Source organism: Streptomyces sp. SPB162 (assembly GCF_029504575.1).
Classification (GTDB): Bacteria; Actinomycetota; Actinomycetes; order Streptomycetales; family Streptomycetaceae; genus Actinacidiphila.
Map to the genome: position 1 here is coordinate 5,973,860 of NZ_JAQFII010000001.1, position 115,343 is coordinate 6,089,202.

The following is a 115,343-nucleotide window of genomic DNA, read 5'->3' on the forward strand; positions in this document are numbered from 1 at the left end:
GTCGTCATCGTCGGGGCCGGAGTGGTCGGCGCGGCCTGCGCCTACTACGCCTCCCGGTCCGGACTGTCCGTCGCCGTGGTCGACCGCGGCTCTGTCGCGGGCGGCACCACGGGCGCCGGTGAAGGCAATCTGCTGGTCTCCGACAAGGAGCCCGGCCCTGAACTCGACCTCGCGCTGCTGTCCACCAGGCTCTGGCGCGAGCTCGCCGACGACCTCCCACCGGAGATCGAGTTCGAGTCCAAGGGCGGCCTCGTCGTAGCGTCCGACGAGGCCCGCCTGGACGCCCTGAGCGTCTTCGCCGCTCAGCAGGCGGCCGCCGGCGTCGCTGTGGCCCGGGTCCCGGGGGACCGGCTGCACGACGTGGAACCCCATCTGGCGCCCGGCCTCGCCGGGGCCTTCCACTACCCGCAGGACGCCCAGGTCCAGCCTGCCCTGGCCGCCGCCCATCTGCTGCGCGCCGCCCGGCGGGCCGGTGCGCTGCTGCGCCTCGGCGAGGAGGTCACGACGGTCCTGACCGGTTCTGATGGCGCGGTCCGCGGGGTGCGCACCGAGCAGGGCGAGCTGCGGGCACCCGCCGTGGTCAACGCGGCCGGGACCTGGGGCGGTGAACTCGCCGCGCTGGCCGGGGTGGAACTGCCGGTCATGCCCCGGCGCGGCTTCGTCCTCGTCACGGAACCGCTGCCCCGGCTCGTCCGGCACAAGGTCTACGCCGCCGACTACGTCGCGGACGTGGCCAGCGGCTCCGCGGCCCTGCAGACCTCGCCCGTGGTCGAGGGCACCCCGTCCGGGCCGGTGCTCATCGGCGCCAGCCGGGAGCGGGTGGGCTTCGACCGTGCGGTGCGGGTCGAGGTGCTGCGCCGGCTCGCGGCCGGGGCCGCGGCGCTCTTCCCGGTGCTGGCCGGGGTCCGGGTGCTGCGCGCCTACCACGGTTTCCGGCCGTACCTGCCGGACCATCTGCCCGCGATCGGGCCCGATCCCCGCGCGCCCGGCCTCTTCCACGCCTGCGGACACGAGGGCGCCGGCATCGGACTCGCCCCGGCGACCGGGCTGTTGCTGACCGCCGCGATCCGGGGCGAGCGGCCCGCGCTGGACCTGACCCCGTTCCGGCCCGACCGGTTCCCCGACACGACGTATCCGAGAGGGCCACACGATGGCGCGTAACCCCGTCGACCTGGCCGGGGCCACCCCGGGGCCATCCTTCGAGATCATGATGGACGGCCGTGCCGTGTCCGCCCTGCCGGGCCAGACCGTCGCCGCGGCCCTGTGGTCCGCGGGCATCCTCGCCTGGCGCACCACCCGGGTGAACGGCCGCCCGCGCGGTGCCTTCTGCGGCATCGGCTCCTGCTACGACTGCCTTGCCACCGTCAACGACGTCCCCAACCAGCGGGCCTGCCTGGTCCCGGCGCGCCCCGGCGATCTCGTCACCACCCAGGAGGGCCACGGCCGTGCCGACCTTGCCGTCTGACATCGCGGAGTACGACCTCGCGGTCATCGGCGCCGGGCCCGCCGGGCTCGCCGCCGCCGTGACCGCGGCCGACCTCGGGCTGACCGTCGCCCTCCTCGACGCGGCGGCCGCCCCCGGCGGCCAGTACTACCGCCATCCCGCGCCCGAACTCGGCGCCGCGCGCCCCGAGGCGCTGCACCACGGCTGGGCCGCCTTCGCCGCGCTGGTGCGACGGCTCGACCGGCACACCGGGACGGGCAGGGTCCGGTACCTCAGCCGCCACCACGTCTGGACCGTGGAACGCGACGGTCCGACGGCGTGGACGGCGCACGCGGTCACCGGTCCCGACGGGCCGGGACAGGGCCGGGCGGCGGTGACGTCACGGGCGCTGCTGCTGGCGACCGGCTCCTGCGAGCGCCAACTGCCGTTCCCCGGCTGGACGCTGCCCGGCGTGGTCGGCGCGGGCGGCGCCCAGGCGATGCTCAAGTCCGGCCTGGTGCTGCCCGGACGGCGCATCGTCGTCGCGGGCAGCGGCCCGCTGCTGCTGGCGGTCGCCGGCTCGCTGGCCGCCGCGGGCGCCCAGGTGGCCGCCGTCGTCGAGGCGGCCGGTTACACCGCCTACGCCAGGAGCCCCCGGTCGCTGGCCGCCAACCCCGGCAAGCTGCTCGAAGGCGCGGTCCACGGTACGGCCCTGCTCCGCCACGGTCTGCGCCCCCGCACCCGCAGCGCGGTGACGCAGGCGCACGGAACCGACCGGGTGGAGGCCGTGACCGTCTCCCGGCTGGACCGCGACTGGCGCCCGGTGCCGGGCACCGGCCGGCGGATCGCCTGCGACGCGCTCGCGGTGGGTCACGGCCTGCTGCCGCAACTGGAACTGGCCACCGGACTGGGCTGCGCCACCCGCCGCACCCCCGACGGCACGCTCGCTCTCGCCCTCGACGAGCGCCAGCGGACCTCGGTGCCCGGCGTCTGGGCGGCCGGCGAGACCGGGGGCGTGGGCGGCGCGCGACTCGCGCTCGCCGAGGGGGAACTGGCGGCCTACGCCATCGCGGCCGCGGCACCGTCTTCGCCACGTGCCGACGCCCGCCGCGCGGCGGCGCTGCGCCGCACCCGGAAGCGGCTGCGGTCCTTCGCGGCGGTGATGGCGGCCGCGCACCGGCCGGGTCCCGGCTGGCCCGCCTGGCTGAGCGACGACACCGACGTGTGCCGTTGCGAGGAGGTCTCCGCAGGCGAGGTCCGGGCGGCGGTCGACGACCTCGGCGCCCACGACGCCCGCACCGTCAAACTGTTCACCCGCGCGGGGATGGGCTGGTGCCAGGGCCGGATGTGCGGCCCCGCGGTCGACTGCCTGTCGGGCGCCGGAGCGGGCCCGGACCGGCGGCCGCTCTCCTGCCCCGTACCGCTGGCTGTGCTGCTGGAACCGACGGCCGCGCCCCCGGAAGAACGGTAGGACTCCCGCCGACGCCCCCCTTGTGGTGACCCTGCGCCCCACAGTAAAATGTCACATCTCACTAAGGGAGAACCACCGTGACCACGAACACCCCGCCCCGCGACCAGCCCTGGCACGGCATCATGGTCGCCACCGCCCTCCCCTTCCACGCCGACCTGCGGGTGGACCACGACGGTTACGCCGAACACGTCGCCTGGCTCATCGAGTCCGGCTGCGACGGTGTCGTGCCCAACGGCTCCCTGGGCGAGTACCAGACCCTCACCGAAGACGAGCGGGCCCGCGTCGTCCGTACCGCCGTCGAGGCGGCGGGCGACGGCGACCGCGTCATGCCCGGCGTCGCCGCCTACGGCAGCGCCGAGGCCCGGCGCTGGACCGAGCAGGCCGGAGAGGCCGGCGCCGGGTCCGTCCTGCTGCTGCCGCCCAACGCCTACCGCGCCGACGAGCGGGCGGTGCGCGCGCACTACGCCGAGGTGGCCAGGGCCGGGCTCCCGGTCGTCGCCTACAACAACCCGTACGACACCAAGGTCGATCTCACCCCGCGACTGCTCGCCGAGCTCTACAACGAGGGCAGCATCGTCGCGGTCAAGGAGTTCACCGGCGATGTCCGCCGGGCCTACGAGATCGCCGAGCTCGCACCCGGTCTCGACGTCCTGGTCGGCGCCGACGACGTCCTGCTCGAACTCGGCATCGCGGGCGCCGTCGGCTGGATCGCGGGCTACCCCAACGCGTTCCCCGAGGCCTGCGTGACCCTGTACCGGGCGGCGCTCACCGGCGACCTCGACACCGCCGTGCCGCTCTACCGCGCGCTGCACCCGCTGCTGCGCTGGGACTCCAAGCCCGAGTTCGTGCAGGCCATCAAGGTGTCGATGGACCTCGTGGGCCGGCCCGGCGGCCCGGTCCGCCCCCCGCGCTCCCCGCTCCCGGCCGATATCGAGTCCGCCGTGCGCGCCGCGACCGAGAAGGCGATGGCCGAAGGCCTCTGCTGACCCGCGAGACACCCACGAGAAGGAGGACCCCTTGCGCAGCCGGAACATCTACCACGCCGTCGACTCGCACACCGAGGGCATGCCGACCCGCGTCATCACCGGCGGCGTGGGCGTCATCCCCGGTGCCACGATGGCCGAACGCCGGCTGTACTTCATGGAGCACCACGACCGGGTGCGCACGCTCCTGATGTACGAGCCGCGCGGCCACGCGTCGATGAGCGGCGCGATCCTGCAGCCCCCGACGCGGCCCGACGCGGACTTCGGGGTCCTCTACATCGAGGTCTCCGGCTACCTGCCCATGTGCGGCCACGGCACCATCGGTGTCGCCACCGTCCTCGTCGAGACCGGGATGGTGCAGGTCACCGAGCCGGTCACCACCGTCCGGCTGGACACCCCCGCCGGGCTCGTCACCGTCGACGTCCAGGTCGAGGACGGGCAGGCCACGGCCGTCACCCTCCGGAACGTCCCGGCGTTCTCGGCCGGGCTGGACCTCGAGGTGGACGTGCCGGGGTACGGGAGGCTCAGTTACGACCTCGCGTACGGGGGCAACTTCTACGCGATGCTGCCGCTGGCCGACCTCGGGCTGCCCTTCGACCGCGAGCGCAGGAACGACATCCTCGCCGCCGGGCTGGCCGTCATGGAGGCCATCAACGCGGCGGACCGGCCGGTGCACCCCGAGGACCCGGACATCAGCGGCGTCAAGCACGTCCAGCTGATCGCCCCCGGCTCCGACGCGCGGCTGTCCCGGCACGCGATGGCCATCCACCCCGGCTGGTTCGACCGCTCGCCGTGCGGCACCGGCACGTCGGCGCGCATGGCGCAGCTGCACGCGCGCGGTGAACTCCCGCTGCACACCGACTTCGTCAACGAGTCCTTCATCGGAACGTCCTTCACCGGCCGGCTCGTCGAGGAGACGGCGGTCGGCGGTCTGCCCGCCGTAGTGCCCACCGTGACCGGCCGCGCCTGGATCACCGGCACCGCCCAGTACTTCCTCGACCCGGCCGATCCGTTCCCGGGCGGGTTCCTGCTGTGATCGTCCCCGGCGGCCGGGCCTCGAAAGCAACGTGACATTGTACGCTGGGGCTCCGCGGGACGACGGAGGAACAGCGATGGGTGACCTGAAACAGCGCAACCTGATCACGGCGCAGGAGCGGCTGCGCGATCAGGTGGGCCACGCCCTGCGGGCCGCGCTCATCGCCGGTGAACTGCGTCCCGGCGTCGTCTACTCGGCCCCCGCCCTCGCCGCGGACTTCGGCATCTCCGCGACTCCCGTGCGGGAGGCGATGCTCGACCTGGCGCGCGAGGGCCTGGTCGAACCGGTGCGCAACAAGGGCTTCCGGGTCACCGAGATGAACGAGCGCGACCTCGACCAGTACACCGAGATCCGCGCCCTCATCGAGGTGCCCACCGTCGGCCGGGTCACCCGCACCGCCACTCCCGAACAGCTCGAGGAACTGCGTCCGGTCGCCGAGGAGATCGTCGCCGCCGCCCGGGCGCACGATCTCATCGGCTACCTGGAGGCCGACCGCCGCTTCCACCTCACCCTCCTCGGCCTGGCCGGGAACGAGCGGCTGGTGGAGGCCGTCGGCGACCTCCGCAAGCGCTCACGGCTGTACGGGCTGACGCGGCTGGACGAGCGCGGCGAGCTGGTCTCGTCGGCCGAGGAGCACGTCGAGCTGCTGGATCTGATGGTCGCCGGCGACGCCGAGGCGGCTGAGGAGTGCATGGCCCGCCACCTCGGGCATGTGCGGTCGCTGTGGGCGGTGGGCAAGGAGGAACCGGCTGCGGCGAAGCCGGAACCGGTCCTCAAGCGGCGGCTCGGCTCCGCCTGAAGGGCGTTGCGAAAGTAGCGCCGTTCGCCCGTTAGGGCCAGCCGGGACTTTCGCAACACCCTTGAGGGCCGGGCCCCGGGGCGGGCCGGCGGGTCAGCTCAGCAGCTCGCCCATCCATGCCTCGATCCCCGCGACATCGCGCGGCAGCGCCCCCGACATCAGCCGAGCCCCGTCGGGCGTGATCACCAGATCGTCCTCGATGCGGATGCCGATGCCGCGCAGTTCCAACGGCAGCGTCTCGTCGTCGGGTTGGAGGTACAGGCCCGGCTCGACGGTGAGGACGTGGCCCTCCTCCAGTACGCCGTCGAGATAGGTCTCGGCGCGGGCCTGGGCGCAGTCGTGCACGTCCAGGCCGAGCATGTGGCCGCTGCCGCACAGCGTGTAACGGCGGTAGAGGCCGCTGTCCTCGGCGAGCACCTCGTCGGCGGGGACGCGCAGCACGCCCCAGTCGGCGAGTCCTTCGGCGATGACGCCCATCGCGGCCAGATGGAAGTCGCGGAAACAGGCGCCGGGTTTCAGCGCCGCGATGCCCGCGCTCTGCGCGGCCAGCACGAGCTCGTACAGCTGCCGTTGGACGGGGGAGAAGATGCCGGTCAGCGGCAGGGTGCGGGTGACGTCGGCGGTGTAGAGGGTGTCCGTCTCCACGCCCGCGTCGAGCAGCAGCAGTTCGGTGGGGTCGAGCGGGCCGTCGTTGCGTGTCCAGTGCAGGACGCAGGCGTGCGCGCCGGAGGCGGCGATGGTGTCGTACCCGGTGCCGTTGCCCTCGGCGCGGGCGCGCCGGTCGAACGTCCCCGCGATCCAGCGTTCGCCGCGCGCGTGCCGCAGGGCGCGCGGCAGGGACCGTACGGCGTCCTCGAAGCCGGCGACCGTGTGGTCCACGGCGCGTTGCAGTTGGCCGATCTCCCAGGCGTCCTTCACCAGTCGCAACTCCGACAGCACGCTCGCGAGTTCGGGGTCCGTGGCGGCGTCGCGGCCCGGTGGCAGCGCGCCGAGCCCGTCCGGGTGCGCGCACCGGATGCCGGTCATCCGCTCGGCCTCCGCGAGGTCGGGGCGGCGCCCGACCCAGAACTCCCCGTAGCGGCGGTCGCGGTAGAACCCGGGCTCGGTACGGGGTGAGCGCGGCCGCAGGTACAGCACGGCCTCGTGTCCCGAGGGGCCGTCCGGTTCGAGGACCAGGACGTTGCCCGGCTGGTCCTCGCCGGTCAGGCCGGTGAGCCAGGCGTAGGCGCTGTGCGGGCGGAAGCGGAAGTCGTCGTCGTTGGAGCGGACCTTGAGCTGCCCGGCGGGGACGACGAGCCGTTCGCCGGGGAAGCGCGCGGACAGCCGGTCGCGGCGGGCCGGGGTGAGGTGCGCGCCGGGGACGCGGGTGTCGGCGGGCAGCGGGGTGGCGGCCCAGGCGGTGCCCATGAAGGCGTCCAACGCCGGTGAGGTGGGCAGATCGTGACTTCCGGTATGCGGGCGGGCGGGGGTTCCGTTCATCGAGGAGCTCCTTCGGACACGGCTGGACACGGCTGGGCACGGCTCGGGACAGGACTTCGGACACGGGTGGGTAACGGCGACGCACACACCTTGTCAGTGCAATTTCACATTACTATGTTACGGGTCACATCTTAGAGTGCGGTCCCACGCAACGGAGTGGCTCATATGACCAAGCGCACCCAACTCGCCCTGTCCACCGCCCTTCTGGCGTCCCTCGCCCTCGGTATCGCGGGCTGTTCCGGCGACGCGAAGGCCGGACCGAGTGGGGGGAAGAACCCGGCGGCGGCCAACGACGGGCAGGTCGTCGGCGGCGTCCCGGTCAAGGGCGGCACCCTCACCGTCCTGTCCAACCAGGACTTCTCGCACCTGGATCCGGCCCGCAACTGGACGATGCCGAACATGGACATGGGGATCCGGCTGCTCTACCGGACCCTGACCACCTTCAGGAGCGAGCCCGGCAAGGCGGGCAGTGAGGTCGTCCCCGACCTGGCCACCGACCTCGGCACCCCGAGCGGGGGCGGCAAGGTGTGGACCTTCACCCTCAAGAAGGGCCTGACGTACGAGGACGGCACCCCGATCACCGCCAAGGACGTCAAGTACAACGTCGAGCGCTCGTTCTCACCCGACCTCACCGGCGGCCCCGACTACGCCGCCCAGTACCTGGCCGACACCAAGGGCTACCAGGGCCCCCTGACGGGCAAGCACCTCAGCTCCATCGAGACGCCCGACGACCTCACCATCGTCTTCAGGCTCAAGCGTCCGGTCGCCGAGTTCGCTTCCACGGTCACGCTGCCCACCTTCTCGCCCGTGCCGCAGGCCCGGGAGAAGGGCGCGCAGTACGACGCCCGGCCGTTCTCCTCCGGCCCGTACAAGATCGACAGCTATGACCGGGGCAAGAAGCTGGTCCTGGTCCGCAACACCCACTGGGACGCCGCCACCGACACCGTGCGCAAGGCGTACCCGGACCGCTTCGTCTTCGTCCAGGGGCTCAAGGGCGGCCAGGTCGACGACCGTGTCATCGCCTCCGCCGGCGGCGACGCCTCCACGATCGAGTGGGCCAACATGCGGCCCGAGAGCGCGCCCAAGGTGCTGCCCAAGGCCGACGTCAAGCGCCGGCTGATCGCCGAGTCCAACGGCTGCACCGTGATGCTGCAACTCAACACCGGCAAGGCCCCGTTCAACGACCCGAAAGTCCGCGAGGCCATGCAGTACGCGGTCGACAAGTCGTCATTGCTGACGGCGTCCGGCGGCCCCGCGCTCAACGACATCGCCACCGCCTACCTGCCCCCGGGCCTTACCGGTTCCCAGCAGGCCGACACCCTGAAGATCGCGCCGGCCGGCGATGTCGCCAGGGCGAAGGAACTGCTGAAGGCGGCCGGCAAGGACGGCGGCTTCCGCGCCACCTTCACCGTCTCCACCGGCGACAAAACCAGGGCCGAGGCGATCCAGCAGGGCCTGTCGCGGGTCGGGGTCGCGGTCACCGTCAACACCGTCGACCCGTCCGCCTACTACGAGTCGATCGGTGACATCAAGAGCGCGCCCGACATGGTGATGGCGGGCTGGTGCCCCGACTACCCGTCGGGCTCCACGTTCCTGCCCTTCGTCTTCGACGGCCGCACCATCAGGGACAAGGGCAACCAGGGCAACTACTCCCAGTTCCGCGACGACGCGGTCATGAAGCGCATGGACGAGATCGCCGCGATGTCCGACGCGGCCCAGGCCAACCAGGCCTGGATCGACCTCGACGCGCAGATCATGGCCAAGTCCCCGGCCGTCCCGCTGATGCTGGAGCGCAAGCCCCTGCTGGTCGGCACCAACATCGCGGGCGCCTTCGGCCACCCCGTGTGGTCGGGCCAGCTCGACTACGCGGCCATCGGCCTCAAGGACCCGTCCAAGAGCCAGGGCTGAGGGGCGCACGGCGATGGCCACCCTCACCGTGCCCGAACGGGTACCTCCTCCTGATGCCGCGCGGCGACCCGCACGGCGGGACACCACCGCGGCCGGGCCGTGGCGGCTCGCCTGGCGGCAGCTGCGCCGCCGGCCGGCCGGCCGCTTCGGCCTGGTGGTCGTGGCGCTGCTCGTCGTGATGGCCGCCGCGGCGCCGCTGCTCAGCGCGCTCGGCGGCTGGTCGCCCACCGAGTTCGACCAGACCGCCGTCGACCCCTACCTCGGCGGACTGCCGCTCGGAACGTTCGGCGGCATCGGCCCCGACCACTGGCTGGGCGTCGAACCCGTCACCGGCCGCGACCTGTTCGCCCGGGTCGTCAACGGCGCGCAGGTCTCCCTGCTGATCTCGCTGAGCGCCACGGCGGTGGTCGTCGTCGCGGGCACCGCCACCGGGATCGCCGCCGGCTACTTCGGCGGCCGCATCGACGCCGTGCTCAGCCGCCTGATGGACCTGACGATGTCCTTCCCGTCCCTGATCTTCATGATCGCGATGATGTCGGTGGCCCAGGACGTCAACCGGATCCTCCTGATGACCGCCGTCATCGGGGTCTTCGGCTGGCCCGGCATCGCCCGCGTCGTCCGCGGCGAGACGCTCTCGGTCAAGCACCGCGAGTACGTCGAGGCCGCCCGGGTCGGCGGTTCCGGCGCCTGGCGCATCCTGGGCCGGGAGATCCTGCCCAACGTCGCCGGGCCGATCATCGCGTACACCACCCTGCTCATCCCCGGGATGATCAGCACCGAGGCCGCCCTCAGTTACCTGGGCGTCGGCGTCCGCCCGCCCACGCCCTCCTGGGGCCAGATGATCGCCGACAGCGTCGCGTTCTACGAGACCGACCCGATGTACTTCGTCATCCCCAGCCTCTTCCTCTTCCTGGCCGTCCTCGCCTTCACCCTCCTCGGCGACGCGCTGCGCGACATCCTCGATCCCCGGGGAGGCCGCGGGTGATCGTCTACCTCGCCCGCCGGCTCGCCGGGGTCGCCGGCGTGCTCTTCGCCATCTCCGCCATCACCTTCACCATCTTCTACGTCCTGCCCTCCGACCCGGCGGCCGCCGCCTGCGGTAAGAGCTGCAGCCCCGAACGCCTCGAACTCGTCCGGCACTCCATGGGCCTGGACCAGCCGCTCTGGCGGCAGTTCGGCGACTTCCTCACCGGCATCTTCTCCGGACGCACCCTGGGGGAGGGGCCGCACGCGCTGCGCTGCGGTTTCCCGTGCTTCGGCTACAGCTACGAGAACTCCGTCCCGGTCTGGGACCTGCTGATGGACCGGCTGCCGGTCTCGGTCTCGCTCGCCGTCGGCGCGGCCGTGCTGTGGCTGCTGCTCGGCCTCGGCGCGGGCGTCACGGCCGCGCTGCGCAAGGACACCCTCGTCGACCGCACCCTGATGGTCGGTGCGGTCGCGGCGGCCTCCATGCCGGTCTACTTCACCTCGGTGATGCTGATCTACGGCGTGATCAGGATCGCCGGCCTGCTGCCGTACCCCACCTACACCGACCTCACCGCCGACCCGCTCGACTGGGCCTCCAACCTGATCCTGCCCTGGCTGGCGCTGGCCCTGCTCTACGCCGCCATGTACGCCCGGCAGAGCCGCAGTTCGATGATCGAGGCGATGGCGGAGCCGTACATCCGCACCGCTCGGGCGAAGGGCATGCCGGAGCGCACCGTCATCGTCAAGCACGGGCTGCGCTCCGGGATGACGCCCATCCTCACCCTGTTCGGGATGGACCTCGGCGGTCTGCTGGCCGGCGCCGTCATCACCGAGTCCATCTTCGGGCTGCCCGGGGTCGGACGGCTCTTCTACGACGGTCTCGTCCGCTCCGACCAGCCCGTCATCCTCGGCGTCACGCTGCTGGCGGCGTTCTTCATCGTCATCGCCAACCTGGCCGTGGACCTCCTCTACGCCTTCGTCGATCCGCGAGTGAGGTACTGATGGCCGCGCCAGGCCCGCTGCTCGAAGTCCGCGACCTCCAGGTCACCTTCCCCACCCCGGCGGGCCCGGTCCGCGCCGTCGACGGCATCGGCTTCACCGTTGAAGCGGGCCGCACGCTGGGCATCGTCGGCGAGTCGGGCTCCGGGAAGTCCGTCACGTCACTGGCCGTCATGGGCCTGCACCGAGGCGCGGCCGTGAGCGGGTCCATCGCGCTCGACGGCCGGGAGCTCACCGCGCTGCCCGACCGCGAGCTGAACCGGCTGCGCGGCCGCCGGATGGCGATGATCTTCCAGGATCCGCTGTCCAGCCTGCACCCCTACTACACGGTCGGCGAGCAGGTGGCCGAGCACTACCGGGTGCACTTCAAGGCGAGTCGCGCGGTCGGCCGGCGGCGGGCCGTCGAGATGCTCGGCGAGGTCGGCATCCCGGAGCCGGCCCGCCGGGCGGCGGACCACCCGCACCAGTTCTCCGGCGGCATGCGCCAGCGCGTCATGATCGCCATGGCGCTGGCCTGCGAACCGGACCTGCTGATCGCGGACGAGCCGACGACCGCGCTCGACGTCACCGTGCAGGCGCAGATCCTCGAACTCATCGCCCGCATCCAGGCCGACCGCGGCCTCGGCGTCGTGATGATCACCCATGACCTGGGCGTCGTCGCCCGCGTCGCCCACGAGGTGCTGGTCATGTACGGCGGCCGGGCCGCCGAACAGGCGCCGGTCGAACGCCTGTTCACCGCGCCCGCGCACCCGTACACCCGCGGCCTGCTCGACTCGCTGCCCCGGCTCGACGACACCGACGACGCGCCGCTGCGCGCCATCCCGGGCAGCCCGCCCTCGCTGCTCGCGCCACCGCCCGGCTGCCCGTACCTGCCGCGCTGCCCGCGGGCGGCGGCCGGGAGCGCCGCGGAACGGGACCGGTGCGCCGCGGAGCGTCCGGCCTTCGGCCCCGGGGATCCGGCGACCGACGGGCAGCGGGTGGCCTGCCACTTCCCCCTGGACGCGGTCGCCCCGTCCGGCCGGACGTCCGCCCCGCCCGTTCCCGCCGCGGAAGGATCACGATGAGCGCTCTGGAGACGGCCGCCACCGGTGCCCCGGCGGGCGGCGGTGCGCCGCCGCTGCTGTCCGTCCGCGACCTCGTCAAGACGTTCCCGGGCCGCCGCACCCGGAGCGGGCGCGCCGGCGCCCCCGTCCGGGCCGTGGACGGCGTCGGGTTCGACATCGCCGCGGGCGAGACGCTGGGCCTGGTGGGGGAGTCGGGGTGCGGGAAGTCCACCACCGGGCGGATGGTCGTCCGGCTGCTGGAGCCCACCTCGGGCTCCGTCACCTTCGACGGCCGGGACATCAGTCATCTGTCGGCGCGCGCCCTGCGCCCGGTAAGGCGCCATGTGCAGATGGTGTTCCAGGACCCGTTCTCGTCCCTCAACCCCCGGCAGACGGTCGCCCGCATCATCGCCGACCCGATCCTGGCGCAGGGCGGCGGAGCGGCGGACGCCCGCCGGCGCGCCGCCGAACTGATGGACCTGGTCGGCCTCATCCCCGAGCACCTGGACCGCTACCCGCACGAGTTCTCCGGGGGACAGGCGCAGCGCGTCGGGATCGCCCGGTCGCTCGCCACCCGGCCGCGGCTGATCGTCGCCGACGAGCCGGTGTCCGCCCTCGACGTCTCCATCCAGGCGCAGACCGTGAACCTGATGGAGACCCTGCAGCGTGAACTCGGCCTCGCCTACCTCTTCATCGCGCACGACCTGTCGGTCGTCAAGCGGGTCTGCGACCGCGTCGCGGTGATGTACCTCGGCCGGATCGTCGAGATCGGCCGCAAGGCCGAGGTGTACGGGGCTCCCGCCCACCCCTACACGCGGGCCCTGTTGTCCGCCGTGCCGCTGCCCGACCCGGCGGTGGAGCGGGCCCGTGAACGGATCGTGCTGCTCGGCGATCCTCCCAGCCCGGCGCATCCGCCGGCGGGCTGCACCTTCCACCCGCGCTGCCACAAGGCCCGGGATATCTGCCGCACCGAAGCACCCCTGCTGCGGATCGCGGGACCGGGGCAGCGTCAGGCCGCCTGCCACTTCCCGGAGCCCGCACCCGCCGGCTGACACGACGACCGAGGCCGCCCCGGACCCGCGAGCACGGGGCCGGGGCGGCCTCGGGTCCGGCACCCGCGGGGGAGCGGACGGTCGCGGCGGCGCCGCGCGCGTTCATCGCCGGGTTTCCGAGAAATCCCGAGCGGAAAGGACCGCCCTTTACCCAGGGCGTCGGGTGCGTGATGCTGACCGGCGTCGGAGAATGATCGACACGGCAGGGCCGGTCGGTGCAGAGGGGGAGGCCGCGGTGGTCCGCGTAGTGCTGCTGGGACCGGTTCAGGTGTACGGCGATGACGGGACACCGGTCGAGGTGGGCGGCGTTCGGCTGCGCATGCTCCTCGCCAGGCTCGCCCTTGAAGAGGGCCGGACGGTCTTCGCCGACTCGCTCGTCGACGGCCTGTGGGGTGAGGAGCCGCCCGCCGAGGCGGCCAACGCGCTGCAGGCGCTGGTGTCCCGGCTGCGCAGGGCGTTGCGCGGGTCCGCCGCGCTGGAGTCCGCATCCGGCGGCTACCGGCTCGCGGTGCAGCCCGAGGAGGTGGACGTCCACCACTTCGAGGAGCTGGCCGCCCGGGGCAGGCGGGCGCTGGCGGCCGGCCGGCCCGACGAGGCGGCCGCGCTGCTGCGAACGGCGCTCGGGCTGTGGCGGGGGGCGGCGCTCGCCGACGTCCTGGACGCCCCGTTCGCCGGGCCCGTCGCGACCCGGCTCGACGCTCTGCGGATCGCGGCGACCGAGGACCGCTGCGACGCCGAGCTGCGGCTCGGGCGGTTCGGAGAGGTGCTGGCCGACCTCGAAGCGGCCGGTGCCGAGCGGCCGTTGAGCGAGCGGGTCGCCGGGCTGCGGATGCGGGCGCTGTCCGCGGCCGGACGGCAGTCCGACGCGCTCGCGGTGTACGAGGCGATACGCGGGCGGCTCGGCGACGAACTCGGTGTCGATCCGACGGCCGAACTGCGCGAGATCCATCTGGAGCTGCTGCGGGGCGAGCTGGCGTCGCCCGCCGAGCGGGCCGAGGCCGCCCCGAGCCGCCTTCCGGCCCGGCTGACGAGCTTCGTCGGACGCGACGGCGAACTGGAAGGACTCGCGGGCCAGTTGGAACGCGGCCGGCTCGTCACCATCGTCGGCCCCGGTGGGGCGGGCAAGACCCGGCTCTCCCTCGAAGCGGCCACCCGGGACCGCGCGCACGCGCGCGGCCGGGTCTGGTTCGTGCCGCTCGCCGGTGTGAGCGCGCCGGACCAGCTGGCCGACGCGGTACTCGGCGCCCTCAGTTCCACCGACGGCGGCCTCTACGACGCCGGCCAGGGGCAGCGGGCCACCCCGGTCGAGCGTATGGCCGGACTCCTCGGCAGTGGCGACGCCCTGCTCCTGCTCGACAACTGCGAGCACCTCGTCGAGGCGGCCGCCGAACTCACCGCCGAATTGCTCGACCAGCTGCCGGAACTGCGGATCCTCGCCACCAGCCGGGAGGCCCTCGCCATCACCGGCGAGTCCCTGTGCCATCTCGGCCCCCTCGACATACCGATGGGAGCGCCGGAGCCCGCCGAGGCCGCGCAGTCGCCCGCCGTCCGCCTCTTCGTCGACCGGGCCGCCGGAGTGCGGCCGGACTTCACGCTCGACGACTCGACCCTCGACGCCGTGGTCGAGATCTGCCGGCGGCTCGACGGGATGCCGCTCGCCCTCGAGCTGGCCGCGGCGAAGCTCCGTTCGATGAACGTCGAGCAGATCGCGCGCCGCCTCGACGACCGCTTCCGCCTGCTCGCCTCGGGCAGCCGCACCGCCCTGCCCCGCCAGCGCACCCTGCTCGCGCTCGTCGAGTGGAGCTGGGACCTGCTCGACGAACCCGAGCGGATCCTCGCCCGCAGACTGTCGGTGTTCCCGGGCGGCGCGACCGTCCCCGCGCTGGAAGCGGTCTGCGCGGACCCGGCGCTCCCAGCCGCCGACGTCCCGTACGTCCTGGACGCACTGGTCGAGAAGTCGCTGGTCCACACCGGCGAAGGGGTGGGCGAGCCGCGCTACCGGATGCTGGAGACGGTCCGCGCGTACGCGGCGCGGCAGCTCGCCGACGCCGAACCCGGAGACGCCGTCACCCGGCGCTTCGCCGTGTACTTCCTGGCCCTCGCGGAAGAACACGAGCCCCGCCTGCGGACCCGCGAGCAGCTGCGCGCGATCGAGGTCTTCGACGCCGAGCACGACAACCTCGTCCTCGCGCTGCGCTCGCTCGCCGACGCCCGGGACAGGGACCAGGCCGCGCGTTTCGCCGGGGCGATGTTCTGGTACTGGGGGATCCGGGGGATGAGCACCCGGCTCGACACGTACCTGGCGGAGGCCGCCGATCCGGACCCCGTACGAGCGGTGGGCGGCGAACGTCCCCCCACGGACGGCGAATCGGCGACGGCGCGTGAGTTCCACCCGGCTCTCCTGCTCCTGCGGATGTCCCGGGTCTCCTTCCCGCGCGCGTCGGGACCGGACGGAACCGCGGACCAGGACCCCTTCCTGTCGCCCGACCCCTGGGTCCGGGCCGGCGCCCACCTGGCCCGGGACTTCGCCCTCACGGAACAGGGGGACCTGGTCACCGGCGCCGCCTCCCGGATCGAGGCCCTGCGCGGCTTCGAGGAGGTGGGCGACCGGTGGGGGCTGGTGATGAGCCTGTTCCCGATCGGCCGCGATCACTCCCTGCGAGGCGAGTACCCGCAGGCCATCGCCACATTCGAGCGGACGGTGGCCCTCAGCTCCGAACTCGGCACCGAGGACTACCTCTACCTCAGCAAGGCCAGACTCGCCCGCGAACGCCGGCGCAGCGGCGACCTGGAAGGCGCCTTCCGCGATCTGCACGCCGCACACCGGCAGGCCCGCGAGCGCGGACAGCTCCGACTGGAGGCCAACATCCTCGTGGGTCTGGCGAATGTGCACCGCCGGGCCGGTGATCTGGCGCGGTCCGACGCGACGCTCGACCGGCTCGAAGCGCTGAGCGCCCGGCGGCCGTCCCTGCGGGGGCTGGCCCGCGACCTGATCGTCAGCACCCGCGTCGAGAACCGTCTCGCCGAGGGTGACGCCGTACGGGCCAGGGCGCTGCTGCCGGAGGCGGCCGGCGCCCTGTTCGGCCAGGGCGCGGGCGCCGCGCTCGCCTGGGTGGCGGAACTGCTGGGCGGGCTGCGGACACTCGAAGGGGCTCCGGAAGAGGGTGCCAGGTCGCTCGGCATGAGCCAGGTGATGCGCGGCGCCTTCGACCGGGGCGAGCCGGAGTGGCGCGAGCTGATCGACCGCATCGTGGCGACGCTGGGCGAGGCCCGCTTCGAGAAGGCGTACGAGGAGGGGGCCGCGTACTCCCGCGAGGACGCGCTGCGCTGGCTGGAGTCGGAGACCCTGCGGGCGGTGCCGCGGAGCTGACGGCCCCGCCTGGTCATGCGGACGACCGGGCGGGGTCCGCGCACCCCCGTGGTGCGGACTCCGCCCGGCCGGGCTCGTCACCGGAGGATCATCCGGCGTTCTTGCGGTAGGCCCGCATGGCCAGCGGGAAGAAGACCACGATCACACCGGCCATCCAGGCGAGGCTGCCGAGCAGCGAGTGGGCGACCGGGCCGCCGTTGAGCAGGCCGCGGACCGCGTCGGCCACCAGCGAGACGGGGTTGACGTCGGACCAGGCCTGGAGCCAGCCCGCCATCTTGTTGTCGGAGACGAAGACGTTGCTGGCGAAGGTGAGCGGCAGGATGAGGATGGTCATCAGCCCCTGCACGGAGGTGGGGTTCTTGATCAGCATGCCGAGGAAGACCGAGATCCACGAGAAGCTCAGAGCGAAGCCGATGAGCAGGCCGAACGCGGCGAGCGAGGCGACCGGGTTGTTCTCGACGCGGTATCCCATGACCAGGGCGAGGACGACCAGGGTGCCCAGGCAGGCGACATAGCGGACGATGTCGGCGAGGACGGCGCCGATCAGAGGACTGGAGCGGGCGATCGGCATGCTGCGGAACCGGTCGAAGATCCCCGTGCCGGCGTCCGCGCTGAGCGAGGCGCCCACACCGATGCTGGCCTGGAAGACGGCCATGACCATGACGCCCGGGGTGACGTGCTGCAGATAGCCGTGGGTGTCGCCGCCGGACATGGCGTCCCCGAACAGGTAGATGAACATCAGCAGGCTGATGATCGGCGTGAGGATCACGTCGACCAGCTGCATCGGGGACTTCATGAACTTGGTGACGCCGCGGCCGGCGAGGGCGAGGCTGTGCTGGGCGGTCTGCGCGAGGCCGATACGGCCGGCGAGTTCGGCGGGGGCGCTGAGGGGCTGGGTGCTCATGACGGGGTCCTCTCGGGACGGTGCGCGCGGAACGGGGGAGTCGGGGCTCAGACGGCGACGGGCTGTTCTTCGGCGACGGCGGGCGTGTGTCCGGTCAGGGCGAGGAAGACCTCGTCGAGGCTGGGGAGCCGCAGGCCGAGCTCGTCGACGGTGATGCCGGCGCCGTCCAGACGGCGGGCGACCGCCGCGACGAGCAGCGGGTCGTCCGCCGGTACGGTCAGCACCCCGGAGTCCTGCGCGGGGGAGTGGCCGGACAACTCGGCGAGCAGTTGTGCCACCAGCGGCACATCGGCGGCCATGGCGGGCCGGACCTGGAGGATCTGGCCGCCGACGCGGCGCTTGAGCTCGCCCGGCCGGCCCTCGGCGACCTTGCGGCCCTTGTCGAAGACGGTGATGGAGTCGGCGAGCTGATCGGCCTCTTCGAGGTACTGCGTGGTCAGCAGCGCCGTGGACCCGTCCGCGACCAACCCCCTGATGACGTTCCAGACCTCCTGCCGGGCGTGCGGGTCCAGCCCGGTGGTGGGTTCGTCCAGGAAGAGCACCTGCGGCCGGCCGACCAGGGAGGCCGCCAGATCCAGGCGCCGCCGCATACCGCCGGAGAAGGTGGCGATCGGCTTGCGGGCGGCTTCGGAGAGGGAGAAGTTCTCCAGCAGCTCGGCGGCCCGCACCCTCGCGTCGCGCCGGGACAGTCCGAGCAGCCGCCCGATGAGCACCAGGTTCTCGGTGCCGGACAGGGTCTCGTCCACGGAGGCGAACTGGCCGGTGAGCCCGATCAACTGCCGGACCCTGACCGGGTCCTTCACGATGTCGTGGCCGCCGATGGTGGCGTGCCCGGCGTCGGGGCGCAGCAGCGTGGCCAGGATGCGCACGGTGGTGGTCTTGCCGGCGCCGTTGGGACCCAGGACGCCGACGACCCTGCCGGCCGGCACCTCCAGGTCGACGCCGTCCAGGGCGGTGAAGTCGCCGTACTTCTTGACCAGACCCTCGGCCCGGATCGCGTACCCCATGGTCAACCACTCCTCGTCAGGTCCTCGTTCTCGATGACCATGACGATGCCGAGCCGTGCTGACAGCCCGCGGACAGTCCGCTGACGACGGCCGCCGGCAGCTGTCAGGCGGTGTCAGGGGGTGTCAGGGGGTTTCGCGAACCAACGCGAACAGGCCCGGCACCCGCTCGGGCAGGAGCGTGTACCGGGCCTGAGGGCCTGCCGTTCGGTCAGATGTCGCGGAACGGACCAGGCGGCCTTGTGACCTGCTGGGATAGACGGCCGCAGGGTGTTGACCAGCGAATATGGTCTTTTGACTATTTCACGGTCATGCCTGTTGATGCGGCCGGAAGTCCCAGAAAAGTCCCAGGGAACTCCCTCCTCTGACAGGCGCCCCTTCGTCTCTGCCCAGGGTGAGGCGTCGCGTGCGGGCCGAATCCTGGGTAGCGACCGGCCACGGGGGGTGATGGCCGGTAGGCCGGCTGCGCCGATCCGTGCGCTGCGGCGACATGCGTGGCCATGGCGAGGAGGTCCGGGACTCCGAATGCCTCGGATGCGAAACAGCCGGGCTAGGCCAGTACACCAACTCGCAGCGGACTCATGTGGCCCCTCCGGCATTGTTGAGCGGGTGGCGATCTCACCCGGATTTGTAGCGATGCCGCCGCTTCCCCGGCGGGCTTTCGGGGCCCGGTGTCCGCGCGGCAGCCATGCGCGGCATCGGAAGCCAGGACGGGGCCTTCCGGTGGCGCCATACGCCTGCTGCGGGGACGAGGCTTTTGGTACACTTTGGCCGCGCTGTGCTGACTCCCGTGCTGTCCGTGCTGACTAAAGTCCCCTGTCAGCACCCCTGGTCACCTCTCCCATGCTGGTTTGGTGCTGACTACGGAGCGTTGAGACCGTGATTCCGGTCAGACTGCCGCCGGCGCATCTCCTGGACAGCGACCTTGCGGCAGGCGTCCCGTCGGCCGATTTGGCTGTGTGTGCCGGGACCGGCGGGGGAAGCCTGGGCCGAGCGAGTGAGGCTGCTGCGCGATTTGCCCGATCTGCATATTTTTCGGGTAGGGATGCTGCTCCGTGGCCTGGTCGGCCGCGGTGAAGCGCACCGCCTTCAGGAGGTACCCCAGTGATAGCCGCACACCGCGCCGTGTCCCGCCCCGCCCGCAGCAAGGGCTGTCATGCCGCCTGACGCGGCGGCGGCCGCCGGAGGCAGCGGGCGCAGGGCTGTGCTCCGTACCCTGCTCGGGGGTGGTGCCACCGCTGTTCTGGCCGCGCAACAAGTCTCCGCCCGTGCCGCGACGCGCGAGGCCAGCGCCCCTCGATCGCGTTCGGAATTGCCGGAGACGAGAACTGGGGGCGAGCCGGCCGGCCGTGTGCGGGAGTTCTGGATCCAGGCCGACTCCTTCGAACACAACGCGGTGCCCAACGGGTATGACGGCATGATGGGACGGGAGTTCAGCCCCGACCAGACGACGTTTTGGGCGGTCGGCTTCCGCGCCTACACCCCAGACTGGGAAAGCCCTCTGAAGGCCGACACGGGCGTCGAGGGAGTCGGGGCCAATTCCGGCATTCCCGGCCCAGTGCTGCGCGCGGCGGTGGGCGACACGATCACGGTGCACTTCCGGAACAACGACGCATATTACCAATGGCCGCACAGCATTCATCCGCACGGCGTGCAGTACGACCGGGACAACGACGGAGGGTGGCTCGCCGACGATCCCGACCGGCCCGGCACCGCGATCCCGTACGGGGAGTCGTATACGTACACCTGGATCTGCCGACCGAGCTCGGTCGGCACCTGGATCTATCATGACCATTCCGTGCCGCAGAAGATCCCGGCACCGGAGGGGGCCTCCGACGAGGCGGCCGGCGATGGAATGGACGCCGATATGGTGATGGAGATCGGGGCCGAACTGGGTCTACTGGGTCTGTTGGTGGTCACTGACGAGAACACCTCCGAAGTCGACCGGGAGTTCACCCTTCTCCTTCACGACGCCTACACCGACAACGTTCCATCGCTGGCACAGGACCTCGACATGTTCAATGGCGGAGCGTTCCTCGACAACACGCCCACCTTCACGGCGCGGGTCGGTGAGCGGGTTCGGTGGCGCATCGCCGCGTTGGGCAAGGAGTTCCACGTCTTCCACATCCACGGCCATCGGTGGGAGAGCCGGCAGGGCTATCAGGGATGGGTGGATTCCCAGATCATCGGCCCCTCTACGACATTGACCGTGGAGTACACCGAAGACAACCCCGGCGACTGGATCTATCACTGCCATGTCACCGACCACATGATGGGCGGCATGGTGGGCCGTTATCTCGTTCGACCCTGACCGCTCGTAGAAGGCCGTCGACGCGGCACCCCGGGTCACGTCCGCAGGAGTGGTGTATCGACGGCCACTCGGTGATCTCGTTTTGAGGCTATGCGGTGAGTTCGGTGGACAGGGCGGGGTCTGTTTCTGACTCGATCGGGTGGAGGCGGGCCTTGGCGAGGAGTTCGCGGCCCATGTAGTGGCGGACCTCGGCCCATTCGTCGTTCTGGTCGGACGGGACCGCGCCGACGAGTCGGATGACGGCGGTGCGGTCGGGGAAGATGCCAACGATGTCGGTGCGGCGGCGGATTTCTTTGTTCAGCCGTTGTTCGACCGGATTTGCCGCCAGAGCTCACGCGGGAACGCGGCGAAGGCGAGCAGGTCGTGCTGTGCGGAGTGCAAGTGGGCTGCCGCTTTGGGGAGCTTGGTCTCCAAGGGATCCAGGACATGGATCATCTGGGCTTTCACCGCGTCGGTGTCGGGCTGTTCGAAGGCGGTCCGCAGCAACGTGGCCACCCACGGTTGGGCTGACTTCGGGACCTGGCTCAGGAGATTTCTCGCGTCGTGGGTGCGGCAGCCCTGCCAGGAGGCACCGGGCAGGAACGCGCCGATGGCGTTGACCAGGCCGGTGTGGGCGTCGGAGACGACGAGCTGGACGCCGGGCAGGCCGCGGGCGGTCAGCGAGCGAAGGAAGGCGAGCCAGCTGGCGCCGTCCTCGGCCGTGGTGATGTCGACACCGAGGATCTCGTGGTGGCCGTCGGCGTTGACGCCGACCGCGACCAGGGCGTGGACGTTGATGATGCGGCCACCCTCACGGACCTTCTGGGCGAGGGCGTCGACCCAGAGGAACGCATAGGGGTCGGCGTCCAGGGGGCGGTTGCGGAAGGCGGCGACTTGCTCGTCCAGGTGCTTGGCCATCGTGCTGGCCTGGGACTTCGACAGCTGGGTGCCGCCGGGGGACTCGGCGAGTTTCTCGACCCGGGGGGAGACGCCGAGCAGGTAGGCGGTGGCGACCACGGAGATGAGCGCCTGTTCGGCGCGGCGCCGCCGTTCGATGAGCCAGTGAGGGAAATAGCTGCCCTGGCGCAGCTTGGGGGCAGCGAATTCGACGGTGCCGGCGCGGGTGCCCCGTTCGCGTGGGCGGTCCAGCCGTTGCGGTGGTTGATGCGTTCGTCGCTGACCTGCCCATATTCGGCGTCGCCGAGGGCGTCGGGCCTCTGCGGACATGAGTGCGTCGGCGAATGTCTTGACCATCGCGCGCAGCAGATCGGGACTCGCCGCGGCGAGGGCGTGCGGGGGCAGATTGTCTGGTGCGGTCATCGTGCTGATCTCCTTCGAGACATAGACATCTCTCGAAGATCAGCCGGTGGCCGTTCTCATATCCGGACCCTCACTCTGACGCCGGGACAAACACCCGGATCAGGTGAGAACCGGCACACCACTTCTCTGGACGCCACCGCACCCCGCCCAACTGGCCGGGAGCATTGATGGTCACGGTCGCCTTGACCGTGACTACGAAGCCCTCCCGCACCGGTCCGAAGCCTCGATTCACATCGCAGCCATCAACCTCATGGCACGCCGCCTCACCGCCGAAAACACGCCCACCTGGCGGGGCGCCTGACCCTAAATAGAACGGACACCAAAGAACCAAGGTCGGGGGTCTTGGCGTTCGGTGCAGCGACGGAGCTTGCCGCAGTTGTTCATCCACGAGCTCGTTCGCTCATTGACTTAGCGCGAGCCGGACCGGAGGGGTTTTCGTGCCGCGTTGGTTATCTGGCCGATATCCCTCCAATTGGAAGTTCTGGTGGATCACGCTGTAGTCGTATCCGGCAACCAGGTTCAGCCGTGGGTGCTCGGACAACGGTCCCAGCGAAGCTTGGAGCCGTAGGCGTACGCCAGGCTGGTCGGGGATGGTGAATCCCTGCGCGGCAGGCAATGGCCGGATCTCCCCGATTGCGTTGGTGACGGTGGACCCGCCCCGCCCAACCGGGGGCGGCGAGAGAACCCGCCGATGACAGCGGCTCGCAGTGTCGGCTGTTGGTGCTTGCGAGCCGGCGTCTTTCGGCCGTATATCCAGCAGGCCGGTGTCTCAGGGTGGCGGAAGGGTTCGTGGGGTACGTGGGGTACGGATACGGCTCTCCGGGATTCTCGACTGCGAGGGGTGGGGATCGGTGATGGATGCCGAGCGGGGGCTTCTTGTTCTGATGGGTTCGGGGGAGACCAGCCCCACGATGGTGACGTTGCACCGGCAGTTGGTGGCGCATCTGGAGTCGGACGCCGGGGCAGTGATCTTGGAGACCCCGTACGGGTTCCAGGTGAACCGTGGGGACATCTCGTCCCGGGCTCAGGAGTACTTCCGGCGCAGTGTGGGGCTCGTGGCCACGGTGCTCGCTGATACGGACGCTGATCTTGCGGTAGACGCTGATCCCGACGCTCCACACGATCAAATACGCCGAGCTGCCTGGGTGTTCTGCGGTCCCGGTAGTCCCTCGTACGCGCTGCGGCGGTGGCGGGAGCAGGGATGGGGGCAGGCTCTGGCCGATCGGGTGCGGCGGGGCCGTGGGGTGACGGTGATGGCGTCTGCCGCCGCCTGCACCGTCGGACGGGCTGCGCTGCCCGTGTACGAAGTCTACAAAGCCGGGCACCCGCCGGTGTGGCTGAACGGATTGGACCTGCTCGGGGGTCTGGGCATTTCGGTTGCGGTGATACCGCACTACGACAACGCCGAGGGCGGTACGCACGACACCCGCTTCTGCTATCTCGGTGAGACCAGGCTGGCCGCTCTGGAGGGGCACCTGCCAGGGGACAGTGCCGTCCTCGGCATCGATGAGCACACCGCGGTCATCATCGATCTCGCCGCCGACAGTGCGCGGGTATGGGGCCGCGGGGTCCTGACGATCCGGCGCCGTGGGGCCGTCACGCTGATCCCCTCGGGCACGGTTGTGCCACTGGACCGCTTGCGGAGTCTTGCTGCCGGCACTGCCGTAAGCGAGGCATCCGGGCCTTGGGAGGCGGCGACCGAGCCGGTCCGGTCGGACGGGCCTTCGGGCGGTGACGGGCCGGTCACCCTCCAGGAGGCCGTCACCGCCGCGGATGGGCTCTTCGAGTCGGCGCGGGCGGCGCGTGACGCCGGTCGGATGGTGGCCGCGGTCCTGCAACTGGAGGCTGAGATCAGCTCGTGGTCCGGTGACACGGAGGAGGACGAGGGTGGGCAGGAGTGGGCACGGACGGTCCTGCGCGGAATGATCCGTCGGTTCGCCATGCCCGCGCAACAGGGCATGGTGGAGCCGGAGCTCACTCTGGGCCGGGTCATCGATCCACTGCTCGATCTGCGCGGCGCGCTGCGGGCCCAGGGAGCTTACGACCTCGCCGACCGACTGCGGGCGTCGCTTGCCGCAGGCGGTGTACGGATTCGCGACGATGCCCGGGGCAGCCGGTGGCAGCTCCTGCCGGGTGAGGAAGCCGAGGTGATCGGCACGGAGGAATCCATCGGGTCCGCGGACAACGCATCCTCGGATAGATACCCGTGACATGCAATTGCGACTTCCTGGCAATAGAGTCGGCGGTGGGCTGTTTCGTCGTCCCGGCCCCCGACGATTCTGGAGTCGACCTATGGTTGCCGGTTTGTCCCCCGCTGTAGACGGGCACCGATGATGTTCCGCATGCCCGGCCCCGTGTCGCCGCCCCCGGTCATGGTCGAAGCGCTGCTGCTGCGGTACGACGCGGTCGTCGGCTTCGCCTACCGCCGGTTGCTCACCGGGCTTGCCCGGTCCGCCGCTCCTGATCGCACGGCCCGTCGGTTGGCCGGGCTTTCCGACGACGACGACTGCCACCTCGTGCACTCCACCAGTTGGCGTGCCGATGACGAGGGGGCGATCGTTCTGACCTACGTCGTCCATCCCGATCCCGACCCTGATCGTCCCGCGCGCACTCTTGCGGATCCGCACACCATCGCTCGCAGTGGGAGGCCCGGTCATCCGGCGCCGTCCGACCTGACGGTTGACCATGTGGCATCTCATGCCGTCAGGCATCTGGCGCTCCTGGAGGGGACCGATCCGGCTGTTGCCGCCTTCCTTGCGGCCCGGCCGCAGGCGCGGCGCGCTTTGACCCGCGTCTGCGCCGCTCCCGCAGGACAGCTCCGACCGGCGGTCGACGACGAACTCGCGGCGACCGGCGGGCGGTGAGCCCGCGGGGGGGCTACCGGGTCGTGGTGTCCGTCTTGTCCGCCGGTGACAGGTGTGCGGCGCTGCCGCCGAGTTCCGTGTAGAGGCGCGTCCACAGGTGGTCGGTGTCGGTAGGTGGTTTTCCGTCGCAGTACGCCTTGGTGCCGTTCGCGGTGTAGTAGCGCATCAGTTGCAGGACGGAACGCGGGTCGGCGTGGGCGCCCGCCGTGTAGCGGTCGGCCGGTCCTCGGGTCTGGTGGATGCGGCAGGTCGGTGACGAGGTGCCGTCCTGTGCATCGAGCAAACCGCTCGCGGGCGCGCATCCGCCCGTTGCGACAACGGCCAGCAGCGCTGCGGCGGCAGGGATCCGACGGTACGTCATGGTGTCTCCCAGGTGTCAGAGAACGGTGGGCAGGCTGCGGGCGACGAGGCCGAGGCCGACGAGGAGGACCAGGGCAGCGGTCAACAGTGCGGTGTAGGGCGCGATACGGCGTAGGCCGGCGAACAGCGGACGATCGGCGACCTTGGCCGCGCGGCCTCCGAGCCGCACCAGCAGGAGGCCGACCGCGGTGAGGGTGGCGGCCATGCCGAGGCCGTAGGCCAGCACGAGGACGGCCCCGAAGACTGTCCGGCCCAGCGCGATGGCCCCGAGCAGGACGACGAGTGCGGACGGGCTGGGCACGAGGCCGCCGGCCACCCCCAGGCCGACCAGACCGCGCGTGGTGAAGGGCTGGGGGTCGGCCGCCTCCGGTCCGTGACGGTGGTGGTGTCCGAAGAACCCGTGACGGTGGGGTTTCTCACCGCCGCCGGCTGCTTCGTGCCCGTGGGCGTGGCTATGCGGGTGGCTGGCCGCGGGCCCGTGCGCATGCCGGTGCCCGTCGCCATGGGCGTGGACGCCGTCGTGCGGGTGGAGGCTCTCCGCGCCGGGCCGGGTCGCGGCCTGTGCCCCCACCAGTGCCGGGTGCGCAGGCTCCTCTGCCATCGCGTCCTCCGGTGCCTGCGTGGCTGTTGTTCGGGAGTGCCGCAGCGCGTCGGTGAGGAGGGTCGCCCCCACAGCGGCCACCAAGGCGCCGCTGACGATTCCCAGCCAGTTCAGTACGGTGTCGCCGGCCAGGGAGGAGAAGGTGGTGAGACACAGCCCGATGACCAGGACGCCCGCGGTGTGGGTGACGGTGACGGTCGCGCCGACGGTAACGGCGTCACGGGTGCTGCCGCGTCGCCCGGCGAGATAGGCGGCCATCACCGTCTTGCCGTGTCCGGGCAGGAGCGCGTGACCGGCACCGAGGACGATGGAGAGCAACACGGCGAGGATGCCGACTGGGACGGTGAGGTGGCGGGTACCGGCCAGGGACGCCAAGTGCTGGGACAGCGCCTCGACACGGCCGGTCGGACCGCCGTCGATCGCGGTGGGCGGCGCGGGGGCGCCGGCGGTGGACTTCCCCGCACCCGCGACGGCGGCGAACTCGGCCCTGGTGTCCCCGCGCGGCGCGCTGAGCAGGTCACGCGGGTAGCGGCGGAGTTCGTCGGTGGCCGACTTCTGGGGCACCGTGGAATGCTGCAGGCGGGCACCGACCGCGGTGGCGGTGATCTCGTTCCAGCCCACCCTGCCCGGGTCGGCGCCGGTGGCGACCCGGACGGTCACCGGTCGCGCGGTCAGTTCCAGCGGGGCGCTGAGGTCGCACACGAGTCGGCTGGTGCGCAGGCCGGTCTGTCCGCGAAGGTAGTCGAACGCCGATGCCTTGACCGTCCATGTCAAGCGTTCGGGGGTGGTGACCTGAAGCTGGTGCGCCGCCTGCGCGCAGCCAGCTGTTGCCCAGGCGGTCCGTTCGGCGGCGCTCTGCTGACCGTCGCCGTTGGTGTCGACCCCGGGTGCGGCCTGCAGGGTGGGGATCTCCGCGGTGTCGGTGACCACGAGTGCGTCGAGGCGATCCGGCCGCACGGTGAACCCGGTGTAGTGGTTGACCGAGAAGTTGCCGAGCGGATGGGCCTGGGCTCCGGGGGCGGCCGCCCCGAGCAGCCACAGGATGCCAACGGCTACCAGGGCCCCACGCCGCACGGGATGTCGCAATGCCATGGAAGGCCCTTCGGGAGCGGCGAGGTGGTGCGATGTCCCGTCGCGCGCGCAGGCAGCGCGCGGCACCAGGACGGCAGCCGTACCCGGCAGTCGGCCTCCTCAGGCACCGTGGGGAGCGGGCTCACCCGTGCGGCGGACCGCGGTCACGGGCGCGGCAACGCAGCAGAGCCCCTGGTCGACAGCCCGCCGCCTGCAGATGGCGGGAAGGGCCGTTCTCGCCCTGGCGGCGGGGCGGGTCCCATTCGGCTCTGCTGGATTGCGGACGCATGGGGCTCATGGTGCTTTATGTGTAGCTTAAGCCGCATTTCAGAGTCACCTGTGGACGGCTGCTGCCGATAGTTCGGCACGGCCGGCGGGGTTTTGGTGCGGCTTGGAGTGCACGCAGTTCGCCGCCGTGCCGACCCCGACCCGCGGGGCCGGTCCGGCTCCACCGGAAACGGATGGCCGATGCAGTCCTCTCCCCTCCCGCGCCGAAAGCCGGCCCGCACCGCCGAACGCGCACTGGCTACCCTCGGCACCCTCACCTTGGTGAGTGCCGCTGCCCTCGCCGGCCTCACACCGGGCGTCAGTTCCGCCTCCAGCCACCGGGAGGCGCCGCTGATCGCGGGCGACCCGAAGGCCGACAACACTGACGTCTACGCCTTCACCAGCCCGGACGACCCGGACACCGTGACGATGGTGGCGAACTGGATCCCGTTCGAGGAACCCAACGGCGGCCCGAACTTCTACCCCTTCGCCAACGACGCCCGCTACAACATCAAGATCGACAGCGACGGCGACGGCAACGCGGACACCACCTACACCTGGAAGTTCAGCGACCACATCCGTGACGACGCGAATCAGTTCCTCTACAACACCGGTGTGGTGCGGAACCTGGACGACCCGACGCTGAACTTCCGTCAGACCTACGACCTGACGGAAACCGACGCACACGGCGCCACCAAGACGCTCCTCAAGGACGCCCCCGCGGCACCTTCGAACGTCGGCAGGGCCTCGATGCCCGACTACGCCTCGCTGCGCAAACAGGCCACCGTCGCGCTGCCGGACGGCGGCCAGACCTACGCCGGCCAGGCGTCCGACCCGTTCTTCCTCGACCTGCGGGTCTTCGACCTCCTCTACGGAGGGGACCTGAAGGAGTCCGGCCACAACACCCTGGCCGGCTACAACGTCAACACCATCGCCATCAAGGTCCCCAAGAAGGACCTGGCACTGCACGGTGACGCGACCCGCAACCCGGTGATCGGCGTGTGGTCCACCACCGACCGCCAGGGCGCCACAGTCACCGAACACGCCTCCAAGGGCGGCGAAGGCAAGAACGGCAGTGGCCCGAGCGACGGCAAGGGCGCGCGAGGACCGGTCCAGGACGGCATGCCGAAGCCCGACAAGGACGGCGAGACCGGCTGGCACCAGGTCTCCCGACTGGGCAATCCACTGGTCAACGAGGTGGTCGTCCCGCTGAAGTACAAGGACGCCTTCAACACGCTCAACCCCTCCCAGGACCACACCGTGCAGCCGGTCGTGGACAAGGTCCTCGACCCGATCGTTCCCAAGCTCATCCAGGGCATCTACGGCATCCCCGCGCCCGCCACCCCGCGCAAGGACCTCGCCGAGATCTTCCTCACTGGCGTGTGCAAAACCTGCGGGCCGATCAAGGCAGACCTCAACTCGCAGCTCCTCAACGCCGACGTCGACAAGGACAAGTTCACTCCGGCCGAGGAACTGCGGCTGAACATGTCCGTGCCGGTGACCGCCAACCCGAACCGTCTCGGCGTCCTCGGCGCCGACCTGGGTGGCTTCCCCAACGGCCGGCGGCTCAACGACGACGTCGTCGACATCGAGCTGCAGGCACTCGAAGGCGCCGCACAGACCGGCAAGATCGTGCCGGCCCTCGCCGCGGGTGACGCCGTCGACACCCCCTACCGCCAGCCCGGTGCGACCTTCCCCTACGTCGCACTGCCCAACACCGCAGCGGTCAACCAGGCCGACTCCCTGCAGCCCGACGGCGGGATCGGTGCGGGCTTCGGCGGCACCGCCTTCCAGGGCATCCCGATCCTGCCGGTGTCCGCCGCGGCCGGCGGCATGCTGCTGGCCTGCGCCGGTGGCCTGGCAGTGCGCCGGCGGCGCACCGACCGGGCGTGAGCACTCCCACCGTTGCCGGCCGCCCGCCCCCCGCACCGGGGGGCGGGCGGCCCACCCGCATCCGCCGGCTGCTCGGCGCGACCGCCGTCGCCGCCGGCATGGCACTGGCCGCAGGCGGCAGCACCGCGCTGCTGACCACTTCCCTACACCGTCCCGTGCCGGTCAACGTCGGCACCTTGCCGACACCGCAGACGGCCACCGCAACCCTGCCCGCGCCGGCCACTCCAGCGGCCCGCCCGGTACGGATCAGCATCCCGGGCATCGGTGTCCACCACTCCCTGACCGGCCTGCGGGTCCAGCAGGACGGCCACCTGGCCGTACCGGACGACCCCGACCAGGTGGGCTGGTGGAGCGACGGACCGGTCCCCGGCGACCCCGGCGCCGCCGTCATCGTCGGCCACGTCGACTCCGCCACCGGCCCGGCCGCGTTCTACGGCCTGTCCTCACTACGGCCGGGCGACCCCGTTACCGTCGAACGCGCCGACCACTCCCAGGTCCGTTTCACCGTCCGGGCGCTACGCGAGTATCCCAAGGACGCGATACCCGACGGCCAGGTCTACGCAACCAGCGGCCCGCCGGCTCTGCGGCTGATCACCTGTGGCGGCGACTACGACAGTCAGCTGGGCAGCTACCGCGACAATCTCGTCGTCTATGCCACCCAGAGCACCACCGGGCCGGTTCACTCAACGATTCCCGCCCCTCCCCACCCGCAGCAGTGAACCGGAGTGCGCCGTGAGCGAGCACGACCCCCAACCCCCCACCCACCGGCGCCCCGCGCACCAACGGCTACGGTGGGCTGCCCTCGCGACGGTCCTGGGCGTCGGGTTCTTCCTCGCCGGCGGACTCGGCCTGGCCCCCTGGCCCGCCTCCTCCACCGGCCACGGCACGTCCTCACCCGCCGACGCCGATCACCCGGACGCCGACCCACTCACCGCACACATCACCGGACTCCAGGCCCACCTACGGCACAACCCCGAAGACACCACCGCCCTGGCCACCCTCGGGCTCGACTACGTCCAACAAGCAAAGACCACAGCCGACCCCACGTACTACCCCAAGGCCGAAGCGGTCCTCCAGCGTTCGCTCACCCTGGACACGACGGACAACTTCACGGCGATGGGCGGCATGGCCGCCCTGGAAGCCGGACGCCACCACTTCAACCAGGCACTGGACTGGGCCCGACGAGCCATCGCCGTGAACCCGTACAACTCCTCGCTGTACGGCACACTCGCCGACGCCTACACCCAACTCGGTCGCTACGCCGAGGCCGCCGACGCGGTGCAGCAGATGGTCGACCTGCGACCCGGCGCCCCCTCGCTGTCCCGCGCCTCCTACATCGCGGAACTGCGGGGCGACACCGCCACCGCCCGCACCGACATGCAGCGAGCCCTCAACGACGCCGCCGGACCGGCCGATAAGGAATTCGCCCACTACTACCTGAGCGAACTCGCCTTCAACAGCGGTGACCCAACCACCGGGCTCCGCGAGGCCGAGGTGGGTCTACGTGCCGCCCCCGCCTCCACCTCGCTGCTCCAGGCAAAGGCCCGAGCCGAAGCGGCGCTGGGCCGCGGCACCGCCGCGATCGCCGATCTGACCCGCGCGGTCCAGCGCGTCCCGCAACCCGAGCACATCCTCCAACTGGGCGAGACCCACCAGTCCCTCGGACGCACCCGGGAAGCCGACCAGCAGTACGAGATCTTCCGCGCGGAACAAAAGCTCTTCGCCGCCAACGGTGTCACCCTCGACTCCGACGCCGCACTCTTCGAAGCCGACCACGGCGACCCCGCCCGAGCCGTGACCATCGCCCGGCAGGGCCTCGCCAGCCGCCCCTTCCTCGACAGCCATGACGCCCTCGCCTGGGCCCTGCACACCAACGGCCAGGACAGCGAAGCCCTCACCGAAGCCGACCACGCCCTCGCACAAGGAACCCGCAGCGCACTGTTCCACTACCACCGCGCGATGATCCAGCAATCTCTCGGCAACCCCACCGCCGCCCGGACCGACCTCACCACGGCCCTCGCCATCAACCCCCACTTCAACCCCTTGCAAGCACCCCTCGCCCACCAAGCTCTGGCTGCGTTGACGAAATCGTCCTCGTAATCTGAGTCGGTACAGCGAACAGGGCCTGCGACAGCCTGACCGGACTGTCCGACCCGGCGAGCCGGCTTCGCGCAGACGCGCCCGGTACATCGCCCACTGCGCAGGCCAGGATGCTGGGGCAGGGAGGTATTCGGGCCGTTGCACAGGCCGCGGTGCTGAGTGAGACAAAGGTGCCCAGGGCGTGTTCGAGGTTGAGGCCGGACCGGGCGCGGCCCCAGGTCGAGATCCGCGACCCGCTTGCGTCCCCCTGCTTGGCCGCCCCACCCGGCCAAGCGGCCCCTCCCCGCTGGCACTGGTCGAGCCGGACGAGTGGGAAGATCCGGTACCGGACTCACCATCACCGTCCGCCACCTGCCTCCCGGCACATCGAAGTGCGATGGCTCCTTGCAGCGACGAAGCCGCGCAGGGCAAGTACAGCTTCCGCGTGGACCGCGGTCATGACGGTGGTCTCGACGCCGAGCGTCTCCAGCGGGCACGGCGTGACATGGTGAAGCAAGCTTGCTCGTGAACCGGTCCGGACGATGAGGGAGCCTGATCATGGCCGATGTCGACGTACTCGTGGTGGGCGCCGGCCCAGTGGGCTTGACGGCGGCGGCTGAGCTGCGGCGACACGGCGTGGACTGCCGCATCGTCGATCGGCTGGCCGTCCCGGAACCCTACGCCAAGGGCATCGGCATCGTGCCTCGCACGCTGGAGGTGTGGGACGCCATGGGCTTGGTCCGTAGAGCCCTGGACAAGGCGGTGCCACACCTGGGCCAACTGGTCTACATCGACGGCAAACCTCGCCCCCGCGTCGAGCTGACTCTGGGGCCCGAGGCCCCCTACCCCTTCGCCACACTGCCCCAGTACGAGACCGAGCGTCTCCTCACCGAGCACCTCGCGGGCTTTGGCACGGAAGTGGAGCGGGCGACCGAGCTCCGCTCGCTGGAGACGCGCCCAGAGGAAATTGAAGCCGTTCTCGCGCATCCCGGCGGCCGGATCGAGCGACTGCGAGCCCGCTACGTCGTTGGCTGCGACGGCGCGCACAGCCTCGTCCGCAAAGCGGCCGGGCTGACCTTCGAAGGCAATGCCTCCCCAGAGCAGTACCTGATCGGCGACGTCGAGGTCGACTGGGAACTGCCCCCCGGCTACAGCATGCGAGCCGTGCACCTGGACGCGAACGGCGAGGTGGACGACATGCTCGTCTGCATTCCGATGCCAGGCGTTCGGCGGTACTGGCTGTCGATGTTCCGCCCCCGCGTCCACGCGGAGGGCGACGAGGCGTCGAGCACACCGGACGCGCCCAAGCCCGAACGGGGAGAGGGTCAGGGACCGGACCTCGACCAGATCCAGGCCGTGCTCGACCGCCTGTCCCCGGAGGTGACGACCGCCTCCACCCTGCGCTGGTCCTCCACCTTCCGGACCAGCCACCGCCTGGTCGACCGATACCGGAACGAGCGCCTGTTCGTAGCCGGCGACGCCGCGCACATCCACCCGCCAATCGGCGGGCAGGGCCTGAACACCGGCGTGCAGGACGCCTACAACCTCGCCTGGAAACTCGCCCTGGCCGTCCGCGGCCTGGCCACGGACGACCTGCTCGACAGCTATCACGCCGAACGTCACCCGGTCGCCCAGGAAGTGGTCGAGCGCACAGTCCGTCACGCCCGCAACGTCCGCCATGCCGGCTCCGGCCGCCTCAACAACGGCGCAGACGCCGAGATGATGCTGCAGCGACAGGCCCAGCTGCTGGTCGCCTATCCGCACAGCCCCCTCACCCAGCCGCAGGTGAACGGCACATCTGATGCCGGCCCTGCCCCCGGCGACCGGGCACCTGACTGCCGCGGCCTGCTGAGCGAACTCGCCACCTACCCGCGACGGCTCTTCGACCTGCTGCGTACCCCGCGACACGTGCTGATGCTGTTCGCGGGCCCGGAGCACGCATCGGGCGATGGCGCCGCCCGACTCGAAGCCTGCGCCGCCCAGGCTCATCGCGCCGCCCACGGCCTGCTCGACGCCTACCTGATCACCGCCGCGGAGGTACCGCAGGACGCCCGACCGGTCGGGCTGCGCCCCCCACGAGTGCACGACTCGGCGGGCGAGTTCCAGAGCACCTACGCGCCACGCGACGGTGAAGCCATCCTGATCCGCCCGGACGGCTACCTCTCCGGACGCTTTCACCCCGCCGTACCGGAACGACTGACGGCACATCTGCGTCGAACCTTCGCCTAGCTCCCACAGCAGAGGGAGGACCCTCACATAATCTGGCAGGTCTACCTGTTGCGCGGTCCGTTCGCCGTCTACTTCGGTGCGCTGATTCGCCGGGTGTGACGCGTCATCAGGAGTGCGGTGGTGGTGATGATGGCGAGGATTTGGGCGGTGGCACTGAGTTTCTTGTCGCTGGACCAGATGGGTTCGTACATGTCGGGGAGCGGGCCGAGGGCCCCGACGTCGACGTAGCGGTACAGCAGAATCGCGGCGAGTCCGCCTGCCGCGACGAGCCAGCCGAGGGCGTCACCCAGCGGCCGGCGCCAGGCGACGATCAGTAGGGCTGCCAGGGACGCCAGGCCCGCTTCGACGCGGAACAGGGCGCCCTGGCTGATCGTAGTGCCGACCGCGTCGTACTGATCGGCGAGCTTGGCGTGGATGTAGGCGTCGATGACCAGGCCCGCTGCGGCGGCGACCCGGCATACCCAGCCAGCGATGCGGAGAGCGTTGCCGGACGTGGTGGCAGATGCCATGGTTCCGACTCCTTATATTCTGAGGCGATAGCCGGCCATACCCTGGTCCGGCCCGGGTCGCCTCAGCGGACGGTGAGGGTTCCCTTCATGTATTGGTGGATGCTGCAGATGTAGCTGTAGCTTCCGGCTGTTGCGGGGGCTTTGAACGTTGCGGATTTGCCGCCGGCGATCGTGCCGGTGTCGAACGCTTTGCCTTCGGCGTCTGTGGCTGTGTGCGGGGTCTTGTCCTCGTTGACTACCGTGACCACCGTGCCCGGAGCGACCGTCAGCGAGGCCGGACTGAACAAGAAGTCCTTGATGACGATGCGTGCCGCCCCGCTTGCTGTGGTTCCCGGCGGAGTTGAGGCCGGCGCCGTCGAGGAAGACGATCCGCTGCTACTGGAGCAGCCCGTCAGAGCGAGCAGCGCGCAGACGACGCTCGCGGCGCCCAGACGTCCTCGACGGGGTCGCACTCGGTTAGTGAACATCTATGGGACCCATCCATTTCGACAGGAGCACTCGACACAGGGGTAGCGATACCGGGAGGTGGTGCGCCCCGGACCTCGATGCGCAAGGGGTCCGGGGCGCACGACGGGACGTCAGACCGTCAGCAGGGTGGTGCTGGCGGCCTTGTCCACGGGCAGGAAGTCGTCCGGGACGGGGTACTGACCGAGCACGTAGTGCAGGATCGCGGCGTGCATCGCCTCGACGGGGGCGATGGTGGCCGCGGTGCTGATCCCGGCGGGGCTGGTGACGTTGTAGGTCGCGAACAGGTACGTCTGCGCGGCCTGGTCCTCCAGTTGCAGGGCCAGTTTGGCGACGGCGCCTACGTTGGCGGCCTTGCCGAGGGCGGCGGTGACGTCGGCCTGATTGGACAGCGGGACGTTGGTGATGGCGGGCTTGCCGGCACCGGTGAGGACCGCGTTCCAGGCTTTGGCGTGGTCGGCGTGCTGGGCCATCGCGGTGGTGACGAAGGTGGCCACCGCGGGGGGCACGGTGCCGAGCTTGCCGGCCTTGGCCGCAGCCAGGGTCGCCTGGTAGGCGCCGACGGCCTGGTTCTCCAGTGCGGTGGCCAGTGCGACGACCTTCAGGTCGCCCGTGTACTGGCCGCTGCCGGACGCGGAGCCCGAGGTGGATGGTGAGGCCGACGTGTCCGACTTCTTGTCGCTGCTGGAGCAGGCCGCCAGGGCCATGGCCGCCGCGACACCTCCGGCGCCGAGCAGGAAGCGGCGCCGCCCCAGGTTCGTTCGCTCCGCGGTCCGGATCTCTTCTGCCAGGTCGACGGCGCCAGCCCGCATCGCGGGCAGTGTCTCCCGATGGGCCTCGTCCATGTCCTGTGTCAGGCGGGTGAGTTGCTGCTCGCTGATCTGCAGTTCCCAGCCGTTGCGTGCTGTGGTCACTTCACGGCTCCTTCGGAGATCGGCGAGGCGTCCTTGGTCGGGTAGAAGGCGTCGGGAACCCGACGCTTCCGGCGGCGGCGGGCAGCTTGGCCGCGTCCGTGGGGATGGCGATGAGGTCGGGAAGGTTCCCGGCCAGCAGCGCCTGGACGGCCAGCAGGGTCGCACGGTGCTGGGCCTCGACCGGGGCGACCGAGGCGAAGAGCTTGCGCAGCTGCGCGTCGCTGACCTGGCTGACGTTCTTGGTGTACGTCTGAGCCGCGACGTCCTCCAGCGTGATCGCGAGCTTGACCACGTCGGCCGACGTCTTGATGGTGGGCAGGGCTTCCTTGACCACGGCCGCGTACTTGGGGTCCGGGCCCGTCTGGGCCTTGCCGCCGGCCTGCGTGGCGGCCGCGTTGAACGCCTTGGCGTGCGCTTGGTGCTGGGTGGTGGTCTTGGCGATGAACGCCGCGACCGTCTTGTTCCCGTTCTTGATGAACGACAGCCCCGCAGCGGTCTGGTAGACGCTGACGGCCAGGTTCTCCAGGGACGCCGCGGTCTGCAGCGCCATGATGTCGTCCGCGGTGGTTGCCGCTGCGGCCCGCACGGATGACAGCACTGCCGCTGTCCCCGCTACACCTGCGAGCGTCCCGGACCGCTGCCACCAGCGACGCGACCGGGGCTCGGTGGCCTCCGCGAAGTCGCCCAGTGCAGTGTCGGTGATGCGCAGTGCGTCGCTGTTCAAGTCCTGTGACTGCTCGGTGAGCTCTTCCAGCAGCCGGGTGTCGATGCGCTCTACGCCCATCACGCCCCATCTCTCACATCTCACGGCACCGGCGCGATCGAAGGCGCTCCCACCTAACCTTCGGTGCCGCAAGCCGCTTGGATTGCCGTCCGCCACGCAAACGGGTGAAGGGTCCATCCTCACGGGTGAACGCCTCTCCTATCAGCTGACTGTGCTGGCCAGTAGAGCGAGACTGATGAGGGCATGATGGTGCCTACGAGCATCCAATACCACCGGCGCAGGTGAATCCGGTGAGAGCCCGGGGCAGTCAACCGCTCCCGTGGCACCCTGCCCGTCTTATCCGATGACCTGTAATCCCGCGCGGGCGAGCCAATCACGCACCCAGGAGCCCGGTCGGTTCCCCAGGGCATCACCCGAACACATTATTCATAACTCGGTATGAAGACCCGGGACGCGAGTCCCCTTCCCCTGAAACCGGCAGGCCAGCCCTGCCCAGTATCTCGAATCCCCGTTGCCTGTACCGCTTTGCCCGTCGGGCAGGGCGACAGCTCCCAGCAGTCCGGCCTCCGGCGCCGAAGCCAGTCAACCTCTCCATTGTTCGAGTTAAGTTCGATTTAGGGTTGGTGGACGCGCCGCAAGTGGAAAGGCGCGGACAAGGGCGCGTGCCCGCTACGCCGGCTTGGCGCGGTGGGGAAGGTGGCCTCCGAGCGGTGCGGTGGTGATCGGTGATGGTTGAGCGGTTTTTGGCGCTGGACGCGGTCGGCTGTGATGTCGGCGCGACCCGTCGTTGGGTGCTGGAGCAGGTTGGAGGGCTCTGGGTGGGATGCCGTCTGGCACCCGGACGCGGCGGCGGTGGCGTTGGTGGTCTCCGGCCACCGGCGCGAACAACTCCCTTCCCGGCTCGGACAGCCGATCGAGCGCATCGCAGGCGGACTGCGCATCGGCAGGCACCCCTGACGTGGGATGGCAGTACAGGTCGAAGACCCCGTCGGTTAGGGCCCTGCCGGAGCTGGCGACCGAGACCCTGAGGTGGTCGGCGCGGACGGTGTCGGTAGGGCCGCTCGGTGCGGCCGAGGCCGCGGCCACCGGTGCGACGACCGCAAACGCGGTCGAGTGCCGACGCGAGAAGGGAACGGATGAACATGCATTCTTCGTGAGCACTACCGCGGATCACCTCCGCACGAGCACAACGATGCCGCCCGCCCCTGGTACCGGTTGCAGCATGTGGGCGGCCTGGTCTTGACGCGTGGCCTGCGAGTCAGGGCTTGGGGGCGAACAGTTCCAGCGCGATGTTGTCAGGATCCCGGAACTCCAGGATGTAGCCCGCACCGATGTCCTTGATGCCCTCGTGGGCGACGCCGCGGCCGCCCAGGACAGCCGCCGCCGCTTCCAACTCCTCGTGGCTGGCCACAGCAAGGCTGAGGTGATCGAGGCCGACCCGGTCCTCGTCGAAACGGTCCTTCGCGACCGGACGCAATCCCAGCAGGGAATCGCCCAGCTGGTAGATCACGCCTCCGAAGAGGAACGAGAGCTGTTGCCGAGTCTCCTCATCCGCATCGGGCGGCAGTTGGAACGCCACCGGGAGGCCGAAGACCTCGTCGTAGAACGCCCGCGACCGGTCGATGTCAGTGACGGTGAGACGGACATGGGCGAAAGCACTCGGCGTGATCGGCATGCCACCATGCTGCACCATCGGTGCAGCACGGCGCGTGATCGCAACACCTGCCCTATCGGTTCAGTCCGTTGTCTCTTCGGCAGGGGACAGACCTGCCGTCCACTTCTCCTCGATGCGGCCGAGTTTCCACACCGCGATCGCGATGAGCCAGGTGGTGAAAAACAGGCCGACGATGAGGAAGCCGATGATGTTCAGGTCCAGACCGCCGACCCAGTCCCAGAACGGGCCGTGCAGATCGAGTTGGTTCGCGAGCAGTCCCAGGAGTTCGACGGTGCCGATGATGAGGGCGACGGCAACGGACAGCCCGGTGATGGTGAGGTTGTAGTAGACCTTGCGGACCGGCTTGGAAAAGGCCCACCCGTAGGCGAAGTTCATGAACGATCCGTCGATGGTGTCCAGCAGCGACATGCCTGCGGCGAACAGGACCGGAAGACACAAAATCGCGTACCAGGGCAGGCCCGAAGCAGCCCCGGAACCGGCGAGAACCATCAGGGCGATCTCGGTGGCCGTGTCGAATCCCAGACCGAACAGCAGGCCGAGCGGATACATCTGCCAGGGCTTGGTGATCGACTTCATCACCCGGCCCAGCAAGCGGTTCATGAAGCCACGATTGTTCAGTTGCTCCTGCAGGGCTGCCTCGTCGAAGTGACCGGTGCGCATCTTCCGGAAGACCTTCCAGATACCGACCAGGATCACCAGGTTGATGGCCGCGATGATGTAGAGGAAGGCGCCGGAGACGGTGGTGCCGATCAGGCCGGTCAGGTGGTGAAGGTTCGAGTTGCCGTCCTGGACCGGTCCGGCGAGGGCTTTGATGCCCAGCGAGAGCAGGAACGCCAGGACGAAGACGATGCTGGAGTGGCCGAGGGAGAACCAGAAGCCCACCGACAGTGGGCGCTGGCCTTCTCCCATGAGTTTGCGGGTGGTGTTGTCGATGGCTGCGATGTGGTCGGCGTCGAAGGCGTGCCGCATCCCGAGCGTGTACGCGGTCACGCCCATCCCGATGCCGAACGCCTTGGTGCCCACTGTGTAGTGCTCCGGCGCGACGATCACCACCAGCGTGAACCAGCCGATCACGTGCAGCGCCAGGATGAACGCGGCCATGCCGCCCAGACGCGTCCATTCCTGTCGGGTCATCGATGTGCGCAGTCGCGTCCAGCGCGATACCGGAGCGTTGAGAGGTGACGGAGGAGTGGTGGGGTTCGTGGTGAGCGCCATGGGACTGCTTTCTTCCGGTCCGGTCAGGCGTAGCTCAACCACCGTAGAAGCGTGATATTCCCACCTGCAAGCGATTCGCAGTAAAGAACAAACAATTTGCCGAACCGGGAGCCGAGGCCAGTTGCCATATCGTCCACCAGTGCGACCGGGTGACGCCAACTCCCCAATGGCCAAACCATTTCAAGTCAAGGGCGACGCCTCCGCTACGCACTGGTGCGAAGTTCCGTCGAGAGAAATATTCGACGCGTAATCCCCTTGCGTCCCCCGTGGCACACGGTCAGAAATGATCATCCAGTCCCGCAATCGCTCTGGTGAAGTGGACATCTTGATTGCTGGGCAGAAAATAGTTCCATTCCCATCATCGGCGGGGTGGCTGGAAAAATCTCTCCATCGGGTGGAGGTTCTTGTCGGAGCCAATCCGCAGCTCGCTTGGCTCCGAAGAGGATGCGGAGGTCCGATCCTCCGAGACCGTCCCCACGTTCTTGAGAGAAAGACTCTTCATGACCGCAAACGCATCACCCGCCGGGCAGCAGCCGGTGGAAGTCGGCAGCAATGTTGCTGGCGCTCGGTTCTGCCGTCGCCGGCGCCGCACTGGCCGGGCCGGGATCCGGTGTCGGGCAGGCGTCCAGCCACCGGGAAGCCCCGCTGATCGCGGCTGATCCGCAGGTCGACAACACCGATGTGTACGCGTTCACCAGTCCGGACAAAGGCAAGTCCGACACGGTGACGCTGACGGCGAACTGGATTCCGTTCCAGGAGCCGAACGGCGGGCCGAACTTCTACCCGTTCGCCGCCGACGCGCACTACGACATCAACATCGACAGTCAGGGCACCGGCAAGCCGGACCTGACCTACCGGTGGACGTTCACCAACGAGGACCGCCGCGGCGAGAAGACGTTCCTGTACAACAACGGCGTCGTCAACAACCTCACCGACAAGACCCTGCTGTTCCGCCAGCACTACTGCTTGCAGGAGATCCGGGCAGGCCACAAGCCGGTCACCCTCGTCGCGGACGGGATCGCCACGCCCTCAAACGTCGGCAAGGCGTCCATGCCGAACTACGGCAAGCTCCGCAACCAAGCCACGAAGAAGCTGCCCGGCGGCGGCCAGACCGTCGCCACCCAGGCCGCCGACCCGTTCTTCCTGGACCTGCGGGTCTTCGACCTGCTCTACGGCGCCAACCTCTCCGAGGCCGGGCACAACACCCTGAACGGATACAACGTCAACACGTTGTCCATCCAGGTGCCCAAGTCCAAGCTCGCCTACAAGGGCAACGCCAAGCGCAACCCGGTCATCGGCGTGTGGAGCTCCACCGAGCGGCGCACCATGCAGCTCAGCCCCGGCAAGCAGACCCCCACGGGCAAGTACGTACAGGTCTCACGCCTGGGCAACCCGCTGGTCAACGAGGTCGTGGTGCCGGCCGGACTGAAGGACGCGTTCAACGCGCTGCCGCCGTCGGAGGACCACAACCAGCCCAAGGTCGTCGCGAAGGTCCTCGACCCGGAACTGCCCAAACTCATCCAGGGCATCTACGGCATCCCGGCACCCGCCACCCCGCGCAAGGACCTCCAGGAGATCTTCCTGACGGGCATCGCGAAGGCGGCCAACGGCCCGCTGGCCGTGGACCTGAACTCGCAGCTGATGAACAAGGACATCAACTGGAAGCGGTTCGTTCCCGCCGAGGAACTGCGGCTGAACATGTCGACTCCGGTGACGGCCAAGCCCGACCGGCTCGGCGTGCTCAACGGCGACTTCCAGGGCTTCCCGAACGGCCGCCGCATGGGCGACGACGTCATCGACATCGCCATCCAGGTACTCGAAGGCGCCACCCCCGGCCACCTGATCCAGGCGCTCGCCGCCGGTGACGGCGTCAACGGACCCGGCAAGGCGTACGGGACCACGTTCCCGTACGTCGCCCTGCCCTACACCGGCTCGGTCAACCAGGCCGGCTAGTACCGCACCGGCCGGTGCGGGCCGACACCACAGCCCCGTACCGGCCGGTCCCCTCGTGGCCGGACGGGTACGACGCGCTCAGCGCGTTCCCCGGTCCGCCCACGGCTCAGCCCGCCCGTCGTTCACAGAGGGATGTCGTTCATGCGCCGCCTCGCCCTGATCGCCACCGCCGCCGCGCTGTGTGCCGGCCTGACCGGATTCGCGGCGCTGGAACACACCACCAGCTCCGCTGCCCCCGCGGGGGTGCCCGCTTCCGTTCCCGGTACGGCTCATAGGGCCCTGTCGATCGACGCCGTGGTGAGCAAACTCCAGGAAAGCCTGCGCCGGCAGCCGGCCGACGGCGCAGCGTGGGCGCAGTTGGGGTCCGCCTACGTCGAGCAGGCCCGGCTCACCGTCGACCCGACGCTGTATCCCAAGGCGGAGGCGGCGTTGCGGCGCTCGCTGACGCTGCAGCCGGTCGGCAACACGGCCGCGCAGACCGGCATGGCCGGACTCGCGAACGCCCGGCACCAGTTCACCCGGGCCCGCACGTGGGCCGATCAGGCCGTCGCGGGCAACCCCTATGGCTGGGCCGCCTACGGGGCACTGGCTGACGCTCTTACGCAGCTCGGCGAAGACACCGGAGCTCAGGCCGCCGTGCAACGGATGCTGGACCTGCACCCCTCGACCGCATCGTTCACCCGCGCCTCCTACACCCTCGAGCTTCAGGGCCGCACCGATGAGGCGGCGCAAGCCCTCCAGCGCGGGCTGGAAGACGCCTCCAACCCCGCCGACCAGGCTTTCTGTCAGCACTATTTGGGCGAGCTCGCCTTCAACACAGGGTCACTCGCTCCGGCGTTGGCGCACTACCGCAAGGCGCTGGCACTGGATCCCACCTACTCCGCAGCCCTCGCAGGAGCCGCCCGCGCCGAGGCCGCGCTGGGCCGGACCGCCCAAGCCGTCACCGACTACCGGACAGCGATCGCCCGGGTTCCTCAGCCGCAGTATGTGCTCGAACTCGGAGAACTGCTGGAGTCCCTGGGCCGCACGGTGGAGGCTCGCGCGCAGTACACCGTCCTGGAGGCCGAGCAGAAACTGTTCGCCGCCAACGGCGTAGTCGACGACCTGAACCTCGGCCAGTACCAGGCCGATCACGGCAGTCCGCAGCTCGCCGTCACCCTGCTCACCGCCGAACGGGGCCGGCGCCACAGCGTGCTGGTCGCGGATGCCCTGAGCTGGGCCCTGCACCGGGCCGGCCGCGACCAAGAGGCGCTGCCCCTGGCACGGGAGGCGAACCGGCTCGGCTGGCGCGACGCCACCTTGCGCTACCACCGCGGCGTCATCGAGCAGGCGCTCGGCGACGACCAGGCCGCACGCACCCACCTGACGGACGCCCTATCGGCCAACCCCGCCTTCTCCCCGCTGCGCGCACCCGACGCACGCGCGCGCCTGGCCCGTCTCCAAGGACACCGATGATCCGTATCTCCGCCGTCACGCGGGGAGCCGTACTTCTCCTCGCCGGTATCCCGGTGCTGCTTTGCCTGACCGCACCGGCCGCCTCCGCGCACCCCTTGGGCAACTTCACCGTCAACCGCTACGACGGTCTGACGCTGCGCCCCGACCAGGTCGAGGACTTGGTGGTGGTGGACGCCGCTGAGATCCCCACGCTGCAGGCCATGCCGACCTTGGACGCCGACCACGACGGCCGGCTCAGCGCTTCCGAAGCCGCTGCCCACGCCCGGACCGCCTGCGCCACGATCGCCCACGGCATCACCGCGACCGCCCAGCCGCAAGGGGACGGCCCCTCACGCGCCGACGTGCTGCACCTCCAGGTCATGTCGGCCGGCTATCGGCTGGTGCGCGGGCAAGCAGGCTTGGACACCGGGCGGCTGGAATGCCGGCTGAGCGCCCCCGCGGACCTGGGAACCACGGGAACCGTGGAACTCACCACTGGCGTGGACCCGTCCCACATCGGCTGGCACGAGATCACCGCCCAGGGCGAGGGGGCACGGATCGGCACCTCGGACGTCCCCGCTGCCTCGATCTCCAACGAACTGCGCAAGTACCCTGCCGACCTGCTGTCCAACCCGCCCGACACCCGCCACACCCGCGTCACCCTCGGCAACGGGTCTGGGGCGGCGGCAGCCGACACGCCGAGCACGGGCATCCTCGGGAGCTGGTACGCGGCCCTCGATACTCGCCTGGGCTCTCTCGCCGACCGGGACCAACTCACCCTGCCCGTCGGCCTGCTCGCGGTGCTGCTGGCCCTCGTCCTGGGCGCCGGACACGCCGCGCTGCCCGGACACGGCAAGACCATCATGGCCGCCTACCTCGCCGGTCGGCAGGGACGGCCTCGCGACGCGGTGACCGTCGCAACGACCGTGACCCTCACCCACACCGCGTCCGTCCTGATCCTGGGGACCGCGTTGAGCGTGTCCTCCGCACTCGTCGGCGAACAGGCCCTCGCCTGGCTTGGCACCATCAGCGGCCTGGTCATCATCGCCGCCGGTCTCTGGCTCCTGCCCGCCGCCCTGCGCACCGCGCGCGACCGCCCGGAGGCGGACGGCGCACACCAGGGACACTCGCACCACGGCCACACACCTGGCGATCACGAGCACGCCCACATCCACGATGTGACGGCCGCAGCCGTTGCCGAACCCAACGCCGCCGGCCAACTTGTCACCGCTACAGTCGGCAGCGGGGCCGCCGCAGCGGCAGGCACGACGGCCGAGGCATCCCTCCCCACCGACACCGGCCCCACCGGGCACCCTGACCACGAGGCCCTGCACATCGTCACCGAACAACACCACGCGGACGGGCAGAGCACGCACAGCCACGACGGGCCCGCGCAAGGGCACCCGCATGGACACGAACACGGGCACGGCGGGCACAGCCACGCTGCCGGAGGGCACGGGCACAGCCATGGGTTGTTCGGTCACCATCATCACGGGACGTCGACCGGGCGTACGAAGGGCGGCCTGATCGGTATCGGTATCGCCGGCGGGCTCGTGCCCAGCCCGTCTGCCCTGGTCGTCCTGCTGGGCTCCATCGCCCTGGGCAGAACCGCCTTCGGCGTCGCCCTCGTCGTCTGCTACGGCCTGGGCATGGCCGCCACCCTGGCCGCCGCCGGCCTGTTCCTCCTCAAACTGCGCGACCGGATCCCGGCCCTGAACGGCGGCCCGGGTGGACGGTTCGCACGATGGGGCGCACGGACCACCCCGCTGGGCACCGCTCTGCTCATCCTGGCCGTCGGGCTCGGCACCGCGCTGCGCGCCATGCCGATGTGAACCCTCCCTCCACCCTCATTTCGAACGACAGGAGAACGACCATGGCATCACGCGCCCGCACCCGTTGCGCCGCGCTGTTCGTGCTCGGTGCGCTCGCACTCGCCGCGTGCGGTTCCTCCGCGGCTCGTACCGGTGCTCTCGACACCACCTCCGACAGCAAGAACCCCACCTGCCGAACCCACCAAATCGTGATGCCCAGCCAGGACTACACGGGGGGAAACGACGCCAATACCCTGGCCGTCCTGGCGATGATGAAGTACTACACCGCCAAGGGAACCGTCCCCTTCTGCGACGCCAAGCCCGCCACGGCACAAGACACCGCCTGGAGCCGGCTCTACACCAATCTCACCAAGCCCTGAGCACGTGATCCTCTCCCGCTCGGTAGTCGGAGTGAGCGGGAACACCGACGGGCTGGCTCCGGACCCCACGTATGTCAGGGCGTGATGAAGGTGTATCCGGCGTTCAGCGAAACCCTTCCGGCTTATGAGCAAGGCTCCTGGGCACGCTGTCCCTCGGCGACCCCTCCGACCCGCAGCACCGGCACCACTGGAGCCGAGGAATACCACTTGGCCACACCGAAGGAACGAGGCCGCGGGTCAGGGGAGTGACAATGTGGCGGCGGGATCCGGGGCAGTGCGTTCTCCCTGGTTCCGGTGGCGGTGTGCGCGCAGGAGTGTGCCGGTGAGGACCACCCCGGCGCCGATTCCGTAGGACCAGGGTTGGAGTGTTTCGCTGGGGAGTGCCATGGAGGTGCTGATATAGAGGACGGTGCCGGCGAGGGGGACGGCGAGCCATTCCCAGCGGCCGTCGAGTGCGACCAGCGCGATCACCAGCAGGGCGTACCAGTAGTACGAGGGCGAGGTCAGGAGCAGCGCGGTGCCGGTAACGAGCAGTGCGCCGCTCCAGGGCCGGGTGGGGTCGCCGCGGCGCATGACGTACACGGCGGTCAGTGCAATCAGGATCACCGCGAGCGGGGCGGCGACGGAGTCCGGGAGGAATAGCCGCAGCAGCGCGAACCGGCGGACGCTGCCCGATTCGTACCCCTCCTCCTGCAGGTAGCCGGGCAGATACCCCAGGACGCCGAAGCCCGAGGTCAGGACGTACGGCAGGTAGGCGAGCGCGATCACCAGGACGGCGGGCGCCAGGATCCGCGCGATGTCGCGCGGGCCCCGCCGGGCGAGGACGCCGGGCAGGACGACCGCGGGCAGGAGTTTGACGGCGATGGCCGCGCCCAGCAGCGCGCCGCGGCGCGGCAGGGCGGACGTGCCGAGCGCGAGGACGGTCAGCAGGACGCCGAGGGTGTCGACGTGGGCGTCGTTGACGGCCGCGAAGGACACCGCCGGGCACCAGGCCCACAGCGCGGCCCGCCGTGGATCGCCGCGCCGCCGCAGTACCAGGAGCAGGGCGGCGCTGGTGCCGACGGCCAGCAGGGCGCCCGCGATCTGGGTGGGCTTGTGGCGGGCGCCGTCGGGCGAGAGGGCGTGGACGGCGAGGAACCAGCCCTCCGCCACCGGCGGGTAGATGGTGTTCACACCAGGGCGGTTCATCAGCGTGCAGAAGCCGCCGCCCAGTGGGTGGAGATCGGGGGCCATGCAGACTTGGCCGGGTGGGAAGAGCCAGCGGTCGCGCAGCTTGGCCAGTTCCGGCGCGTTGGGCGGATGGGCGTACGGGGAGATGCCCGCGGCCTGCACCCGGCCGTCCCAGGCGTAGCGGTACATGTCGCTGCTGGTGCGCGGTGGTCCGCTCAGCGCCGCGAGCGACAACGCGGCACTGCCGGCCAGCACCAGGACCGTGGCGGTCCGCACGGGCACCGTGCGGACCGCCCACACGGCCGCGGCGAACAGCGCCCAGGCGGCGGCGTACCAGTACAACAGGTGCTGCGGGCGCGCCTCGGAACCTCCCGAGCGAATGGTGACAGCGACCACCGCGGTCAGCGCGGCGACGAGGACCGATGTGCATACGGTGCGGACTCGCACACCGCCCACCGTGGCAGGCGCGACCTTCTGTTGAGACTGCGACATATCCGGCGTCCTGAATCGGCAAGGAATGACCAATGGCAAGGGTCTGATCTGTGATCTCTAGTCACGCCGAAGCGCATGGCTCAACCGCGTCGCAGCTCCACGAAGTGCCGGCCGTCCACGGACCACTCCTCGACCGCCGCCCACCCCGTGTCGTCGGCGGCCGAGCGCAGCGCGGCCGCGCCCAGGCGCGCCCAGGGAAAGTCCCGGCCGTGCCGGCCCCGGCCGTCCTGCACCCGCACGGTGAACCGCTCGTCGACGTCGTAGGCCGCGGCCTCGACGAGCAGCCTGCCGCCGGGGGCGACCAGTTCGCCGACGCGGGCGAGCAGCGCCCGCGGGTCGCCGCCGATGCCGACGTTGCCGTCGATCAGCAGCGCCGTGCCCCAGCGGCCCTCGGCGGGGAGCCGGTCGAAGACCGACCGGCACAGCACCGCTCCCCCGATGCCCCGGGTGCGGGCCACGGCCGCAGGACTGACGTCCACGCCGAGCGCCGGCACGCCGGTGGCCGCGATCGCCGCCACCAGGCGGCCGGGCCCGCAGCCGATGTCGAGCACCGGGCCGCGCCGGCACCGGTACAGCAGCGCGGTGTCGGCGGCGTCCGGCGCCGCGCACCACCGTTCCACGTCCAGCGGCAGCAACCAGCCGTCGGCCCGGCGCAGGAAGAGCGGGCCGCGCCCGGAGCGGATCGCGTGCGCGTAGGGGTCGTCGATCCATGGAGCGGGGCCGGGGACAGGGGCGCCGGGCCGCTGCGCGATCGTCGCGGTCGCGCCGTCCGGGGGCGTCACCTGGCCGCCGTCCCGCCGGCGACGGCCAGGGCCGCCGGCTGGGCGGTCCGCAGCGAGCGCAGTGCGGCGGCGAAGCGTGAGCCGGGCGCGCGGGCGGCGACCTCGTCGGCGTCGGCGGCGGTGTCCACGTCGCGCAGCGCCGGCAGGTCGCGGACCCGTAGCCCGGCGCCGGTCAGCCGGGCGCGCTGGACCGCGCCCGTGCGGTCCGTCGACATCGGCACCCCGGGGAAGTGCGAGGGGTCGGGGTCGGCGAGGCCGACCGCCCAGAAGCCGCCGTCCTCCGCCGGGCCGAACCACGCGTCGCAGTCCACCCAGGCATCGGACCGCACGGCCGGTGCGAGCAGGGCCGGGGTGAGTTGCGGGGTGTCCATGCCGACCAGCAGCGTGGGGCCGGCGCAGCCGGCGAACGCGGCCGCCAGCCGTTCGTCCAGGCCGCCGGACACTTGCGGAACGACGTCGAAGCCCGGCGGCAGCCACGGGCCGGGCGCGCCGTCGAGCACCAGCACCCGTCGCCGGGCCGGGGCGCGCAGCACCGCGTCGAGGGTGTCGGCGAGCGCCGCGGCGGCCAGCGCCGCCGCCTGCCGCGGCGTGTACGGCGGGGTGAGCCGGGTCTTGACCCGCCCCGGTACCGGTTCCTTGGCGATCACGAGCAGCGTCGTGGGACCGGGAGCGCCGGTCATCGGGCGACCTGCTCGCGCGGGGGGACCGCAGCGGGCGGTGGGACCGTCGCGGCCCGGCCGTCCCGCGCCGTGCCGGCGGGCGGTTGCCGCAGTACCGCGCTCATGTCGCGGACGGCGTGCCAGGTCCCGAGCCAGGTGCCGGTCACCTTGGAGCGGCCGGTCCTGGGCGCGTACGGGACGTCGGTCTCGGCGATGCGCCAGCCCTCGTCGGCCGCGCGGACCAGCATTTCGAGTGGGTAGCCGGACCGGCGGTCGGCCAGTTCCAGCCCGAGCAGCGCGTCGCGGCGGGCGGCCCGCATCGGACCGAGGTCGTGCAGCCGCAGGCCGGTGCGGCGGCGGACGCGCCGGGCCAGTTCGAGGTTGGCGAGGCGGGCGTGCGGCGGCCAGGCGCCCCGGGTGGTGGGTCTGCGGCGGCCGAGCACGAGGTCGAGATCACCCCGCAGCACCGGGTCCGCGACGGTCGGCAGCAGGGTGGGGTCGAGCGAGGCGTCGCAGTCGCAGAAGCAGACGACGTCGGCGGTCGCGGCGAGCAGTCCGGCGTGGCACGCGGCGCCGAAGCCCCGCACCGGTGCGCTGACCACGGTCGCGCCCAGGGAGGCGGCCAGGTCCGCGGAGCCGTCGGTCGAACCGTTGTCGACCACGATCGCCCGCCATCCGGGCGGAATGCGCTCCAGCACCCAGGGCAGGGCGCCGGCTTCGTCAAGGCACGGCAGTACGACGTCGACGGGCGGTGTCGGTGCGTTGGTCACCCTGCTCACCTTACGAAGCGGAAACCGACAATCCGCATATTGGGTTCTTACGAAACGCGGACGTCAGACCCCTGAGCCTGCACTCGACAGCCCGGCGCCATGCCGCAGAGGGCCTTGGGGTCAGGGGCAAGCGCCCGCCAGTCAGCGGTGAGTAGGTCGCACATCTACGACCCGCAGCCGTGCCCCCGCCCGGGTCTGTCACTCCCGGCACGAACGGTGTGGGAAAGCCTGACTGACCACTGTGCTCCAGCTCTTGACGTCCTCGCGTGCGCTGACGACCCCGCAGCCTCGATGCGAGGACCGCCTTCCCTATACCTGACGACTCGGGCTTCGGCATGGTGGGGCGATCTACCTGACGGAATCACGGCCCGAGCCGGTGTGGTAATCGTGCTGCTCTTTGAGATGCGTGAGAGACCGGAGCATGGAATCTGCCCCAAGGACCCTGCCGCGACGCCTCATTCTGACCACAGGCGTCGGCCTGCTGGTGGCCGGGCGGGTGCGCTCCACGAAGGACGCCGTCAACCCACCGGATACCACTGTCACACCTCCAACGGTCAGTGGACCGGCCAGGGGAGCCCTGCCGCTGCCACATGCCGCAGCAGCTGCGCCGCCGGCTTCCCCGCTGCTCGCACCCGCCGCCCCGGTCGAACGCCCGCTGCGCACCGTACCGCTCTTCGAGCTGCCCGGCGACCTGGACCGAAAGTCCGTTGCGCTGACCTTCGATGACGGTCCCAATGTCGAGTACACCCCCAGATCCTTGCGCTACTTGCGCGGTACGACATCACCGCCACCTTCGTGGTGGTGGGTCAGAACGCCGCCGACAACCCGTCCGTCCTCGCACAGATATATGAGGCCGGGCACCAGATCGCCAACCACACCTGGTCCCACGCCGACCTTCGCCACCTGAACTTCGCGCGCGTGTGCGATGAACTGGAACGCACCAGCGACACCGTGGAGAGGGTCACCGGCGGTTGCCGAACCGGCTGGTTCCGTGCCCCCGGCGGCGACTTCTCTCCCAAGGCGCTGGCCGCATGCTCCCAGTTGCAGATGAGCCCTCTGGCGTGGAGCGTCGACCCCGAAGACTGGAAACGCCCCGGTCCGAAACACATCTCCTCGACCGTGCTGAACACCGTCAAACCCGGTGCGATCATCCTCAACCACGATGGCGGCGGAGACCAGACGCAGAGCATCACCGCGCTGCGCACCTACATTCCCCGGCTCCTGGACGCCGGCTACACCTTCACTACCCCGTAACAGGTAGTCGGAACTGCCCCATCCGGCCCCTGCCAGGCACCTTGACCGTCGCCGAAACAGCGGCGCATGACAACTCAGACATCAGTTTCTGGCGCCCGCTGTTCAGGAGGGGCCTGGGGACCAGGCTCCGTGAGGGGAGAGGGACCTGACGGTTTCCCTGGTTGTTGTGTGTGCGCTGGCGCCTAGGGGTGCCGGGTGCGGTGGCGCCGTATGGAGATGATCAGGCAGAGGGCTGAGGCGGCGAAGAGGGCGGCGGTGATGAGGAGCCAGCGGCCGAGGAACACTTCGGCGGGCAGGCCCGTGGCCGCGTGGTAGCCGGGGACCCTTCTGAGGATCAGGGGGTACCAGGTGATCAGCAGGAGCAGGGCGACGAACGCCGGCACGCGCAGGTAGTTGATCCACGACGTCCGGGTCCGGTGGTGTTTCCCGGCACTGTTCCGGGAGCCTAGGAGGGCTTGTGTCGCGCGGTCGGTGAGGGTGTAGAGGGGAAGCAGCACCAGGTCGTGGATGAGGGCGGCGCCGACGAACCAGATCGCGATGCGGAGGGTGTCGCCTTGGAGTAGCCGGATCCCGGCGTACGCGGTGAGGGCGAAGGAGCACAGGACGAGCAGCAGGTGCAGGGGTGAGGCGCCGTAGCGCTCGCGCATGCTTTTCACAGGGTGCTCCCGAAGGTGAGGCGGGTGACCCATTTGGTGTTGTGCACCCCGGGGTTGGCGGGGACGATGATGCGGGCCGGGTAGCCGTGGTCCGGGGTGAGATCGGCGCCGTTGACCCGCAGTGCCAGCAGGGACCGGGGGTCGCGGACCTGGTTGTCCCGCAACACCGTTGACCGGAAGGCGCCGCCGCGCTGCGCGGATTCCACCGCGACGCCCGGTGGGCCCTCGTGCAGGCCGACGAGTGCGGCCAGGTCGGCAAGCCGCACACCGGACCAGTCCTGGTCGTCGGTGGACCACCCCTCCACGCACGCGATCGGTAGCGAGGCTGCGTGCTGTGGCAGCGCCAGGACCTGGGCCCGGGTGAGAACGATCTGACGGGTACCGGCGCGAACCGTCAGCCGCCACTCCGGCCCGATGTCCCGGGCCCGGATGCCGACGTCGGCCGCCGTCTTGTTGATCTGGAAGCCGCCTGGGCCCGAGCCCGGGTTCGGGCCGCCGTGCGGGGCGAGCAGTGCGATGCGGCGCAGGGGTCCGCCGATGCTCTGCCCGGCCGTGACGACCAGCAGGGCGGCGGACCCCAGACCCACCATGCCCAGCGCGCCACGTCGCGACATCGTCGGCGCGGCCGGCCGCGGTGAGACCAGGCCGGTCTCGTCCGCGGGCTCGGGTGCGGTCTGCTCCAGCGGGGTGCGCAACTCGGTGCGCAGCCGGCGGCTGCGCAGGGCGCGGACCATGGTCGGAATGCGGGAGGCGATGTGGACGACGAAGGCGCCGATGAAGACCCACGCCCCGTAGAAGTGCAGGGTGTAGAAGGAGCCGGGGAAGATGTAGTGCAGCTGGATGTTGAGAATGCCCGTGATGAACTCGAACAGAGCTCCGCCCACCAGGAGCAGTACCGACAGGCGCTCCAGTGCGTGGCTGACCGAGCGCACCGGCGGCCAGGAGAACAGTTTGGGGACCACTGACCACAGTTTGGCCAGAAGGATCGGGATGAGTACCACCCCCAGCGTGACGTGCACGCCTTGCAGGAGGCGGTAGAGCCAGTACGGGTGGGTGGGCCAGGAGAACAGGTAGAAGCCCAGAATCCCCTTGTCCGGGGTCTGGTCGTTGAGCGGGGACAGGTCCGGGTTGTACGCGGCGTAGGACAACAGCCCGGTCACGAACATCACTGAGATGCCCACGAGCAGAATCAGCCCGAACACCGAGGTGAGCCACGGACCACGCAACGGGCTGCGCCAGAACCCCGGCCGGGCAGGGCCTGGCGGCGGCCCCGCAGCCAGCAGGGCTTGGAATCGGCCACGCCGCTCAGGCGTCGGCACCGGGCGGGAATCCGCGGGGGAAGAAGCGGGCTGCTGCGCAGCGCCGGGCGGGAGCCCCGCTGCTGGTTGCCCGGGGTGGCCGTCTGCCGGTGTGCTAGCGCCGTCCGCCAGGGGCCGCGGTTCGGGGAGTGGGTGGCGGGCGTCCTGGCCTTCGTCAGGTGCGTCCATCTCAGATCCTTCCCGATTACACACAGTGTCCGGGAAGACCGTATGCTGCCACCACTGCCCAACAGCGGTAGCGACTCCATACGACTTCGCGATGTCGGACCGGGGGGTGCGTCGGGGTTCCCCGGGGATCCGTTGACGGGCACTGCGGTGCTTATGGCCTGACGGGTGTAGATGCGCCTCGGCCGTCGCGCTGGGGGTCCTGGTTCTTCACCCCTGCAGGTCGCGGAACCCTGCCGACGCCGTTACGGCTGCATCGCATGTTCCGCGACGTGGATGGCGCGAGCGGCGTTGATCAGGCCGATGTGGCTGAGGGCTTGTGGGTAGTTCCCCAGGGCTTCGCCAGTGGCGCTGGAGATTTCCTCGCCGAGGAGGCCGACATCGTTGGCGTGGGCCAGAGCGGTTTCGAATACCTGGCGTGCTCCGGTTACGTCACCGCTGATCGCCAGGGCGTGGGCGAGCCAGAACGTACACAGCAGGAAAGTGCCCTCCCGGGTCGGCATGTCGTCTTTGAGGTAGCGATGTACCAGCCCCCGCGCGTCGGTGAGATCGGAGCGGATTGCCTGCACGGTTGACCGCACACGGGGGTCCGTGCCGGGGAGGAATCCCACCAGGGGCAGCACGAGGGCTGAGGCGTCCAGTTCCTCGCTCCCGAAAGTCTGGGAGAAGGCTCCTACATGATCGTTCCAGCCTTCCTCTTCGATCGCGGTACGGATCTGCTCGCGGATGGCTTTCCAGCCCTCAACGCGATCGGCTGCTTGTAGGGCGGGTGCCATGGCGATGGCCCGGTCCAAGGCGACCCAGCACATGAGTTTGGAATGCAGGAAGTGTCGGCTCGGCCCGCGCACTTCCCAGATGCCTTGGTCGGGTTCTCTCCACCGGCTGGCCGCCGCCTCCACCGCCTGCAGGAGAAACGATCGGACGGGCGGGTCGAGCGGTGCGTCGCGGGGAAGGCACTGGTGGGCGGCGTCGAGGAGTTCACCGTAGACGTCCAGCTGCCGCTGCCGCCAGGCGTCGTTGCCGGTACGTACCGGGGCACTGTCGCGCCATCCAGTCAAGTGGGGCATGGGTCGTTCACTCAGGTCGCGTTCGCCGCCGATGCCGTACATGACCTGCAGGTCCACGCCGCGCTGCAGTTGGGTGGCTGCGGCGCGGGCGAGGAAACCGAAGAAGGCGCCCTTTTCCTTGTCGCACGATGCGGTGGCCAGTGCCTGGAGGGTGAAGCTCGCGTCCCGGACCCAGGTGTAGCGGTAGTCCCAGTTCCGGTCTCCGCCGATGCTTTCAGGCAGCGAGGTAGTGGCTGCCGCCACGATCGCCCCGGTCGGGGCGAAGGTCAACGCCTGCAGTACCCGCCCGCTGTGCTCGACCTGTGCCTGCCACGGACCGCGATATGCCTGGTGCAGAGCCGTCCAGGATCGCCAACTGTTGGTGGTGTCCGTCAGACGTCTCCTGATGCGCCGCCTGCTCCACGGCTTGGGCGCGTCGCCCCAGGCCGGGCCGGCGTGCAGGGCCATGTCGAGCCGTTCGCCGGCTCGCAGCATGACCTGACCGCGGGCGGTGGACTGCTCGATCGAGAGCTCGATCGGCACGGACAGCATCAGGGTGAGCGTTCCGCCGTGCGCGATCAGACCGCCCTTGACGGGTGACATCAGGGGGTGGATCAGGCCGAATTCGGGCCGTGGGGCGTAAGCGACGTCGACCACCATGCTGCCCTGGGTGCAGGTGACCTGCCGCAGGAGCGCTCCGGGCGAGGCGCTGCCGAGGGTATGGCCACGCTCTCGCCGTCCCACCGCGAGCGCATCCACCAGGACCATCGTCCCGGTACGGGTGTGGTAGGTCGTCTCGAGCACCAGGGCCCCGTCCCGGTACCGGCGAGTGACCTCGGTGCTTCCACACGGACGGATCGACCAATGGCCCGCGTTGTTGTCGAGCAACCGGGCGAAGATTGCCGGGCTGTCGAAACGCGGCAGACACCACCAGTCCACCGATCCGTCCGTGCCCACCAGTGCGGCCGACCGGCAGTCCGACAGCACGGCGTAGTCATTGATCGGACGCCCGCTCACCCACGACCCCCGCCGGCCGGAGCGTCGGGAAGCAAGCCAGCTGCACTCGAGACGGTCACTGCGTCATCGTAGGGACCATGCACAGCAATCAATGGCATATCGCCGTAAAAGTCACCGAACGGGTCTGCCAAGCAACTGTCATTTCGTCGTACTCGGCATGAGCCGGGTCGCGTCCCCGACGGTCCGGAGGTGGCGCAGCGCCTGGCGGTAGGAGTCCAGGACGCCGCACTGCAGGTAGTCGATGCTGTGTCGTTGACAGAATTCTCGTACCAGCGGTTGCACGTGGGAGAGGTTGGGCCGGGGCATGCTGGGAAATAGGTGGTGTTCGATCGGGTAGTTCAGGCCGCCCAGGACTCAGTCGGTGATGCGGCCGCCACGGACGTTGCGGGAGGTGAGGACTTGGCGGCGCAGATAGTCCGTGCTGTGCTCAGGCATCGGCATGCCCTTGTGGTTCGGGGCGAAGGCACATCCCAGGGAGAGCCCGAAGAGTCCCTGCTGTACCGCCATGAACACCAATGCCTTCACCGGGGGCAGGACCAGCAGAACCGCGGTCAGGAACTCGGCGCCATGCAGAGCCAGCAGTCCGAGTTCCATCAGGCTGTTCCTGCCCCGGCGTCGCAGCAACGCTCCCACGCTCAGGGCGTGCAGGTTCGCGCCTTCGAGCAGCAACAACGGGAGGAACAACCACGCCTGCCACCGGGCCAGCAGCCGGGCCGGACCACGCAGTACGCGGGCTTCCTCGGGAGTGAAGACGATGGCTCCTGCGGCGACGTCCGGGTCGCGTCCCGCCTCGTTCGGATGGGCGTGGTGGAGATTGTGCTTCGTCACCCACCAGCCGTAGCTGAACCCGATCAACAGGTTGGCGTGCACGAGACCGACCACCGCGTTGGCGGCTCGGCGGCGGAAGATCTGCTGGTGCCCGGCGTCGTGAGCGATGAACCCCAGCTGGGCGAAGACCGTGGCGAGGTACGCCGCTGTTCCCAGCTGCCACCACGAGTCACCGACGGTGGCGAAGGCGGCGATCCCGGCGACGAGCATCGCCGCCGTCACGCCGATCTTGACGCAGTAGTAGGCCGTCCTGCGCTCCAGAAGTCCCGCACCCCGCACGTGCCGCATGAGTTCCGCATACTCGCTCCCCCGTGAACGGACCCTGGGTGCGACTGTCTGCTCAGCCATGATGATCTCCTCGCGGCAGATGGCATCAGCGAGACGCACCGCAAGACCGGCGGGGTCTGAACCTGACCGAGGATTCGCAAAAGCTGACATCTAGGTCTTCACAGTATGCGCGCACGCATAGTCCGGAGTCGCTGGTGCTGTGACCGCATGGGTTCGCCGGGTTCGACGGCCAGGTTGCTGGTGAGGTCGGCCGCGACGCAGGCCGCTGACGCCTCCAACGCCGCGTGGGTGACAATGACGCCGTGGAGCCAACCAGTCGGATCATCGTTGCTTTGGATTTTGACAACCGCCGAGCGGCTGACGAAGTCGTCGACCGACTTGGCGAGGAGTGCCGGTTCTACAAGGTCGGGATGGAGCTGCTCACGGCGGCCGGGCCGGACCTGATCGAGCACCTCGTAGCCAAGGGCAAGGAGGTCTTCCTGGACCTGAAGCTCTTCGAGATCCCGAACTCTGTGGCCGGCGCGGTCCGCGCCGCCGGACTTCTGGGTGTCTCCATGGTGACCGTCCACAGTATGGGCGGCACCGGCATCATGTCCGCCGCTGTCGCCGCGGCTCGCGACTTTCCACGCCTTCGCGTGCTGGCTCTGACCGTCGTCACCAGCATGACGAGCTCCGATCTCGCTGATATCGGCATCAGCGGCTCAACCTCGACCGAGGAGCAGGTGTTGCGGCTGGCCCGGCTGGCGGAAGGCGCTGGTTGCCATGGCGTGATCGCATCGCCGCAGGAAGCCGGGCCACTGCGTGGTGTGCTGGGAGCCAGTTCCCTGATCGTCACGCCGGGAGTCGCGCTTCCTGGTGAGTCCGCAGGTGAGCACGCCCGGCCCGGAACACCGCGTGCTGCCGTTGCCGCTGGTGCGTCACATGTTGTCGTGGGCCGGACAGTAACCCGCGCCGCGGACCCGGCGGCGGCATTGGGGCTCGTCCGCTCCAACCTGGATCTGTGAGCGGAAGCGATCACCGCACTGGATGGCCAGGCCGCTGCCGGCGAGAGCGGCCGGTCGCCCCCTCGGATGCCCTCCTCACTGCCGATGCGGGCACGTTCTTTGCGTTGGGCGGCCAGGACGTCGGGGTGGCGGGCGTTGGCGTTACGCCAGCTAGGTAGGCGTGCAGTGCGCGGATCTGGACGGTGTGGTTCGGCTGGTTGCAGTTCGCTAGGGTGAACTGCCGCAGCGGCCCGAAGTGCGCCTCGATCGGATTCGCCCAGGAGGCGTTCGTCGGGGTTAAAGCACAGTTCGGTCTTGTTCTTCCACGCCCACTTGCGGATCTTGCTGCCCCTGTGTGTTGAGCGGTTGTCCGGGATCACGTAGATCGGGGCGCCGTCGGGGCATGGTACCCAGATGGATTTCAGCGCGGCCAGGGACTGGGCGGCGCCCTTGTGGCGGCGGTTGACTCCCCACAGAGCTTCGTCGCCGACCGAGTAACAGCCGTGGAAGTAGATGCCCCGTGGGTGCGGTGGTAGGTCGCCGGGACCCGTTCGGGCCGGCCCGCCTTCGCCCAGCAGGGCCCCCGTTGGGGCGGATGCCGAGCGGTCCGAAACTGGGGTGCTTGTGCCGCCCTGCGGCGAAGCTGGCCGTCGAAGGGTTTGCGGCGAGCTGTGGGTCGCGAAGTGCACTGTCTACAACTGGCGCCAAAAGGGCCGAGGGTCGCGCTGTGTCCGGTTGCCCAATGGATCCCTCCGGATACGGCGCGGTGATTCGATAGATGGCTTATGAATTGTGAGGACCCGTTCTGATGGATGCCGGATCTTTGGATGTTCGTCTCTGCCCCATCGAGACGAATAAGCGCGCCCAGGGCAGTTCTTACATTGTCCGATGGGAGGTCGCTCACAAGAAGCACAGCACGACCTGGAAGAAGTCCGCTCCGTCCAGGTGATCAGCTAGGCGTGGCTTGACCTGCGAACAATTTGCAGATCAGGCCAGGCGCGGGTGCCCCCAGCAGGACTCGAACCTGCGGCCAAGTGCTTAGAAGGCACCTGCTCTATTCGTCAACTGCAGCGGCTCGGTGAGCGCGCGGAGTGGAGCTCCCCTCGGGCGTCGGCGAAGGCCGATTCGCCGACGGCAGACACATTAGGTGCCCAAAGGACTGGAAGAGCGCGGCGAACCAAGCAAACCTTGAACTGTTCGGGGGGAGCGGCAAGTCACTGCTGAGCCCGCGTGCATGTGGATGCCGGGATCACAGAAGCAAGCGCAACATAGCCGACGATCGCCGGTTAGCCAAACCGGCGTTTCCACAGACCATTGGAGATGTTCGGGGCTGCGGTGAGGACCGACGCCCCGCAAGCCCGTTGTACCCCACAAAGGGTCCTACCTAAGGAGTTCCACATGACCGCAGGTACCAACGAGGAAACCCTTCTTCTGGAAGGTCGCCAGCGTCTGCTGTCGCTAGTGGACTGGGTCGCCGAACAGCCCGAAAACGGACTTATGCTTCGAAGTTTCCTGATGTCCATCGCTCTCGCGGGGTTGAGGCCGACGGAGGCGATGGGGCTGCGTGTCCGCGACGCGGTACTACCCGATGAAGGCGCGGGCATTCTGCTGATCCGCTCGCAGGTGCGGGGAGCCGGCGGCGTGGAGGCTGTGCGGCGTGTGCCCGCGCGCCCGGACTTGATGGCGCTCTTGAAGGCGGAAATAGCCAGGCGCGATCTCGGCCCCGATGACGCCGTGTTCGTGCTCGACGACGGACGACCGCTGACCGCAACGGTCTATCGAAGGGCTTGGCGGGAGGCCCGAGCGGTGGTTCTGGAAGTGCATGAGATCGACTCACCGCTCGGCAGGAACGTTTCTTCTCTGCGGGACGCGTGCATCGCATCTTGGCTGCGGAACGACGACCAGACCGCTGCGCACATCCTCGCTGTGGCGGAGTTCGCAGGCATGAGCGCGCCTCGTCTCGTGGAGCGCTTTGCACACTGCCTTCGGAAACCGAACCGGGCTGCGATCCCTTGGGACAAGCTCGAAGCGGCCCTCGACCTTCCTGGCTTGGCTCTAGAGACCAAAGCAGCTGCACGCCGCCCGTGACCCGGCTCCGGTAGCGGCTCGTCCGGGATCTTCCCCTCCCGTTGGCTCTACGGCGAGCGACCGGTGGGCGGAGGACCGACCCTCCGCGCATCCGGGCCAGTCCCCTTCCACACCTCACAGAAAATCAGCGATGCCTGCCCGACTTTCCCCTGTCCGCTCCATTGCCCCTGTTCCCCGAGCCAGCGCAGACACGGCGTTCCTGACGGTCAAGGCCGCGGCTGATTACCTCGGTCTTTCCCCACACACTCTCTACGTCTGGCGTCACCGGCGGCAGGGGCCGCCGAGCTTCCGCATGGGGCCACGAGGCCGCGTCATGTACCGGCTGTCAGCACTCGACGCCTGGGTCCGGGAACAGGAGCAGGCCGACTCGCGGTCCAACACCCTCCTGAACCCGATGAACGCCCGCCCCCAGGAGCGATCCACCCGCTTCGCCGGTGCCTGACGTTCCAGGCGTCGGCGCACGCCGTCTCCACACTCTCTCGTCAAGGAGTTCGATCTGGCCGGCTACGTAGAAGACCGATGGCTGAAGAAGCGTCCCAACCCGAAGTCCGGTAAACGGGAACGCACCGCCATGTACGGCAAATGCACCCGCTACCGGGTCAAGGGCATTCCCGCAGTCAAGGACCGCTCATTCGACGTCCTCCAGGACGCGAAGACCTGGCTCGCCCAAGCGCAGACCGACGCACGGCGTGGAGAGTTCGTCGACCCCCGAGACGGCGCCATCTCTCTCAAGGAGTACGTCGAGACCCATTGGTGGCCCACTCGCAGCGGCGACCCGTCCACCATCGAGCGTATCGAGCAGAGGATGCGCAGGCATATCCTCCCGCATCTTGGCGCCCAGCCGCTGAACGGCATAGGCACAGAAACATTGCGGAACTGGAAGAAGCGGCTGGAGAAGGATCTCGGTCCGTCGTCGATCCGCATGGTCTGGGCGACGCTGTCCAGCGTTCTGCAAGCCGCCGTGGAGGACCGCCGCCTGGCACGCAATCCGTGCCGCTCCAGCACGGTTGGTCCGCCGCCTGCCACGCCCGGCAGGGTGGAGGCGTGGCCGCCCGAGCGTGTGCTGGCCGTACGCGAGGCGATGCCGGAACGGTATCGGGTCCTGGTCGAGATCGGAGCGGGTCTGGGCCTCCGGCAAGGGGAGGCGCTGGGGTTGAGCACGGAGGCCATCGACTTTGCCAACGAAGTTGTCCACGTTCGGTGCCAGGTCAAGATGGTGCGAACGAAGCTCTGCTTCGCCCTTCCCAAGGGCCGCAAAGTCCGGGACGTACCGCTGCCCTCAAGCGTGGCCCGGGCCCTCAAAAAGCACATGGAGACCTACGCCCCCGTGCCTGTAACGCTGCCTTGGGACGACCCACGTCAGCCCAAGACACCCGTGGAGGCCAAGCATCGCCGGCCGAGGACGTACGGTCTCTTGGTGACGGGGCGAGAGCGGAAGGCGATCAACCGGAACTACTTCAACTCCTATGTCTGGAAGCCGGCCCTGTCCCGGGCCGGTGTAGTCGCTCCTTTGGAGGAGGGCAAACTGGCCGGGTCCCGTGTGTGGGAGCCGTCCCGCGAGCACGGCTTCCATGCCCTGCGGCACTTCTACGCCTCCGAGGAGTTGGAGGCGGGGGAATCGGTCGTCTCCCTGGCCCGCTGGCTGGGCCACTCCGATCCGGGATTCACGTTGCGGATCTACTCCCACTTTCTGCCTCGGGCCGGCGCACGGGGTAGCTCTGCCATCGACGCGATCTTCGCGTAACCACGGCCGACGTCGTCGGGCCGGGGCCACCGGCCGTGCTGGCCCCGGCCGAGGCGTCAAAGTCCCAGAGAAGTCCCACGGCTGCTGCCACACCCCTCACCGAGCACTATTTGCGCAGTTCAGAGGGGGTGCGGCAGCCTTCGTCGGTCAGATGTCGCGGAACGTCTCGATCTGCGCGCCGATCGTGTTGAGCCGCTCGGCCAGGTCCTCGTAGCCGCGGTTGATGACGTAGACGTTGCGCAGCACGGAGGTGCCCTCGGCGGCCATCATCGCGAGCAGGATGACGACGGCGGGGCGCAGCGCGGGCGGGCACATCATCTCGGCGGCGCGCCAGCGGGTCGGGCCCTCGACGAGGACGCGGTGCGGGTCGAGGAGTTTGACGCCGGCGCCCAGCCGGGTCAGCTCCGTCAGGTAGATCGCGCGGTTGTCGTAGACCCAGTCGTGGATGAGCGTGGAGCCCTGGGCGGTCGCGGCGATGGCGGCGAAGAAGGGGACGTTGTCGATGTTCAGGCCGGGGAAGGGCATCGGGTGGATCTTGTCGATGGGCGCGCGGAGCTTGGAGGGGCGCACCGTGAGGTCGATCAGGCGGGTCCGGCCGTTGTCGGCCCGGTACTCCTCGGTGCGCTCGTGGTCCAGACCCATCTCCTCCAGGACGGCCAGCTCGATCTCCAGGAACTCGATCGGCACCCGGCGGATCGTCAACTCCGACTCGGTGACGACGGCGGCGGCGAGCAGGCTCATGGCCTCGACCGGGTCCTCGGAGGGCGCGTAGTCCACGTCGCGGTCGATGTCGGTGACGCCGTGCACGGTCAGGGTGGTGGTGCCGACGCCGTCGACCCGTACCCCGAGCTCCTCCAGGAAGAAGCAGAGGTCCTGGACCATGTAGTTCGAGCTGGCGTTGCGGATCACCGTGACGCCGTTGTTGCGGGCGGCGGCCAGCAGCGCGTTCTCGGTGACGGTGTCGCCGCGTTCGGTCAGCACGATGGGACGGGTGGGGGAGATCTGCCGCTCGACGGCCGCGTGGTAGGTGCCGTCGGTGGCCGTCACATCGAGGCCGAAGTGGCGCAGCGCGTTCATGTGCGGCTGTACCGTCCGGGTGCCGAGGTCACAGCCGCCCGCGTACGGGATGCGGAAGCGCTCGGTGCGGTGCAGCAGCGGTCCGAGGAACATGATCACGCTGCGGGTGCGGCGGGCCGCCGTGGTGTCCATCGCCTCCAGGTCCAGCTCGGCCGGCGGCACGATCTCCAGGTCGTTGCCGTCGTTGATCCAGCGGGTGCGGACGCCGATGCTGTTGAGGACTTCCAGGATCCGGTAGACCTCCTCGATCCTGGCGACATGGCGCAGCGTGGTGCGTCCGGAGTTCAGCAGGGAGGCGCACAGCAGCGCGACGCACGCGTTCTTGCTGGTCTTCACGTCGATGGCGCCCGACAGCCGCCGCCCGCCCACGACCCGCAGGTGCATGGGCCCCGCGTAGCCGAGCGAGACGATCTCACTGTCCAGCGCCTCGCCGATCCTGGCGATCATCTCCAGGCTGATGTTCTGGTTGCCGCGTTCGATGCGGTTGACCGCGCTCTGGCTGGTGCCCAGCGCCTCCGCCAGCTGGGACTGGGTCCAGCCGCGGTGCTGCCGGGCGTCACGGATGAGCTTGCCGATACGGGCGAGGTAGTCATCGATCATGTGCAAACGGTATCTCACACATGAGATGGAGGCTTTGTGGCGGAAGGAGGGGCCGACGCGTGGATCGCGAGGAACGGGGTAGGTGTCGCGTCCCTGCGGCCAGTCGGGCAGCTTCACGCAAGGTCACTATCTCGGATATGAGATTTATCCGCCCGTTCGTGTGAAGCGTTGCTCCGGATGGCCGCATGCGTACGAGGGGGCGCCGGTGGGCATGCGTGAGCGGCACGGGGGTGCCGGGGCATGACCCCGCACCGGTGATGTACTAGAGTTATCTCGACATCGAGATATCTGCCGAGGCGTACCACGCCGCAGTCACCGAGCTGCTAGGTAAGGCATACCTAACTTAGCGCTCACCTTAGCGGATCGGCATGGAGTCGTGCCGGTCGTGTCGGCAGGATTGCGCTGGTACGCGCGAATTACATGCATGAAGGAGACTGTCGTGTCGGCGAACAGCTTCGACGCCCGCAGCACGCTGCAGGTGGGCGACGAGTCGTACGAGATCTTCAAGCTGGACAAGGTCGAGGGCTCCGCCCGCCTTCCCTACAGCTTGAAGGTCCTGCTGGAGAACCTGCTCCGCACCGAGGACGGCGCGAACATCACCGCCGACCACATCCGGGCCATCGGCAACTGGGACTCGAGCGCCCAGCCCAACCAGGAGATCCAGTTCACGCCGGCCCGCGTGATCATGCAGGACTTCACGGGCGTGCCCTGCGTGGTGGACCTCGCCACCATGCGTGAGGCCGTCAAGGAGCTCGGCGGTGACCCGGCGAAGATCAACCCGCTGGCCCCGGCCGAGCTGGTCATCGACCACTCCGTGATCGCCGACAAGTTCGGCACCCCGGAGGCGTTCGCGCAGAACGTGGAACTGGAGTACGGCCGGAACCGGGAGCGCTACCAGTTCCTGCGCTGGGGCCAGACCGCGTTCGACGAGTTCAAGGTCGTCCCGCCGGGCACCGGCATCGTTCACCAGGTGAACATCGAGCACCTGGCCCGCACCGTCATGGTCCGCAACGGCCAGGCGTACCCCGACACCCTCGTCGGCACCGACTCGCACACCACCATGGTCAACGGCCTCGGTGTGCTGGGCTGGGGCGTCGGCGGCATCGAGGCCGAGGCCGCGATGCTCGGCCAGCCGGTCTCCATGCTCATCCCGCGCGTGGTCGGCTTCAAGCTGACCGGCGAGCTGCCGGCCGGCACCACCGCCACCGACCTGGTGCTGACGATCACCGAGATGCTGCGCAAGCACGGCGTCGTCGGCAAGTTCGTCGAGTTCTACGGCGAGGGCGTCGCCGCCACCTCGCTCGCCAACCGCGCCACCATCGGCAACATGTCGCCGGAGTTCGGCTCCACCGCCGCGATCTTCCCGATCGACGACGAGACCCTGAAGTACCTGCGGCTGACCGGCCGCGACGCGCAGCAGGTCGCGCTCGTCGAGGCCTACGCCAAGGAGCAGGGCCTGTGGCTGGACCCGGCCGCCGAGCCGGACTTCTCCGAGAAGCTGCAGCTCGACCTCTCCACGGTCGTCCCCTCCATCGCCGGCCCGAAGCGCCCGCAGGACCGGATCGTCCTCGCCAACGCCTCGCAGCAGTTCGCCCAGGACGTGCGCAACTACGTCGAGGACGACGACGAGGCCGGCAAGGAGTCCTTCCCGGCCTCCGACGCCCCGGCCGCCACGAACGGCGTGCCGACCCGTCCGACCCTGGTCACCCTCGCGGACGGCACGTCCTTCGAGATCGACCACGGCGCTGTCACCGTCGCCGCCATCACCTCCTGCACCAACACCTCGAACCCCTACGTCATGGTCGCCGCCGCGCTCGTGGCCAAGAAGGCGGTGGAGAAGGGTCTGACCCGCAAGCCGTGGGTCAAGACCACCCTCGCTCCGGGCTCGAAGGTCGTCACCGACTACTTCGACAAGGCGGGCCTGACCCCGTACCTCGACAAGATGGGCTTCAACCTCGTCGGGTACGGCTGCACCACCTGCATCGGGAACTCCGGTCCGCTGGACGAGGAGATCTCGAAGGCGATCAACGAGCACGACCTGGCCGTCACCTCGGTGCTCTCCGGCAACCGCAACTTCGAGGGCCGGATCAACCCGGACGTCAAGATGAACTACCTGGCGTCGCCGCCGCTGGTCGTCGCGTACGCGATCGCGGGCTCCATGAAGGTGGACATCACCAAGGACGCGATCGGCGCCGACACCGAGGGCAAGCCGGTCTACCTCCAGGACATCTGGCCCACCGAGGCCGAGGTCAACGACGTCGTGGCCAACGCCATCGGCGAGGACATGTTCAACAAGTCCTACCAGGACGTCTTCGCCGGCGACGCGCAGTGGCAGGCGCTGCCGATCCCGACCGGCAACACGTTCGAGTGGGACAGCGAGTCCACCTACGTCCGCAAGCCCCCGTACTTCGACGGCATGACGATGGAGACCACCCCGGTCACCGACGTCGCCGGCGCCCGGGTGCTGGCCCTGCTGGGCGACTCGGTCACCACCGACCACATCTCCCCGGGGCCGGTGCGATCAAGGCCGACACCCCGGCCGGCAAGTACCTGACCGAGCACAACGTCGAGCGCCGTGACTTCAACAGCTACGGCTCCCGCCGCGGCAACCACGAGGTCATGATCCGCGGCACCTTCGCCAACATCCGGCTGCGGAACCAGATCGCACCGGGCACCGAGGGCGGCTTCACCCGCGACTTCACCGTCGAGGGCGGACCGGTGGCGTACATCTACGACGCCTCGCAGAACTACCAGGCCGCCGGCATCCCGCTGGTCATCCTGGCGGGCAAGGAGTACGGCTCGGGCTCGTCCCGCGACTGGGCCGCCAAGGGCACCGCGCTGCTCGGCGTCAAGGCCGTCATCGCCGAGTCCTACGAGCGCATCCACCGCTCGAACCTGATCGGCATGGGCGTCCTGCCGCTGCAGTACCCGGAGGGCGTCACCGCGGCCTCCCTCGGCCTCACCGGCGAGGAGACCTTCTCCTTCACCGGTGTGACCGCGCTGAACGACGGCGGGATCCCGGAGACGGTGAAGGTGACGGCCGGCGACGTGGAGTTCGACGCCAAGCTGCGCATCGACACCCCCGGCGAGGCGGACTACTACCGCAACGGCGGCATCCTGCAGTACGTGCTGCGCTCGCTGATCACCAAGTAGGCACCCACCGAACACGGGCCGACGGCCCGCGGCGGTCGTCCGGACGGACCGCACCCCTCACCCAGGGGTGCGGTCCGTCCGCGTTTGTCCTTCAAGAACTGAACGCGAGGCGGGTGATCAATGGTAGATAAGTGAAGGCAAGTGCCTACTGTCCGAGGAGGTTCCACAAACGGAGTCAGTCCCTCCGCGTTTCGGCCAGGTCTCAACTCGGGAAAGCTTCACGGCCAAACGGGCTTTCGATCTTGCCCTCTCAGCGAGAAGTGGACTATACCTGTCGCGTCCAGGGAAGCCCGCGAGCGCGGGACGGGGCGGGGGGATCGACGGGCCGAGAACGCCCGCTCGTGCAGGACCCTCCCCTCGGTGGATGGCAGCATCACTGAAGCTTCATCTGTTCGCGGGCGCCGGCGGATTCCGCTGCACCGCATGAGTCCTGTAGAGGGCGAGGACTTGAGCATGGGATCCGAACTGAACCGCCGGAGTCTGATCAAGCGGTCCGCGGCTGTTGGCCTGGTGGCCCTTCCGTCGGCCGGTCTGCTGAGCGCCTGCGCGTCCAGCGGCGGCGACACCAAGTCCGGCGAAGCCGACAAGGGCACGGTCTCGAAGGACAATCCCTTCGGCGTGAACGACACCAAGGCCCTGGACATCGTGGTGTTCGACGGTGGCTACGGCCACGACTACGCCACCGCGCTGGGCAAGCTGTACGAGACGAAGCACAAGGGCTCCAAGTCCAGCGTGCTGCCGACCCAGGACATCAGCGGCAAGCTGCAGCCCCGTTTCAACAACGGCACCCCGCCGGACGTCATCGACGACTCGGGCGCCAAGCAGATCAAGCTGGACGTCCTGGACAAGGCCGGGCAGCTCGCCGACCTGACGCCGCTGCTGGACGCGCCGTACATCGACGACCCGAGCAAGAAGATCCGCGACGTGCTCCAGCCGGGCACGATCGACACGGGCATGCTGAACGGCAAGTTCAAGCAGCTCAGCTACATCTACACGGTGTGGGGCCTCTGGTACTCCGGCAAGCTCTTCAAGGAGAAGGGCTGGAAGGAGCCGAAGACGTGGGCGGACTTCATCTCGCTCTGCGGTGAGATCAAGGCGGCCGGCATCGCGCCCTTCATCCACCAGGGCAAGTTCCCCTACTACATCAACGTCGTGATCCTGGACCTGCTCGCCAAGAACGGCGGCCCGGAGCTGCAGAAGCGCGTCGACGCCCTGGACGGGACCGTCTGGGACGAGCCGGCCGCCAAGGGCCGCCGTCGAGGCCGTCTACCAGATCGTCGACAAGGGCTACCTGTACCCGGGCACCAACGGTCTGACGCACATCGAGTCCCAGACCCGGTGGAACGAGTACAAGGCAGCCTTCATCCCCTGTGGTTCCTGGCTGGAGAACGAGCAGCTGAAGTCCACCCCGAGCGACTTCGACATGAAGTTCATGCCGATGCCGTCGCTGCCCGGCGACAAGCTCCCCTACGAGGCCATCCGCGCCGGCGCCGGCGAGCCCTTCGTCGTCCCGGAGAAGGCGGCCAACAAGGCCGGCGGTCTCGAGTTCCTGCGCCTGATGCTGACGAAGGAGGGCTCCGGCAAGTTCGCCGCCGCCGCCAACTCCCTCACCGTCCTGAAGGACGGCGTCGGCGCGGACGTCCAGCTGCGCCCGGGCACCGCCTCGACGGTGACCGTGCTCAAGGCGGCGGGTGCCAACACGTTCAACTACAACTACCCGAACACCGCGAGCGCGTTCGGAACCGACCTGGAGACCATCAGCGGCGAGCTGATGGCCAAGCGCATCACCCCGGCCCAGTGGCTGCAGAAGGCGAAGGAAGCCGCGGCGAAGGCCAAGAAGGGCTGACGCAGCGACACCGATCGGCGGGGGAGCGGATCAGTCCGCTCCCCCGCCGGCACAGCCCGTCGATCAGGAGCAGGATGATCCATGCAGCATCGTAAATACCCCTTCATTGTGGGCTTCCTCATCGTTCCGCTGGTCCTGTACATCACCTTCGTGGTCTGGCCGTACATTCAGACGTTCGGCTACTCGCTCACGGACTGGTCCGGACAGTCGCAGACCTTCAACTTCGTGGGCTTCGACAACTACACCAAGCTCTTCCACGACGACGTGTTCGTGACGGCGATCGAGCACAACATCCTGCTGCTGATCTTCCTGCCGGTGATCACCATCCTGCTGGCGCTGTTCTTCGCCTTCATGGTGAACGTCGGCGGCCGCGAGACCTCGGGGGGCGTCCAGGGCGTCCGCGGGGCCGGGTTCTACAAGATCATCTACTTCTTCCCGCAGGTCCTGTCGGTGGCCATCCTCATCGTGCTGTTCGGCGCGGTCTACCGCAGCGACGGGGCCGGTCTGCTCAACGGCCTGCTGCTGAAGCTGCACCTGATCGACGCGTCGAACCCGATCGAATGGCTCAACAGCCCGAACCTGGTGCTGTGGTGCCTGCTGGCCGTGCAGGTCTGGGCCGGCGTCGGCTTCTACCTGGTGCTGTTCTCCGCGGCGATGACGTCCATCCCGAAGGACATCTACGAGGCGGCGCTGCTGGACGGCGCCGGGCGCTCGCAGACGTTCTTCAAGGTCACCCTGCCGCTGCTGTGGGACAGCATCCAGACGTCCTGGGTCTACATCTCGATCTTCGCGATGGACTTCTTCGCCCTGGTGTCCGGTCTGACCACGGGCACCGGCTACGGCGGTGGACCCGACCACCACAGCGAGGTCATGGCGACCTATCTGATGCGCAACTTCCTGTTCTTCGGGAAGAGCGGCTACGCCTGCGCGCAGGGCGTCATCATGATGCTGCTGACCTTGATCGTTTCCGCTGTCACGCTCCGGGTCTCCCGCCGTGACCGCATCGAGTTCTGAGCGGGGAAGCATCATGACCACACCTACGACGGAGCCCAAGACCGGACTCCAGGGCGCGGTCCCCGTGCAGGGGATCACACCGCGGGACGTGTCCGGTGGCGGCCCGAAGCGTGACGGCTCGGGTGGCCGCGTACTCAACGTCTTCTCGCACGGCTTCCTGGCCCTGTGGGCGGTGATGATCATCTTCCCGCTCCTGTGGATCATCGTCAGCGCGTTCAAGAACAACGCCGAGATCGGGAACAGCGCCTGGTCCTGGCCGTCGCACTGGGGCTTCGACGCCTTCACCCGCGCCTGGGACAAGGGCATCGGCGACTTCTTCCTGAACACCCTGATCGTGATGGTGTTCTCGGTGCCGCTGACGATGCTGCTCGGGTCGATGGTGGCCTACGTGCTGGCCCGGTACGACTTCCCCGGCAACCGGTTCATCTACTTCCTGTTCGTCGGCGGGGCGATGTTCCCGTACTTCCTGGCGCTGGTGCCGCTGTTCTTCATGGTGAAGAACCTCGGCATGCTGAACACGTACCAGGGGCTGATCCTGGTGTACGTCGCGTACTCGCTGCCGTTCACGGTGTTCTTCATGCACTCGTTCTTCCGGACGCTGCCGACCGCGATCCACGAGGCGGCGGTGCTGGACGGGGCCTCGCACAGCAGGGTCTTCTTCAGCATCATGATGCCGTTGGCCAAGCCCGGCCTGCTCAGCGTCGGCATCTTCAACGTGCTCGGCCAGTGGAACCAGTACGTACTGCCGGTCACGCTCATGCAGCAGCAGCACAGCACCGACCCCGATCACTCCATGCTCGCGCAGGGGTTGGTGAACCTGGCGCTGGCGCAGGGGTACGCGGGCGACTACCCGGCCCTCTTCGCCGGCATGGTGATCGCCATGCTGCCGGTGCTGGTGGTCTACCTCTCGTTCCAGAGCCAGGTCCAGGCGGGCCTGACCGCGGGGACGCTGAAGTAACGCCTGCCATGCGGCGGGCGCCCCGCGGCCTCCGCCTCGTGGCGACAGCGACCGCGTGCCGCACCACGGCCCGGGTACCGGTGATCGCACCGGTACCCGGGCCGCGGCGTTGCCGGAGGGATGCCGGGCCCGCCCGGACGCTGCCGTCTCCGCGCCCGGACGCTGCCGTCTCCGCGCCAGGACGCTGCCGTCCCCGCACGGCGCCGTCCGGCACCGGGCACGATCACCTTGTGTACGGGCTCGTCCGCCGAGTCCGGCGCGGAAGGGCCGCCGGGCCGGGCCGGGTCTTCCCTCCGTGACGTCCTGAGGTGCTGAGGGGGCGCGGGCGACCTGTGACGCATCGGGCTTTCCGTCGCAGAATGGTCTCAGCCCTTGACGGGACATCACCCTAAAGGCTCAGCTTAGGGTTCACATGTTGTAGACGACGGGGTCTCATTGGTGCGGCCTCGTCCGTTCGGGCGGCGGTTTGTACCGCCTGCCGAGGCAGGAGTGGATGGTCGTGGAGACTCCGGGATCGCAGTCATCGCTGCACCGGGCCAATCTCGAGCGCGTGGTGCGCGCCGTACGGTTGGCAGGCTCGCTCACCCAGGCGGAGATCGCCCGGAGTACCGGGCTGTCCGCCGCCACGGTCTCCAATATCGTCCGGGAGCTGCGGGACAACGGAACGGTGCAGGTCACGCCTACCTCCTCGGGGGGAAGACGGGCCCGCAGCGTTGCGCTGTCCGGCGATGTCGGCATCGTCGTCGGCGTGGACTTCGGCCACTCCCACCTGCGGGTCGCGGTGGGGAACCTGGCGCACCAGGTGCTGGCCGAGCAGTCCGAGCCCATCGACGTGGACGCCTCCGCGTCCCAGGGCTTCGACCGGGCCGAGCAGCTGGTCGCCCAGCTGATCGAGTCGACCGGCATCGGCGTGGACAAGGTGCTCGGAGTCGGCCTCGGTGTCCCCGGCCCCATCGACGTGGAGTCCGGGGCGATCGGATCGACCGCGATCCTGCCCGGCTGGAGTGGCATCAACCCACGTCAGGAGCTGTCCGACCGACTCGGCATGCCCGTGCAGGTGGACAACGACGCCAACCTCGGGGCGCTCGGCGAACTGGTGTGGGGCGGCGGCCGCGGGGTGCGGGACCTGGCCTACATCAAGGTCGCCAGCGGCGTCGGCGCGGGCCTGGTGATAGACGGCCGGATCTACCGTGGCCCGGGCGGCACGGCGGGCGAGATCGGGCACATCACGCTGGACGAGTCGGGCCCGGTGTGCCGCTGCGGCAACCGCGGCTGCCTGGAGACCTTCACCGCCGCCCGCTACACCCTGGAACTTCTGCGCAGCAGTCACGGCGCCGATCTGACGGTGCCGCGCATGGTGCAGTACGCCCGCGAGGGCGATCCAGGCTGCCGCCGGGTGATCGCGGACGTGGGGCGGCACATCGGCATGGGCGTGGCCAGTCTCTGCAACCTCCTGAACCCCAGCAGGGTCGTTCTCGGGGGCGATCTCGCGGAGGCCGGCGAGTTGGTGCTGGGGCCGATCCGGGAGTCGGTGGCGCGCTACGCCATCCCCAGCGCGGCCCGGCAGTTGTCGATCGTCCCCGGCGGTCTCGGTGCCCGCGCGGAAGTGCTCGGCGCGCTGGCCCTGGTGCTGAGCGAAATGGGCGATTCGACCCTTCTTGATGGGAATGCTCCCGCAGCGGTCCCGGCGCTTTCGGCGCAGCGACCTGCATAACCCTGGGTTCACACAGCTAACGATCCGCGCCGTTGCCATCTCGTTAAGTGTTTACTTATTGACGGCATGGCAACGGCGGAGTTGACTCACGTGAACCTCGGCCGCAGCGTTGCGGCCTCGTCAGGGAGGCACCTCAAAATGAACGCAATGATGCGTCGCGCCGTTATCGGCTCCGTTGCCGTAACGATGGCCCTGTCCGTGGCCGCGTGCGGCAAGGCCGGAGACGACAAGAAGTCCGACAGCAAGGACAACTCGATCGGCCTGCTCCTTCCGGAGAACGCGACGACGCGGTACGAGAAGTTCGACCGTCCGCTGATCGAAGCGAAGATCAAGGCGCTCTGCTCCGACTGCAAGATCGAGTACGCCAACGCCGCGGGTGACGCAGCGAAGCAGGCGCAGCAGGTCAGCAGCATGATCACCAAGAAGGTCAAGGTCCTCATCCTGGACCCGCAGGACGCCGTCGGCATCAAGTCCTCGGTCCAGGCGGCCGTGGACGCGGGCATCAAGGTCGTGGCGTACGACCGCTTCGCGCAGGGCCCGGTCTCGTCCTACGTCTCCTACGACAACGAGAAGGTCGGCGAGCTGCAGGGCCAGGCCCTCCTGGACTCCCTGGGCGCCAAGGCGACCCCGACTGCCAACGTTGTCATGATCAACGGTGACGACGCCGACCCGAACGCCGCGATGTTCAAGGCCGGTGCCCACAAGGTGCTGGACGGCAAGGTCAAGATCGCGTACGAGCAGAGCGGTCTGTGGAAGGACACCGTCGCCAACCAGAAGGTCACGGCGGCCATAACCCAGATCGGCGCCAAGAACATCGCCGGTGTCTACTCCGCCAACGACGGCATGGCCGGCGGTATCGCCACCGCCCTCAAGGGCGCCGGCATCAACCCGCCGCTGACCGGTCAGGACGCCGAGCTCCCCGGCATCCAGCGGATCCTCGCGGACCAGCAGTACAGCACCATCTACAAGGCCTACAAGCCCGAGGCCGACGCGACCGCCGAGATCGCGGTCAAGCTGCTCAAGGGCGAGGACATCAAGTCCGTCGCCGACATCACCGCGACCAGCGGCTCCGGCACCACCGTGCCCGCCAAGCTGTTCACCGCGGTGTCGGTGACCAAGGCCAACATCAAGGACACGGTCGTCAAGGACCAGCTCTACACCGTGGCCCAGATCTGCACCGCTGACTTCGCCGCCGCCTGCAAGGCTGCCGGCATTCAGTAAAAACCCCGGGGCCCGACGGGCCCCCGGTTCCGTAGAGCCTGTCCGGCGCCCCACCCACCATCCATACCCCGCTGCGGGTGGGGCGCCGGGCGGAAACGCTTACGGGACAAGGGTCTTACCCCCACGTTCTGACTTTGTCATCCTGTGCTTCTTGCACGTCCTTCCGCGCCTCTCGCAGGGCGCGGCATCCCCGCCGGTCAGGCGGCGAAGGAGATGGTTCACGTGTCCGCTACGCCCGTGTTGGCGTTGCGCGGAGTCTCCAAGCGATTCGGTGCGGTGCAAGCCCTCACCGATGTCGAGCTGGAGGTCCATGCCGGAGAGGTCGTCGCGCTGGTCGGCGACAACGGCGCCGGTAAGTCCACTCTGGTCAAGACGATCGCCGGTGTGCACCCGATCGACGAAGGCGTCATCGAGTGGGAGGGTTCGCCGGTCGCCATCAACCGGCCCCACGACGCCCAGGGTCTCGGCGTCGCCACCGTTTACCAGGACCTCGCGCTGTGCGACAACCTCGACGTTGTCGGCAATCTCTACCTCGGGCGCGAACTGCGCCGTGGGTTCGCGCTCGACGAGGTGACGATGGAGCAGCGCGCCCGCGAGCTGCTCGACACCCTGTCGATCCGCATCCCGAGCGTCCGGATCCCGATCGCGAGCCTTTCCGGTGGTCAGCGCCAGGTCGTCGCGATCGCCCGCGCCCTGATCGGCGACCCGAAGGTCGTCATCCTCGACGAGCCGACCGCCGCCCTCGGCGTCGAGCAGACCGCCCAGGTCCTCGACCTGGTCGAGCGGCTGCGCGAGCGCGGTCTCGCCGTCATCCTCATCAGCCACAACATGGCCGATGTGCGCGCCGTCGCCGACACCGTCGCGGTGCTGCGGCTGGGCAAGAACAACGGTTCCTTCCCGGTGAAGGACACCTCGCACGAAGAGATCATCGCCGCGATCACCGGGGCCACGGACAACGCCGTGACCCGTCGTCAGGCGCGCACCACGGAGGCGGCCAAGTGAGCGACAAGACGACACTCTCCAAGCAGGAACCGACGGCCGACGAGCCGCCGGCCGCGGTGGCGCAGGCCATCGACCCGCGGCTGCTCGTCCGCGAGCAGGGCTTCCGCGGTTACCTCTCGGAGTTCAAGCGCAAGCTGCGCGGCGGTGAGCTGGGCTCGCTGCCCGTGATCGTCGGCCTGATCATCATCTGGACCGTGTTCCAGTCCCAGGACAGCCTGTTCCTGAGCGCCGGGAACATGGTCAACATCACCTACTTCCTGGCCGCGACCGGCATGCTCTCCATCGGGCTGGTCTTCGTGCTGCTGCTCGGGGAGATCGACCTGTCGGTCGGCTCGGTCAGCGGTCTGGCGGCCGCGGTCTTCGCCGTCCTGTCCACGACGCACCATGTGAACCCGATCCTGGCGTTCTTCCTGACGATCGTCACGGGTGTCGTCATCGGCGTGATCCACGGGTTCTTCTTCGCCAAGATCGGCGTGCCGGCGTTCGTCGTCACCCTGGCCGGCTTCATGGGGTGGAACGGCCTCATGCAGTGGATCCTGGGCGACACCGGGAGCCTGTCGATCCAGGACAAGGGGCTGATGCACCTTCTCGGCCAGCGCTCGTTCTTCATGGACGCCGACATCGCCGGCGCCTACCTGCTGGCGGTGCTCGGCACCGTCTCGCTGCTGGTCGGTTCGCTCATCGAGCAGAGCCGCCGCCGCAAGGCCGGCGTGCCGTTCCGGCCGACCAGCGAGATCGTGATCCGAGCCGCCGCGCTGGCCGTCGCGGCCTTCGTGTCCGCGTACGTCCTCAACCGCGCCGCGGGTGTGCCCAACGCCCTGGTGATCTTCCTCGCCGCGCTGGTCATCTGTGACTTCGTGCTGCGGCGCACCTCGTACGGCCGCAAGATCTTCGCGGTCGGCGGCAACATCGAGGCGGCGCGCCGCGCCGGTATCAACGTCGCGATGATCCGCATCTCGGTCTTCGCGATCTCCGGCGGCTTCGCGGCGCTCGGCGGTCTCTTCCTGGCCGCCCAGACCTACACCGCGACGCTCGGCGCGGGCAGCGGCAACCTGCTGATGCTCGCCATCGCGGCGGCCGTCATCGGTGGCACCAGCCTCTTGCGGCGGGCGCGGCAGCGTCTGGTCGGCGCTGCTGGGCATGCTGGTCATCCAGTCCATCCAGACCGGTCTCGACCTGCTGAACATGAACACCGCGCTCCAGTACATGATCACCGGTGGCGTGCTGCTCGCCGCCGTGGTCATCGACTCGGTGTCGCGCAAGACGCAGAAGGCCTCCGGCCGCGCGTAACGCTCCATCGCACACACCTCCGCATGACGGCGGTGTGGCGGCACCGGCCCGGTGCGGGGATGATCATCCCTGCACCGGGCATTCGTGTTGCCGGGTGGACCGCGGGTGACAAACGTCGCACGGGGCGCTCCACGGCGCCGCACGCGGAACATTAGACTCGACGGATCGACCAGTTCGACTGCATAGGAGGCACGGGTGCCGCTGCTGACCCGTATCAAGGGACCGCGCGACCTCGACCGGCTCAGCCAGGAGCAGCTGGTGGAGCTGGCGGGCGAGATCCGTACCTTCCTCGTCGACGCGGTCTCCAAGACCGGCGGACACCTGGGCCCCAACCTCGGTGTGGTGGAACTGACCATCGCCCTGCACCGGGTCTTCGACTCACCGCGGGACAAGGTGCTCTTCGACACCGGGCACCAGTCCTACGTGCACAAGCTGCTCACCGGGCGGCAGGACTTCAGCCGGCTCAAGAGCAAGGGCGGCCTGTCCGGCTACCCCTCGCGCGCCGAGTCCGCCCACGACGTCATCGAGAACAGCCACGCCTCGACGGTGCTCGGCTGGGCCGACGGCCTGGCCAAGGCCAACGAGGTGCTCGGCAGGCAGGACCACGTGGTGGCCGTCATCGGTGACGGCGCGCTGACCGGCGGGATGGCCTGGGAGGCGCTGAACAACATCGCCGCCGCCGGGGACCGGCCGCTCGTCATCGTCGTCAACGACAACGAGCGCAGCTACGCCCCGACGATCGGCGGACTCGCCGACCACCTCGCGACGCTGCGCACCACCGACGGCTACGAGCGCTTCCTGTCCCGCACGAGGGACCTGCTGGAGCGCACCCCGCTCATCGGGCAGCCGCTGTACGAGACGCTGCACGGCGCCAAGAAGGGCCTCAAGGACTTCATCGCCCCGCAGGGCATGTTCGAGGACCTGGGCCTGAAGTACGTCGGCCCGATCGACGGCCACGACGTGGAGGCGCTGGAGTCGGCGCTGCAGCGCGCCAAGCGCTTCGGCGGCCCGGTCATCGTGCACTGCCTCACCGAGAAGGGCCGCGGCTACCGCCCGGCCGAGCAGGACGAGGCGGACCGCTTCCACGGCATCGGGCCGATCCACCCGGACACCGGCCTGCCGATCGCCGCCTCCGGCGCCGACTGGACCTCGGTCTTCGGCGAGGAGATGGTCAAGCTCGGCCGCGAGCGCGAGGACATCGTCGCGATCACCGCCGCGATGTTGCAGCCGGTCGGCCTGGACAGGTTCGCGAAGGTCTTCCCGAACCGGGTCTACGACGTCGGCATCGCCGAGCAGCACGCCGCCACGTCGGCGGCGGGCCTGGCCACCGGCGGGCTGCACCCGGTCTTCGCGGTGTACGCGACGTTCCTGAACCGCGCGTTCGACCAGGTGCTGATGGACGTGGCGCTGCACAAGTGCGGCGTGACCTTCGTCCTGGACCGGGCCGGTGTCACCGGCACCGACGGCGCCTCGCACAACGGCATGTGGGACATGTCGATCCTCCAGGTCGTGCCCGGCCTGCGGATCGCCGCCCCGCGCGACGCCGACCAGGTCCGCGCCCAACTGCGCGAGGCCGTCGAGGTCGATGACGCGCCCACCGTCGTCCGGTACTCCAAGGGCGCGGTCGGCCCGGCGGTCAAGGCCGTCGGCCGGGTCGGCGGCATGGACGTGCTCCGCAAGGCGCCCGAAGGGGAGCGGCCCGACGTCCTGCTGGTGTCGGTCGGCGCCCTCGCCCCGATGTGCCTGGAGATCGCCGACCTGCTCGACGCCCAGGGCATCACCACCACCGTCGTCGACCCGCGCTGGGTCAAGCCGGTGGACGCGGCGCTGCCCGGACTCGCGGCCGGACACCGCGTCGTGGTCACCGTCGAGGACAACTGCCGGGTCGGCGGCGTCGGCTCGGCGATCTCCCAGGCGCTGCGCGACGCGGACGTGGACATGCCGCTGCGCGACTTCGGCATCCCGTCGGAGTTCCTGGACCACGCTTCCCGCAAGGAGGTCATGGCCGAGATCGGGCTGACCGCGCCCGACATCGCGCGCCAGGTCACCGGCCTGGTGGCGACGATCGACGGCCGGTTCGGCGAGCGCGTCGACTCGGCCGAGCCCGCGGCGGTCAGCGACTGAGGTCGGCTCCGCGGAACTGGCGTACGAGGGGGTCCACCCATCCGGGTGGACCCCCTCACGCATTGGCCCAGGCATAGGCGCGCCTATTCGGGTGAAGCGACCCACGGGAGTGGAGTGGCGACTGCCGACGCTCCCCACCCTGTCGGCAGGACGAACAGGAGGCGCGCCGGTGAGTACGAGTACGCAGCAGAACCCGCCCTCGTCGGGCAGGAACCCGAACGGAGTGTTCCGGACCAAGTCCGTCGAGCAGTCCATGCGGGACACCGAGGAACCGGAACATGCGCTCAAGCGGTCCCTGTCGGCCCTGGACCTCACCGTCTTCGGCGTCGGCGTCATCATCGGCACCGGCATCTTCGTGCTCACCGGCACCGTGGCGAAGGACAACGCGGGGCCCGCGGTCGCCCTCGCCTTCGTCGTGGCCGGGGTGGTGTGCGGGCTCGCGGCCCTCTGCTACGCCGAGTTGGCCTCCACGGTCCCGGTCGCCGGGTCCGCGTACACCTTCTCCTTCGCCACCCTCGGCGAGCTTCCGGCGTGGATCATCGGCTGGGACCTGGTGCTGGAGTTCGCGCTGGGCACGGCGGTGGTGGCGGTCGGCTGGTCGGGCTACGTGCGGTCGCTGCTGGACAACGCGGGCTGGCACCTGCCGCAGGCCCTGTCCGGTACCAGCGACGCGAACGGGTTCGGGTTCGACCTGTTGGCGTTCCTGCTGGTGCTGCTGTTGACCGGGGTGTTGGTGCTCGGCATGAAGCTCTCCGCGCGGGTCACCTCGGTGATCGTCGCGATCAAGTTGGCCGTGGTGCTGCTGGTCATCATCGCGGGCGCGTTCTTCATCAAGAGCGCCAACTACAAGCCCTTCATCCCGGACGCGGTCGCCTCCGCCAAGGCGTCGGGCCTCAAGGCACCCCTGATCCAGACGATGTTCGGCTACGCGCCGACGAGCTTCGGCGTCCAGGGCATCTTCACCGCCGCGGCCGTCGTCTTCTTCGCCTTCATCGGCTTCGACATCGTGGCGACCGCGGCCGAGGAGACCAAGAACCCGCAGCGGGACATGCCGCGCGGCATCCTCGGCTCGCTCTTCATCTGCACGGCGCTGTACGTCGCCGTGTCGATCGTGGTCACCGGTATGCAGAAGTACACCGAGCTGTCGGTGGACGCGCCGCTCGCCGACGCCTTCAAGGCGACCGGGCACCCGTGGTTCGCCGGCGTCATCAGCTTCGGTGCGGCGGTCGGCCTCACCACGGTCTGCATGATCCTGCTGCTCGGCCAGACCCGGGTGTTCTTCGCGATGAGCCGCGACGGGCTCATTCCCCGGTTCTTCTCCAGGGTCCACCCGCAGTTCCGCACGCCGTACCGCTCGACGGTCCTGCTCGGCGTGCTCATCGCCGTGATCGCGGGCTTCACCAGCATCTCGGAGCTGGCGGCGCTGGTGAACATCGGCACGCTGTTCGCCTTCGTGCTGGTCGCGGTCGGCGTCGTCATCCTGCGCCGCAGCCGGCCCGACCTGCCGCGCTCCTTCCGCACCCCGTGGGTGCCGGTGCTGCCGATCGTCTCGGTGGGCGCCTCGCTGTGGCTCATGCTGAACCTGCCGAGCCAGACCTGGGTGCGGTTCGGGATCTGGATGGTGATCGGTGTCGTCGTCTACTTCCTGTACGGCCGAAGCCACAGTCGGTTGAACAAGGACGCCTGACCGACGGTACGTTGTCAGGCGTGCCATCGGCCCCGAAGACGACGAGCGCCGCCACCGCCGCCCTCCCCGCCCCGTCCGAGCCGGCCGGCGGGGGCGCCCGGAGCCGCCGGAACCGGCGGCTCCGGGCGCCGGACCGCTACTGGGTGCGGCTGACGGCGGCGCTGGCCGTACTCGCCGCCCTCGTGCGCGTTCCGTCGTTCCTGCGCCCGGTCTGGAACCCCGACGAGGGCTACCTCGCGGTCCAGGCACGGATGCTCGCCCACGGCGGGGTGCTCTACGACACCGTCGTCGACCGCAAGCCGCCGCTGCTGCCCTGGCTCTACGAGGGGCTGTTCGCGGTCTTCGGCGACGACTCGCTGTGGCCGCCGCGCGCCGCCGCCGTCGTGGCCCAACTCGCCACCGCCCTGCTGCTCGCCTCCGTCGCCCGCCGCCGCTGGGGCGGCCGGGCGGGTGCCGCCGCGGGCGCGGGGTACCTGCTGCTCTCCATCGGCCTGGCCCCCGAGGACACCCAGGCCGCCTCCTTCGGCGTGTTCATGCTGCCGTGGACCGCCCTGGCCTTCTGGGCGGCCGACCGCCGCCGCTGGGGCCCGGCGGGCCTGGCCGTCGCGGGCGCGGCGCTGACCAAGCAGACCGGCGGCGCGGTGCTGCTGCCCGTGCTGTGGATGCTGTGGAGCGCGCGGCGGGCGCCCGAGCCGCCCGGCCGGGCCGCCGCCCTGCGGCTGCTCGCCGGCTGTGTCCTGCCGGTGGCGGCCGTCGCGATCCTGACCGGCCCGTCCCGGTTCGTGTTCTGGACGGTCACCGGTTCCGGCTCCTACGCCTCCGCGTCCGGTGCCTGGGGCGTGGCGCTGGGGCGCGGCCTGGGGAACGCCGGGATCCTGGCCGCGGCGGGGGCGGCCTTCATCGTCCCGGCGGTCCTCGCGGCGGCCCGCGGGGGCGGCGCCGGACGGCTCACCGCCGATCTGTGGGTCTGGCTGGGCGCCTCGGCGCTCGGCGTCGTCTTCGGCTTCCAGTTCTACGGCCACTACTTCCTGCAGTTGATCCCGCCGCTGGTGCTCATCGGGGTGGGCGCGCTGCGCGGGCTGCCGCGCTGGTGGCCCGCGGCCATCGCCTGGACGGTGCTCGCGAGCGCCGCATTCGCCGTCTGGGGCCTGACCGCGCCGCGGACCGAGTTGGACCACGCCGACGCCGTCGCCGCAGCCGTACGGGCCCGCACCGGCCCAGGGGAGACCGTCCTGGTCTGGGGGATGCACCCCGAGCAGTACTGGCTCTCCGGCCGGGCCCCCGCGAGCCGCTATCTGACGGCCGGCTTCCTGACGAACTTCAGCGGCGGCCGCGGCGGCGCACGGGTCGGGGAGCGGTACGCGGTCCCCGGCGCCTGGCGCACCTTCGGCGAGGAGGCGGCGCTGCGCCCGGCCGACCTGATCGTCGACGACTCGCGTGGAGCGCCGTACGCCCCGGCCCTGACACCGACCCTGCGGCGGATGCTGGACACTGGGTACCGTCCCGTGGACACCGTCGGCGGCGCGGTCCTGTACGCCCGGCTCCCGGCTCCTCGCTAGCTCCCGCCAGGGCCCCTGGGGCCGGTCGCGACGCGTCCCGGTGGTATACAGGCGACTTGGCAGAGCACGTTGATCGAGGTGGCGGTTTTTCATGACGGAGTCCAAGGGACTCAAGGACCGGAACGACACGGCGGACTCCGGGGCGGCGCCCCGCAAAAGTCTCCTGCAGCGCTGGCGGCCGTATGCCGCGGGCATTGTGGTGCTCGCGGTGGTGTTCGGGGCATCCGCGGTCATCGGCGCGCACGTGCGCGGTGCGAAGGCGGACAAGGTGAAGCCGCCCGCGAACGCGGCGGGTCCGGACGGACAGGCGAAGCTGGCGGTGCCGGTGCGGCCGAGCGTCCCGGTGACGCTGACCGTGTTCGAGGACCTGCGCAGCCCGCAGTCCAAGGCGTTCGCCGAGGAGTACGCGGACACCTTCCAGAAGCTGCTGGCGACCGGACAGGTGCAGATCCAGTACCGGCTGGTCACCCGCACCGACGCGCGGCTGGGCGGCCACGGCTCCCGTGAGGCCGCCAACGCGGCCGCGTGCGCCCAGGACCAGGGGCGGTTCACGCAGTTCGTGCAGCAGGTCTGGAACCGGCAGCCGGATCCGTCGGACGACGCGCTGAGCAGCCAGAGTCTGCTGAAGGAGCTGTCGGAGAAGGCCGGGAAGATCGACGAGGGCAAGTTCGTACCGTGCCTGAAGGGCGACGACCACGAGGGCTGGGTCGCGAAGTCCGACGCCGACTTCGTGGCGGGCGTCTACGGCGAGGTGCCGGTCCTCCAGATCAACGGCGAGACGCTGCCGGACGTCCAGAAGACGCTGACGCCGTCGAAACTGCGCTCGCAGGTGGAGAAGGAGGCCAAGAAGGTGTCCGACGAGACCGCGCCGTCGGGGCAGCCGAGCCTCGCGAGCTGAACCCCTTCCCGAACGCTTTCCCACTCCTCCGTGACCGGGCACGTCCTCGGCTGGCTCAGACATATCCGACAATCCGTCAATTTTCTGACGAAATCGGGTATCAAGGGCATGTGACGTCCGATCACGGAGGAGTGTGCGCATGTCCATACCGCTGTTCGACGACGTAGAACCGCTCTCCGGCTGCATCTGCGAGGAGTGCGCGCGACAGCGCCTCACCGACTCGGTGACGCGCGACACCGGTACGTGCGGCAGCGCGACCGCGGCCACCCGGGCGATCGTCGTGGCCGCCGCCGCCGGCACGGCCGTCAGCTGCGCGGCGGGCGCGGTCGCCGCGGCCACCGCCCCCAGTGCCGCCACCCGTTCCGTGCTCGGCCAGGCCCGCCTCGCGGCGCCGGTGACGGCCCCGCTGCATCTGACGCGGGACCAGATCCTGGACCGGGCACAGCTCTGGGTCGACGCCCAGGTGCCGTACAGCCTGTCCGCCTTGTGGTCGGACGGGTACCGCCAGGACTGCTCGGGCTTCATCTCCATGGCCTGGGGTCTCGGCACCAACGCGTGGACCGGCAGCCTGCCGGAGTACGCGACGCGGATCGAGCGGGACGCCCTGCAGCCCGGCGACATCCTGCTGTTCCACAACCAGGCGAACCCGGAGAAGGGCTCGCACGCCGTCATCTTCGGCGGCTGGGCGGACTCCGACCACCGCCTGTACACCGCGATGGAGCAGACCCAGCCGCACACCCGGGTCCAGACGACGCCCATGGCCTACTGGACCAACTCCGACAAGTACGTGGCCTACCGGTACAAGTACCTGGTGTCCGGCACCGGCGACCCCGCGCCGGGCGGCACCGGCACGACGGGCAACCCGGGCACCCCAGGCGGCACCGGCACGCCGGGGAGCAACGCCTACCCCGGGGCCCGCGCGTTCGGGCCCGGCGCGAACAACGCGGCCGTCACCCGACTGGGCACCCTGCTCATCTCCCGCGGCGCCAGGTCCTACTACGTCGTCGGCGCCGGTCCGCTCTGGAGCGTGGCCGACCGCGACGCCACCAAAGCCTTCCAGCGCGCCCAGGGCTGGTCCGGCGGCGACGCCGACGGCCTGCCGGGACCCGCCACCTGGGAGTACCTGGTGGACGGCGCCGGCCGGAACATCCCCGCCGGCGCTCCCGTGACGCGGCCGACCGGCGGTTCCACGGCACCCCGCTACCCCGGCGCCGCCTCCTTCCGCCGCGGGCAGTCCAACGACCACGTGCTGACGCTCGGGCGGCGGCTCGTCGCCAGGGGCTTCGGCAAGAGCTACCGCGTGGGCCCCAGCCGTACCTGGGGCGAGGCCGACCGCCGCGCCGTCGAGGCGTTCCAACGTGCCCAGGGCTGGTCCGGGCGCGACGCGGACGGCTACCCCGGACCGGAGACCTGGAGACGACTCTTCCTGTGACGACTCACGCCCCCACCGCGGACGCGGCCCTGGCCGCCACCACCGTCCTGCCCGCCGTCATCCCCACCGCCGCCGTCACGCCGTCCGCCCGCACCATCACCGTCTCCGACCTCGTCGAGAGGCCCGGCCGCTGCCTGCCGGGCTGGACCGCGGCGCTCACCGCGCTGGTCGCGGCCGTCGTCGGCGGCTGGCTGCTGTGGCGGACGGGCGTGCTGCCCGAGCGGCTGGCCGGCCACACCGTGCTGCCCGGGGCGCCGGCACCCCGTGACCTGACCGGCCTGTGGGGCGCGGTGCTGCTGCTCGGCGCGCTGGCCGCGTTCGCCGCGGGCGGCCTCACCCGCGGCCGTCCCGGCAACGTCTGGGTGCTGACCCGGCACGGCGCCTACCAGGGCAGCGTCCGGGACACCGGCCTGCTGTGGATCAGCCCGCTGCTCGGCCGCCGCCGGATGGACGTCAGCCTGCGGCACTGGCGCAGCCGCGCGATCGAGACGGTCGACGCGGACGGCACCCCGCTGCACGTCGGCGTCCTGATCGTCTGGCGGGTCCGTGACACCGCACGGGCCGCCTTCGCCATCGACGACCACGCGCGCTACCTGCGCGAACAGGTGGAGTGTGCGGTCGCCCGTGCCGTCTCCCAACTGCCCGTCGACGACTTCCGCGGCTCGGGGCCGACCCTGCGCGACTCCGAACGCCTCGGCGACCAGCTCACCCGGCTGCTCGCCGCCGACATGCGCCCGGTCGGCGTCGAGGTCTTCTCGGCGCAGCCCGTACGCCTGGAATACGCGCCCGAGGTGGCCGGCGCGATGCGGCGGGCCCAGGTCACCGCGCTCGACGCCAAGCACCGCCGGGCGGTGCTCGACGACGTGCTCGCGGCGGTCGCCGAGACGGTGCGCGGCCTGACCGACCGCGGGCTGGTCCAACTCGACGACTACGAGCGGAGGTCGCTGGTCCGGGACCTGACGGTGGCCTTCTACACGGCGCGCGGGCCGGTGGCCGAGGCGCCCAGGAAATAGCGGTGCCAAGGAAGAAGCCCCCGGCGGGGTCCTGACCAGTTGCGGTCAGGACCCCGCCGGGGGCCGTTGCTTCACGGTGCTACGCGGGCACGCTCGCGACGCCCGGGGCGAGGAACGGCTTGCCGTTCACCCGCTGCGAGACACCCTCGCGGTCCAGGTACGGGGTGATCCCGCCCAGGTGGAAGGGCCAGCCGGCGCCGGTGATCAGGCAGAGGTCGATGTCCTGCGCCTCGGCGACGACACCCTCGTCGAGCATGAGCCCGATCTCCTGCGCCACGGCGTCCAGCACCCGGGCGCGGACCTGCTCCTCGGTGAGCACCGAGTCGCCCTGCACCAGCAGCGCGGCGACCTCGGGGTCCAGCTCCGGCTTGCCGGAATCGTAGACGTAGAAGCCACGCTTGCCGGCCTTGACCACCGCGGCCAGGTTCTGCGAGACGGTGAACCGGTCGGGGAACGCCCGGTTGAGGGTCTCGGAGACGTGCAGCCCGATGGCCGGGCCGACCAGTTCCAGGAGCACCAGCGGCGACATCGGCAGGCCGAGCGGCTCGATGCCCTTCTCGGCGACGGCGACCGGGGTGCCCTCGTCGATGATGTTCTGGATCTCGCCCATGAAGCGGGTCAGGATCCGGTTCACCACGAACGCCGGGGCGTCCTTGCAGAGCACCGCGGTCTTCTTGAGCTTGCGGGCCACACCGAACGCGGTGGCCAGCGACGCGTCGTCCGTCGCCTCGCCGCGCACGATCTCCAGCAGCGGGAGGATCGCGACCGGGTTGAAGAAGTGGAAGCCGACGACCCGCTCGGGGTTCTTCAGCTTCGACGCCATCTCGGTGACGGACAGCGAGGAGGTGTTGGTGGCGAGGATCGCGTGCGCCGGGGCGACCGCCTCGACCTCCGCGAACACCTGCTGCTTGACGCCCATCTCCTCGAACACGGCCTCGATGATGAAGTCCGCGTCACCGAAACCGGCGGCCTTGTCGAGCGAACCGGTCACCAGCGCCTTGAGGCGGTTGGCCTGGTCCTGCTTGATGCGGCGCTTGCCGAGCAGCTTGTCGATCTCGCCGTGGACGTAGCCCACGCCCTTGTCGATGCGCTCCTGGTCGATGTCGGTCAGCACGACCGGCACCTCGAGGCGGCGGGCGAACAGCAGCGCCAGCTGCGAGGCCATCAGGCCCGCGCCGACGACGCCGACCTTGGTGACCGGGCGGGCGAGGTTCTTGTCCGGCGCGCCGGCCGGCCGCTTCGCGCGCTTCTGCACCAGGTTGAAGGCGTAGATGCCGCTGCGCAGCTCGCCGCCCATGATGAGGTCCGCCAGCGCGGTGTCCTCGGCGTCGAAGCCCGCCTGCAGGTCGCCGTCCTTGGCGTTGGCGATGATCTCCAGTGCGCGGTAGGCGGCCGGGGCCGCGCCGTGCACCTTGGAGTCGGCGATGCCGCGGCCGCGCTCGACGGCCTGGTCCCAGGCCGCACCGCGATCGATCTCCGGGCGGTCCACGACGATCTCGCCGCGCAGCACCGCGGCGGTCCACGCCAGGGACTGCTCCAGGAAGTCCGCACCCTCGAACAGCGCGTCGGCGATGCCGAGTTCGAAGACCTGCGCGCCCTTGAGCTGGCGGTTCTGGTTCAGCGAGTTCTCGATGACGACGGTCACCGCGCGGTCCGCGCCGATCAGGTTCGGCAGCAGGGTGCAGCCGCCCCAGCCGGGGACGAGACCGAGGAAGACCTCGGGCAGCGAGAACGCCGGCAGCGCCGCGGAGACGGTGCGGTAGGCGCAGTGCAGACCCACCTCGACACCGCCGCCCATCGCCGCGCCGTTGTAGTAGGCGAAGGTCGGGACCGCGAGGTGCGAGAGCCGCTTGAAGACCTCGTGGCCGCCCTTGCCGATGGCGAGCGCGTCCTCGTGGCGCTTCAGCAGCTCGACGCCCTTGAGGTCGGCGCCGACCGCGAAGATGAACGGCTTGCCGGTGATGCCGATGCCGGTGATGGTGCCCTCGGCGGCCTCGGCCTCGACCTGGTCGATCGCCGCGTCGAGGTTGGCCAGCGACTGCGGGCCGAAGGTGGTGGGCTTGGTGTGGTCCAGCCCGTTGTCCAGCGTGATGAGCGCGAAGCGTCCGGCGCCCGGGAGGTCGAGGTGGCGCACGTGCGCGCTCGTTACGACCTCGTCGGGGAACAGCTCGGCCGCACCCTTCAAAAGCTCGGCGGTGGTTGTCACTTGCTGCCTCCGTCGAAGTGCGGGTTCTCCCAGATGACCGTTCCGCCCATGCCGAAGCCGACGCACATGGTCGTCAGGCCGTAGCGGACGTGCGGCTGCTCCTCGAACTGGCGGGCCAGCTGCGTCATCAGCCGGACGCCGGAGGAGGCCAGCGGGTGGCCGAACGCGATCGCGCCGCCGTACTGGTTGACACGCGGGTCGTCGTCCGCGATGCCGAAGTGGTCGAGGAAGGCGAGCACCTGCACGGCGAACGCCTCGTTGGCCTCGAAGAGGCCGATGTCGTCGATGGTCAGACCGGCCTGGGCCAGCGCCTTCTCGGTCGCCGGGACCGGGCCGATGCCCATGACCTCCGGCTCGACACCGACGAAGGAGTACGAGACCAGACGCATCCGGACCCGGCAGGCCCAGCTCGACGGCGACGTCCTCGGCGGCGATCAGCGACGCGGTCGCACCGTCGTTCAGGCCCGCCGCGTTACCCGCGGTGACCCGGCCGTGGGCACGGAACGGCGTCTTGAGGCCGGCCAGGTTCTCCAGGGTGGTGCCGGGGCGCATCGGCTCGTCCGAGGTTGCCAGACCCCAGCCGGTCTCGCCGGCCTCGGGGTTGCTGTTGCGCACCGAGACCGGGACCAGGTCCTGCTGGATCTTGCCGTTGGCGTACGCCTTGGCGGCCTTCTCCTGGCTGCGCACGGCGTACTCGTCGACGCGCTGCTTGGTGATGGCCGGGTAGCGGTCGTGCAGGTTCTCCGCGGTCATGCCCATGAAGAGGGCGGACTCGTCGACCAGCTTCTCGGAGACGAAGCGCGGGTTCGGGTCCACGCCCTCACCCATCGGGTGGCGGCCCATGTGCTCGACCCCGCCGGCCACGGCGACATCGTACGCGCCGAAGGCGATGCCGCCGGCGACCGCGGTCACCGCGGTCATCGCGCCGGCACACATGCGGTCGATCGAGTACCCGGGGACCGTGACCGGCAGGCCGGCCAGGATGCCCGCGGTGCGGCCGAGGGTCAGACCCTGGTCGCCGATCTGCGTGGTGGCGGCGAGAGCCACCTCGTCGATCCGCTCGGCGGGCAGCTCCGGGTTGCGCCGCAGCAGCTCCCGGATGCACTTGATCACGAGATCGTCGGCCCGGGTCTCGTGGTAGATGCCCTTCGGGCCCGCCTTGCCGAACGGGGTGCGGACGCCGTCGACAAAGACGACGTCCCTAGCGGTACGAGGCACGTTGGCTCTCCTCCAGATGCGGATTCGCTGCCACTGGGCGCGAGGCTGCGGCTACGCCCATCATGCTACTAGCCGGTAACCAGCGGGGACAGTCCCCCCGCCCGGAGCGGCGAACGTCACACAGGACGAGGGCGCTCCGGGCCGGCTTCCGCGGGCGTCCGGGCTACGGCGCAGGCGCTTCGGGCGCTGCCGGCGGCTGGGCGGCGAGGGCCGCGGTGAGGAGGGGCGCGGTCAGCCCGACCTGCCAGGCGCGTGCTCCGTGGCCGGTCAGCACCGCCGCGACCTCCTCGGTGGTGGCCTCGGCGGGCGGATCCCAGCACAGCCGGCGCACGGTGTCCGGAGTGATCAGGTTCTCCTGCGGCAGGTTCAGCTCCTCGGCGAGCCTGCTCACCGCGGCCCGCGCGGCGGACAGCCGGGCGGCGGCCACCGGGTCCTTGTCGGCCCAGGCGCGCGGCGGCGGGGGACCGACGTAGGCCGGCCCCGGCTGCGGCAGCTCCCGCTCCGGCAGGGCGCGGGCCCGGTCGATCGCGGCCTGCCACTGCTCGAGCTGGCGGCGGCCCATCCGGTGCCCGAAGCCGGGCAGCGTCGCGAGCGCCGTCACGTTCGGCGGGCCCTCCAGGGCGGCGGTGACGATCGCGGCGTCGGTGAGGATCCGGCCCGGCGAGATGTCCCGCTCCTGGGCCGCCTGGTCGCGCGCGTTCCACAGCTCGCGCACCACGCCGATCTGCCGGCGGCGGCGGACCTTGTGCATGCCCGACGTACGGCGCCACGGGTCGACGCGGGGCGCGGGCGGCGGAGCCGCGGCGATGGCCGAGAACTCCTCCAGCGCCCAGTCGAGCTTGCCCTGCTCGCGCAGCTCCTCCTCGAGCGCGTCGCGCAGGTCGACGAGCAGCTCGACGTCGAGCGCGGCGTAGCGCAGCCAGGGCTCGGGGAGCGGGCGGGTGGACCAGTCGACGGCCGAGTGGCCCTTCTCCAGGGCGAAGCCCAGGACGTTCTCGACCATGGCGCCGAGTCCGACCCGGGGGAAGCCCGCGAGGCGGCCGGCCAGCTCGGTGTCGAACAGGCTCTTGGGCCGCATGCCGATCTCGCCGAGGCACGGAAGGTCCTGGGTGGCGGCGTGCAGCACCCATTCGGTGTCGGTGAGGGCAGCGCCCAGGGTGGAAAGGTCGGGGCAGCCGACCGGGTCGATCAGCGCGGTCCCGGCTCCCGTACGGCGCAGCTGGACCAGATAGGCCCGCTGTCCGTAGCGGTATCCGGACGCGCGCTCGGCATCCACGGCGACCGGACCGGAGCCCGCGGCGAATGCCGCGACGATGTCTGCGAGGGCCTCCGGGCTGGCGGTCACCGGCGGGATTCCCTCGCGCGGGTCCAGCAGCGGGACCGGCGCCGGGGCAGCCTCTGTTGCGGTCTCTCGGGCGTCGGTCACCGTCCAAGAGTATCCGTGTATGGCGAACGCCCGTCGACGGAACGTTCCGTCGACGGGCGCAGCGCCCATGCGGGGGGCGGGCTGGGGGTGCGTTCGATTAGTGGATGATGCCCGTGCGAAGGGCCACTGCGACCATTCCGGCCCGGTCGCCGGTGCCGAGCTTGCGGGCGATGCGAGCCAGGTGGCTCTTCACGGTGAGGGCGGACAGGCCCATGGAGACCCCGATCGCCTTGTTCGACTGGCCTTCCGCGACCAGTCGCAGCACCTCGACCTCGCGGCCGGAGAGCTCGCGGTAGCCGCCGGGGTGGCCGGGCGTGCCCGGCGGACGGCGCTGCATACGGGCGCCGGCCGAACCGACCGGCGCGGCGCCGGGACGGCCCGGCATGCCGCCGAGGTTGTTGCGGGTGCCGGTGACGACGTATCCCTTGACGCCGCCCGCGAGTGCGTTGCGGACGGCGCCGATGTCATCGGCGGCGGAGAGCGCGAGGCCGTTCGGCCAGCCGGCCGCGCGGGTCTCGGCAAGAAGGGTCAGGCCGGAACCGTCGGGGAGGTGGACATCGGCTACGCAGATGTCGCGGGGGCTGCTGACCCGGGGCCGGGCCTCGGCGATCGACGAGGCTTCGATCACATCGCGCACACCGAGCGCCCACAGGTGCCGGGTGACGGTGGATCGGACGCGGGGGTCGGCGACGACGACCATGGCCGTCGGCTTGTTCGGACGGTAGGCGACCAGGCTCGTGGGCTGCTCGAGAAGAACTGACACCGGGCCTCCTGTGGCGAAAGCGGGGGACTGAGAGGGTCACCCACTCCTTCGGCAGCAATTGCCCCGGCCTTTAGGGAATGATCACGATTTGTTGAGTAACAATTCCGACAAATCGGACGCCCTATCGAACAAGATCATGCGGGCGCCCGCGGGACACGCTGCGGAACACCAAGGAAGGCCCCGTGAAACCCGAAAACGGACGGACGGTCAGCCGCGGCGCTTGGGCAGGGGCACGACGCCGCCGGGCAGGTCCTGCGACTCGTGGCCCTCGGTGGGCGGCAGTCCCGCGCACGCGCAGAGCAGATCGCACCAGGCCGCCAGGTGGTCCGCGACCCCCGGGATGCCGTCCGTGACCTCGGTGGGCGTCCAGGACGCCCGGATCTCGATCGCCGTCGTGTCGGGCCGCTCCGCGATCCCGCCGAAGTAGTGCGAGGAACTGCGCGAGACCGTCCCACTGGGCTCGATGTACTCCGCGCCCCGCGCCTCCAGGGCGCCGGTCAGCCAGGACCAGCTCACCTCGGGCAGCAGCGGGTCCACCGCCATCTCCTGCTCCAGATCGGCGCGGACCAGCGTGACCAGCCGGAACGTGCCGTTCCAGGCCTCATGGCCGTCGGGTTCGTGGAGCAGGATGAGCCGGCCGTCCGCCAGCTCCTCGCCGTCCACCACGACCGCCGCCTCCAGCGCGTACGCGTACGACGCGAGACGCTTGGGCGGAGCTGTCGTGTCGATCTCCACTTCGGGCCGTACCCGCGCGGATCCCAGCGCGTCGACCGCGCGCTGGAAGGAGAGCGGTGCCCCGTCCCCGTCCGCAAGGTGCCCGTGAACCGCTGCCATGCCCGGAAGACTAGGCCGCCCGCGGCCTCCACGGGTGGAGCAACACCCGGGCGCGCGGGACGCATCGCGGCGCATGCGAAGATTCGTGGCGTGAGTGCGCACCAGCAGACTGCTGCTTCCCCGTTCATCCGCGCCTGCCGGCGCGAGTCCGTGCCGCACACCCCGGTGTGGTTCATGCGGCAGGCCGGCCGATCGCTGCCCGAGTACCTCAAGCTCCGTGAGGGCATCGCCATGCTGGATTCCTGCATGCGGCCCGACATGGTCACCGAGATCACGCTGCAGCCGGTGCGCCGCCACAAGGTCGACGCGGCCGTCTACTACAGCGATATCGTCGTGCCCCTCAAGGCCATCGGCCTCGACCTCGACATCAAGCCCGGCGTCGGCCCGGTCGTCGAGCAGCCGATCCGCACCCGCGCCGACCTCGACCGGCTGCGGGTGCTCGAGCCGGACGACGTCCTGTACGTGACCGAGGCCATCGGGATGCTCACCGCCGAGCTGGGCGAGACCCCGCTCATCGGCTTCGCGGGCGCGCCCTTCACCCTCGCCAGCTACCTCGTCGAGGGCGGCCCCTCCCGCAACCACGAGCGCACCAAGGCGCTCATGTACGGCGACCCCGAGCTGTGGAGCGATCTGCTCGACCGGCTCGCCGACATCACGACCGCGTTCCTCAAGGTGCAGATCGAGGCGGGGGCCAGCGCCGTCCAGCTCTTCGACTCCTGGGTCGGCGCGCTCTCGCCCGCCGACTACCGGCGCTACGTCATGCCGTCCTCGGCGAAGGTCTTCGAGGCTGTCGCCGACCACGGTGTGCCGCGGATCCACTTCGGCGTCGGCACCGGTGAGCTGCTCGGGCTGATGGGCGAGGCCGGCGCCGACGTCGTCGGCGTCGACTGGCGCGTCCCGCTCGACGAGGCGGCCCGCCGGGTCGGCCCCGGCAAGGCGCTGCAGGGAAACCTCGACCCGGCGGTGCTCTTCGCCCCGACGTCCGCCGTCGAGACGAAGACCCGCGAGGTGCTGGACTCGGCGGCCGACCTGCCCGGCCACGTCTTCAACCTCGGCCACGGCGTCCTCCCCAGCACGGACCCCGACACCCTCACCCGCCTCGTGGACTTCGTCCACCGCACCACCGAGGTCTGAGCGGCACTTCTTCACTGTGTAGGGGGACCACGTCGCTCGGCGGCATGGTCCCCCTCATCAGTCCCCAGCACCCGCACGCGGTTCTGCGGCGGGCTCACCTGTAGGTACGCAGCTCACCGGTGTCGATCGTCCAGGGCCCCACGAGGCGCTCAGCCGGTCCGGCCCGCTACTCGCCGTCCGTGCTCTCCTCCGCCCGCGCCACGTGCGGCGCGGGGAAGAGGCGGCGGCGGACGGTGCGGAAGACGAACCAGCCGGCGAGACCCACGGCCGCGAACGGGAGTGCCACCGAGAGAACGACCAGGATCCCGCGCAGGGTGACGTAGAAGGCGTGCCAGCCGGTGGCCAGTGCGTTGCCGACCGACTCCCAGAAGCCGTCGTCCTTCTTCGGCCCGGGCGCGGAGGCGGGGTGTTCCGGCTCGGACAGGACCAGCGTGATCGTCGCCAGATTCGTGCGCTCCTTCAGCGAGGCCTGCTGGGCCTGGAGGGCCTCCAAATTGGCCTCCCGGGTGCTGAGTTCACCCTCAAGGGTGACCACGTCACTGAGTTGCGTGGTCCGGCTCATCAGCTCCCGCACCCGCGCCAGGCTCGCCTGCTGGGAGCGGATGCGGCTCTCCACGTCCACCACCTGGCTGGTGACGTCCTCCGTGGAGACCTTGCGTTCGATCAGCTTGCCGAGGCCCGCGAGATCGTTGAGCACCTTGTCGTAGCTCTGCGGGGGCACCCGCAGGGTGATGCTGGACTGTTCCAGGCCCTGGCTGTCGCGGGTGGTGTTCTCGTTGCCGACGTACCCGCCCGCGGCGGTGACCGTGGTCCGGGCCGAGGTGAGGGCGGCGGCGACGCCGTCCTTCGCCTCGACGCCGAGCGTCGCGGTGCGCACCACGTAGCTCTGGGACGGCGCCGGCGTCCCGGTCGTGGCTCCCTTCGCGGTGCCCGACGCCGCGGACGGCGCGTCCGCCAGCCGCGGGGCGGCGGCCTTGTTCGCGGCGCTGTCCGACGACTTCGACGACGTGTCGGCGCTGCAACCCGTGACGGTGAGCGCGGCCGCGAGTACGGCGGCGGCGAGGGCCGCACGTGGTCTGCGGCGTCTGCTGATCGGCTGGCGCATCGGACTCCCCCAAACGTGGTTCACCGGCGTGGAACCGGTGTTGCTCCTACGACGTGCGGGGACGGGACGGGGTTTCGGGTCCGTGATTCCGAAGCGGTCACGTTCAGAGCTCGTTCGGGAATCTGGGACAGTGGAGAGCATGACCGACACACACCGCGGAACAGGGCATGTGATCGTCGTCGGCGGCGGGGTCTCCGGACTCGCCGCCGCCCACTACCTGGCCGGCGGCGGCGCGCGGGTGACGGTGCTGGAGGGCTCCGCGCGGCTCGGCGGGAAGCTGTACGCCGACGAGATCGCCGGCGTGCCCGTGGACCTGGGCGCCGAGTCGATGCTCGCGCGCCGGCCGGAAGCGGTCGCACTGGCCCGCGAGGTGGGGCTCGGCGACCGGCTGCAGCCACCGGCCACGGCGGGCGCCGCCGTGTGGACCCGGGGCCGGCTGCGGGCGATGCCGCAGGGGCACGTCATGGGAGTCCCCGGCGATCTGGGGCCGCTCGCGGCCTCCGGCCTGCTGTCGCCCGCGGGCCTGGCCCGGCTGCCGCTCGACCACGTGCTGCCGAGGACCAGGATCGGCGAGGACGTGGCCGTGGGCGAGTTCGTCGCCTCGCGGCTCGGCCACGAGGTCGTCGACCGGCTGGTGGAGCCGCTGCTCGGCGGCGTCTACGCGGGCAACGCGTACGAGATCTCGCTGCGCGCGGCCATGCCGCAGCTCTTCGAGGCGGCCAGGTCGGGCCGCTCCCTCATCGAGGCCGTCCGCGGCATCCAACGGCGCGCGGCCGCCGCTCCGGCCGGACCGGTCTTCATGGGCATCAGCGGAGGCGTCGGGCAGCTGCCGGTCGCCGTCGCCGAGGCCTGCCGGGCCGCGGGCGTCACCATCGAGACCCGGGCGCCGGCCAGGGAGCTGCGGCGCACCGCGGGGCGGCTGGCAGGTCACCGTCGGCGACCGGGTGCTCGACGCGGACGCCGTCCTGATCGCCGCGCCCGCCCCGGCCGCCGCCCGGCTGCTGGCGGCCGAGTCGCCCGTCGCCGCCGCGGAGCTTTCGGCGGTGGAGTACGCGAGCATGGCGCTGGTCACCATGGCGTTCCGGCGCCGCGACGTGCTGCGGATGCCGAAGGGCACCGGCTTCCTGGTGCCGCCGGTCGACGGCAGGACGATCAAGGCGTCCACCTTCTCCTCGCACAAGTGGGGATGGATCGACGAAGCGGGACCCGACACCTTCGTGCTGCGCACCTCCGTCGGCCGGCACGGCGACGAGGCGGACCTGGCCTGGGACGACACCGACCTCGTCCGCCTGTCGCGGCGCGACCTGGGCGAGGCCATCGGGCTGTCCGCCGCGCCCGTCGCGGCCCGCGTCACCCGCTGGGACGGCGGACTGCCGCAGTACCCGGTCGGCCACGTCGAGCGCGTCGCCAGGATCCGCGAGCAGGTCGGGAAGCTGCCGGGGCTCGCGGTCTGCGGCGCGGTGTACGACGGCGTCGGGATTCCGGCCTGTATCGCCAGCGCCCGCAAGGCCGCCGACGAGGTCCTGACCTCGCTGGCCGCGACCCTGGCGACGGGCGGCGCGCGGGACACGGGAGAATGACGGCATGACTGACTCGACTACTGCTCCCGACGCCCCGGACAGGACCCCGAACGCCGGCAAGAAGGCGAAGGATCTCAACGAGATCATCCGCTACACCCTCTGGTCCGTCTTCCGGCTGCGCGACGTGCTGCCCGAGGACCGCTCCGGATACGCCGACGAGGTGGAGGAGCTCTTCGCGCAGCTCGCCGCGAAGGACGTCACGGTGCGCGGCACGTACGACGTGTCGGGGCTGCGGGCGGACGCCGACCTCATGATCTGGTGGCACGCGGAGACCTCGGACGCGCTGCAGGAGGCCTACAACCTCTTCCGCCGCACCAGGCTCGGCCGCGCGCTGGTCCCGGTGTGGTCGAACATGGCGCTGCACCGCCCGGCGGAGTTCAACAAGTCGCACGTCCCGGCGTTCATCGCCGACGAGACCGTGCGCAACTACGTCAGCGTCTACCCGTTCGTGCGCTCCTACGACTGGTATCTGCTGCCCGACGAGGACCGCCGCCGGATGCTCGCCGACCACGGCAAGATGGCGCGCGGTTTCCCGGACGTGCGGGCCAACACGGTCCCGTCCTTCACGCTCGGCGACTACGAGTGGATCCTCGCCTTCGAGGCGGACGAACTGCACCGGATCGTCGACCTGATGCGGCACCTCCGGGCGTCCGAGGCACGGATGCACGTACGCGAGGAGGTGCCGTTCTACACCGGGCGGCGCAAGGAGATCGGCGAGCTGGTGGCCGGCCTGGCGTAAGGCCCCGGGCGCTACGGCTTGGGCTCGGGATGCGGACCGCACGTGGGCGTGCGGTCCGTTCCCGTTTCGCCGCGCAGGAGGTACGCGTCGACGCGCTCGTTGACACAGGTGTTGGGACCATAGACGACACCGTGCGAGCCGGAGCGCCGCTCGGTGAGGAGCACCGAGCCGGGCAGCCGGCGCTGGAGTTCGACGGCGCCCCGGTGCGGGGTCGCGGCGTCGCGCTCGGCGGAGACGAGCAGTACGGGCGGCAGCGCACGGCCGAACGCGCCCACCTCCAGAGGGTGCCGGTGCGGCCCCTTCCAGAAGGCGCACGGCAGGTTCATCCAGGCGTTGTCCCAGGTCTCGAAGGGCGCGGTGCGGGCCAGCTCGGTGTTGTCGCGGTTCCAGGTGAACCAGTCGCGCGGCCAGGGGGAGTCGGCGCACTCGACGGCCGTGTACACGGCGTTGCCGTTCTCGCCCTCGACGGCCCCGGCCGGATTCGGGGTGGCCGCCGCGATCAGCGGCTCCGGGTCGCCGTGCACGTAGGCGGACAGGACGGTGGCCAGCTCCGGCCACGTGCTGTCGTAGTACCCGGCACCGAGGTAGGTGCTCTGCAACTGGCCGGGGCCGACCACCCCGCCGGCCGGCCGCACCGCCAGCCGCGTCCGCACCGAGTCGTAGGCGTCCTGCACCTGCCCCCGGTCGGTGCCCAGGTGGTACGCCGCGTCGTGCCGGGCCACCCAGTCGCGCCAGTCGGCCCAGCGGGCCTCGAAGGCGGCGGACTGCGTCAGGTTGGCCCGGTACCAGATCTGCCGCGAATCGGGATCGACGACGCTGTCGAGGACCATGCGGCGCACGTGCCCGGGGAAGAGCGTCGCGTACACCGCGCCGAGGTAGGTGCCGTAGGAGGCGCCGTAGAAGGTGAGTCCGCGCTCGCCGAGCGCGGCGCGGATGACGTCGATGTCGCGGGCGCTGTTGAGCGTCGTGAGGTAGGGCAGCAGGTGTCCCGACCGGCGCTGGCAGCCTTCGGCGTACGCCTTCGCGTCCGCGATCCGGTCCCGCTTGTCGCGCTCGCCCGTCGGCCGCGGGTCGCGGGTGGGCGCCTTCGAGAAGTCCGCGGGGGTCTCGCACGAGATGGGCGCCGACCGGCCGACCCCGCGCGGATCGAAGCCCACGAAGTCGTAGGCGCGGGCGATCTTGGCGTACTCCTCGACCTTCGCGACGCTGAAGAGCGGGAAGTACAGCCCCGAGCCGCCGGGCCCGCCCGGGTTGTAGAGCAGGGCGCCCTGGCGTTCGCCGGCCGGTCCGGTGGCGGCGACCCGACTGACGACCAGGTCCAGCGTTTCGCCGTCCGGCCGGGCGTAGTCCAGCGGGACGGACACGGTGCCGCACCGGACGGAGGCGGGCAGCCGGGTCGCCTTGGCACACGGGCCGAACGCCACCCCGGCCCGGCCGGCGCGCTCGGCGGCGACGGCCGCGCCGCGCGCCTCGGCCACCCGGTCGCCGTGCGACGGGTCCTGGGCCGCCGATCCAGGGGGAGTGAAGGCCAGGGTGCTCAGCGCCAGGGTGCCTGCGACGCCGTACAGCGCGATCGATCGCACAAAGGATCCTCTCCTGTCAGGGCATGACACAAGGGATCCTTGGGGCGGTGGTGGGTGAAGTAAAGGACAACCGGCGGGTGTCGGCCCCGACCACTCCCGCCGGGCGTTTCCGGCCGGTCCGGCCCCGTCAGGAGAGGGCCGCGCGCTGCGCGGGGTCGCGCAGCGCGCCCGGACCGCGTACCGCCAGCGCGACGAGCGGGCCGGGGCCGTCGGGAACGGCGCGCAGGGCGTCCTGTCCTGCGGGGGAGGCCCAGCGGGTGTACGGGTGGACCTCCACCCGGGCGATGATCCAGCAGCCGGTGGTCAGCAGCAGCGGCAGCGTGAACCAGGCCGGTGCCCGGCCGCCGTCGGTCTGGCCGCCGGCGGACAGGACCATGGCCGCGCCGGCCATCAGCAGGTTCAGGACGATGGCGCCGCGGACCTGCCGGATCCCGGCGGTGACGCTCTCCCGGGCCGCCGCGGGCACCGCGAGACCGTCGCCCGCGAGCCGTTCCCCCAGGGCGCGGATGGCGCCCGCCGCCGCGTGCGCCACCCGTATCGCGGCGACCGGCGACTGGCCGGCCGGTCCGATCGAGGCGATCAGCGACCGTTCGAGATCGTCGCGGCCCTCGGCGTCGACCACTGTCGCCCACCCGGTGTGCGCGAGCAGCAGCCGCCGCTCGCCCGCCATCGAGACCAGCGTCAGATCGGTGACCCGTCGGGGTCCGCCGCACAGGAACGCGGTCTCGTACAGCCCGAGTTCGGCCACCGGAGGCGGACCGCCGGGCACGGTCGCGGGCAGGGCGCCCGCGGCGATCGCGGCCCGGCACAGCCGGGCGCAGGAGACGACGGCGGCGACACAACCGACGAGAAGGAAGAGCATCCACATAGCTGCTTTGTACTCGACGGTAGGAACACTCCGCCGGGAATTCCTACGAACTGCTGCTGCCGCAGCTGGACCCGGAACTTTAACCGCAGCTGGACCCGGAGCTCGAACCGCAGCTGGACCCGGAGCTCGAACCGCAGCTGGACCCCGGAGCTCGAACCGCAACTGGACCCCGAGCTCGAACCGCAACTGGACCCCGAGCCGCCGCAGCTCGACGCCGAGCCCCCGCAGCCGGCGCCCCCGCCGGCCCAGGCGCCCGCGGCGTCGCCCCACGCGCCCGGCTCGGACGTCGGCTCGGAGGACTGCGCCAACTGGCCCCGCAGCACGTCGTCGTGGAGCACGGCGGCACCGGCCAGCGCGAACAGCAGCACGGGGTCGGAGGTGGCGGCCGCGGGACGGGGGGTTCGCAGCGGGCGGTGGCTGACGCGCAGCCCGTGCAGCACCCGCCGGCCGGCCGGAGTGAGCCGGCCGCGTGGCGCCGAGCACGTCAGGAGGACGAGGAGCCCGACGGCGAGCACCGGCAGCACCCGGAGGACCAGCGGCAGGCCCGAGCCGACGAGCAGGTGCGGCATCACCTCCGCCAGCGACAGGAACAGCAGCAGGAACCAGACGGTCTTGTGCAGCGTCGACACCCGCTGCCACCGGCTGTGCACCTCGGGCTGGAAGAACAGGCCGCGGCGGGCGAGCCGGTCGCCGATCGACTGCACCGCGGGCCCGATCAGCACCGCCGTACGGACCTGGCGCAGACCGCCGCCCCACTCGGCGCCGCAGGCCTCCAACAGGGCGACCTCGACCGGGTTCTGGGCGACCGGCCGGATGACGGTCAGCTGCCCGGGAGTGGTCACGGTGATCCGGCCGTCCCCGTGCATCGCCGCGATCACCGTGTCCGCGACCCGGCCGGGCCCGCCGGCCAGGAAAGCGGTCTCCAGCGGATCCCGGGGCGCCTCGCCGTGGTACGGGCGGGTGAAGCGCCGGGCCCGGATCATCTCCCCGACGAGGTACGCGGACGTGGCGGCGATCAGCAGGTACACGATGAGCGTGAGGGCGGTCATGACGGTCATCGCGGGCACCGCCCCGGCAGCGCGGTGCGCGCCGCGCCCAGGAGCCGCCCGAGCCGGCCGAGCCGTGCGGGGCGGTCGGACGGGGCGGTTGCGGACAGCGGGGCCGGACCCGAGCGCTCCCGCCACCAGTCGTCCAGTCGCCGCCGGGTGGCCTCGTCGCCGGACGCGCAGTCCTCCAGCACGTGTTCGGCGAAACGCAGCGCGTCGAGGCGGTAGCCGCCCTCCAACTGATGAGCGGCCGCGTACCGCAGGAAGGCGGGCCGGTAGCGGTCACCGAGGATCTCCGGTAGTTCCGGGGCCACCTTGGCGGTCACGTCGGCGCGCTTGGCCGCCAGCGCCCGTGACTGGACACGGATCCGGCCCCGGTCGAAGCCCTCCGGGACGGGGGTGCCCGCCACCAGCGCGGACAGCAGCGCCGTCTGCGCGAGCGCGAGGCGCTGCCGGGCGGCGGTGTCGTCCGGACCGGCGCTGAAGCCGGTACCCGTCGTGTCGGTGGCGCCCGTGGCGCGGCCGGCGTCAGACACAGTGCGCCTCCCTGGGCCGCTCGGAACCCACCGCGCGGATCGCCGTGAGTTCCGCGGCCAGTCCGGGGCCGCGGACGGGAAGTCGTCGTCCCGCTCCAGCAGGACGCCCGGCGGGCTGATCCGCTCGCGCAGTGCCGCGAGCACGTCCAGCACCGGCCGCGTCACCGGGTGGGCGTGCGTGTCGTGCCAGACACCGTCCTTCTCGACGCCGCCCGCCACGTGCACGTAGGCGATGGCCTCCAGCGGCAGTTCGTCGAGCACCGCGACCGGGTCCTCGCCCCGGTTCACGTGGTTGGTGTGCAGGTTGGCGACGTCGACGAGCAGCCGTACGCCGGTGCGCTCCACCAGCTCGTACAGGAACTCGCCCTCGCTGAACTCCTCGTCGGGCCAGCCGAGCAGTGGCGCGATGTTCTCCAGCGCGAGCGGCACGGGCAGCGCGTCCTGCGCAATGCGGACGTTCGCGCAGAGCACGTCGAGGGCGTCGCGCGTGCGGGGTACCGGGAGCAGGTGGCCGGCCTCCAGCCGGGGCGAGCCGGTCAGCGGCCCGCCGGCCCGCACGAATGCGATGTGCTCGCTGGCCAGGGGCGCTCCCAGCAGCCCGATCCGCGTCGCGAGCGCCGCCAGCCGGCCGGGGTCCGGGCGCTCCGCGCCGCCGAGGCCCAGCGAGACCCCGTGCGGGATCACCGTCGTACCGCGCTCCCGCAGCCTCCGCAGCGGCTCCGGGAGGTGGTCGGCGCAGAGGTTCTCCGAGACGACCTCCACCCAGTCGACCCCGGGCAGTTCCGCGATCGCGTCCGCGATCTCCGGTCGCCAGCCGATACCCGTACCCAAGTCCTTCATGCCGTCCCCCTCCGCGTCTTTTCACACGCCGTGCCGGGGTGATGGCCCCGCCGGGACCGGGCGAACCCTGCGGGCGGCCGGTTCAGAGCTTGATTTGAGGTTGCCATGCCATACGGCGGATTCGGCGCCCGTCCCGGCGCTACGCGCCGGCGGTGCGGCGCAGCGGGCGGAAGTCCGAGACGACGGTGCAGGAGCCGGGGACGATCTCGGTGAAACCGGCGTCGCGCACCACGGGAAGGCCGGAACCGGTGAGCGCGGACCAGTCGGCGGGCGCGGAGGTGCGGACCGCGAGCGGGAACCCGGCGTCGCGCCACGCGGTGCGCTCGGCGTCCGTCAGTTCCCACCAGGCGAGCTGTGCGCCGTGGCCCGCCTGGGCCATGGCCTTGCCCGCGGACATGTCGAGCTCCGGGTTCATCCACAGCACCGGCAGCCCGTCCTCGGCCGGCGGCGGGGGTTGCGGATCGTCCAGTTCGGTGCCGGACACCTGGAGTTTCGCCAGCACTTTGGGCCAACCGTCCAGCGGGACCGGCGGATAGACCCGTACTTCGGCCTCCAGGCCGGTCACGGCGATGTTCGGCAGGTAGCCCGCCCGGCGCCACTCCGCGCCGCGCGCCCGCCGCACGACCTTGCGGATCCGGGCGTCCTGCCAGTCCCGTACCGCCTCGGCCCATTCGCCGTCGCCCGCCGACCGCTCGTCGGACAGCAGGGCGAGCACGGCACGCGCCGCGGTCTCCAGCGCGTCGGTACGCGCCGGCGGGTCGTCCTTCTCGATGCGGACGACGAGCGGGAGGACGAACTGGGGCGCGGCGTCGCGGTCGATGCTGGTCACGGCCACAGTCTGCCACCGTGCCCGGTCCGGGACGCGTTCGCCCGCCGTCGTTTCCCGCGGCCGGATCCACCCGGTCGGGAATCGCCGACGATCTAGCATGAGCCGGTGAATACGGCCGCGACACGCGTTCCCAGTGAGCTCGACCCGGTGGCATCCGTCGCGCCGATGACGCTTCCCGCTCCCGGCGACCCGCCGCGGCTGTGGCTGGTGGACGCGGCCCGGCACGCCGCATTCGCGGCCCGGTCGGCGTCCGACGTCCTCGATCCGGAGGAGCTGCGCAGAGCCGCGGCCTTCCGCACCGACGCCGACCGGGACTGCTACCGGGCCGCGCACGTGGGACTGCGGCTGCTGCTCGGGGCCCACCTCGGCAGAGCGCCGCGGGACGTGACGCTGGTGCGGGAGGACTGCCCGGGGTGCGGTGGGCCGCACGGCCGTCCGGCCGTGGAGGGCGGCGGTGTGCACTTCTCGCTGTCGCACAGCGGGAGTGTCGCCCTGCTGGCGTTCGCCGCGACTCCGGTGGGCGTGGACGTGGAGACCGTCCCGTCGGCCGACGCGGTCGCGGACATCGCCGCCGTGCTGCACCGGGCGGAGATCGCCGAACTGGAAGCCCTGGAACCGCCGGAGCGGCCCGCGGCGTTCGCACGGGCGTGGGTGCGGAAGGAGGCGTACCTCAAGGGGCTGGGCATCGGTCTCGGCCGCGACCCCTCACAGGACTACGTGGGGACCGGCGAGGCTCCCGCGGCCGGACCGGCGGGCTGGACCATCGCCGACGTGGCAGTGGCGGAGAACCGCGCGGCGGCGGTCGCGGTGGCCGACTCGTACTGAAGGGGCCGCCGGGCCGCCTCCGTTCTCCGGAGGCGGCCCGACGAGGTGGCGTCCGGTCCTCCCGTCCGCTCAGGACAGGTGCCGGCGTTCGCCGGTCGTCGCGGACAGCCGGATGGCGTCCAGGACCCGGTGCATCCGGGCCGCGGTGCCGAAGTCGGGCTCGGCCGGTTCGCCCGTCCTGATGGAGCGCGCCAGGTCCGTGTAGACCTGGTGGACGTTGCGCACCGCGGGTGCGGCGTCCGGCAGGAGCGGGCGGTACAACGCCGGTACGGCCAGCGCCTTCGGCCCCTCCTGGCCCTCGGTGAGCGTGAGGGTGAACTCCGGGCCGACCAGGTTGTCGTCCGTGGAGCGCATGACGAGCCGCCCGGCGCGGCCGTGCACCTCGAAGCGGAAGCCGGCGCCCCGCGGGCCGCCGGTCATGATGTGCACGGACGCGGCGGCCCCGGATTCCAGCAGGCCGTTCACCACGATCTGGTCCGGAGAGGTGACCTCGAGCTGTTCGCCGGTCTCCTCCAGGGTGACCCGGTTGATACGGGTGGCGAGCGTCGCCGACAGGCTGCCGAAGTCGCCCACCGCGTACCGGAACATGTCCATCGAGTGCCCGCCGACGACGGCCAGGTGGTTCACCCCCTTCGTCCGGTCGAACAGCGCCGCGTACCGCTGCGACCAGATCTCCGGCGAGCCGAGCGAGTACGTCAGCGAGGTGGACATCACCTCGCCCACCCGCCCCTCGGCCACGAGGTCGCGCAGGTAGCGGACCGCGGGATGGTGCCGGCTCTGCAGGCCGACCGCGTGCCGCACCCCGGCGCGGTCGGCGAGGTCGCGGAAGCGGTCCGCGACCTCCGCCGTCAGGGCCAGCGGCCACTCGCTGTAGACGTGCTTGCCGGCCGCGATCGCCGCCTCGATGAGCCCGTCGCGCCGCGGCAGCTGGACGGCGACGGTGACCAGGTCGACGTCCGGGTGCGCCATCAACTGCTCGGCGTCGTCGAAGGCGTGCTCCGCGCCCCACGCGTCGGCCGCGGCCCGGGCGGACGCCGGGCTGGTGCCGGCGACCGCGGTGACCTCGTACTCCGGGTGCGCGGCGAGGGCCGGCAGATGGACCGCCCGCGCCCACCCCCGGCTCGCGTGCGCTCCGACGACTCCGACGCGGATCCTGTCAGCCACGTCCGTGACCCTCTCTGTCGATGTTCGGTGCCCGGTGCCCGGCGATCATCGGTCACATCGCGCAGGGACGCCGAGCGCTGACCCGCGCGAGCGGGACACGGTCAGAAGATTCCGGTCGACCGGTTGTGAAGGCATGCGCATCTGAACTCCTGTACGTACGTTGAACAGGGCAAATAGCGGGCATGTGCTCGGCGTTGGACTGGTCTGGAGGTAAAACAATACCAGGCGGTTGGTTTTGTATGGAAGAGGGGAATCCTTGACGGAGGTGGAACCCGGGGTCGCGGGCGGGCATCATGGAAGATCGGATGGCGTGCCGCTCTTGATCCACGGAGGTTGTGATGGCCCGACAGGAACGCGCGGAGGTCACCAGGGAGGCGATCCTTGACGGTGCGGCCAGGGCTTTCGACGCCACGGGCTTCCGGGGGACGAGTCTGAACGACATCGTCAAGGAGGCGGGGGTGACGAAGGGCGCGCTCTACTTCCACTTCGCCTCGAAGGAAGCCCTGCGCGAGGCAATCGTCGCCGAGCAGTTCGCCGTGTGGAGCCCGTTCCAGAACGTTGAGCGACCCGGTGTGCAGACGGTGATCGACGTGCTCCACAGCATGGCGAAGAGCCTGCAGGAGAACGAACGGGTGCGCGCCGGGATCCGGTTGGTGATCGAACAGAGCACGCTGGGCGGCGCCAACCCCGCTCCGTACGTCACCTGGATCGACCTCTTCCGCAACTGCCTCGCGCAGGCGCAGGGCAGGGGGGACGTCAAGCCCGAGGTCGACGTGGACTCGGTCGCGCAGTTCGTCGTCGGGTGCTGGACGGGGCTCCAGCTCACGTCGGAGGTGCTCACCGGGCGGCAGGATCTGACCCGGCGTACCTCGGACATGTGGACGCTGCTGCTGCCGGCCCTCGTTCCACCGCGCCGGCTGCACCGCTTCCTGGCGGACGGCAGCCCCGCGGCTGCGTCCTGACGCGATGGATGGACAACGTCCTGAAGCGACATCCTGAGGCGAAGTTCCGAGGCGAAGTTCCGAGGCGGAGTTCTGAGGTGGTGGGGCGCCGGGGCCTTGGCGGACACGGCTCCGGCGGGCGAGGATGGCGATCATGAACAGTGACCTTTTCGCTCCCGAGAACATGACGAAGCCGGCCACCGAGCCCGGTATGACCCTGGAGAACGCCAAGTCCATCAAGTACGCCGTCAACGGCGAGTGTTACGCCCGCCAGGGCGCGATGATCGCCTTCCGCGGCAACCTCCAGTTCGAGGTGAAGGGCCAGGGCGTCGGCAAGTTCCTCAAGCGCGCCTTCACCGGCGAGGGCCTGGCCCTGATGTCCGTGCGCGGCCAGGGCGAGGCGTGGTTCGCGCACGAGGCGGCCAACTGCTTCGTCATCAGCCTGGACCAGGGCGACGCCATCACGATCAACGGCCGTAACGTGCTCTGCTTCGACACCACGCTCGAGTACGAGATCAAGGTCGTGAAGGGCGCGGGGATGGTCGGCGGCGGCCTCTTCAACAGCGTGTTCACCGGCCACGGCCGGCTGGGTGTGATCTGCGAGGGCAACCCCATCATCATCCCCGTCAGCCCGCAGTCGCCGGTCTACGTCGACACCGACGCGGTCGTCGGCTGGAGCGCCCACCTGGAGACCTCCGTGCACCGCTCGCAGAGCTTCGGCTCGATGCTGCGCGGCGGGTCCGGGGAAGCGGTGCAGCTCATGCTGCAGGGCGACGGGTTCGTCATCGTCCGGCCGAGCGAGGCCAAGCCCGTCCAGCCGGCCGCCCACTGACATGAGGCTGGAGGGCGTGGGCCGGCGCTACGGCTTCGGCGGTCCCTGGGTCCTGCGCGATGTGGACCTCCACGTGCCGCCGGGCACGCTGCTGCGCATCCAGGGCGCCAACGGCAGCGGGAAGTCGACGCTGCTGCGCATCCTCGCGGGCGTCGACCGGCCGTCCGCCGGGCGCATCACCGGCCGCCCGGCGACGGCGTACGTGCCCGAACGCTTCCCCCCGGCGCTGCCGTTCGACGCCCACGGCTACCTCGTCCACCTCGGCGCCGTCCACGGACTGCGCCGCGCCGCGGCCGCCGAGCGCGCGGGGGAGTGGCTGGAGCGGTTCGGGGCGGCCGGCCACGCCCGCACCCCGATGGACGAGTTGTCCAAGGGCACCGCGCAGAAGATCGCGGTCGTCCAGGCCCTGCTCGCGGAACCGCGGCTGCTGGTCCTGGACGAGGCGTGGACGGGTCTGGACGAGGCGGCCCGGACGGTCCTCGACGAGGCGGTGCGCGAGCGCGTCGCGGCGGGCGGCGCCGTCGTCTTCGTCGACCACGATCCGCGGCGGCTCGCGCACGAACCGGCCGCCGTCCACCGCTTCGCGGCCGGCCGGCTCACCGCCGTCGCCGCGTCGGACGGGGACACGGACGTCCCCCGGGTGGTCGTGGAGGCGTCGGGCCCCGGCGAACCACCCGCTCTCCCCGGCTCGGCCCGCCACCGGCCCGCCGGACCCGGACACGTCCGGATCACCGTCCCGGCCCCCGAGTCCGACGCGGTGCTGCGCGCCCTGCTCACCGCGGAACCGCCCTGGCACGTCCGAGCCGTCCGGCCCGAGCCGGTCCCGGAAGCCGGCCCCGGCCCCGCCGAAACCCGGGGAGGCACCGGATGACCGCCCTCGTCCGCTACCAGGCCGCGCTGCTGGTCCGCTCCCAGCGGTGGCTGCCGCCCGTGCTGCTGTACGGCGTGATCATGGCCATCGGGGTGTCGTCGGGACAGCCGCTGCTCGACTCGCTGGCCTTCGCGGCCGCCGGAATGCCGCCCGTCGCCGCCTGGCTGGTGCGGGTGTGCGTCACCAACGAGCCGCCCGCCGCGCGCGCTTGCGCCGCCGCGGCGGCCGGACCGGGTCGGGTGCACCTGTCGAGCGTGCTGACGGCGCTGTTCGCGGCCGGTCTCCTCGGCGCCGCCGGGGTGGCCGTCGTCGCGGTGATCAGCGACGCGCGCACCGCCGATCACCGGCACGCGGTCCCGCTCGGCCCGGCGATCACCGCCGGGCTGCTGGCCGCGCTCGTCTCCGCACTGCTCGGCACCGCGGTCGGCGCGCTCACCAATCCGCCGGTGCTGCGCCGTGCGGGCTGGGCGATCCCGGTCTCCGGGCTGAGTGCCCTGCTGGTGCTGGTCGTGGGCGGCTCGCCCGCCAACGCCGCCGTATCAGGGCTGGTCAGCGGCTCGCAGACCGGAGCGGTCGCGCTTCCGCTGCTGCCCCTGTGCCTCGCGGCGGCAGGGGCCGCCGCGGCGACCGCGGTCGCCTGCGCGCTCAGTTCACGCCGCTGACGCCCCGATCCTGCGGGCCGGGTCCGTGCCGGTCCTGCGGACCGCTCGGCGGCCCGGTGACCGCCCGCTGGGCCGCCCGTGCCAGCGAGCGGCGGTCGGGGTGGGCACCGGACGGGATCGGCGGCAGGACGGTGACCTCCGCGACGAGGCCGCGGGCGGCCGTCACCCGCAGCAGCGAGGCCAGCAGCGTGTCCTCGCCGACGAACGCGGCCGCCGTGGCCGGATCCGCGCCCTGGAGGCGGTACCGGATCAGTACCGGCTGCACCGCGACACCCGCGTCCAGCGCTGCCTGGAACACGGCGGGCCGGAAGCGGCCGTGCCGCCGGCCGCACCAGGTGCTGCCCTCGGGGAAGACCACGACCGGGCCGCCCGCGCGCAGCACCGAGGCGATCCGGGCGACCGTGGCGGGCAGGGACCGCAGCCGGTCGCGTTCGATGAACAGGGTGCCGCCGCGGGACACCAGGGCGCCCAGCACGGGCCAGGACGCGACCTCGCTTTTCGCCAGCATCCGGGCCGGGCGGACGGCGGCGACCAGCGGGATGTCCAGCCAGGAGATGTGGTTGGCCACCACCAGCACACCGCCCGTGGGAAGGCGCCCCGCCGCACCGGACACCCGGATCCGGACCCGCACCCCGAAGGCGGCGGGCACCGCCCGCGCCCAGGCGCGGGTGAGCCGGCCCCGCAGCGCGGGACGGCAGCAGCGCACCAGCGGCGCCAGGGCGAGCCCGACAGCCACCACCGCGATCCCCGTCGCGCAGCGCGCCACCCGGCGGGGCAGGCCGACCTCCGCATGGGTCCCGGCCAGGCAGTGCCCGGGGGTGCAGGGCGCGCTCGGCAGCCAGTGCGGGACACCTGCCGGACGGCGCACCTCCGGCGCTGCGGGCGCCGGCCGCGTCAGGAGCCTCATTGCGCGGGGGCGAGCGAGAGGAAGTGCCGCAGGTAGCGCGGGTCGGTCCGGCGCAGCGACAGCAGGACGTACAGGTCGGCGACGCCGAAGTCCGGGTCGTGGGCGGGTTCCCCGCAGATCCAGGCGCCGAGCCGCAGGTAGCCGCGCAGCAGCGGCGGGAGGGCGTTGCGGCCGCCGGGACGTGGACGTTCGATGCCCGTCGGGTCCCAGGCGCGCAGCGGCCGCACCCGGTACTCCTCGGGCGACAGGTTGTGCGCCCGCACGGTGTCCCAGACCCCGGCGGCGGCCGTCCCGCCGTCGGCGAGGGGCACCGAGCAGCAGCCGGCCAGCCAGTTGTGGCCGGTGCGCACCAGGTAGCGGGCGATGCCCGCCCACATCAGGCTGATCACCGCTCCGTCGCGGTGGTCGGGGTGGACGCAGGACCGGCCGACCTCGACCAGGTCGCCGCGGATCGCCGCGTGCCGGGAGAGGTCGAACTCGCTCTCCGCGTACAACCGGCCGGCCGCGGCGGCGCGCTCCGGCGGCAGCAGCCGGTAGGTGCCGACGACCGTGCCGGTGGTGTCCTCGCGGACGATGAGGTGGTCGCAGTGGGCGTCGAAGGCGTCGATGTCCCAGCCGGGTTCGGGGGAGTCGAGCAGCGCTCCCATCTCACCGGCGAACACCTGGTGGCGCAGGCGCTGCGCGGCCCGGACGTCCGCCGCGTTCCGGGCCAGTGAGACGGAGTAGCGGGGGCACGCGGCGCCGGGAGAGGTGGGGGAGGGGTCGGGGACGGCGGTGGTGAAGGATTCCAGGGTCGTCATGGGTACTTCATCGCCGCGCAGGCTGGACTTGACGTGGCCATTGCGAGGCGCCGTGATGTGAGGTGCCTGAAGCCTTGCCCGCCCGGGTCGAACCACGCCACGGGCCGGGCCGCACAGCCCTTGCGGTACCAGGTGCTGCGCGGCCCGAGCCGCGAGATCACTCCTGCGGGCCTACTCCTGCGGAGCCAGCTTCAGGGAGATCGAGTTGATGCAGTAGCGCTGGTCGGTGGGTGTGCCGTAGCCCTCGCCCTCGAAGACGTGGCCGAGGTGGGAGCCGCACGTCGCACAGCGGACCTCGGTGCGCACCGCGCCCATGCTGCGGTCCTCGATCAGTTCGACGGCCGCGGAGTCCGCCGGGTCGTAGAAGGACGGCCAGCCGCAGTGCGACTCGAACTTCGTGTCCGAGCGGAAGAGCTCGGCGCCGCAGGCGCGGCAGGAGTAGACACCGGTGGTCTTGGTGTCGGTGTACTCGCCGACGAAGGGCCGCTCGGTGCCGGCCTCGCGCAGGACCGCGTACTCCTGCGGGGACAGCTCCTCGCGCCACTGCTCGTCGGTCTTCTCGACTTCGTACGGCATGCCGTTGCTCCTCAGTTCTGGCTCTCCAGGCGGGACAGGATGAGCGGACCGAGGTCGGTCACGTCGCCCGCGCCCATAGTGAGAACAAGGTCGCCGGGCTTGGCCATTCCGGCGATCACGTCCGGGATCGCGTCCTTGCTGTGCTCGGCCGTCACGTCGGCGCCCGCGGCGGTGGCCGCGTCGATGATCAGGGTGCTGGTGACACCGGGGATCGGGTCCTCGCGGGCCGGGTAGATGTCCAGCACCACGGAGGCGTCGGCCAGCGCCAGCGCCTGCCCCATCTCGACGCCCAGCTCGCGGGTGCGGCTGAACAGGTGCGGCTGGAAGACCACCAGCACGCGGGAGCCCCCGGCCGCCCCCCTGATGGCCTCCAGGTCGGCGGTCATCTCGGTGGGGTGGTGGGCGTAGGAGTCGATCACCTGGACACCGGCCGCCTCGCCCTTCAGCTGGAGACGGCGCCGGACACCGGTGTACTTGGCGAGCGCCGAGGCCAGGTTGCGCGCGGGGGTGCCGAGCGCGATGCCGGCGGCGAGCGCGGCCACCGCGTTGTGCGCGTAGTGCCGGCCGGGCACGGAGACGGTGAAGGTCAGCATCCGCCCGTCGAGCAGGACGGTGACCTCGCTCGTCAGGCCCCGCTGATTGATCTTGGTGATGCGCAGGTCGGCGTCCGCGGACTCGCCGACGGTGACGATGTTCAGCTCGCCGATGTCGCGGACCCGCGACGTCAGCTCGACGGCGCCCGCCTGGTCGGCGGAGATGACGAGCGTGCCGCCGGGACGGATCCGGCCCACGAACGTCTCGAAGGAGTCGTAGATCTCGTCCATCGACGCGTAGTTGGCGTGGTGGTCCAACTCGACGTTGAGGATGATCGCGACCTCGGGGGCGTACTTGTGGAAGCTGCGGTCGCTTTCGTCCGCCTCCGCGACGAAGATCTCGCCACCGCCGTGGTGGGCGTTGGAGCCCGGCGCGTCCAGGTCGCCGCCGATGGCGTACGACGGGTCCAGGCCGAGCGCGGAGAGGCTGACCGCGAGCATCGAGGTGGTGGTGGTCTTGCCGTGGGTGCCGGCCACCGCGATCGGGCGGGTGCCGTCCATCAGCGCGGCGAGCGCGTCGGAGCGGTGCACGACCGGGATGCCGCGCTCGGCGGCGGCGGCCAGCTCCGGGTTCTCCGCGCGGATGGCGCTGGAGACGACCACGCAGGTGGTGTCGGCGGCCAGGTGTCGGGCGTCGTGGCCGATGCGCACCGCGACCCCGAGGGCCCGCAGCGCCTCGGCCGTCTCGGAGTCCTTCGCGTCGCTGCCCGTGACCTGGGCGCCGCGCTGCGCGAGGATCTTGGCGATCCCCGACATTCCGGCTCCGCCGATGCCGATGAAGTGCGGTCGGTCCATCGTGGAGGGAATGGTGGGGCTCATACGTGGATCTCCCGGGACGTTGCGAACGGCTTGCCTGCGGTCCCGATTCTCGCACTTCCCGTCGCCCGCCCGGCGCAGCGCCGTCAGCACCGGAGACCCGTCCGCTCAGGAGGCCCGGATCAGGCCGCTGCTGAGGCCGGCGGCGATGGCGCCCGTGCGGCTTTCGACGTCCAGCTTGTCGTAGATGTGCACCAGGTGGGTCTTGACGGTGGCCTCGCTGATGAACAGCCGGCGGGAGATCTGCTTGTTGGCCAGCCCCTCGGCGAGCAGCTGCAGGATCTCGCCTTCGCGCGGCGACAGGGTGGGCCGCCCCGCGCGGACCCTTCCCAGCAGCCGGGCGGCGACCGGCGGCGCCAGGACGGTCTCGCCCCGCGCGGCGCAGCGGACGGCGGCGGCGACCTCCTCCGGAGGCGCGTCCTTGAGCAGATAGCCGGTGGCGCCCGCCTCGACGGCCGCCAGGATGTCGGCGTCGGTGCTGTACGTGGTCAGGATGAGGACGGCGGGCGGGTCCGGCAGCGCGGTGATCCGCCGGGTGGCCTCCACCCCGTGCATGCCCGCGCCCATCTGCAGATCCATCAGGACCACGTCGGGGCGCGGTACGGCCCCGTCGGCCAGCAGCCGCAGCGCCTCGGCGCCGTCGGCGGCCTCGCCGACCGCCTCCAGCTCCGGCAGGTCGTCGACCATGGCGTGCAGGCCGCGCCGTACGACGGGGTGGTCGTCGACGATCAGGATGCGGATCACCGGTCCACCGCGACCAGCGCCGGCTGTGCGCCCGGCTCCGGCGCCGCCGCACCGGCCCCGGGCACGGGCAGCGCCGCCGCGACGGCCGTGCCCTCGCCGGGCGCGGACTCGACGGTCAGGGTGCCGCCGAGCCCGGCGATGCGCTCGCGCATCCCGTGCAGCCCGAAGGAGACGCGCTCGCCGGCCGGAAGCCGCGGGGCGCCGGGGGCCCGCGGGGTGAAGCCGACCCCGTCGTCGTACACGTCCAGCGTCACCTGGCCGTCGAGGAAGGCCAGCGTCACCGCGGCGTTGCGGGCCCGCGCGTGCCGGGCGACGTTGGCCAGCGCCTCCTGGGTGAGCCGCAGCAGGGCGATCTCCACCTCGATGGGCAGCGGGTACGGATCACCGTCCAGCCGGAAGACGAGCGCCGGGGCGGGGTCCTGGGACGCCTGCGGGCCGGATCCGAAACCGTCCGTGATGCGGCGCAGCGCCTCCGGCAGGGCGGCGTCCTGCAGGGCGGGCGGCGTGAGGTCCCGCACGAAGCGACGGGCCTCGGCGAGGTTCTCCGACGCCGTGTGTCCGGCCTCCTGGATCCGGGTCCGCGCTGTCCCCGCGCCCGCGCCGTCGGTCCGCAGCGCGCTGTCGGCTGCGCGGGCCAGCAGCACGATGCTGGAGAGCCCCTGGGCCAGCGTGTCGTGGATCTCCCGGGCGAGCCGCTGCCGCTCGGCGAGCACGCCCGCCTCGCGCTGGGAGGCCGCCAGTTCGTCCCGGGTCCTGGTCAACTCGTCGATCAGCCGCTGGCGCTGCCTGCCCTCGCGGTACAGTGCCGCGTACCCGAACGCGGTCAGCACGGCGACGGCCGCTCCGGCGCACGGCCCGATGACCTTCGCGGCGGTGAGACCGCCCGGCCCCTGGGACTGCACGAAGACGATCAGCGCGGTCGCGGCGCCGACGGCGGGCAGCGACCAGCGCGGCGGCAGCACGTGCAGGTACAGGAAGAACAACGGGAAGGCGACGTAACTGACGTCGCGGTCCGCGAGCAGTAGACCGCTCCACAGGACGGTCACGGCCGCGAGCCAGCCCAGCACCCAGGACCGCGAGGGCTCCCGGCGCTCGCGCAGCACCCCCGCGCCGTAGACCAGCCCGAGCAGCAGGCCGGGCACCAGCAGCGCCACCGGTTCGCCGCCGAAGGCGACGGGACCGAGCGCCACGGCGAGCAGCACGAAGAAGGTGCCGTGCAGGGCCGCGCGCATCAGACGCAGTGCGGGGGTGTCCTCGGGCGCGGGGCGGTCCACGAAACGCCTCGGGGACAGGGATATGCCGGAGTTGCTCACATTCACCAAGGGTACGGGCGGCCGGACGACCCCGGTGGGGCCGTGGCATCAACCGTTCGATGGATTCCGGAACCGCTCCTCTCCCTGATGGCGGCGGCGGACCGACCGGACAGCCTGGGAGGACCGCAGGCAGGCCGATCCAGGAGGGTCCGATACGTGTTCGTCGCACTCCGTGACATCAGATTCGCCAAAGGGCGGTTCGCCCTGATGGGCGTCGTCGTCACCCTCATCACCACGCTCGTCGTGTTCCTGTCCGGCCTGACGGGCGGGCTCGGGCGCGACGCCTCGTCGGCCGTCGACGAGCTGCCGGTGAGTGACATCGTGTTCGGCGCCCCGGCCGGCGCCGCCGCCGAGGTGTCGTTCAGCAGCAGCACGATCAGCGCCGCCCAGGCCGCCGCCTGGGCGAACGTCCTCGGGGTTGGCTCGGCACAGCCGCTCGGCGTCGCGATGACCCGGGCCTCGGGCGCTGCCGCCGCGGGCTCGGTGAGCCTCTTCGGCGGCTCGGCGGACCTGCTGCCGCCGCTGCTCTCCGGCACCGCCCCGCGCGACGGCCAGGTCGCGGTGAGCGAGTCGGTCGCGAACACCTACGGCGTCGGCCCCGGCGGGACGCTCGGGCTCGGCACCGAGCGGCTGACGGTCTCGGGGATCACCGCCACCCGCTCGTACGGGCACGCCGCGACCGTCTGGACCACCCTCGCCACCTGGCAGCGCGTCAGCGGGCAGCGGCAGCCCACCGTGCTCGCCCTCCGGCACCCGGGAGCGGACCACGGAGCGGTCGACGCGGCGCAGGGGACGAGGGCCGTCGGGCGTGGTGACGCGCTGGTGGGGATCGACGGCTACCAGGCCGAGCACCTCAGCCTGCAATTGATCCAGGTGTTCCTGTTCGCGGTGAGCGCCCTGGTGACCGGCGCGTTCTTCACGGTCTGGACGGTGCAGCGCAAGCCCGACGTCGCGGTCCTCAAAGCCCTCGGGGCGAGCGGCGGCTATCTGGTGCGCGACGCGCTCGCGCAGGCGCTGGCCGTCCTCGGCGGCGGGGCACTGCTCGGCGGCGCGATCGGCGCCGGGGGAGGCGCGGTCGCGGCGTCGGCGGTGCCGTTCGCGGTCGGTCCGGCCACCGTCGCGGTGCCCGTCGCCGTCATGGTGCTGCTCGGCCTGGCCGGCTCGGCCCTCGCGATCTTCCGCATCACCTCCGTCGATCCGCTGACCGCGCTGGGAGCCAACCGATGACCGTCCTCACCCTCGAATCCGTCCGGCTCACCTATCCGGACGGCGACCGCCGGCTGACCGCGCTCGACGACGTCTCCCTGGACGTCGCGGCGGGTGAACTGCTGGCGGTGGCCGGGCCGTCGGGATCCGGCAAGTCCAGCCTCCTGGCGGTGGCCGCGACCCTGCTGCGGCCCGACTCGGGGCAGGTCGTCGTGGCCGGCCGGGACACCGGCCGGCTGAGCGGCAAGGAGCGCACCGCGCTGCGCCGCGAGCACATCGGCATCGTCTTCCAGCAGTCGAACCTCGTCGGTTCGCTGACCGCGCTGGAGCAGCTGCTCGTCGTGGAGCACCTGCGCGGCGGGTCGGTGCGCGCGGCCCGCGAGCGGGCCGGGGCGCTGCTCGACTCCGTCGGCCTGGACGCGGCCAAGCGCGCCCGCCGGCCGCACCAGCTGTCCGGCGGCGAGCGCCAGCGGGTGAACATCGCCCGCGCGCTCTTCGGCCGCCCGGCGGTCCTTCTGGTCGACGAACCGACCGCCGCCCTGGACCACGAACGCGGCGCGCAGATCGTCGACCTGCTGGCCCGCGTCACCGCCGAGCACGACACGGCGACGGTCATGGTCACCCACGACCGCGCCGCGATGTCCCGTGCGGACCGCTCCATGGAGATGGTCGACGGCCGGCTCTGACCACCGGCCCACGGCCGGCTAGGTCGTGTCTGACACATACCGGCGTCCGCCCGGAGGGCGGGGTCCGCGGCGTCCGGTGCGGGCGACCGCACGGCGGAGGGTCGTCCTCGTACCGGACATACCTGGACGAGCCCGACAGCGCAGCAGGCGTGCGGGCCGGGCGTCGCGGGCCAGGCGGGACTTTCGCAACACCCTTTAGTCGTGCTGGGCGAAGAGCTTCAGTACCGGGACGCCCACCTTGTGGCGCGCCCGCGACGTCCAGTCGCGGTGGAAGAACTCCTCCACGAAGTGCGGGGCGGTGAGCACGATCACCTCGTCGGCGTGCGTCTGCTCGACGACCGACTTCAGCAGGTCCAGCGGGTGGTCCTCGACCACCTCGCCGATCGCTTCCGCGCCCGTGGCGCGCAGCGAGTCGAGCGAGTGGCTCAGGGCCCGCTCGGCGGGAAGGGTGGCTTCCCGCCCTTCGGGCACGTCGTTCTCGTTGGCGGCGTCGTCCAGGTAGCCGAGGGCGACGTCATCCACGGCCCGCAGAAGTCGGTCCTGGTCGCCGCGCGGCTGCATGAGTACGACGAAGGAGACGGGCTCGTCGCCGTGGAGTGTGGTCACAAGCTCCACATCGGCGGGGGCGAGCGGCTTCTCGATCATGAGTACGGTCGTGAACACGGACGCGTCCTTCTTTCTCGTGGGCCACCGGGCCGGCACAGAACCATCCTGCCCCGACTCCGGGCCGGGCACGTGGGGTAAGTGTTCCCGCGCGACAGCAAACGGAACGGCATATTCCGCGGATTGTCAGCCGCGGGTGTAACGGGTGAACAGGAATCCGTCCTCTTCGAGGATCAAGGCCGGAGAGAACCGCTCGGGCACGGTGATGCCCGGACCGTTCATGATCCGCGGGGCGTCCCCCGCGGTCAGGAGCGGGGCGATCGTCAGACACAGCTCATCGACTACCCCGGCAGCGGTGAACTGTGCCAGCAACCGCGGACCGCCTTCGTGCAGCATCCTGGTGAGCCCGAGGTCCGCCAGTTCGCGGACGGCCCGCACCGGGTCGGCGCCGGCCCCCTCGCCGGCCGTGACGACGTGCGCACCGGCCTTCGTGGCGGCCGCCACTCGTTCGGGGGGCGCGGTGGCGCCGGTCAGGACGATCGTCGGGACCAGCGGCGCGGTGAACAGCGGCAGGGAGAAGTCCAGGTCCAGGCTTGCGCTGAGGACGGCGATCACCGGTGCGGGCGACTGGCCGGCGGCCGCCCGCCGCGCCGCGAACGCCTCCCGCGCCTTCGCCGGCCGGTACCCCTCCTGCCGCACCGTCCCGGCGCCGACGACCACCACGTCGGCCAGCGCCCGGAGCGTTCCGAAGATCCGCAGGTCGGCGGCCGAGGACAGCCCCTGCGACTTCCCGTCGTGCCACGCGGCCCCGTCCAGGGATGCCACCATGTTGGCCCGCAGCCACGGCCCGGCGGCCCGGTCCGGATACGCGTACGCGTCGGCCAGCCCGTCCAGCGAGTCCAGCCCGGTCAGCGAGTCCTGCGGGTCCTGCGGGGGCTGCGATCCCGGCGCGGCGGGGCTCGCACCGGCACTGGGGGCGGGAAGGGCACTGGGCACGGGATACAGGCGGCGCATGCCCCGCAGTCTGGCACGGGCCTCTTCCCAGGGCGACGATCGGACCGCCGGTCTCCGGCGCCGCCCCCGCGGGAGTGGGGTCCGCCACACTGGCGTGGTAGCGCGTGCCGGGAGGACTAGGCTGAATGGTTGTGTCAACCCCTGTCTCCGCCCTCGCCCAGACCACCGGCCCCGAGTCCGCCGCCGGAGGCCCGGCCACCCTGTGCGGCCGGACGCCCCAGGTGCCCGCGGACCGGCTGGTCGCCGAGATGGTGCCGCCGCCGCGCTTCGACACCGTCCGGTTCGACAACTACCTACCGGATCCCGACCAGCCCAGCCAGTCGGACGCGGTGAAGACGCTCAGCGGCTTCGCGGCGACCCTCGGCGGGGCGACGGCGGTGGGCGGCGGCAAGCGGCGCTGGTTCCGCCGCGAGGCCCCGGCCCCCGCCGGGCCCGGCGGGGTCTACCTCGACGGTGGGTACGGCGTCGGCAAGACCCACCTGCTCGCCTCGCTCTGGCACGCGGCCCCGGCGCCGCGCGAGCTGAAGGCGTTCGGCACGTTCGTGGAGCTCACCAACCTCGTCGGGGCGCTCGGCTTCCAGCAGGCGGTGCAGGCGCTGAGCGGTCACCGGCTGGTCTGCATCGACGAGTTCGAGCTGGACGACCCGGGCGACACGGTGCTGGTCTCCTCCCTGCTCGGCAAGCTCGCCGACGCGGGCGTGAAGCTCGCCGCGACGTCCAACACGCTGCCCGGCAAGCTCGGCGAGGGCCGCTTCGCCGCCTCCGACTTCATGCGGGAGATCCAGGGGTTGTCCTCCCGTTTCCTGCCGCTGCGCATCGACGGCCAGGACTACCGGCACCGCGGGCTGCCCGAGGCCCCGGCCCCCTGGTCCGACCGGCAGGTCACCGAGGCCGCGGACCGCACCCCGAGCGCCTCCCTGGACGACTTCGGCCCGCTCCTCGACCACCTGGCGCGGGTCCACCCCAGCCGCTACGGCGCGCTGTGCGACGGCGTCGACGCCGTCTTCCTGCGGGGCGTGCGGCCGGTGACCGACCAGGCCACGGCGCTGCGGCTGGTGGTGCTCGCCGACCGGCTGTACGACCGCGAGGTGCCCGTGGCGGCCTCCGGCACCCCGTTCGACCGGATCTTCAGCGAGGAGATGCTGGCCGGCGGCTACCGCAAGAAGTACTTCCGCGCCATATCCCGCCTCACCGCGCTCGCCCGCGACGCTGGGGTCCACCATGCCGAAGGCCGGGGCAGACTGCCCGGAGCTGGCGCCTCCGCCTGATCCGTCGCAGGATCAAAGCATGGCCAAGGACGGGAAGCGCGGCAAGAGCGGTCAGCGGGGCAAGAGCGGCGGGCGCGGCGACGATGATGTCGGTCCCGTCGCCGACCTCCGTTCACTGCTACGGGTGACACCGGGCGGCGCACCGGTCCGGCTGAAGGCGCACGACTCGCGCGGCACCCCCGGTGGGCCGCCCGGCAAGAAGCAGGCGCTCGCCGAGACCGCGGAGATGGGCGTCCGTCTGGCGAAACTGCAGGAACGGCTCTTCGCGCAGAGCACGGCGGGCGATCCGCGCGCGCTGCTGTTCGTGCTGCAGGGCATGGACACCTCCGGCAAGGGCGGCACGGTCAAGCACGTCGTCGGCCAGTTCAACCCGTCCGGGCTGCGGATGCGCGCCTTCAAGGCGCCGACGCACGAGGAGAAGCAGCACCCCTTCCTCTGGCGGATCCACCGGGCGCTGCCCCACCCCGGCGAGATC

At 70.8% G+C, this 115,343-nt stretch carries 90 protein-coding genes and 10 pseudogenes (2 of these 100 running past the window's edge); 57 read left to right on the plus strand and 43 right to left on the minus strand.

The features are described 5' to 3' along the window. The 6 genes from M2266_RS27020 to M2266_RS27045 all read left to right on the plus strand — a co-directional run. Positions 1 to 1,161 carry the 3' portion of an FAD-binding oxidoreductase gene (locus M2266_RS27020; RefSeq protein WP_277440520.1) on the plus strand. Its footprint begins 24 nt before the window's first position, so the window shows 1,161 of its 1,185 coding nt (coding positions 25-1,185); the start codon falls outside the window, past its left edge; its stop codon occupies positions 1,159 to 1,161. Further along, positions 1,151 to 1,465 carry a (2Fe-2S)-binding protein gene (locus M2266_RS27025; protein ID WP_277440521.1) on the plus strand — a complete coding sequence of 105 codons (315 nt, stop codon included), beginning with the start codon at positions 1,151 to 1,153 and terminating at the stop codon, positions 1,463 to 1,465. The genes M2266_RS27020 and M2266_RS27025 overlap by 11 nt, the downstream gene beginning before the upstream one ends. Then, positions 1,446 to 2,894 carry an NAD(P)/FAD-dependent oxidoreductase gene (locus M2266_RS27030; protein ID WP_277440522.1) on the plus strand — a complete coding sequence of 483 codons (1,449 nt, stop codon included), beginning with the start codon at positions 1,446 to 1,448 and terminating at the stop codon, positions 2,892 to 2,894. The genes M2266_RS27025 and M2266_RS27030 overlap by 20 nt, the downstream gene beginning before the upstream one ends. 122 nt (positions 2,895 to 3,016) lie before the next feature. After that, positions 3,017 to 3,880 carry a dihydrodipicolinate synthase family protein gene (locus M2266_RS27035; RefSeq protein ID WP_277441374.1) on the plus strand — a complete coding sequence of 288 codons (864 nt, stop codon included), beginning with the start codon at positions 3,017 to 3,019 and terminating at the stop codon, positions 3,878 to 3,880. A gap of 31 nt (positions 3,881 to 3,911) precedes the next feature. Continuing rightward, on the plus strand, positions 3,912 to 4,913 hold the full coding sequence (locus M2266_RS27040; RefSeq protein ID WP_277440523.1) for a proline racemase family protein: 1,002 nt from the start codon (positions 3,912 to 3,914) through the stop codon (positions 4,911 to 4,913). A 76-nt stretch (positions 4,914 to 4,989) separates the two neighbouring features. Beyond that, a complete protein-coding gene (locus M2266_RS27045; RefSeq protein WP_277440524.1) occupies positions 4,990 to 5,712 on the plus strand; it encodes a GntR family transcriptional regulator in 723 nt (240 codons plus the stop codon). 93 nt (positions 5,713 to 5,805) lie between these two features. Here the strand turns inward: M2266_RS27045 and M2266_RS27050 are convergent, their stop codons facing one another. Further along, positions 5,806 to 7,191 (minus strand): aminopeptidase P family protein, encoded by a 1,386-nt coding sequence (locus M2266_RS27050; protein WP_277440525.1) that lies wholly within the window; start codon positions 7,189 to 7,191, stop codon positions 5,806 to 5,808. Between the two features lie 165 nt (positions 7,192 to 7,356). Here M2266_RS27050 and M2266_RS27055 point away from each other — a divergent pair, with 165 nt between their 5' ends. The 6 genes from M2266_RS27055 to M2266_RS27080 all read left to right on the plus strand — a co-directional run bounded on the left by M2266_RS27055 (position 7,357) and on the right by M2266_RS27080 (position 16,529). After that, positions 7,357 to 9,099, plus strand: a complete 1,743-nt coding sequence (locus M2266_RS27055; RefSeq protein ID WP_277440526.1) for an ABC transporter substrate-binding protein — start codon at positions 7,357 to 7,359, stop codon at positions 9,097 to 9,099. Between the two features lie 13 nt (positions 9,100 to 9,112). Continuing rightward, positions 9,113 to 10,084, plus strand: coding sequence for an ABC transporter permease (locus M2266_RS27060; protein ID WP_277440527.1), 972 nt, complete (start codon positions 9,113 to 9,115; stop codon positions 10,082 to 10,084). After that, the gene (locus M2266_RS27065) at positions 10,081 to 11,067 is read left to right on the plus strand and encodes an ABC transporter permease (RefSeq protein WP_277440528.1); all 987 of its coding nucleotides are present in this window, start codon (positions 10,081 to 10,083) and stop codon (positions 11,065 to 11,067) included. Before M2266_RS27060 ends, M2266_RS27065 begins: the two co-directional genes overlap by 4 nt. Then, positions 11,067 to 12,128: an ABC transporter ATP-binding protein gene (locus tag M2266_RS27070; protein ID WP_277440529.1), complete on the plus strand. Its 1,062-nt coding sequence runs from the start codon at positions 11,067 to 11,069 to the stop codon at positions 12,126 to 12,128. The genes M2266_RS27065 and M2266_RS27070 overlap by 1 nt, the downstream gene beginning before the upstream one ends. Beyond that, the gene (locus M2266_RS27075) at positions 12,125 to 13,159 is read left to right on the plus strand and encodes an ABC transporter ATP-binding protein (protein WP_277440530.1); all 1,035 of its coding nucleotides are present in this window, start codon (positions 12,125 to 12,127) and stop codon (positions 13,157 to 13,159) included. Before M2266_RS27070 ends, M2266_RS27075 begins: the two co-directional genes overlap by 4 nt. Before the next feature lie 235 nt (positions 13,160 to 13,394). Beyond that, positions 13,395 to 16,529 (plus strand): BTAD domain-containing putative transcriptional regulator, encoded by a 3,135-nt coding sequence (locus M2266_RS27080; protein WP_277440531.1) that lies wholly within the window; start codon positions 13,395 to 13,397, stop codon positions 16,527 to 16,529. Positions 16,530 to 16,617: 88 nt separating this feature from the next. On the opposite strand, the gene M2266_RS27085 is transcribed toward M2266_RS27080, so the two are convergent. After that, the gene (locus tag M2266_RS27085) at positions 16,618 to 17,433 is read right to left on the minus strand and encodes an ABC transporter permease (RefSeq protein WP_277440532.1); all 816 of its coding nucleotides are present in this window, start codon (positions 17,431 to 17,433) and stop codon (positions 16,618 to 16,620) included. 47 nt (positions 17,434 to 17,480) lie between these two features. Beyond that, positions 17,481 to 18,440: an ATP-binding cassette domain-containing protein gene (locus M2266_RS27090; protein WP_277440533.1), complete on the minus strand. Its 960-nt coding sequence runs from the start codon at positions 18,438 to 18,440 to the stop codon at positions 17,481 to 17,483. 1,153 nt (positions 18,441 to 19,593) lie between these two features. On the opposite strand from M2266_RS27090, the gene M2266_RS27095 reads away from it, so the two are divergent. Then, positions 19,594 to 20,748 (plus strand): multicopper oxidase domain-containing protein, encoded by a 1,155-nt coding sequence (locus tag M2266_RS27095; protein ID WP_277440534.1) that lies wholly within the window; start codon positions 19,594 to 19,596, stop codon positions 20,746 to 20,748. A gap of 88 nt (positions 20,749 to 20,836) precedes the next feature. Here M2266_RS27095 and M2266_RS27100 read toward each other — a convergent pair whose 3' ends face one another. Beyond that, on the minus strand, positions 20,837 to 21,076 hold the full coding sequence (locus tag M2266_RS27100; protein ID WP_346780961.1) for a transposase: 240 nt from the start codon (positions 21,074 to 21,076) through the stop codon (positions 20,837 to 20,839). After that, positions 21,046 to 22,047 carry an IS256 family transposase gene (locus M2266_RS27105; protein ID WP_277440535.1) on the minus strand — a complete coding sequence of 334 codons (1,002 nt, stop codon included), beginning with the start codon at positions 22,045 to 22,047 and terminating at the stop codon, positions 21,046 to 21,048. The genes M2266_RS27100 and M2266_RS27105 overlap by 31 nt, the downstream gene beginning before the upstream one ends. 172 nt (positions 22,048 to 22,219) lie before the next feature. Between M2266_RS27105 and M2266_RS27110 the strand changes: the two are divergent. The 3 genes and pseudogenes from M2266_RS27110 to M2266_RS27120 all read left to right on the plus strand — a co-directional run. Then, positions 22,220 to 22,348, plus strand: a pseudogene (locus M2266_RS27110) (IS5/IS1182 family transposase); the annotation flags it as partial. Positions 22,349 to 22,898: 550 nt separating this feature from the next. Next, positions 22,899 to 24,257, plus strand: a complete 1,359-nt coding sequence (locus tag M2266_RS27115; RefSeq protein WP_277440536.1) for a hypothetical protein — start codon at positions 22,899 to 22,901, stop codon at positions 24,255 to 24,257. 162 nt (positions 24,258 to 24,419) lie between these two features. Continuing rightward, the gene (locus M2266_RS27120) at positions 24,420 to 24,911 is read left to right on the plus strand and encodes a hypothetical protein (RefSeq protein WP_277440537.1); all 492 of its coding nucleotides are present in this window, start codon (positions 24,420 to 24,422) and stop codon (positions 24,909 to 24,911) included. Between the two features lie 13 nt (positions 24,912 to 24,924). Here the strand turns inward: M2266_RS27120 and M2266_RS27125 are convergent, their stop codons facing one another. After that, positions 24,925 to 25,272: a hypothetical protein gene (locus M2266_RS27125; protein WP_277440538.1), complete on the minus strand. Its 348-nt coding sequence runs from the start codon at positions 25,270 to 25,272 to the stop codon at positions 24,925 to 24,927. A 15-nt stretch (positions 25,273 to 25,287) separates the two neighbouring features. Then, positions 25,288 to 26,964 carry a high frequency lysogenization protein HflD gene (locus tag M2266_RS27130; protein ID WP_277440539.1) on the minus strand — a complete coding sequence of 559 codons (1,677 nt, stop codon included), beginning with the start codon at positions 26,962 to 26,964 and terminating at the stop codon, positions 25,288 to 25,290. Positions 26,965 to 27,411: 447 nt separating this feature from the next. Here M2266_RS27130 and M2266_RS27135 point away from each other — a divergent pair, with 447 nt between their 5' ends. The 5 genes and pseudogenes from M2266_RS27135 to M2266_RS27155 all read left to right on the plus strand — a co-directional run bounded on the left by M2266_RS27135 (position 27,412) and on the right by M2266_RS27155 (position 33,411). Continuing rightward, the gene (locus M2266_RS27135) at positions 27,412 to 29,103 is read left to right on the plus strand and encodes a DUF4331 domain-containing protein (RefSeq protein ID WP_277440540.1); all 1,692 of its coding nucleotides are present in this window, start codon (positions 27,412 to 27,414) and stop codon (positions 29,101 to 29,103) included. After that, on the plus strand, positions 29,100 to 29,822 hold the full coding sequence (locus M2266_RS27140) for a class F sortase (RefSeq protein WP_277440541.1): 723 nt from the start codon (positions 29,100 to 29,102) through the stop codon (positions 29,820 to 29,822). The genes M2266_RS27135 and M2266_RS27140 overlap by 4 nt, the downstream gene beginning before the upstream one ends. Before the next feature lie 13 nt (positions 29,823 to 29,835). Beyond that, positions 29,836 to 31,203 carry a tetratricopeptide repeat protein gene (locus M2266_RS27145; RefSeq protein ID WP_277440542.1) on the plus strand — a complete coding sequence of 456 codons (1,368 nt, stop codon included), beginning with the start codon at positions 29,836 to 29,838 and terminating at the stop codon, positions 31,201 to 31,203. 98 nt (positions 31,204 to 31,301) lie between these two features. After that, positions 31,302 to 31,528: pseudogene (locus M2266_RS27150) on the plus strand (ISAzo13 family transposase); the annotation flags it as partial. Positions 31,529 to 31,740: 212 nt separating this feature from the next. Then, complete coding sequence (locus M2266_RS27155; protein WP_277440543.1) at positions 31,741 to 33,411, plus strand: FAD-dependent monooxygenase; 1,671 nt, start codon at positions 31,741 to 31,743, stop codon at positions 33,409 to 33,411. A 68-nt stretch (positions 33,412 to 33,479) separates the two neighbouring features. Here the strand turns inward: M2266_RS27155 and M2266_RS27160 are convergent, their stop codons facing one another. The 6 genes from M2266_RS27160 to M2266_RS27185 form a co-directional block, all read right to left on the minus strand. Continuing rightward, positions 33,480 to 33,920, minus strand: a complete 441-nt coding sequence (locus M2266_RS27160; RefSeq protein WP_277440544.1) for a hypothetical protein — start codon at positions 33,918 to 33,920, stop codon at positions 33,480 to 33,482. A 62-nt stretch (positions 33,921 to 33,982) separates the two neighbouring features. Continuing rightward, a complete protein-coding gene (locus M2266_RS27165) occupies positions 33,983 to 34,387 on the minus strand; it encodes a cupredoxin domain-containing protein (protein WP_277440545.1) in 405 nt (134 codons plus the stop codon). Positions 34,388 to 34,498: 111 nt separating this feature from the next. After that, on the minus strand, positions 34,499 to 35,299 hold the full coding sequence (locus M2266_RS27170; RefSeq protein WP_277440546.1) for a ferritin-like domain-containing protein: 801 nt from the start codon (positions 35,297 to 35,299) through the stop codon (positions 34,499 to 34,501). A gap of 1 nt (position 35,300) precedes the next feature. Further along, on the minus strand, positions 35,301 to 36,083 hold the full coding sequence (locus M2266_RS27175) for a ferritin-like domain-containing protein (RefSeq protein ID WP_277440547.1): 783 nt from the start codon (positions 36,081 to 36,083) through the stop codon (positions 35,301 to 35,303). Between the two features lie 1,198 nt (positions 36,084 to 37,281). Further along, complete coding sequence (locus tag M2266_RS27180; protein WP_277440548.1) at positions 37,282 to 37,698, minus strand: VOC family protein; 417 nt, start codon at positions 37,696 to 37,698, stop codon at positions 37,282 to 37,284. A 60-nt stretch (positions 37,699 to 37,758) separates the two neighbouring features. After that, positions 37,759 to 38,832, minus strand: a complete 1,074-nt coding sequence (locus M2266_RS27185; protein WP_346780935.1) for a HoxN/HupN/NixA family nickel/cobalt transporter — start codon at positions 38,830 to 38,832, stop codon at positions 37,759 to 37,761. A 633-nt stretch (positions 38,833 to 39,465) separates the two neighbouring features. On the opposite strand from M2266_RS27185, the gene M2266_RS27190 reads away from it, so the two are divergent. The 4 genes from M2266_RS27190 to M2266_RS27205 all read left to right on the plus strand — a co-directional run bounded on the left by M2266_RS27190 (position 39,466) and on the right by M2266_RS27205 (position 44,491). Beyond that, positions 39,466 to 40,866: a DUF4331 domain-containing protein gene (locus M2266_RS27190; protein ID WP_277440550.1), complete on the plus strand. Its 1,401-nt coding sequence runs from the start codon at positions 39,466 to 39,468 to the stop codon at positions 40,864 to 40,866. Between the two features lie 141 nt (positions 40,867 to 41,007). Next, complete coding sequence (locus tag M2266_RS27195; protein WP_277440551.1) at positions 41,008 to 42,321, plus strand: tetratricopeptide repeat protein; 1,314 nt, start codon at positions 41,008 to 41,010, stop codon at positions 42,319 to 42,321. Further along, positions 42,318 to 44,132, plus strand: a complete 1,815-nt coding sequence (locus M2266_RS27200; protein ID WP_277440552.1) for a hypothetical protein — start codon at positions 42,318 to 42,320, stop codon at positions 44,130 to 44,132. Before M2266_RS27195 ends, M2266_RS27200 begins: the two co-directional genes overlap by 4 nt. Before the next feature lie 41 nt (positions 44,133 to 44,173). Next, positions 44,174 to 44,491, plus strand: a complete 318-nt coding sequence (locus M2266_RS27205) for a hypothetical protein (RefSeq protein ID WP_277440553.1) — start codon at positions 44,174 to 44,176, stop codon at positions 44,489 to 44,491. Between the two features lie 237 nt (positions 44,492 to 44,728). On the opposite strand, the gene M2266_RS27210 is transcribed toward M2266_RS27205, so the two are convergent. The 4 genes from M2266_RS27210 to M2266_RS27225 all read right to left on the minus strand — a co-directional run bounded on the left by M2266_RS27210 (position 44,729) and on the right by M2266_RS27225 (position 48,373). After that, positions 44,729 to 46,108 carry a glycosyltransferase family 87 protein gene (locus tag M2266_RS27210; RefSeq protein WP_277440554.1) on the minus strand — a complete coding sequence of 460 codons (1,380 nt, stop codon included), beginning with the start codon at positions 46,106 to 46,108 and terminating at the stop codon, positions 44,729 to 44,731. A 125-nt stretch (positions 46,109 to 46,233) separates the two neighbouring features. Further along, complete coding sequence (locus M2266_RS27215) at positions 46,234 to 46,935, minus strand: methyltransferase domain-containing protein (RefSeq protein ID WP_277440555.1); 702 nt, start codon at positions 46,933 to 46,935, stop codon at positions 46,234 to 46,236. Then, positions 46,932 to 47,615, minus strand: a complete 684-nt coding sequence (locus M2266_RS27220; protein WP_277440556.1) for a DUF2064 domain-containing protein — start codon at positions 47,613 to 47,615, stop codon at positions 46,932 to 46,934. The genes M2266_RS27215 and M2266_RS27220 overlap by 4 nt, the downstream gene beginning before the upstream one ends. Continuing rightward, positions 47,612 to 48,373 (minus strand): glycosyltransferase family 2 protein, encoded by a 762-nt coding sequence (locus tag M2266_RS27225; RefSeq protein WP_277440557.1) that lies wholly within the window; start codon positions 48,371 to 48,373, stop codon positions 47,612 to 47,614. The genes M2266_RS27220 and M2266_RS27225 overlap by 4 nt, the downstream gene beginning before the upstream one ends. Positions 48,374 to 49,117: 744 nt before the next feature. Between M2266_RS27225 and M2266_RS27230 the strand changes: the two genes are divergently transcribed. After that, the gene (locus tag M2266_RS27230; protein ID WP_277441376.1) at positions 49,118 to 49,618 is read left to right on the plus strand and encodes a polysaccharide deacetylase family protein; all 501 of its coding nucleotides are present in this window, start codon (positions 49,118 to 49,120) and stop codon (positions 49,616 to 49,618) included. A gap of 182 nt (positions 49,619 to 49,800) precedes the next feature. On the opposite strand, the gene M2266_RS27235 is transcribed toward M2266_RS27230, so the two are convergent. The 4 genes and pseudogenes from M2266_RS27235 to M2266_RS27250 all read right to left on the minus strand — a co-directional run bounded on the left by M2266_RS27235 (position 49,801) and on the right by M2266_RS27250 (position 55,087). Next, positions 49,801 to 50,265 carry a hypothetical protein gene (locus M2266_RS27235; RefSeq protein WP_277441377.1) on the minus strand — a complete coding sequence of 155 codons (465 nt, stop codon included), beginning with the start codon at positions 50,263 to 50,265 and terminating at the stop codon, positions 49,801 to 49,803. 5 nt (positions 50,266 to 50,270) lie between these two features. Beyond that, positions 50,271 to 51,554 carry a molybdopterin-dependent oxidoreductase gene (locus tag M2266_RS27240; RefSeq protein WP_277441378.1) on the minus strand — a complete coding sequence of 428 codons (1,284 nt, stop codon included), beginning with the start codon at positions 51,552 to 51,554 and terminating at the stop codon, positions 50,271 to 50,273. Between the two features lie 449 nt (positions 51,555 to 52,003). Next, a complete protein-coding gene (locus M2266_RS27245) occupies positions 52,004 to 53,821 on the minus strand; it encodes a glycoside hydrolase family 15 protein (protein ID WP_277440558.1) in 1,818 nt (605 codons plus the stop codon). Between the two features lie 138 nt (positions 53,822 to 53,959). Next, positions 53,960 to 55,087, minus strand: a pseudogene (locus M2266_RS27250) (acyl-CoA desaturase). Between the two features lie 152 nt (positions 55,088 to 55,239). Here M2266_RS27250 and pyrF point away from each other — a divergent pair. Next, on the plus strand, positions 55,240 to 55,941 hold the full coding sequence (gene pyrF, locus M2266_RS27255) for an orotidine-5'-phosphate decarboxylase (protein ID WP_277440559.1): 702 nt from the start codon (positions 55,240 to 55,242) through the stop codon (positions 55,939 to 55,941). A 32-nt stretch (positions 55,942 to 55,973) separates the two neighbouring features. Here pyrF and M2266_RS27260 read toward each other — a convergent pair. Continuing rightward, positions 55,974 to 56,532, minus strand: a pseudogene (locus M2266_RS27260) (transposase); the annotation flags it as partial. A 786-nt stretch (positions 56,533 to 57,318) separates the two neighbouring features. On the opposite strand from M2266_RS27260, the gene M2266_RS27270 reads away from it, so the two are divergent. From M2266_RS27270 to M2266_RS27280, 3 genes are all read left to right on the plus strand, one after another. Continuing rightward, positions 57,319 to 58,008, plus strand: a complete 690-nt coding sequence (locus tag M2266_RS27270) for a hypothetical protein (protein WP_277440560.1) — start codon at positions 57,319 to 57,321, stop codon at positions 58,006 to 58,008. Between the two features lie 130 nt (positions 58,009 to 58,138). Further along, a complete protein-coding gene (locus M2266_RS27275) occupies positions 58,139 to 58,450 on the plus strand; it encodes a helix-turn-helix domain-containing protein (RefSeq protein ID WP_277440561.1) in 312 nt (103 codons plus the stop codon). 129 nt (positions 58,451 to 58,579) lie between these two features. Continuing rightward, positions 58,580 to 59,752, plus strand: coding sequence for a tyrosine-type recombinase/integrase (locus M2266_RS27280; RefSeq protein WP_346780936.1), 1,173 nt, complete (start codon positions 58,580 to 58,582; stop codon positions 59,750 to 59,752). A gap of 147 nt (positions 59,753 to 59,899) precedes the next feature. On the opposite strand, the gene M2266_RS27285 is transcribed toward M2266_RS27280, so the two are convergent. Then, positions 59,900 to 61,429: a UDP-N-acetylglucosamine 1-carboxyvinyltransferase gene (locus M2266_RS27285; protein ID WP_277440562.1), complete on the minus strand. Its 1,530-nt coding sequence runs from the start codon at positions 61,427 to 61,429 to the stop codon at positions 59,900 to 59,902. Between the two features lie 439 nt (positions 61,430 to 61,868). Here M2266_RS27285 and acnA point away from each other — a divergent pair. From acnA to M2266_RS27355, 15 genes and pseudogenes are all read left to right on the plus strand, one after another. After that, positions 61,869 to 64,582: pseudogene (acnA, locus tag M2266_RS27290) on the plus strand (aconitate hydratase AcnA). A 453-nt stretch (positions 64,583 to 65,035) separates the two neighbouring features. Continuing rightward, positions 65,036 to 65,755: pseudogene (locus M2266_RS32460) on the plus strand (extracellular solute-binding protein); the annotation flags it as partial. 250 nt (positions 65,756 to 66,005) lie between these two features. Further along, positions 66,006 to 66,428: a hypothetical protein gene (locus M2266_RS32465; RefSeq protein ID WP_346780968.1), complete on the plus strand. Its 423-nt coding sequence runs from the start codon at positions 66,006 to 66,008 to the stop codon at positions 66,426 to 66,428. 81 nt (positions 66,429 to 66,509) lie between these two features. Continuing rightward, positions 66,510 to 67,442, plus strand: a complete 933-nt coding sequence (locus tag M2266_RS27300) for a sugar ABC transporter permease (RefSeq protein ID WP_277440563.1) — start codon at positions 66,510 to 66,512, stop codon at positions 67,440 to 67,442. Positions 67,443 to 67,455: 13 nt separating this feature from the next. Continuing rightward, positions 67,456 to 68,400, plus strand: a complete 945-nt coding sequence (locus M2266_RS27305) for a carbohydrate ABC transporter permease (RefSeq protein ID WP_277440564.1) — start codon at positions 67,456 to 67,458, stop codon at positions 68,398 to 68,400. Between the two features lie 499 nt (positions 68,401 to 68,899). Beyond that, positions 68,900 to 70,114, plus strand: coding sequence for an ROK family transcriptional regulator (locus tag M2266_RS27310; protein WP_277440565.1), 1,215 nt, complete (start codon positions 68,900 to 68,902; stop codon positions 70,112 to 70,114). Positions 70,115 to 70,264: 150 nt separating this feature from the next. Further along, complete coding sequence (locus M2266_RS27315) at positions 70,265 to 71,335, plus strand: substrate-binding domain-containing protein (RefSeq protein WP_277441380.1); 1,071 nt, start codon at positions 70,265 to 70,267, stop codon at positions 71,333 to 71,335. A gap of 213 nt (positions 71,336 to 71,548) precedes the next feature. Then, positions 71,549 to 72,337, plus strand: a complete 789-nt coding sequence (locus tag M2266_RS27320; RefSeq protein ID WP_277440566.1) for an ATP-binding cassette domain-containing protein — start codon at positions 71,549 to 71,551, stop codon at positions 72,335 to 72,337. Beyond that, a pseudogene (locus M2266_RS27325) lies at positions 72,334 to 73,627 on the plus strand (sugar ABC transporter permease). The gene M2266_RS27320 and the pseudogene M2266_RS27325 overlap by 4 nt, the downstream one beginning before the upstream one ends. A 195-nt stretch (positions 73,628 to 73,822) precedes the next feature. After that, positions 73,823 to 75,751, plus strand: coding sequence for a 1-deoxy-D-xylulose-5-phosphate synthase (gene dxs / locus M2266_RS27330; protein ID WP_277440567.1), 1,929 nt, complete (start codon positions 73,823 to 73,825; stop codon positions 75,749 to 75,751). 253 nt (positions 75,752 to 76,004) lie between these two features. Then, a complete protein-coding gene (locus M2266_RS27335) occupies positions 76,005 to 77,438 on the plus strand; it encodes an amino acid permease (RefSeq protein WP_277441381.1) in 1,434 nt (477 codons plus the stop codon). 20 nt (positions 77,439 to 77,458) lie between these two features. Next, the gene (locus M2266_RS27340) at positions 77,459 to 78,997 is read left to right on the plus strand and encodes a glycosyltransferase (protein ID WP_277440568.1); all 1,539 of its coding nucleotides are present in this window, start codon (positions 77,459 to 77,461) and stop codon (positions 78,995 to 78,997) included. A gap of 91 nt (positions 78,998 to 79,088) precedes the next feature. Beyond that, complete coding sequence (locus M2266_RS27345) at positions 79,089 to 79,895, plus strand: thioredoxin domain-containing protein (RefSeq protein WP_277440569.1); 807 nt, start codon at positions 79,089 to 79,091, stop codon at positions 79,893 to 79,895. A 139-nt stretch (positions 79,896 to 80,034) separates the two neighbouring features. Beyond that, positions 80,035 to 81,327: a peptidoglycan-binding protein gene (locus tag M2266_RS27350; protein ID WP_277440570.1), complete on the plus strand. Its 1,293-nt coding sequence runs from the start codon at positions 80,035 to 80,037 to the stop codon at positions 81,325 to 81,327. Then, complete coding sequence (locus M2266_RS27355) at positions 81,324 to 82,340, plus strand: SPFH domain-containing protein (protein WP_277440571.1); 1,017 nt, start codon at positions 81,324 to 81,326, stop codon at positions 82,338 to 82,340. The genes M2266_RS27350 and M2266_RS27355 overlap by 4 nt, the downstream gene beginning before the upstream one ends. Positions 82,341 to 82,419: 79 nt before the next feature. On the opposite strand, the gene M2266_RS27360 is transcribed toward M2266_RS27355, so the two are convergent. From M2266_RS27360 to M2266_RS27380, 5 genes and pseudogenes are all read right to left on the minus strand, one after another. Then, positions 82,420 to 84,546, minus strand: a complete 2,127-nt coding sequence (locus M2266_RS27360) for a 3-hydroxyacyl-CoA dehydrogenase NAD-binding domain-containing protein (protein ID WP_277440572.1) — start codon at positions 84,544 to 84,546, stop codon at positions 82,420 to 82,422. Continuing rightward, positions 84,543 to 85,764, minus strand: a pseudogene (locus M2266_RS27365) (acetyl-CoA C-acyltransferase). The gene M2266_RS27360 and the pseudogene M2266_RS27365 overlap by 4 nt, the downstream one beginning before the upstream one ends. 163 nt (positions 85,765 to 85,927) lie before the next feature. After that, positions 85,928 to 87,190 (minus strand): ribonuclease D, encoded by a 1,263-nt coding sequence (locus M2266_RS27370; RefSeq protein ID WP_277440573.1) that lies wholly within the window; start codon positions 87,188 to 87,190, stop codon positions 85,928 to 85,930. 97 nt (positions 87,191 to 87,287) lie between these two features. Continuing rightward, complete coding sequence (locus tag M2266_RS27375; RefSeq protein ID WP_138354287.1) at positions 87,288 to 87,953, minus strand: response regulator transcription factor; 666 nt, start codon at positions 87,951 to 87,953, stop codon at positions 87,288 to 87,290. Positions 87,954 to 88,160: 207 nt separating this feature from the next. Then, positions 88,161 to 88,787, minus strand: a complete 627-nt coding sequence (locus M2266_RS27380) for a DUF3000 domain-containing protein (RefSeq protein WP_277440574.1) — start codon at positions 88,785 to 88,787, stop codon at positions 88,161 to 88,163. A gap of 81 nt (positions 88,788 to 88,868) precedes the next feature. Between M2266_RS27380 and hemE the strand changes: the two genes are divergently transcribed. Then, entirely contained in the window at positions 88,869 to 89,921 is a 1,053-nt protein-coding gene (gene hemE, locus M2266_RS27385) for a uroporphyrinogen decarboxylase (RefSeq protein WP_277441382.1), read from the plus strand. Between the two features lie 166 nt (positions 89,922 to 90,087). Here hemE and M2266_RS27390 read toward each other — a convergent pair whose 3' ends face one another. Next, a complete protein-coding gene (locus M2266_RS27390) occupies positions 90,088 to 91,026 on the minus strand; it encodes a DUF4349 domain-containing protein (protein ID WP_277440575.1) in 939 nt (312 codons plus the stop codon). A 139-nt stretch (positions 91,027 to 91,165) separates the two neighbouring features. Here M2266_RS27390 and hemG point away from each other — a divergent pair. Both hemG and hemQ read left to right on the plus strand, forming a co-directional pair. Further along, positions 91,166 to 92,606: pseudogene (gene hemG, locus M2266_RS27395) on the plus strand (protoporphyrinogen oxidase). Positions 92,607 to 92,610: 4 nt separating this feature from the next. Beyond that, positions 92,611 to 93,345 carry a hydrogen peroxide-dependent heme synthase gene (gene hemQ, locus M2266_RS27400; RefSeq protein ID WP_277440576.1) on the plus strand — a complete coding sequence of 245 codons (735 nt, stop codon included), beginning with the start codon at positions 92,611 to 92,613 and terminating at the stop codon, positions 93,343 to 93,345. 11 nt (positions 93,346 to 93,356) lie between these two features. Here hemQ and M2266_RS27405 read toward each other — a convergent pair whose 3' ends face one another. The 5 genes and pseudogenes from M2266_RS27405 to M2266_RS27425 form a co-directional block, all read right to left on the minus strand. Then, complete coding sequence (locus M2266_RS27405; RefSeq protein ID WP_277440577.1) at positions 93,357 to 94,928, minus strand: alpha/beta hydrolase; 1,572 nt, start codon at positions 94,926 to 94,928, stop codon at positions 93,357 to 93,359. A gap of 127 nt (positions 94,929 to 95,055) precedes the next feature. Further along, positions 95,056 to 95,796: a TIGR04222 domain-containing membrane protein gene (locus tag M2266_RS27410; RefSeq protein WP_277440578.1), complete on the minus strand. Its 741-nt coding sequence runs from the start codon at positions 95,794 to 95,796 to the stop codon at positions 95,056 to 95,058. A gap of 344 nt (positions 95,797 to 96,140) precedes the next feature. Beyond that, positions 96,141 to 96,854, minus strand: a pseudogene (locus M2266_RS27415) (TIGR04222 domain-containing membrane protein); the annotation flags it as partial. Then, positions 96,851 to 98,218 (minus strand): DUF692 domain-containing protein, encoded by a 1,368-nt coding sequence (locus tag M2266_RS27420; RefSeq protein WP_277440579.1) that lies wholly within the window; start codon positions 98,216 to 98,218, stop codon positions 96,851 to 96,853. The gene M2266_RS27420 and the pseudogene M2266_RS27415, both read right to left, overlap by 4 nt. Before the next feature lie 139 nt (positions 98,219 to 98,357). Continuing rightward, on the minus strand, positions 98,358 to 99,047 hold the full coding sequence (locus tag M2266_RS27425) for a peptidyl-tRNA hydrolase (RefSeq protein WP_277440580.1): 690 nt from the start codon (positions 99,045 to 99,047) through the stop codon (positions 98,358 to 98,360). Between the two features lie 105 nt (positions 99,048 to 99,152). On the opposite strand from M2266_RS27425, the gene M2266_RS27430 reads away from it, so the two are divergent. After that, complete coding sequence (locus M2266_RS27430; RefSeq protein WP_277440581.1) at positions 99,153 to 99,872, plus strand: 4'-phosphopantetheinyl transferase superfamily protein; 720 nt, start codon at positions 99,153 to 99,155, stop codon at positions 99,870 to 99,872. A 69-nt stretch (positions 99,873 to 99,941) separates the two neighbouring features. Here the strand turns inward: M2266_RS27430 and M2266_RS27435 are convergent, their stop codons facing one another. After that, entirely contained in the window at positions 99,942 to 101,036 is a 1,095-nt protein-coding gene (locus M2266_RS27435; protein ID WP_277440582.1) for a Gfo/Idh/MocA family oxidoreductase, read from the minus strand. 338 nt (positions 101,037 to 101,374) lie between these two features. On the opposite strand from M2266_RS27435, the gene M2266_RS27440 reads away from it, so the two are divergent. From M2266_RS27440 to M2266_RS27455, 4 genes are all read left to right on the plus strand, one after another. After that, positions 101,375 to 101,998 (plus strand): ScbR family autoregulator-binding transcription factor, encoded by a 624-nt coding sequence (locus M2266_RS27440; RefSeq protein ID WP_277440583.1) that lies wholly within the window; start codon positions 101,375 to 101,377, stop codon positions 101,996 to 101,998. A gap of 133 nt (positions 101,999 to 102,131) precedes the next feature. Next, positions 102,132 to 102,809 carry an AIM24 family protein gene (locus M2266_RS27445; RefSeq protein ID WP_277440584.1) on the plus strand — a complete coding sequence of 226 codons (678 nt, stop codon included), beginning with the start codon at positions 102,132 to 102,134 and terminating at the stop codon, positions 102,807 to 102,809. A gap of 1 nt (position 102,810) precedes the next feature. Next, a complete protein-coding gene (locus M2266_RS27450) occupies positions 102,811 to 103,680 on the plus strand; it encodes an ATP-binding cassette domain-containing protein (RefSeq protein ID WP_277440585.1) in 870 nt (289 codons plus the stop codon). Continuing rightward, the gene (locus M2266_RS27455) at positions 103,677 to 104,342 is read left to right on the plus strand and encodes an ABC transporter (RefSeq protein ID WP_277440586.1); all 666 of its coding nucleotides are present in this window, start codon (positions 103,677 to 103,679) and stop codon (positions 104,340 to 104,342) included. Before M2266_RS27450 ends, M2266_RS27455 begins: the two co-directional genes overlap by 4 nt. On the opposite strand, the gene M2266_RS27460 is transcribed toward M2266_RS27455, so the two are convergent. The 6 genes from M2266_RS27460 to M2266_RS27485 form a co-directional block, all read right to left on the minus strand. Beyond that, a complete protein-coding gene (locus tag M2266_RS27460) occupies positions 104,326 to 105,249 on the minus strand; it encodes a lysophospholipid acyltransferase family protein (RefSeq protein WP_277440587.1) in 924 nt (307 codons plus the stop codon). The two genes, M2266_RS27455 and M2266_RS27460, sit on opposite strands and share 17 nt — an antisense overlap. After that, a complete protein-coding gene (locus tag M2266_RS27465; RefSeq protein ID WP_277440588.1) occupies positions 105,246 to 106,049 on the minus strand; it encodes a GNAT family N-acyltransferase in 804 nt (267 codons plus the stop codon). The genes M2266_RS27460 and M2266_RS27465 overlap by 4 nt, the downstream gene beginning before the upstream one ends. Before the next feature lie 171 nt (positions 106,050 to 106,220). Further along, on the minus strand, positions 106,221 to 106,625 hold the full coding sequence (gene msrB / locus M2266_RS27470) for a peptide-methionine (R)-S-oxide reductase MsrB (RefSeq protein ID WP_277440589.1): 405 nt from the start codon (positions 106,623 to 106,625) through the stop codon (positions 106,221 to 106,223). Positions 106,626 to 106,636: 11 nt separating this feature from the next. Next, positions 106,637 to 108,037, minus strand: coding sequence for a UDP-N-acetylmuramate--L-alanine ligase (murC, locus tag M2266_RS27475; protein ID WP_277440590.1), 1,401 nt, complete (start codon positions 108,035 to 108,037; stop codon positions 106,637 to 106,639). A gap of 105 nt (positions 108,038 to 108,142) precedes the next feature. Then, a complete protein-coding gene (locus M2266_RS27480) occupies positions 108,143 to 108,778 on the minus strand; it encodes a response regulator transcription factor (RefSeq protein ID WP_277440591.1) in 636 nt (211 codons plus the stop codon). Further along, the gene (locus M2266_RS27485; RefSeq protein WP_277440592.1) at positions 108,775 to 110,091 is read right to left on the minus strand and encodes a sensor histidine kinase; all 1,317 of its coding nucleotides are present in this window, start codon (positions 110,089 to 110,091) and stop codon (positions 108,775 to 108,777) included. Before M2266_RS27485 ends, M2266_RS27480 begins: the two co-directional genes overlap by 4 nt. Positions 110,092 to 110,247: 156 nt before the next feature. Here M2266_RS27485 and M2266_RS27490 point away from each other — a divergent pair, with 156 nt between their 5' ends. Next, on the plus strand, positions 110,248 to 111,318 hold the full coding sequence (locus M2266_RS27490) for an ABC transporter permease (protein ID WP_277440593.1): 1,071 nt from the start codon (positions 110,248 to 110,250) through the stop codon (positions 111,316 to 111,318). Beyond that, the gene (locus M2266_RS27495) at positions 111,315 to 111,983 is read left to right on the plus strand and encodes an ABC transporter ATP-binding protein (RefSeq protein ID WP_277440594.1); all 669 of its coding nucleotides are present in this window, start codon (positions 111,315 to 111,317) and stop codon (positions 111,981 to 111,983) included. The genes M2266_RS27490 and M2266_RS27495 overlap by 4 nt, the downstream gene beginning before the upstream one ends. A 195-nt stretch (positions 111,984 to 112,178) precedes the next feature. Here M2266_RS27495 and M2266_RS27500 read toward each other — a convergent pair whose 3' ends face one another. Then, a complete protein-coding gene (locus tag M2266_RS27500) occupies positions 112,179 to 112,646 on the minus strand; it encodes an indole-3-glycerol phosphate synthase (protein ID WP_277440595.1) in 468 nt (155 codons plus the stop codon). A gap of 126 nt (positions 112,647 to 112,772) precedes the next feature. Then, on the minus strand, positions 112,773 to 113,600 hold the full coding sequence (locus tag M2266_RS27505) for a pyrimidine reductase family protein (RefSeq protein ID WP_277440596.1): 828 nt from the start codon (positions 113,598 to 113,600) through the stop codon (positions 112,773 to 112,775). A gap of 125 nt (positions 113,601 to 113,725) precedes the next feature. On the opposite strand from M2266_RS27505, the gene zapE reads away from it, so the two are divergent. Then, a complete protein-coding gene (gene zapE, locus M2266_RS27510) occupies positions 113,726 to 114,868 on the plus strand; it encodes a cell division protein ZapE (RefSeq protein WP_277440597.1) in 1,143 nt (380 codons plus the stop codon). A 19-nt stretch (positions 114,869 to 114,887) separates the two neighbouring features. Further along, a protein-coding gene (locus M2266_RS27515) for a polyphosphate kinase 2 family protein (RefSeq protein ID WP_277440598.1) crosses the window boundary here: on the plus strand, positions 114,888 to 115,343 show its 5' portion. Its footprint extends 465 nt past the window's final position; the window shows 456 of its 921 coding nt (coding positions 1-456); it begins with the start codon at positions 114,888 to 114,890; its stop codon lies beyond the right edge, outside the window.

Coding starts and splice junctions, on each gene's coding strand:
- M2266_RS32465 (WP_346780968.1), top strand. CDS start 66,006: ATGAAGTTCATGCCGATGCCGTCGCTGCCCGGCGACAAGCTCCCCTAC.
- M2266_RS27120 (WP_277440537.1), top strand. CDS start 24,420: ATGGTCGAAGCGCTGCTGCTGCGGTACGACGCGGTCGTCGGCTTCGCC.
- M2266_RS27460 (WP_277440587.1), bottom strand. CDS start 105,249: ATGAGGCTCCTGACGCGGCCGGCGCCCGCAGCGCCGGAGGTGCGCCGT.
- M2266_RS27270 (WP_277440560.1), top strand. CDS start 57,319: ATGACCGCAGGTACCAACGAGGAAACCCTTCTTCTGGAAGGTCGCCAG.
- M2266_RS27060 (WP_277440527.1), top strand. CDS start 9,113: ATGGCCACCCTCACCGTGCCCGAACGGGTACCTCCTCCTGATGCCGCG.
- zapE (WP_277440597.1), top strand. CDS start 113,726: ATGGTTGTGTCAACCCCTGTCTCCGCCCTCGCCCAGACCACCGGCCCC.
- M2266_RS27180 (WP_277440548.1), bottom strand. CDS start 37,698: ATGCCGATCACGCCGAGTGCTTTCGCCCATGTCCGTCTCACCGTCACT.
- murC (WP_277440590.1), bottom strand. CDS start 108,037: ATGAGCCCCACCATTCCCTCCACGATGGACCGACCGCACTTCATCGGC.
- M2266_RS27220 (WP_277440556.1), bottom strand. CDS start 47,615: ATGACCGGCGCTCCCGGTCCCACGACGCTGCTCGTGATCGCCAAGGAA.
- M2266_RS27050 (WP_277440525.1), bottom strand. CDS start 7,191: ATGAACGGAACCCCCGCCCGCCCGCATACCGGAAGTCACGATCTGCCC.
- M2266_RS27455 (WP_277440586.1), top strand. CDS start 103,677: ATGACCGCCCTCGTCCGCTACCAGGCCGCGCTGCTGGTCCGCTCCCAG.
- M2266_RS27190 (WP_277440550.1), top strand. CDS start 39,466: ATGTTGCTGGCGCTCGGTTCTGCCGTCGCCGGCGCCGCACTGGCCGGG.
- M2266_RS27200 (WP_277440552.1), top strand. CDS start 42,318: ATGATCCGTATCTCCGCCGTCACGCGGGGAGCCGTACTTCTCCTCGCC.
- M2266_RS27175 (WP_277440547.1), bottom strand. CDS start 36,083: ATGGGCGTAGAGCGCATCGACACCCGGCTGCTGGAAGAGCTCACCGAG.
- M2266_RS27440 (WP_277440583.1), top strand. CDS start 101,375: ATGGCCCGACAGGAACGCGCGGAGGTCACCAGGGAGGCGATCCTTGAC.
- M2266_RS27160 (WP_277440544.1), bottom strand. CDS start 33,920: ATGGCATCTGCCACCACGTCCGGCAACGCTCTCCGCATCGCTGGCTGG.
- M2266_RS27350 (WP_277440570.1), top strand. CDS start 80,035: ATGTCCATACCGCTGTTCGACGACGTAGAACCGCTCTCCGGCTGCATC.
- M2266_RS27410 (WP_277440578.1), bottom strand. CDS start 95,796: ATGTGGATGCTCTTCCTTCTCGTCGGTTGTGTCGCCGCCGTCGTCTCC.
- M2266_RS27035 (WP_277441374.1), top strand. CDS start 3,017: ATGGTCGCCACCGCCCTCCCCTTCCACGCCGACCTGCGGGTGGACCAC.
- M2266_RS27205 (WP_277440553.1), top strand. CDS start 44,174: ATGGCATCACGCGCCCGCACCCGTTGCGCCGCGCTGTTCGTGCTCGGT.
- M2266_RS27085 (WP_277440532.1), bottom strand. CDS start 17,433: ATGAGCACCCAGCCCCTCAGCGCCCCCGCCGAACTCGCCGGCCGTATC.
- M2266_RS27105 (WP_277440535.1), bottom strand. CDS start 22,047: ATGACCGCACCAGACAATCTGCCCCCGCACGCCCTCGCCGCGGCGAGT.
- M2266_RS27315 (WP_277441380.1), top strand. CDS start 70,265: ATGCGTCGCGCCGTTATCGGCTCCGTTGCCGTAACGATGGCCCTGTCC.
- M2266_RS27195 (WP_277440551.1), top strand. CDS start 41,008: ATGCGCCGCCTCGCCCTGATCGCCACCGCCGCCGCGCTGTGTGCCGGC.
- M2266_RS27285 (WP_277440562.1), bottom strand. CDS start 61,429: ATGATCGATGACTACCTCGCCCGTATCGGCAAGCTCATCCGTGACGCC.
- M2266_RS27300 (WP_277440563.1), top strand. CDS start 66,510: ATGCAGCATCGTAAATACCCCTTCATTGTGGGCTTCCTCATCGTTCCG.
- M2266_RS27125 (WP_277440538.1), bottom strand. CDS start 25,272: ATGACGTACCGTCGGATCCCTGCCGCCGCAGCGCTGCTGGCCGTTGTC.
- M2266_RS27055 (WP_277440526.1), top strand. CDS start 7,357: ATGACCAAGCGCACCCAACTCGCCCTGTCCACCGCCCTTCTGGCGTCC.
- M2266_RS27155 (WP_277440543.1), top strand. CDS start 31,741: ATGGCCGATGTCGACGTACTCGTGGTGGGCGCCGGCCCAGTGGGCTTG.
- M2266_RS27320 (WP_277440566.1), top strand. CDS start 71,549: ATGGTTCACGTGTCCGCTACGCCCGTGTTGGCGTTGCGCGGAGTCTCC.
- M2266_RS27450 (WP_277440585.1), top strand. CDS start 102,811: ATGAGGCTGGAGGGCGTGGGCCGGCGCTACGGCTTCGGCGGTCCCTGG.
- M2266_RS27090 (WP_277440533.1), bottom strand. CDS start 18,440: ATGGGGTACGCGATCCGGGCCGAGGGTCTGGTCAAGAAGTACGGCGAC.
- msrB (WP_277440589.1), bottom strand. CDS start 106,625: ATGCCGTACGAAGTCGAGAAGACCGACGAGCAGTGGCGCGAGGAGCTG.
- M2266_RS27280 (WP_346780936.1), top strand. CDS start 58,580: ATGTACGGCAAATGCACCCGCTACCGGGTCAAGGGCATTCCCGCAGTC.
- M2266_RS27420 (WP_277440579.1), bottom strand. CDS start 98,218: ATGAAGGACTTGGGTACGGGTATCGGCTGGCGACCGGAGATCGCGGAC.
- M2266_RS27165 (WP_277440545.1), bottom strand. CDS start 34,387: ATGTTCACTAACCGAGTGCGACCCCGTCGAGGACGTCTGGGCGCCGCG.
- M2266_RS27390 (WP_277440575.1), bottom strand. CDS start 91,026: ATGCGCCAGCCGATCAGCAGACGCCGCAGACCACGTGCGGCCCTCGCC.
- M2266_RS27275 (WP_277440561.1), top strand. CDS start 58,139: ATGCCTGCCCGACTTTCCCCTGTCCGCTCCATTGCCCCTGTTCCCCGA.
- M2266_RS27025 (WP_277440521.1), top strand. CDS start 1,151: ATGGCGCGTAACCCCGTCGACCTGGCCGGGGCCACCCCGGGGCCATCC.
- M2266_RS27465 (WP_277440588.1), bottom strand. CDS start 106,049: ATGACGACCCTGGAATCCTTCACCACCGCCGTCCCCGACCCCTCCCCC.
- M2266_RS27235 (WP_277441377.1), bottom strand. CDS start 50,265: ATGCGCGAGCGCTACGGCGCCTCACCCCTGCACCTGCTGCTCGTCCTG.
- M2266_RS27335 (WP_277441381.1), top strand. CDS start 76,005: ATGCGGGACACCGAGGAACCGGAACATGCGCTCAAGCGGTCCCTGTCG.
- M2266_RS27075 (WP_277440530.1), top strand. CDS start 12,125: ATGAGCGCTCTGGAGACGGCCGCCACCGGTGCCCCGGCGGGCGGCGGT.
- M2266_RS27445 (WP_277440584.1), top strand. CDS start 102,132: ATGAACAGTGACCTTTTCGCTCCCGAGAACATGACGAAGCCGGCCACC.
- hemQ (WP_277440576.1), top strand. CDS start 92,611: ATGACTGACTCGACTACTGCTCCCGACGCCCCGGACAGGACCCCGAAC.
- M2266_RS27380 (WP_277440574.1), bottom strand. CDS start 88,787: ATGGCAGCGGTTCACGGGCACCTTGCGGACGGGGACGGGGCACCGCTC.
- M2266_RS27135 (WP_277440540.1), top strand. CDS start 27,412: ATGCAGTCCTCTCCCCTCCCGCGCCGAAAGCCGGCCCGCACCGCCGAA.
- M2266_RS27130 (WP_277440539.1), bottom strand. CDS start 26,964: ATGGCATTGCGACATCCCGTGCGGCGTGGGGCCCTGGTAGCCGTTGGC.
- M2266_RS27070 (WP_277440529.1), top strand. CDS start 11,067: ATGGCCGCGCCAGGCCCGCTGCTCGAAGTCCGCGACCTCCAGGTCACC.
- M2266_RS27045 (WP_277440524.1), top strand. CDS start 4,990: ATGGGTGACCTGAAACAGCGCAACCTGATCACGGCGCAGGAGCGGCTG.
- M2266_RS27305 (WP_277440564.1), top strand. CDS start 67,456: ATGACCACACCTACGACGGAGCCCAAGACCGGACTCCAGGGCGCGGTC.
- M2266_RS27095 (WP_277440534.1), top strand. CDS start 19,594: ATGCCGCCTGACGCGGCGGCGGCCGCCGGAGGCAGCGGGCGCAGGGCT.
- M2266_RS27495 (WP_277440594.1), top strand. CDS start 111,315: ATGACCGTCCTCACCCTCGAATCCGTCCGGCTCACCTATCCGGACGGC.
- M2266_RS27345 (WP_277440569.1), top strand. CDS start 79,089: ATGACGGAGTCCAAGGGACTCAAGGACCGGAACGACACGGCGGACTCC.
- M2266_RS27185 (WP_346780935.1), bottom strand. CDS start 38,832: ATGACCCGACAGGAATGGACGCGTCTGGGCGGCATGGCCGCGTTCATC.
- M2266_RS27505 (WP_277440596.1), bottom strand. CDS start 113,600: ATGCGCCGCCTGTATCCCGTGCCCAGTGCCCTTCCCGCCCCCAGTGCC.